Genomic DNA, 89,997 nt, shown 5'->3' with positions numbered 1-89,997 from the left:
GCACCACCCACCCCACGCACGAACGGCACGGTACGGGGGCGCCGTCGTACCATGCAAACGCGTTAAACCTCGAAGACCGAACCCGCGGCGGGCTCGCCCTGACCCGTATTCGCGGACGCGCGCACCCCGCCTGCAACTCGACGCGGGGCACCCGCCCCGGCGTGCGGCGTCGTCGTCCGGGGACATTCCCCCGGACGGGCGAACGGCATGGACTACCCTCGACTCATGCCCTCCGACACCTCCGGCTCCGCCGCCCGCAAAGCACGCTCCACGCGCCGGGTGACCTGGCCGCTCCGCAGTCGGCAACAGGGCACACCGCACCCCAAGACGCTGGACAACCTCACGGCCAATCTAGGGCAGGTCTCGACCGTGGCAGTGCAGCGGTTAAGCACGTCCCTGCCGTGGTTCTCCCAGCTGCGCGCGGACGAACGCTCGGAACTCGGGCTGCTCGCCCAGCGCGGTATCGCGTCCTTCGTGCGGTGGTACGAGAACCCGCAGGAACCCGTGTGGGTGCTGACGGAGATCTTCAAGCAGGCCCCTACGGAACTGACCCGCTCCATCACGCTGCAGAACGCACTGCAGGTGCTGCGCATCGTCGTGGACGTGGTCGAGGAGAAGGTCCCCGAGCTCGCCCAGCACAACGACGAGGTGGCGCTGCGCGAGGCCGTGCTGCGCTTCTCGCGCGAGGTCGCCTTCGCCGCCGCGGACGTCTATGCCAAGGCCGCCGAGAACCGAGGCTCGTGGGATGCGAGGCTGGAATCGCTCGTGGTGGACGGGATCCTGCGCGGCGACCACTCCGACTCCATGCGCTCCAGGGTCTCCGCGCTCGGCTGGACCGACCAGGGGGACGTCACGGTCATGGTGGGCCCCGCGCCCGCCACCACCGGACCCGCCGGTGTGGAACGCATCCGGCGCGCGGCCGGCCGCCATGCCACGGAATGCCTCGTGGCCATCCAGACCGACCGGCTCGTACTCGTGCTCGGCGGGCTCCGAGACCGCATGCGTTCCCTGACCAAGCTCGCGGCGGTGTTCGGTGAGGGGCCGGTGGTCCACGGGCCCGCGGTGTCCTCCGTGTTCGAGGTCAAGGAATCGGCGGATCGCGCCCAGGCCGGATTGCGCGCCGCCGCGGCCTGGCCCCAGGCACCACATCCCGTCTACTCCGAGGACCTGTGGCCCGAACGCGCCATCAGCGGGGACCCGCTCGCGCTGCGCTCCATGGTGGAGGCCGTGTGGGAACCGCTCTCGGCGTCCTCCACCGGACTCGTGGACACCCTCACCACCTACCTGTGCGTGGGGCACTCGCTCGAGGCCACCGCGCGCGAGCTGTTCGTCCACGCCAACACCGTGCGCTACCGGTTGCGCCGCGTCAGCGACATCACCGGGTGGGACCCCCTGCTGCCGCGGGACGCGTTCGTGCTGCACTGCGCCGTGCTCGCGGGCCGGCTGAACAGTCAGCCATGACATGGTCTTGTAGACCTCCCACAAAGCTCGTCCCCCAGGTTGGTGACACCGACCAGTCCGTGGCGCGGTCCACTCTTGGTGGAATGAACGGGTGATTGCAGTTGTCTGCCCCGGTCAGGGGTCCCAGAAGCCAGGTTTCCTTTCAGAGTGGTTGTCCGTTCCCGGAGTGTCCGACCACCTGAGCGAGCTGTCCGACGCCGCCGGGCTGGATCTCACGCACTACGGCACCCAGGCGGACGAGGAGACAATCAAGGACACCGCGGTGGCCCAGCCCCTCATCGTGGCCGCGGGTCTCGTGGCCGGGCGACTGCTCGCGCCGAGCTTGGAGGACCGCTCCGACGTCGTCTTCGCGGGGCACTCCGTCGGTGAGATCACCGCCGCCGCGCTGTCCGGCGTGCTGAGCGAGGCGGACGCCATGCGGTTCGTGCGCGTGCGCGCCACGGAAATGGCCCGCGCAGCCGCCGTCTCCCCCACGGGGATGGCCGCGGTGCTGGGCGGTAAGCCAGACGACGTCGCTCAGGCCATCGCCGCCGTCGGCGCCACCGCCGCGAACGCGAACGGCGGTGGCCAGGTGGTCGCCGCCGGGACGATCGAGCAGCTCGACGCCCTCGCGGAGAACCCTCCGGCGCGGGCAAAGGTCATCAAGCTCAAGGTCGCCGGCGCGTTCCACACCGAGCACATGGCGCCCGCGCTGGAGCCGCTGCGTGAGCTCGTGCCGCAGCTGTCCCCGAACGATCCGGAGCACCACCTGCTGAGCAACTTCGACGGTGCCCGGGTCGACGGCGGTGCAGCGGCCGTGGACTCGCTCGTGGAGCAGGTCTGCCGCCCGGTGCGGTGGGACGCGTGCATGGAGACCCTGGCCGAACTGCAGGTCGAGCACATCGTGGAACTGCCGCCGGCCGGGACCCTCGTGGGTCTGGCCAAGCGCGGGCTCAAGGGCGTGCCCGCAACCGCGGTCAACACACCGGAGGACCTGGAGACGGTGCGGAGTATTCTGAGCTGACAAGTGTGCGCACGCACCCGGACAACTCGTGAACTGCACCAGGTAAGGAGTCGGCCTCCCGTGGCGACCATCAAACAGAACACCCCCAACGCCCACACACGCATCCTGGGTATCGGCGCCTACCGCCCGTCCGAGATCGTGACCAATGACGACGTCTGTCAGTGGATCGAATCCTCCGACGAGTGGATCGTCAAGCGCACGGGCATCCACACCCGCCACCGTGCCCCGGCGGACGTCACCGTCCTGGAGATGGCCGAGCACTCGGCCCGCGAGGCACTCGAGAGCGCCGGTCTCACGGGTGAGCAGCTGGACACCATCATCGTGTCCACCGTGTCCTTCCCGTACCTCACCCCGTCCCTCGCCGCCCAGCTCGCGGACCGCCTGGGGGCCACACCTGCGGCGGCCTACGACATCTCCGCGGCGTGCGCGGGCTACTGCTACGGCATCGCCCAGGCGGACGCGCTCGTGCGCTCCGGGGATTCCACCAACGTGCTGGTCATCGGCGTGGAAAAGCTCTCCGACGTCATCGACAACACCGAGCGTTCCATCTCCTTCCTGCTCGGCGACGGCGCCGGCGCCGTGGTCATCGGCCCGTCCGACGTCCCGGGAATCGGCCCGTCCGTGTGGGGTTCGGACGGATCCAAATGGGACGCGATCCGTATGACCCACCCGCTCACCGACATCCGCACGGTCGAGAAGGGTGGCGAGCGGACCTTCGCCAAGGACCTCGCGGACCCAGAGACCGGTGAGATGCGCCCGGACGCCACCATGTGGCCCACCCTGCGCCAGGACGGACCCACGGTCTTCCGGTGGGCCTCGTGGGAGGGAGCCCGCGTGGCCAAGGAAGCCCTCGAGGCCTCCGGGCTCGAGCCCGAGGACCTCGCGGCATTCGTGCCCCATCAGGCGAACATGCGCATCATCGATCAGATGGCCAAGGTGCTCAAGCTGCCCGACTCCGTGATCATCGCCCGGGACATCGCAGAGGCTGGTAACACCTCCGCCGCGTCCATCCCGCTGGCCACCCACCGCTTGCTCGCGGAGCACCCGGAACTGTCCGGGAAGCCCTCCCTGCAGATCGGTTTCGGGGCGGGTCTCGTGTACGGCGCCCAAGTGGTGCTGCTGCCCTGATCCCACCCGTGGCGTACCGTAGGGTTAGACCGCACACCTCTTGTCCACGGGCCGTTCGAGCACTCGGGCGGTCCGCACGGTAGTTCTCCCGAACCCCGTGCTCACCCAGTAAGGTCGCGCACCGCGACTATAAGGAAAGGAAGCCGATATGGCGAGCAAAGACGAAATCCTGGCCGGCCTGGCAGAAATCGTGAACGAAGAGACCGGCCTCGAGACCGACGCCGTGCAGCTCGACAAGTCCTTCACCGAGGATCTGGACATCGACTCCATCTCCATGATGACCATCGTGGTCAACGCCGAGGAGAAGTTCGACGTCACCATCCCGGACGAAGAGGTCAAGAACCTGAAGACCGTCGAGGACGCCGTCAACTTCATCGACAACGCCCAGGACTGATCCCCGGGTGTCAGGTGGCGTGCCCTCCAGCGTGAGCGGGGCACGTCACCTCACGTCACACCAGGCGGCCGACCGAGCAAGCCCTGGAACATCTGCGACCCCGGACCCGAGGAAGTGCACAACATGTCCCGCAAAGTAGTCGTCACCGGCCTGGGTGCCATCACTCCCATCGGTGAGAACGTCCAGGAGACCTGGCAGAACGCCCTCAAGGGTGTCTCCGGTGTCCACGCTCTGGAACAGGAGTGGGTGGAGAAGTACGACCTCCCTGTGCGCATCGGCGCCACCTCCCCCAAGCCGTCTGAGGATGCCGTGTCCCGGGTGCAGGCCAAGCGTCTGGACCCCTCCGGTCAGCTGTCCGTGGCAGCGGCTCGTGAGGCGTGGACGGACGCCGGTTTCTCCGGCGCCGACGCCGACTCGAGCGACGAATTGGACCCCACCCGCGTGGGCGTGGCGTTCGGTACCGGTATCGGCGGCGTGTGGACCCTCCTGGATGCGTGGGACACCCTGCTCGCCAAAGGGCCCCGCCGCGTCAAGCCCATGACCGTGCCCATGCTCATGCCCAACGGCAATGCGTCCTCGGTGAGCATGGAGTTCAAGGCCCGCGCGTGCGCGATCACCCCGGTCTCCGCGTGTGCATCCGGCACCGAGGCGTTCTTCCAGGGTCTGAATCTGATCCGCTCGGGCAAGGCGGACGTGGTGATCGTGGGCGGCGCCGAGAGTGCGATCCACCCCATGACCATTGCCGCGTTCAACTCCATGCAGGCCCTGTCCCGGCGCAACGACGATCCGCAGCGCGCCTCCCGCCCGTTCGACGTGGACCGCGACGGGTTCGTCATGGGTGAGGGTGCCGGTGCCGTGGTGCTCGAGTCCGAGGAGCACGCGAAGGCCCGCGGCGCGCGGATCTACGCCGAACTGGCGGGTGCGGGTCTCAGTGCCGACGCCCACCACATCACCGCGCCCGCCACCGGGGATGAGGGCGGACCCGCCCGCGCGCTGCGTGAGGCCATGGAGTCCGGGGACATCGCCCCCTCGGACATCAAGCACGTCAACGCGCACGCGACCTCTACCCCCGTGGGCGACATCCCCGAGGCCGGCGCACTGCGCTGCGCATTCGGGTCCGCCGTGGACGACATGGCCGTGTCCGCGACCAAATCCATGATGGGTCACCTGCTCGGTGGTTCCGGAGCCGTGGAGGGTGTGCTCACCGTCCTGGCCCTATCCGAGCGCAAGGCCCCGTGCACCATCAACCTGGAGAACCAGGACCCCCGGATCGATCTGGACGTGGTGACCACCGCCCGGAATCTCCCCGGTGGGGACATGGTCGCGATCTCCAACTCGTTCGGTTTCGGCGGGCACAACTCGGTGGCGGCGTTCCGCTCCCTGTAGCGGGCGCCCACCCCAGCGACGAACCCCGGTGGCCCACCCTGTGGAGGTGGGACACGGGGGTTCGTTCGTGCTCCGCAACGGATTCGGAGCGAGAGTTCTGAGGTCGGAAACTTGTAGGTACGGGTGGCACCCAACGGGGCTCCCCGGGTAGATCACCCACCACGTCACGCCGCATCGGTAACGCCTTTCCGGAGCGAGCCGCGTCATCCGGCGGGTCTACCGGCGGGCGGCTATCTGGCGGGGGTCATCCGACGCGATGCAGCCACCGCACGGGTGCGCCCTCGGCGGCGTGACGGAACGGTTCCAGCTCCTCGTCCCAAGCCTCCCCCAGTGCCAGGGAGAGCTCCGCGACCACGGCGGAGGGGTCCCCACCGGAGGCCTCGAACGCGAACCGGATCCGGTCCTCGCTCACGCAGATGTTCCCGGCGACGTCTGTGGTCGCGTGGAAAATCCCCAGATCCGGCGTGAAGGACCACCGGGAGCCGTCGTTACCGCGGCTCGCGTTCTCGGTCACCTCGAACCTCACCCGCCCCAGGGTCCGGAGCGCGGAGGCGAGCAGCGCCCCCGTGCCTGCGCGGCCGGACCACTCGAGTTCGGTGCGCACGCAACCGGGCTCGGCGTTCTGCGGTGTCCACTGTAGATCCGTGCGCTGTCGCGAGACGGATTCCAGAGCCCACTGGATGTGAGGGCACAGCGCCTGCGGCGCGGAGTGCACGTACAGCACACCCCGCGTGGTAGGTGAAGACATAGCCTGTTCCTCCGTTGTGTAGGTACGTCTTCCCCAACGTCCTGCTCGGAGGCCCCGGCCTATGTGTTTCGGCGCCCGTATGAAGTTGTCTGGTCGGTGTTCGGCGACCTGATGTACACACCCTCGCGGATTCGAGGCCGCGGGGGTGGCTCATTCCGTTTCATTGTCCAGCAGGGCTACTCACCGGTCAACCCGAATCACTGCTCGCGCTGAAATGTCAAGCTCGCGGATGCGCTTGGGAGTAGGCACGTTTGAGCCGCTCCACGGACACATGGGTGTAGATCTGGGTGGTGGCCACGCTCGCGTGCCCCAGCACTTCCTGCACGGTGCGCAGGTCCGCTCCCCCATCCAGCAAGTGGGTCGCAGCGCTGTGCCGCAGGCTGTGCGGCCCACGGGCGGTGGTGTTCGGAATGGTCTCCAACGCACGGGCCACGACCCTGCGGGCCACCCGGGCGTCGATCCGGGCACCGCGGGCCCCGACGAAGACGGCGTCACCCGCGTCGGGTGCCGCGAGCTCCGCGCGCCGATGTCCCCACAGGGCCAGCGCCTCCCCCGCGCTCTCCCCGTACGGGACCCGGCGTTGTTTGTTGCCCTTGCCCGTGACCGTGAGGACGTGGTTCACGGCGTCCACGTGGAACCCGTCGAGGGACACGAGCTCGCTGATCCGAGCGCCCGTGGCGTAGAGCAGTTCGAGCAGTGCCCAGTCGCGCGCCGCGAGCGCTGCCGCGTGAGCGTCGTCGTGCTCACCGAGGGCGACGTCCCCGAGGTCGTCGAGCATGTCGTTGAGTGCCGTGGCGCCCACGATGTCCGGGAGGTGCTTGGCAGGGCGCGGCCCGCGCAACCCCGCGGCCGGGTCGTGACGCAGCCCCTGGGTGTCCACGGCCCAGCGGAAGAACGTGTGCACGGCCGCGATCCCCCGGGACAGGGAACTGCGGGCGAGTCCTCGGTGGTGGCGCTGGGCGAGCCAGCCGCGCAGGGTGTCCCGGTCCAGCAGGTCCATGGCGTCGATCCCGTGGTCCCGCATCCAGTGCGAGAGGTCCGAGACGTCGTTGACGTAGGAGCGCACGGTGTGGTCGCTGCGGGACCGCTCGAGGCTCAGGTACGCCCGGAACTGCGGGAGGTAGGCCTCGAGCGGCCCGGGCGGGGTATCCTTCGCCCCTGCTGCCGGTGTCCCCTGCGCGCCCGACGACGCCGCGTGCTCAGGCTCCCGTTCGACCGTCCAGTCTTTTACTGCGCCCATGCGGCGAGCCTACCCGCCGCCATCCGAGCAGCGAGTCCGCGGCCAGTCCTGCGTCACGGAGCCTTACGAGACCCGTGAGCACCTCCCCCGGGCTCAACCCGGACACCGCGCACAGGCGGGACGGGTCCGCGTCGGTGCGCAGGGGCAGCGCGTCGAACAAGCGCAACAACGTGGGATCCAGGCCGTCCTCGGGGCGCTCGTCACGGGTACTCGCCGCCCGGTGTGCATCCTGGGCCACCGCATTGCCCAGGGGCTCCACGAGTTCCAGGAGCTCGGCGGCATTGCTCACGAGCACCGCGTGATCGTCGCGGATGAGGCGATGGCAGCCCGCCGATCCTCCCACGAGCACGTCCCCCGGGACCGCGGCGACCTCCCGCGAGAGCCCCGCTGCGTGGCGTGCGGTGTTGAGCGATCCGGAACGCCACGCCGCCTCCGTGACCACCGTGGCTCGCGTGAGGGCCGCGATGATGCGGTTGCGCTGCAGGAACCGGTAGCGCGCGGGAGCACAGCCCAGGGGGACCTCACTCAGCACCACTGAACGCTGCGTGATGTGATGCAGCAGGTCCGCGTTGCCCGCCGGGTAGAACCGATCCACACCGCACGCCAGAACGGCGATCGTGGCCCCGTCCCCGGTGCCTGCCTCAAGGGCGGCCGTGTGCGCCACGGCGTCGATCCCGTACGCGCCGCCCGAGACCACACACCAATGGGCAGCGGCCAGTTCATGGGCCATCTGACGGGTCACTGCGGCCCCGTAACCGCTCGCGTTGCGCGCGCCCACCACGGCCACGCTGCGATCCAGCCGGGACAGCGCATCACGATGACCCCGGCCCCACAGGACCACCGGGCGCTGCAGGCCCAGGTCGTCGAGCTGCGCGGGCCACTCCGGATCCTCCGGGATGAGTGTCCACGCACCGATCTGTTCGGCGTGCCGGGCATCCACGCGGGGCTCCGGGACGGGCAGCCGCGAGCGCCAGGCCGCGAACCGTTTGAGGAGATTCGGGACCGACGAGTCCGGGGCCAGCTCCTCGGTGGCCTTGCGATAAACGGAACACAGAGCGGGACTGGGGGCCTGCAATTCCACGATGCTGCGCCACAACAGTTCAGGGCCTAGGGCTGCCAGCAGGATCAAGCCCGCGGTGTCGCCGGGTTCGATGATGCGCGATAAGCGCACGCGGCACGCCCGGACGACGTGGTATGGATCGCCAGGGGTGCCGACCGCGGCAGTGTCCCCCGCGGTTGCCCCTGGATCCGTCATGTTGCCGCGGCGGTCCGACCCGGCGGGGTGGTGCTCTGTCGAGCTGCCGTAGCTTTCAGACACGGCGGGGTGGTGTTCCGTCATGTCGTCACCGTCGTCTTGAAGTAGAGGGCCAGCTGCACGTGCTCGGGGCTGGGAACCGTGGCCCCGGCCAGATCCGCCAGGGTCCAGGCAACACGCAACACCTTCACGAATCCACGGGCCGTCAGGGTCTTGTTGTCCATGGCGGCCTTGAGCGGTAGCACGGATCGAGTGCCCGGTGACAGGGTGCGATGCAACAGTGAACCGGGAACCGCGCTGTTCAGTCGGCACCCCCAGCGGCGCAGCCGCTCCTCCTGGGCGGCCCGGGCGGTCGCAACCCGCTCTGCGACGGCTGCGCTGTCCTCGGGGGTCCGGCCGTGGCCCCCGCTGAGCTCGTGGTAGGTCACGGCGGGGACCCGCAATTGCAGATCCACACGGTCGAGCAGGGGCCCGGACAGTTTGCCGAAATACCTGCGGCGCTGCACCGCCGTGCATGTGCATGCCTGGTCCGTGCCGCCCGCGTTGCCACACGCACACGGATTCGCCGCCAGGACCAATTGGAAATGCGCGGGATAGTGGGCCACGGATTGTGCCCGGGCGATCGTGACCGTTCCCGATTCGAGCGGTTGCCGCAGGGCGTCCAGCACCCGGCGGTCGAACTCAGGGGCCTCGTCCAGGAACAATACGCCCCGATGCGCCAGGGAAATGGCCCCGGGCCGTGGCATCCCGCTGCCTCCGCCACACAGCGCGGGCATGGTGATGCTGTGGTGTGGGGCCTGGAACGGGGGCCGCCGTATGAGGGACGAACACACGTCGTCGCCTCGCAGCGAATGCACGGACGTGACCTCCAGGGAGTCATCGTCCGCGAGGTCCGGCAGGATCCCCGGCAACCGTTCCGCGAGCATCGTCTTGCCCGCCCCCGGTGGACCCACCATCAGGAGATGATGTCCACCGGCGGCGGCGATCTCCAGCGCTTGACGCCCTTCGACCTGCCCCACCACGTCCCGCAGGTCTGGCACGGCCGTTCCGTCCGGCTCCTGCGGGTTCCCGCCGTCCGGCGCGCTCTCGGCCCGTGACGACGTCGCACGGGCCAGCAACGTAGGATCCGCTCCGTGGGCGACGAGCAGCTGCGACAGGTGGGCGGCGGAACTCACGTCCGCGCCGGCCACCAGCTCGGCCTCCGCCCGATTGGCTTCGGCGACGACCACTCGGGGATACCCCGCCCGCACCGCTGCCAACACGGCGGGCAGGACACCGCGCACCGGACGCAGGGAACCGTCCAGACCGAGCTCGGCGTAGAACACCGTGTCCGGCGGCACCCGCACCACTCCCTGGGCGCTGAGCACCGCCATCACGACCGCGACGTCGAAGTGCGACCCCCGCTTGGGGAGCGTGGCCGGGGAGAGGTTCACCGTGATCTTGCGCGGTGCGAGGGCGGCCCCGGCATGGCGCGCGGCCGAACGAATCCGTTCCTTGGACTCGTTCACCGCTTGATCGGGCAGGCCGATGATCGTGAACGCCGGCAGTGACTGGCCGATGTCCGCCTCAACCCCCACCACGTGCCCCGCCAACCCGACCAGCGCCACACTGCGGCTGCGCGCGAACCCGTTCACGAGCCACGTCCGGACCATGGGCTGGCGCTGCACGTCACCGAATCTCGAATCATGGGTCCAGCGTTCCCGCCCGGGCCGCCGGGCCCTAGCACAGCCCAGCAGTGTGCAGCCCAGATGCCGCGGCCCGAATGCGGACATGAACTGACCAGACGGGCGAGGCACGACCCGAGAGACCCGGTGGAACACGATCACCCGCGGAGGCCCCTAACAGCGCCGGCACGGCGGACCCGTGACCCGGCCGGGCGCAGCAGACTACTTCGCGAGGCGCCCCTGAACAGAACCGTGTACCGGGGCGAATCCCAACGAACGGCCCACTAGAGAGCAGCGGGCGCGGGGTCCTCCAGGGGCACGGGGACGGCAATTGCCGGCTCCGTGTCCTCGACGGGCAGCACGTCGGTGGGAACCGACACCGGCACCACGGAGACGGCGCTGTCGGAAAGCTCCGTGACCGGGGCTCCGGCCAGGTTCATGGGACCGAGCTGTAGGTCCTGCGACTCCGCCGGGGCTGCGGGCTCCAGGGATCCCGGGCCCGGAACCCCCGGATCCGGGTCCACGGGGTCCGGGATCACCGGTGCTGGCACCGTGGGCACCGTGGGCACCGAGACGATGGGATCGGTCACCGCCGGGTGGGGCGAGACGGAGGTGTCGGGCGCGGGTACCGGCGGGATCGGGATCGTGGGCGCCGGGCTCGGAGGCACGGGACCGCCCGGATCGGGATTCACCGGCGGGATCCCTCCCGGATCCGGGAGAACGGGCGCTCCGGGGTCCGGAACCGCGGGCGCACCCGGATCCCCGGGCACCTCAGGGGTGTCCGCGGTGGGCGGTGCCGAGGGTTCGGGGACGTCCGGAGCGGGGACACCGGGAGCAGCCGATTCCGCGGGGGCATCGGGGCTCGCACTCTCCCTGGCGCCGTCCGATCCATTCCCGTTGCCCGATTGTCCGCCGCCCGCGGGCCCGTTGCCGCTCGGGGTGTCATCGGTGTCCTCGGGCTGGGCACGCACGGGGGTAACTTCCCGGTTACCGATGGAGGGGATCAGCTCGAGGCTCTCGAAGCTCTCCGGAACACGGGAGATGTCCCCCACGAGGATGTTCGTACCGCGCTCGCCCACGGCGATGTCCCCCGCGGCGGTCCGGTCCGCCTCCTCGATGCGATTCTTGAGGTGCCGGGCCTCGTGCTCGGTCAGTGGCGACCCGTCATGGGCGCGGTACTGGTCCCCGGACGTCCGGGGCCGCCACCGGTCCAGGGCCCGTGAGACGTTCTCCAGTTGGTAGGACCCGCCGTCGGAGGCCTTGAGGATCATGCGACTCACCGACACGGGGGAATCTCCCCGTTCGTTGTCGATCTCTACGATGGCGTACGTCGCGCGTTTGACGCGGGCATCCTTGCGCAGCTCGTCGAGTTCAGGATCGGGGATCTCCCGCGCGGGGAGCGTGATGCGCACGGACGCCCCGTTGGGGAGGTTCGCCCGGAAGATCCCGGCATGCAGACCCCGGTCACCCGCGGCTGAGGTGGCACACGCGGAGGCGTCGGATCCGGCGGGCGGCTCCTCGTTCGCACACGAGGCGAGCATCAGCGAGGCGGCCGCGGCCAATGCCGTGGCCGACAACACGTGAGGAAGCCACGCCGGACTCTTCATGCGTCCCCCGATCGCCCAGCCTTTGTACTCATCCCACAAAATACCGTGGCACGGGGAGGGAGAAATTCATAATGCTCTCGGTGACGACCCGGAGTGTGACTCCCCGGTGGAGGTCGGCGGCGAACGGACCCCGTGGCACGGATCGCGCGGATGCCTCACAACCAGCCGAGGGAGCCCATGTGTTCCACGCGCGGGGTACCGCCGCGGGGCCAGTGGACCGCCACGACGTCCACGCCGGGGATCGCGACAGCCCTGTGTTCCCTGGCCCAGGCGCGCGCGAGGACGTGCAGTCGCCGCAGCTTCTCCCACCCCACGGCCTCCGCGGGATGTCCGAAGTCCCCGCCCGAGCGCGTCTTGACCTCGAACACGGTCACGGTTCCCTGTCGCTCGGCGACGACGTCCAGCTCACCGCGGGGTGCCCCGGGCCCAACGGCGGGGCGCCAGTTCCGGTCCAGGATCCGCCAGCCCGAACGCTGCAACAGGTCCGCGATCAGTTCCTCCCCCGCCCTCCCCACGCTCACATGGGCCGCGACCTGGGCGTCGGGCGGGGCGGTGTCGGGCGGAGCGGCGCCCGGGCGACCGGAATTGCGTGGCACATGGGCAGATGTGGAAGTCGTCATGGACCCACTGTGATGCGCGACGACACTCCTGGCCATGGCCGGGGCGCGCCTGTGCAGGGCGGATCCGCCCAGGACGCGCTATGGGCCCTCGAGTACCAGGCCCCCACCTCACCTGCGAAGGAAGGCGGGTGAGCAGCGGACTACCGCGCGCCCAGGTTCCAGCTGAGCCGGTGCTGCGGCGTGGTGCCGTGTTCGAGCAGCGCCGCGCGATGCACAGCACTGCCGTAGCCCTTGTTGGACTCCCACGCGTACGCGGGGAACTCGCGGCCGAGCGAGACCATGAGTTCGTCGCGCTCCACTTTCGCCAGGATCGACGCGGCCGCCACGCTGACACAGTGCGCATCGGCCCGGACGAATGTGCGCACGACCGGCGGCAACGCGGCGTCGTCGGCGTCCTGCCCCAGCACCGGGGGTGCGTCCAGCCAGTTGTGGGAACCGTCCAGGATCAAGGCATCGACGCGCGTGCCGTGTGCGGCCACGGTGGCCAGTGCCCGGAGCCCGGCCAAGCGCAGCGCGGCGGTGACACCGAACTGGTCGATCTCGCGCGGTTGCGCGTGCCCCACCGCGGTGCCCGCGGCCCATGCCGCGATCGTGCCCGCGAGGGCCGCACGCCGCGCTGGACTCAGGGCCTTGGAGTCACGCACGCCGTGCCACGGCGGCGGGTCAGACGGCGCTCCCCCGGCCATCCGTTCGAGGTCCAGGACCGCGAGGCCCACGCTCGCGGGACCCGCGAGGGCTCCCCGGCCCACCTCGTCCATTCCGGCCACGAAGCGGTGCCCGGCGCGCGCGAGTTCCGTTTCCAGTTCGAGCGTGGGCACGGTGCGCGGCGTCGCGGAGCTCACTGCCCGCCGGCCGCGGGGACGTCCTGGAACACCTCGGCGGGGTTGTGCAGGAACTGGAAGCGATCGAGCGGCCACGCGATCACGAACGCGGTGCCCACGACGTCGTCCTCGCTCACGAACCCGGTGCCGGTGGCGATGTGGTAGCGGGAATCGGCGGAGGCGTTGCGGTGGTCACCCAGCACGAACAGCTTGCCGTCGGGCACGGTGACGTCGAACGGGATGTCGGACGGCGCTGCCCCGGGGTACAAATAGGGCTCATCGAGCGCCTCGCCGTTGACCGTGACCCGCCCGGACGCGTCGCAGCACGTCACGTGGTCCCCGCCCACGCCGATCACGCGCTTGACCAGGGCCTGCTGGCTGCTGTCGGGGAACAGGCCCACGAACTCGAGCGCGCCGCGCACGGGGTTGGCCGCGGTCCGGGGCGCCTCGGGCAGCCAACCCTGGGTGTCCTCGAAGACCACGATGTCGCCGCGGTCGATGTTGCCCGTGCGGCCGTCCAGCACGTTGACGAAGATCCGGTCGTTGAGTTCCAGGGTCTGTTCCATGGACCCGGAGGGGATGAAGAAGCCGCGGATCAGGAAGGTCTTGACCAGGAACGCGATGAGGAGCGCGAGGGCCACCACGATCAGGATCTCCTTGACCGCGCCCCACCCGGTCGTGGGCTCCTTGGCGTCCCGGCGGCCGCGGCGCCGTGCGCCGGATTCGCTCGCCCGCGCGTCCCGGGGTGCCGCCGCGCCGCCGGGGTCGCGCTGGGGTGCGGGCTCACCCGGTCCGCGAACGCCCTCGACACCTGATCCATGCTGCTCAGCCACTACGCATTCCTCTTCTCGGGTCCCACGGACACGGTTGCGTGTTCGCGCGCGGGAGTTTGCTCGGCGACGTCGCTCGCGCCCGGGATGCCGCCCGCGCGGGGGTGCGCGGGGCGGGGCGAAGCACCGAGACCGTCACTCCCGCAGTGTACGGGCACGCTCCGGGGGCCACACGACACGCTCGGCGGTGCCCACGATGCGTTCGGTGCGGATCAGGCCGCCGCCCGGCGAGCCCAGCAGCGATCGGGAGTCCACGGACACGCTGCGGTGGTCACCCATGAGCCACACCCGCCCTTCGGGCACGTGCACCGTGAACGGGATCCGGGACGGCTCGTCCCCGGGGAAGACGTAGTCCTCGTGTTGTGGCCGGCCGTTGACGGTGACCAGTCCGTTCGCGGTGCAGCAGGACACTGTGTCCCCTGCGACCCCGATGACCCGCTTGACGTACGCGGTGTCTGAACCGGTGACGCCCAGCCAGCGGCCCAGGGTGTGGGCGACCTGCTGGTGCCACGGGTCCGTCGAGTGCAGCGGGTCCAGGGAACCGCGGCCGTCGAAGACCACCAGCTCGCCCCGAGCGACGTCGTTCCCCGAGACGAGTTTGTCCACCAGCACCCGGTCCCCGCCCTGGAGCGTGGGCTCCATGGAATCGGAACCGACCCAGTAGACGTCCGCCACGAAACCGCGCACGACCGAGGCCAGGACGAAGGCCGTGAGCAGGGCGATGGCCACGACCCACAACCACCACCGGCGCGTGGAAACGGGCCGTCTCACGGCGGAGGACCCGGCAGATGCCGGGCCCTCCGCGTGTTCCGTGTGCTGTGGCACCCGGTGAGTCTTACTTGCTCGATGCGCTCGTGTCGCGCTTCTCGCGGATGCGAGCAGCCTTACCGTGACGATCGCGCATGTAGTACAACTTGGCACGGCGCACGTCGCCGCGGCTCACGAGCTCGATCTTCTCGATGATCGGGGAGTGCACCGGGAAGGTACGCTCCACGCCCACACCGAAGCTGACCTTGCGCACGGTGAAGGTCTCGCGCACGCCGGAGCCCTGACGGCCCACGACGAAGCCCTTGAACACCTGAACACGGGAGCGGTTGCCTTCCACGATGTTCACGTGCACGTTGAGGGTGTCACCGGCACGGAAGTCCGGGACGTCGTTGCGCAGCGACTTGGCATCAAGCTGGTCAAGAATGTTCATGACATAACTCCTCGTGATCGCCGCAGGTCTCCCACGTGTGGTCCGCGTGTCACCCCGCGCGGGGTGGCATCGCTCCAGGATCCGGGACGGAACTTGGGATGGCCGTGCCGGGTGGTGCGTCGTTGGTCGCTCTCCCCCCTGCGGCAGGGGCGTGCCCGACGCACGCACAGCGCTCTATTATGCCATATCCGGCGTGCCTTCCGGGGCCGCGTGCCCGCCGTCACGGCGCCACGATCCACCCGTGACGTGGAAGCCGGTCTCGGCGAGCACCGCGAGGTCCGCCCTGTCCAGCTGTGCGGGGTCCAGGGCCAGGATCATGTCCGGGCGGCGCTGCGCGGTGCGCGAGAGTTGCTGGTCCCGCCGCCACCGTTCGATCCGCCCGTGGTGACCGGACAGCAGGATCTCGGGCACGGCCCGCTCCCGCCATACTGCGGGTTTCGTGTACACGGGGTACTCGAGCAGCCCGCCCGTGTGGGACTCCTCGGCCAGTGATTCCGGATTGCCGATCACGCCGGGGATCAACCGCGTCACGGCCTCGACCATGGCGAGCACGGCGACCTCTCCCCCGTTGAGCACGTAGTCGCCCAGACTCAGGGGGCGCACCCGCACCTCGGTCCGAGCGTTGTCGATGAAGCGCTCGTCGATCCCCTCGTAGCGCCCGCACGCGAAGATCAGGTGTTCCTCCGCTGCCAGTTCGTACGCGATCCGCTGCGTGAACACCTCCCCCGCCGGGGACGGGACCACGAGAACGGGTGCCGCGGAGTGTTTCCCGACGGTCAAGGACGACGTTGCGGCACCCGGCTCTGTGGTTTGCGCAGGGTCCGTCACGACAGCCGGTACCGCGGTCTTCGGGGCCTCCGGTGCGGTCCGAGCGGACGACGACGCCGCGGCGTCGCCCCCTGCGCGCACCACCGACTCGAGGGCGAGCGTCCATGGCTCGGGCTTCATGACCATGCCCGCACCCCCGCCGTAGGGGGTGTCGTCCACGGTGCGGTGCCGGTCGGTGGTGAAGTCGCGGGGATCGGTGACCGCGAGGTGGAGGACCCCGTCCGTGACGGCCTTACCGATCAGGGACAGGTTGAGGGGCTGCAGGTACTCGGGGAAGATGCTCAGCACGTCGATGCGCACGGTTCACTCCGCTTCCGCGAGCTCGAGCAGGCCCGGGGGTGGGCTCACCAGCACGACGCCCGCGTCCAGGTCCACCTCGGGGACGATTTCTTCCACGAACGGGATGAGCACGGGCCGCCCGCCGCCGTCCGGGGTGATCTCCAACAGGTCCTGGGCGACACCCTGGATCAGCGCCTTGACCGTCCCGATCCGGGCGTCGTCCCGTGTGATGTCCACCGCCGTGAGACCCAGCAGGTCGTCCTGGTGCCACTCGTCGTCGTCGAGCTCGAGGTCCGCGGCCTCCGCGAACAGTTCGAGACCCCGAGCGGCCTCCGCCGCGGTGCGGTCCTCGATCTCCTCGAAACGCGCCACCAGCACGTTCTTGTTCCACCGGGAACCGCTCACGGTCACGTGCTCGAGCTGCGGGGAGCCGGCCCCGGCCGGTGCATTGCCCTCTCCCCTGCTCCGCTCACGGGCGGGCTGCACCTCGAGCACGGAGCCCGGGGCGAACCGCGCCCGCGGGTCATCCGTGAACAACTCCACCGTGACTTCTCCCCGCACCCCGTGCGGTTTACCGATCCGGGCTACCCGAACGCTCATGGCATCTCCTCGTGGCGACTCGTGCTGTGTGGGGCCCGCACGCTACCGCGCGGGCAACGACCACGGCCCCCGCTCCTCGGTGCGAGGAACGGGGGCCGTGATACGTGTGTCTCGTGTGTTCGCGTCAGCGACGCCGGTCGGTGTCGACCACGTCCACGCGAACGTTCTCGCCGGAAGCCAGTGCCGAGACCACGGTGCGCAGGGCCTTGGCCGTGCGTCCCGATCGCCCGATCACGCGACCCAGATCGTCCGGGTGCACTCGCACCTCGAGCGTCTGACCGCGCCGGCCGTCGCGGGAGCGCACCGACACGTCGTCGGGGCTGTCCACGATGCCACGGACCAGGTGCTCGAGCGCTTCGGCGAGCATGCTCACTCTGCCTTCTCGGCGTCGTCCTCCGTGGCCGCGGTCTCCTCGGCGGGAGCTTCCTCGGCCTTGTCGGCCTTGGCGGTGATGGCCTCGGGGATGATCACGGAACCGTTGTCCGGGGCCACGAACTCGGCCTTGGCCTCGGGCTGCTTGAGGGTGCCCTCGGCGCCCGGCTCACCCTTGAACTTCTGCCAGTCACCGGTGATCTTCATGAGGGACAGCACGGCCTCGGAGGGCTGCGCACCCACACCGAGCCAGTACTGCACGCGATCCGACACCAGGTTGATGTACGAGGGGTGCTCGGTGGGCTGGTACACACCGACCTCTTCGATCACGCGACCGTCGCGCTTCTTGCGGGAATCCACGACGACCACGCGGTAACGAGGGTCACGCATCTTGCCCATACGCTTGAGACGAATCTTGACTGCCACTTGTGTGGTTACTCCTGTTTCGAATGGAATCGGACATCGCACACACCTGCCCGTGGGGCGGGCCGTGAGTGGATTTCCTGTGGACGCGACAGCACGCGCGGTGAGAGGGTCCGCACGGGTCGAGTACCCGACCATTGTGCCATACGTGTCAAACCGAGGGCGGTCGGGGCGAACGCGTCAGCGGCTCTTGCGTGCGCGCACCGAGGCCCACAGGGCGGCTTGGAGGGCGGCATCCGTGAACAGCGCCGCCGACGCCGAACCGAGCACGGCGGCACGGCGTCCCCCGCGGGCTGCGAGACCCGCGAGCCCTGCGCCGAGGGCGATCTCCGCTCCCCCGATCGCGAGCAGCAGTCCCGGCCTGCGCACGTAGGCCCGCTGGATCCGGGACAGCACGTCCCCGCCGCTGGGCTCCACGCTCGCGGCGGCCAGCATGGACAGACCCAGGGGCCGGGGCTCGAAGTCCGAGACACCGTCGACCTCGCGCAGCTCGCGCTGGGACTCCACGAGCTTCGCGGCCACGGTGGGTAGGCCGAGCAGCTGCAGGACGGATTCCAGTAGCAGCCCCGAGCTGGGCGTGCGCGCGTAGTTCTCGAGCCGGGCCGTGGCGGCGGCGTCCAGCTCGGTCAGGGACGCGATGAACTCCACCGTGGTCAGCATGCGAGCCTCGGCGGTGCCCGCGGCGGGCGACGACGCGGCGTCGTCCGCGCCCGCGGCGCTGGCGGTATCGGGGGCACCGCTGAAATCCAGAGCGCCGTTCGTGTCCTGCGCGTCACGCGCGGGCTGGGCCGTGGGCACCGGGCTCGCCTGCCCCCCGAGCGCTTCGAGGGCGAGGTCGGTCGCGGACTCCGCGGGGTCCCAGCGCAGCGTGGAATCGTCCGCGATCCGCGCGAACTGGGCACTCCACGACTCACGAGCGTTCAACGAGTTCACGGGTGGGTAGATCCGCAGGCTGCGGCTCTCCCCGTCCGAGGAGATCAGGACGGCCATCGCGTCAGGGTCCGCGGCCGCAGCGAGGGCCCCGGGGTCCAACTCGTCCGGGACCAGCACGACTGACCAGCCGTTGCGCGCGAGCGCCGTGAACCTGGTCCCCAGAGCGGTGGCGATGAACGGCAACTGCGGGGCGTCCGCGTGCACGATCAGCGCGGTGCGCGGCGCGGCACTCATGCGCGCCGACCGCCGTCCATGACGCGTTCGACCACGGTCCCGGAGTGCAAGGCCTCCAGAGCCGCGCGGATGTGCTGCGCCAGGCCGGAGCTCAGCACGGTCTCGAGCTCCTCGGGGGCCACCCACCGGTACGAGAGCAGTTCCTCCTCCTGCACCGTGATGGGGGTGTCGGAGGGGATTTGCCCGCCGTCGTAGAGGAAGGACACGGAGTCCCCCCACATGCCCATGCCCACGCCGTGGCTCACCGCGAGCAGCCGCCCGCCCTCGAGGTGCAGGCCGACCTCCTCCACCACTTCGCGGAAGCACCCGGTGCGGGGATCCTCCCCCGCCTCCACGGTGCCGCCGGGCAGGGTCCAGTCGTCCTTGTAATTGGGTTCGACCGTGAGCACGCGACCGCTCTCGTCCCGGATGATCGCGGCGGACGCGAGCCGCCGGGTGGGCAGCGACGCGATGAAGCTGCGCAGTTCGTCGTCGGGGAGGTATGAACCCATGACCGCCTACTTTCCGAGGAATTTCTCGAAGCCCTTGGGCAGGTTCAGCGACTCGGCGTCCAGGTCCTTGCCCCGGGCACCGAACGCGCTGCCCGGCGCCGCCGGCTTCTGACCGGAGGCGAGGGCCGCGTTCTCCTGCGCGCGCTTGGCGGGGTTGCCGGAGCGCGAGCTCTTCTTCTTGGACTTGCCCTTCTTGGCAGCACCCCCGCCGGCGCCGCCCATCCCGGGGATGCCGCCGGGCATCCCGGGCACGCCCTTGCCCTGGGCCAGGCGCTTCATCATCTTCTGCGCCTGGGCGAAGCGCTCCATGAGCTGGTTGACCTCGGAGACCGAGACGCCGGACCCCTTCGCGATGCGCGCGCGGCGTGAGCCGTTGATGATCTTGGGGGCCACGCGTTCGTGCGGGGTCATGGAGCGCACGATGGCCTCCACGCGGTCGATCTCCCGCTCGTCGAAGTTCTCGAGCTGCTCGCGCATCCCGGCGGCGCCGGGCATCATGGCGAGCATCTTCTTCATGGACCCCATCTTGCGCAGCTGCTGCATCTGCGCGAGGAAGTCCTCGAAGGTGAAGTCCTCCTGATCGGTGAACTTCTTGGCCATCCGCTCGGCCTCGGTCTTGTCCCACTGTCGCTCGGCCTGCTCGATGAGCGTGAGGACGTCACCCATGTCCAGGATGCGCGAGGCCATCCGGTCCGGGTGGAACTGCTCGAAGTCCCGCACACCCTCGCCCGTGGACGCGAACATGATGGGCTTGCCGGTCACTGCGCGGACGGACAGGGCCGCGCCGCCGCGGGCGTCGCCGTCAAGCTTGGAGAGCACCACGCCGGTGAAATCCACGCCCTCGTCGAACGCCTTGGCGGTGTTCACGGCGTCCTGGCCGATCATTGCGTCGATGACGAACAGGACCTCGTCCGGGTCCACGGCGTCGCGGATGTCGCGCGCCTGGTTCATCAGCGCCTGGTCGATGCCCAGGCGTCCGGCGGTGTCGACGATCACGACGTCGTAGAGCTTGGAGCGGGCGAAGTCGACGCCGTCGCGGGCCACCTTCACGGGATCCCCCGTGGGGTCGTCGAACTCCGAGGTGGCGCCGGGCTCGGGGGCGAACACGGGTACCCCGGCGCGCTGACCCACGACCTGCAGCTGGGTGACGGCATTGGGCCGCTGCAGGTCGGAGGCCACGAGCACGGGCTTGTGGCCCTGGTCCGTGAGCCACTTGCCAAGCTTGCCGGCCAGGGTGGTTTTGCCCGCACCCTGCAGGCCCGCGAGCATGATCACCGTGGGCCCGGTCTTCGCGAGGTTGATCCGCCGGGTCTCGCCGCCGAGGACGTTCTGCAGCTCCTCGTTGACGATCTTCACGACCTGCTGGCCGGGGTTCAGCGCCTCCGAGACCTCCGCGCCGAGCGCGCGCTCCTTGACGATCGCCGTGAACTCCCGGACCACGGGCACGGCCACGTCCGCCTCCAGCAAGGCCCGGCGGATCTCCCGGACGGTGGCATCGACATCGGCCTCCGAGAGCCGGCCCTTGCCGCGCAGGTTCTTGAAGGTCGCTGTGAGCCGGTCGGACAGTGAATTGAACACGGGGTGGTCGCTGCTTTCGTCTGACAACGGATGAATTCAGTGTCCCAGGTTAGCAAGCGAAGCCCCACCCGGTCGCCCGGACGGGGCCTGTGCCGAAGACGTCGCGCGCGACCTCAGAGCGCGACGTCACCCAGTTCGCCGGTGCTCACGCGCACGGTGTTCTCCACGGCAGTGACCCACACCTTGCCGTCCCCGGGTTCGCCCGTGCGTGCGGAGGTGACGATGACGTCCACGAGGTCCTGGACCTCGCCGTCCTCCACGACCGTCTCGATGCGCACCTTCTCGAGGAGGTCCACCGTGTACTCGGCACCGCGGTAGACCTCGCGGCGCCCGCGCTGGCGGCCGTAGCCGTGGACGGTCAGCACGGTCATGCCCTGCACGCCGTAGCTCTCCAGGGCGTCTTTGACGTCACTGAACTTCTCGGGTCGCACCACTGCGGTGATCAGCTTCACTGGTTGTCTCCTTTGCTGGCGGCGGGCACGGGGGCTTCGGCGGTCCCGGGCAGGGGCCGCGCGGGGGCCTGCCCGGCGAAGTAGCCGGTGGCCTCGTCCTTCAGCGAGTACGCGGACTCCGCGTGCTGGGTGAGGTCCACTCCGATGACCTCGTCCCGGCGGGTGATCCGCAGCCCCATCGTGGCCTTCAGGACGAGCCCGATGACCAGCGTGAGGACGCCGGTGTAGAGCGTCACGAAGAGGGTCGCGGCGAGCTGGGTACCCAGCAGGCCCCAGCCACCACCGTAGAACACCCCGGCCCGGCCCTCGGAGGGGACCGCCAGGAAGCCCAGCGCCACGGTGCCGACAATGCCGGAGACCAGGTGCACGCCGCACACGTCCAGCGAGTCGTCCAGGTGGATCCGGTACTTCAGGCCCACGGCGATCGCGGAGCACGCACCGGCCACGGCGGAGAGAAGGATCGCGCCGAGCGGGGTCACGTTGGCGCACGCCGGGGTGATGGCCACGAGCCCGGCGACGACGCCCGACGCCGCACCCAGCGACGTCGCGTGCCCGTCCCGGATGCGCTCGGTGAGCAGCCAGGCCAGCATGGCCGCAGCCGGGGCCACGAGCGTGTTGGTCCAGATCAGGGCGGCCTGCTCCACGGTGGTTGCGGCGCCGGCGTTGAAGCCGAACCAGCCGAACCACAGGATGGCCGAGCCGAGCATCACGAGCGGCAGGTTGTGCGGGCGCTGGCCCGAGTCGCGGCCGAAGCCGCGGCGGGCGCCGATGAGCAGGATGAGCACCAGAGCCGCGATGCCCGCGTTGATGTGCACGGCGAGCCCGCCGGCGAAGTCGATCGGCTCGCCGAAGATCCGGCCCAGGGCGCCGTCCTCGGAGAACAGCCCGTCACCCCACACCATGTACGCGAGGGGGAAGTAGACCAGGGTGACCCACACGAGCGTGAAGACCACCCACGTGCCGAACCGGGTGCGGTCCGCGATCGCGCCGGAGATCAGGGCCACGGTGATGATCGCGAACGTCACGGAGAAGTCCGAGGACAGCAGGTCCTCGGTGCCCATCAGGCCGTGCAGACCGAAGTGCGCGAACGGATCCGCGGTGAGGCCGCCCAGCACCGGGTCCCCGGCGAGCATGGAACCGCCCCACAGCACCCACACGACGCCCACCACGCCGAGCGCGGCGAAGCTCATCATCATCATGTTCAGCACACCCTTGGCGCGGGTCATGCCTCCGTAGAACAGTGCAAGTCCGGGGGTCATGAAGAACACCAACCCCGCGGCCACCACGGTCCACACGTGTCCGGCGGTCAACTCCACCCGGATCACCTCGTCCCTGTCTCGTGTCGGCACAGCCTTTGCGCCTGTTGCACACAGTCAACGGGGCGGGTGTTACCGCGACAGCGCGGGTTCGTGACGCCGGTGTTTCACGTCACGTCCGCGTGTGACGATCGTGTTAACTCCTCAGGTACCGGTGTCGATGCCGGTTCCAGTGCAGTGGCGGGGCCAGTGCACGTGCCGGTGCTCCGACGACGGCGCCCGCTCCCACGAAGGGGGCGGGCGCCGTCGTCGTCGCGAGAGGGAGCAGGCTCAGTCGATGATCGCGTCCACGAACTGCTCGGCGTTGAAGGGTGCGAGGTCGTCCGGGCCCTCGCCGAGACCGATCAGCTTGACGGGCACGCCCAGGCCGCGCTGGATGGCGACCACGATCCCTCCCTTGGCGGTGCCGTCAAGCTTGGTGAGCACGATGCCCGTGATGTCCACGGCCTGCGCGAAGACCTTTGCCTGGGTCATGCCGTTCTGCCCGGTGGTCGCGTCGATCACGAGCAGCACCTCGTCCACCTCGGCGGCCTTCTCGATCACGCGCTTGACCTTGCCGAGCTGGTCCATCAGACCGGCCTTGTTCTGCAGCCGGCCAGCGGTGTCCACGAGGACCACATCCGCCTCTTGGTCGATGCCGGCCTTGACGGCATCGAACGCGACCGAGGCGGGGTCCGCGCCCTCCTGCTCGGAGCGCACCGTGGGCACGCCCACGCGGGCTCCCCAGGTCTCGAGCTGGTCAGCGGCGGCCGCGCGGAACGTGTCCGCCGCACCGAGCAGGACGTCCTTGTCCTCCGCCACGAGCACGCGCGCGAGCTTGCCGACCGTGGTGGTCTTGCCCACGCCGTTGACACCCACCACCAGGACCACCGCGGGCTTGCCCGGGGCGGACTCGGTGCGCAGGGAACGGTCCAGGGTGGGGTCCACGAGCGCGAGCATTTCTTCACGCAACAGGGACTTCAACTGCGCGGGGTCCTTGGTGCCTTCGACCCGCACGCGCTTCTTGAGGTTCTCCACGAGCTCGAGGGACGCGTCCGTGCCGAGGTCCGCCATGAGCAGCGTGTCCTCGATCTCGTCCCACGTGTCCTGATCGATGCGTTCGCGGGACAGCAAGACCAGCAGACCCTTGCCGAGCATGGTGTTGGACTTGGCCAGCCGTCCGCGCAACCGGGCCAGGCGCCCGCGGGCGGACTCCGGGCGTTCGAGGGTGCTGACCGGTCTGTCCTCGACGAGGGTGTCGCCCTCGGTCTCCGGGACGTCGTCCAGGTCCCGGGTGTCCGTGTAACCTCCCCGCGGTGCCTTGGGTCGGCGCAGCAGCAGGATGCCGAACACCACGAGCAGCACCACCACCGCGGCGGCGACAATGAGTATCCACATCAGGTCAGTCGTGATCACCCTCCTAATGTCCCATAAACTGCAGGGCGTGTCCCGCCCCGATCCCCGCGACCCCGCCGAGCATCCCGTCCCCGCCTCCCCCGACGACGCGCGCGCTGATGCGACCGCGTCGGACGCCGCCGCAGCAGCGTCCACTGCATCGGACGACGCCGCCGGAAAACCCGCGCCGCGCGGCAGGGTCCCCGAGCCCATCAAGGTCCTGATCGCTGCGGCCTTCGTGATCGCCCTGGGCTACGGGATCGTGGCGCCCGTGCTGCCGCAGTTCGCGGCCAGTTTCGGCGTGGGCGTGGCCGCGGCCTCCGCCGTGATCAGCGCGTTCGCCCTGTGCCGGCTCGTCTTCGCCCCCGCGAGCGGTGCGGTGGTCAACACGTTGGGTGAGCGGCCCACGTACCTGATCGGGTTGATCGTGGTGGCACTGTCCTCGGCCGCGACCGCGTTCGCGCAGACCTATGGGCAATTGCTGATCTTCCGCGGTCTCGGGGGCATCGGGTCCACGATGTTCACGGTGTCCGCGATGGGCCTGATCGTGAGGTTGGCCCCGCCCACCATGCGCGGGCGGGTCTCCGGGTACTACGCGACCGCGTTCCTGCTGGGCGGCATCCTGGGGCCCGTGCTCGGCGGACTGCTCGCGGGTCTCGGGATGCACGCCCCGTTCCTGATCTACGCCGGCGCTCTGCTGGTCGCCGTCCTCGTGGTGTACCTGCGGCTGAAGGACGAGACGATCGGCGCCAGGCGCACCGGCGGGGCCCAGCCGCCCATGCGCGTCCGCGAAGCGCTCGACGCCGGAGCGTACCGTGCCGCGCTCGCGTCCAGCTTCTCCACGGGCTGGACGGCCATGGGCGTACGCGTGGCCCTGGTCCCTCTCCTGGCCGTCCAGGTGGTCGGTGAGGGTCCGGCCGTCGCCGGGCTCGCGCTGGCACTGTTCGCCGTGGGCAACGCTACGGCCTTGACCGTCACGGGGCGGCTCACCGACCGCGTGGGGCGCAAACCGCTCGTGCTCACGGGCCTGCTCGTGTGCGGCCTCGCGACCATTGGGGTGGGGCTGAGCACGTCCGTGGTGGCGTTCGCCGTACTGTCCCTGCTCTCCGGGGTGGGCTCCGGAACCCTCAACCCGGGGCAGCAAGCCGCCGTGGCGGATGTCATCGGCCCGGATCGAGCGGGCGGCAGGGTACTGTCCCGGTATCAGATGTGCGCGGACGCGGGCCAGATCGCCGGCCCTGTGCTCGCGGGCGCGCTCGCGGACGCCGCCGGTTTCGGCTGGGCCTTTGGGATCTCGGGAGCGCTCATGCTCCTCGCCGCCGTCGCGTGGCTTCCGGTCAGGGACACCCTGCCCCCGGAGTCACGCACCCAGGGCCCCGCCCCCCGACGGAAGTGAGCTCCCGTGGCCGCAACCGAGCGACGTCGTCCCCGTTCCACGGCGGTACTCTTCACGGTCGTTTTCGTGTCGATGTTCGTCGCGAACGCGATCCTCACGGAGCTACGGGACCGCGGGATCATCACCACGCCGGTGCTCGTGCTCGCCATGGTGTTCCTCCTGGGCGGGTTCGCAGTGTACTGGCGGTTCTGCTGGGTCCCCAGAGCGTCGAGCTCGGAACCGGACCGTCCCAGGGTCACCGTGGCCGAGACGTGGCACAGCCCGTATCCGCCCCGGGAGGCTGCGGCTCGGATGCGCGAGGCGTTCACCGACCCCGCCGCACGGGTGACCGCGGATGACACCTCCGTGCACGTGCTGACCGGTTCCGACACGACCTACCGGATCCGTGGCTCCGGTTCCGCGAAGGGCTGGGACGCACTGCCTCTCGCGAAGGCTGGCGGGCCCTGCCCCTGACAGCCACCTTCCAGACAGACGCCCGGAACGGAGGCTCCCGGATCCGTGGCGAGGTCCGGGACGACTTCGGGTGGGACTCCGGCCCACCCCAGCAATTCATCGAGGACGAGGTGCGCACCCGCGGGGCCGCGCTGTTGCGCCGCGCCCGCGCGGCGACAAGCTGAGCCGTCCCACCCTCGGCGAGCGAGCGGCGTCGTCGGCGGAAGACCTCAGCGCAACTGCGAGAGCTGCTGGCCCACGACGAGGCTCACGCCGTCGCCGCGCATCGAGACCCCGTAGAGCGCGTCCGCGATCTCCATGGTGCGTTTCTGGTGCGTCACGATGATCAGCTGCGAGCTCTCCTTGAGCTGCTCGAAGATGGTGAGCAACCGACCCAGGTTCCGGTCGTCCAGCGCGGCCTCAACCTCGTCCATGACGTAGAACGGGGACGGCCGGGCCTTGAAGATGGCCACGAGCAACGCGAGTGCCGTCAGGGAGCGCTCGCCGCCGGAGAGCAGGGAGAGTCTCTTGATCTTCTTCCCGGCGGGCCGGGCCTCGACCTCGACCCCCGAGTTGAGCATGTCGTCCGGGTCGGTCAGGCGCAACCGCCCCTCCCCGCCCGGGAACAGGGTCGCGAACACCGAGACGAACTGTTCTGCGGTGTCCCGGTAGGCCTGCGCGAAGACCTCTTCGACGTGCTGGTCCACCTGCCGGATGATGTTGCGCAGATCCGTGCGGGAATTCTTGACGTCCTCGAGTTGGGTGACCAAGAACTTGTGGCGTTCCTCGAGCGCGGCGAACTCCTCGAGCGCGAGCGGGTTGACCTTGCCGAGCGCCTTGAGCTGCTTCTGCGCGCGCTGCAACCGGGTCTCCTGCTCCTCGCGTCGGAACGGGGTCCCGGCATCGGTTATCCGGGGCAGAGCCAGCTGCACGGGCGCGCCGTCCTCCTCGGCGCGCTGGGCCGCCTCGAGCGCTGCGTCCGCGTCCAGGACGGGCAGGTGGGGGCCGTAGTAGTCCACGAGGAAGTCGGGGGTCATCCCCAACTCCTCGAGGGCCGTGGTCTCGAGCCCCTCGAGCCGGGCCCGGCGCTGCGCGAGGTCCAGTTCCGCACGATGCAGCTGTTCGGTGAGTTCGCCGATCCGCCGGGCGAGCTCGTCACGTTCGGAGCGCAATCGCTGCGCGGCCTCGTCCAGCCCGGCCCTGCTGGTCTCGATGGCGTCGCGCTGGGCGGCCGCCCGCGCCGCGGCGTCGTCGGCGCGTTCCCGGAGATAGCGCGCGGCCTCCCCCACGGCCCGCGCCACGACCGCTTGCACGCGGCGACGCTCCGCACGCCGCGCGGCCTCGGCCTGCGCGACACGTTCGGTACGCGCCGCCCGCGCCTGGGCCTGCGCCCGGGACTCGGCGTGGCGATGTTGTTCCTCGAGCCCGCGCAGCGCGAGCCGCGCCTCGGTCTCGACCTCGCGGGCGGTCCGGGCCTGCTCGTCGGCACGGTCCTTGGCGGACGCGGCCGCGAGCTGCTCGCGGTCGAGGTCCTCCTCGTCCCCGGTCTCCGCGGCCTCGGCGCGTTCCACGGCCTCGCGCAGCTCCGCATCCCGCTGGGTCAAACGCTGCTGTGCGGTCGCCAGGACACCGCGGCGCCGTTCCAGTTCGGAATCCGCCGACGACGCCGTGGCCTCCGCCCTGCTCGACGCCGCCCCGGCCGCCGCGGCCTCCTGCTGGGCCCGCTGCGCGGCCCGGCCGGTCTCGCGGGCTTCCCGTTCCGCGCCCGCGCGCTGTTCCTCGGCCTCCCGGGCCCGTTCCGCCGCGGTCTCTGCGCCGTCCCGCAAGGTCGCGGTCTTTTCCACCTCGCGGTCGATCAACGCGAGGATCTCGAGGTTGCCGGCCGCTTCCGTGGCTCCGCCCTGGACCCGATGGACGCCGTACACGTCACCGTCACGGGTGACCACGCGCCACGCGGCGTCGGCCCGCCCGTCCTGCGCCGCGGCGTCGAGGACCGCGAGCGCGGCGGTCGCGTCCGGGGCGAGCACTGTGGTGGCGAATGCGGCCCGCACCGCGGCCACGACGGCCGCGTGGCCCGTGGTGTCGGATTCCTCCGGGGCCGAGGAGAGGACCTCCGTGGCGCGCACGCACCCCTCTGGCAGCGCTGGACCGGTGACTTCGGTGGCCGCGCCGTCCTCCCGCGCGATCACGAGGTGCACGCGACCCGACCCGGCATCGCGCAACCGCGAGAAGACCCGGGCGGCCGAGGTGTGGGACGCCACGGCGAGCGCGTCGGACCACGGGCCCAGCGCGGCGGCCACGGCACGTTCCCACCCCGGGCTCACGCGCACGGCCCGCGGCACCTCCCCCAGCACGGGGACGACGTCCGCCACCGAGGACGAGCCGTCCGGTTGCCGCACGGACTCGCGCAGGGTCTCGAGGCGCACGGTGTGGGCGTGCAGCGCGCTCGCCGTCTGCTGCCGGTGGTCGTCCGCCTCCCGCGAGCGGGCGCGAGCGGCGTCGGCCGTTTCCTGGGCTTCGCGGGCCCGTTCCCCGAGGCGCTGCGCCTCGACCGCGGTGGCCTCGGCTGTCTCGCGCAGGGACGCGGTGTCCAGGCGGGCACTCTCGGCGCGGGTCACGACGTCGGAGAGCTCCCCGCGAACACGCTCCACGTCCGCTTCTGCGGCCGTGAGCGCCGACCGCGCGGCCGTGACCGCCGCGGCGAGCCGGACCTGCCCCGCGCGTCGGTCCGCGGCACGGCGCACGAGCGCGGCCGATTCCTTTTCCGCGTCCCGCGCGGTCGATTCGGCGGCCTCGCGCGCCGCATGCGCACGGTCGAGGTCCTCGCGCGCCCCCGCGACCCGTTCGGCCAGCTGTTCGGCCTCGGCGAGTGTCCGGGCAGCCTGTTCCTCGAGGGTCTGCGCGTCCCGGTTCGTGGCGGCGGGTTCCTCGGTACTGCCCAGCAGCCGACGGCGTTCCTCGGCCAGGGCAGCCAGCGCGCGGCAGCGGTCGCGCACCGTGCTCAGCTCGTACCAGCTCGTGCGGGCGGCGTTCAGTTCCGGAGTGGTGCGCGCAGCGCGGGTCTCGGTCTCGTGCAGCCGCTGGGCGAGATCCGCGGCGGCGGTCTCGAGCTCGGCCTTGCGTTCACGCGCCGCCCGGCTCGCGTCCTGGTCCGTGTCCATCCCGGCGCGCGCCGCCACGAGATCGTCCGCGAGCAGACGGGCGCGCGCATCGCGGACGTCGTACTGGATCCGCTGCGCCTTACGAGCCGTGCGCGCCTGCCGGCCCAGGGGCGTGAGCTGACGCTGGATCTCACCGGTGAGGTCCTCGAGCCGGTCCAGGTTCGCCTGCACCGATTCGAGCTTGCGCAGGGTCTTCTCCTTGCGGCGGCGGTGCTTCAGGATCCCTGAGGCCTCCTCGATAAACCCACGGCGGTCCTCGGGGGTGGCCTGCAGGATCCGGTCCAGCTGCCCCTGCCCCACGATCACGTGCATCTCCCGACCCAGCCCGGAGTCGGAGAGCAGCTCCTGGATGTCCAGCAACCGGCACGAACGGCCGTTGATGGCGTATTCGGAGCCCCCGGAGCGGAACAGCGTGCGCGAGATGGTGACCTCGGAGTATTCGATCGGCAGGGCGCCGTCGGCGTTGTCGATGGTCAGGGACACGTGTGCGCGGCCCAGGGCGGAGCGACCGGAGGTGCCTGCGAAGATGACGTCCTCCATCTTCCCGCCGCGCAGGGACTTGGCGCCCTGCTCCCCCATGACCCACGCGAGGGCGTCCACCACGTTGGACTTACCCGACCCGTTCGGCCCCACGACAGCGGTGACCCCGGGCTCCATGTGGAACGTGGTGGCGGACGCAAAGGACTTGAAACCACGCACGGTGAGGGTCTTCAGATGCACGCGGGGGTCTCCAATGTCGTTGTCGCTTACGCCGCCCCCCGGCGGGTGACGGGCGCGCCGACCTGGGCGATCACGAGCGCGGGGGCAGCCCCCGAGTCTACCCGGGGCGGGCCCCGCGGCGGTGCGGGGCGCATGCAGGGGCTCACACCCGCGGCTCACCGGGGCCGGAACGGCCTGCGCCCGCAGAGAAACGCCACGTACATCCGAAGGGAGCTGTCAGTCGGGACCGTTAGACTGAGCCGGTCCAACCCGCTAGTTCACCCGAGCGCCGAGGCTCTCCTCTCACGATCGATTCCTTGACGGTACGGGTGGCGTCTGATCGAAAGCGCCACATTGACCGGTAACTCCACCATCAGAAACCGAAATGCCGCAGTCCTATCCGTGACCAAGACGGAGGCGGACGTGGTCATCCCGTCTACTCGGTTCGATGAGGAGTTGGCAGAGACCTTCCGGCGGCTGCGCATGCCCAAGGGGCTGCTCGAGCGACTGGCCGGGATCAAGGAACGCCGCGGTTGGGCACCGGGACGCCACTTCACGGACGGCGCCACGGAGGCCGGCCAGGAGGCCCTGCGGCAATCGGGGGTGGCCCCGGAGCAGATCGGGTTGTTCATCAACGCGTCCGTGACCCGCGACAACTTCGAACCCGCCGTGGCCGTGGGCATCCACGACCGGTTGGGCCTGCCGAGTTCCGCGCTGAACTTCGACATGACCAACGCGTGCCTGGGCTTCGTCAATGCCCTCACCGTGGCGGCGTCCATGATCGACGCCGGGGCGATCGAGTACGCCCTGGTGGTCGCCGGTGAGGACCCCTCCCCGTGGCACCACGCAGCGGTGGAACGGTTGCGCGGGGACGACATCACCCGCGAACAGGTGGTGCAGGAGTTCGCCACGCTCACGCTGGGGTGTGGTGCCGCCGCGGCCGTGGTGGGTCCCGCGGACCGCCACCCGAGCGGGCACCGCATCGTGGGATCCGTCACGCGCGCGGGCACGGAGTTCAACCACCTGTGCATCGGCGGGGACGACGGCATGTTCACGGACGCCACCGGGCTGCTCAACCACGGGGTGGGCCTCGTGGTCGAGGCGTGGCTCGAGGCCGAGAAGGACGGCTGGCAGTGGCGGGACATGGACTCCTACGTGACCCACCAGGTCTCCAACTCGCACACCAACAAGCTCATCCAGGACATGGGCCTGGACGCGGACCGTGTCCCCCTCACCTTCCCGTACTGGGGCAACGTGGCCGCCGCGGCCCTGCCCATGACACTCGCGCTCGAGGCCGAGCGGCTCGAACCCGGCCAGCGCGTGCTGTGCCTGGGCGTGGGCTCGGGCCTGAACACGACCCTCATGGAGATCGCCTGGTAGCCCACCCGTAGCCCCCGGTCACCGCCTCACAGAACGGAGGAGCAACGTGCTCTCCACACCCTCCCCGGAACGCACCACCACGGTGCGTCTGCCCTTCACCGACACCCCGCTGCCGGGTGTGGACCCTGCGTGGTCCACCACGGTGAGCGTCCCGACCACGGCGGTCGTGGAACCCGTGCCCGGCAGGAAGCGCCGCTGGCACGTGCTGGACAACGGGGACGCGATCACCGAAGCGGGCCGCAGCCCCCGCGGGATCATCCTGGCCGTGCACGGCAACCCCACGTGGTCCTACCTGTGGCGGGACGTGGTGCGCGCCGGCCAAACGGCCGAGCAGCCGTGGCGCGTGGTGGCCGTGGACCAGCTGGACATGGGCTTCTCCGAGCGCACGGGATTGTTCCGCCGGCTCGAGGACCGCGTCCGGGACCTCGGGGACCTCACGCACGCGCTGGGCATCGACGATGCCGGACTGCCGGTGGTCACCTTGGCCCACGACTGGGGCGGGCTCATCTCCCAGGGCTGGGCGCAGGAACACCCGCAGCTCCACGCGGCGACCATCATGACCAACACCGCCGTTCACCACGACAACGCCGAGCCCATCCCCTCGGCCCTGCGGCTCGCGCTCAACCGCGCCGTGCACGAACCCCTCACGTCCGGGACCACCGCGTTCCTGGACACCACCCTGGCCCTGTGCGATCCCGCCCCGACCAAGGACCTCAAGAAGGCCTACAAGGCTCCGTACACCTCCCGCGAGCGCCGCGAGGGCATCGCGCACTTCGTCGCCGACATCCCCGCCGAACCGGGCCACCCCTCCAACGCGGCGTACGAGCGCATCGCCGGGCGGATGAGCGCGCGCGAGGTCCCCACGCTGCTGCTGTGGGGCACCAACGATCCCGTGTTCCAGCAGCGTTACCTCGAGGACCTCATGCGGCGGGCACCCCACGCGGACGTCCACCGCTTCGAAGGCGCCAAGCACCTGCTGCCCGAGGCCCGGGACATCGCCCCAGCGATCCTCACGTGGCTCGGTGAGCGTTTCGGTCAGGACGAGCCCGTGGTGCAGGCCCACCGTGAGCGCCGCGCGCGCGGTCGCGGGGACTTCGTGCCGTTCTTCGCCGAACTCGACGCACGACGCCGCGACGCCTCCCCCGCCGTCGTGGACATGGGACCCGTCATGGGAACCGTGGACGGTTCCGCACCGGCGCTCAACGTGGAACGCACCGTGACCTGGGCCCAGCTGAGCACGTCCGTGGACCAGCTCGCGGTGGCCCTGCTGCGCACGGGCGTGCGCCCCGGGGACCGTGTGAACCTCATGGTCCCCCCGGGCTCCATGCTCACCACCCTGATCTACTCGTGCCTGCGCATGGGCGCGGTGATCGTGGTCGCGGACCAGGGGCTGGGCCGCAAGGGACTGACCCGGGCGCTGCGCGGTTCGTCCCCCGACTGGTTCATCGGCATCCGCAAGGCCCTCATGGGTGCGCGCGCCCTGGGCTGGCCCGGACGCCGGATCTCCGCGGACCGGCTGGACCCCGTGTCCAAGAAGCTGCTGGGCGTGGAACACACCGTGGCCGAGCTCATGGACTCGGTGACCACCGTGCGCCCGGAGGACATCCCCGCCGTGGACCCGGACGCCGCGGCCGCCGTGCTGTTCACGTCCGGCTCCACGGGGCCCGCCAAGGGCGTGGTCTACACCCACCGCCAGATGGCCGGGATGCGCGACACCATCCGGGACACCTACGGGCTGCGGGCCGGAACCGGACTCGTGGCCGGGTTCGCGCCGTTCGCGCTGCTCGGCCCCGCCCTTGGTGCCGCCTCCGTCACACCGGACATGGACGTCACGAGCCCCAAGACACTCACCGCGCAGGCGCTCACCGAAGCTACGATGGCGATCGGCGCCACCGCGGTATTCGCGTCCCCCGCGGCCATCGCCAACGTCCTGGCCACCGCGGACGAGCTGTCCCCCGCCGAGCGTGATGCGCTGGCCCGGGTGGACCTCATGCTCTCCGCCGGAGCGCCGATCCCCGAGGAGCTGCTCGCCCGGTTGCAGGAGCTGATGCCCGCGGCCGAGCTGCACACCCCCTACGGGATGACCGAGGCGCTGCCCCTGACCGACGTCAGCTTGGACGTGATCCGCGCGGCACGGGAGGACGCCCAGAGCGGCGTCGAGGGTGCGGGCCGAGGCGTGTGTGTGGGCACCCCGGTCGAGGGAGCGCAGCTCGGCGTATTGCCGCTGCGCGCGGACGGCTCCGTCTCCCCCGACATCGTGACCACCCCTGGTGTCACCGGCGAGATTGTGGCGCGCGCACCGCACGCCAAGGACCACTACGACCGGTTGTGGATCACGGAGCGCGCCTCCGACCTGACCCCCGGCTGGCACCGCACCGGGGACGTGGGGCACTTCGACGCCCGTGAGCGGCTGTGGTACGAGGGCCGCCTGGCCCACGTGATCACGATGTCCGACGGGCCGGTGTCTTCCGTCGCGGCGGAGCACGCCGCCCAGACGGTTCCCGGTGTGGGCCGCGTGGCCGTCGTGGGTGTGGGCCCCCGCGGTTCCCAGTCCCCCGTGGCCGTGATCGAAACGGTGCCCCCGGCCGCCAAGCCCCACGTGGCCCCCGCGGATCTGGCCGAGCGCGTGCGCGCTACGATCGATTTCGCGACCGGGCTGGCTGTGAGCGCCGTGCTCGTGATCCCCGAGCAGCCCACGGACATCCGCCACAACTCCAAGATCGACCGCGCCGAATTGAGTGACTGGGCCGAGCAGGCCCTGGCCACCGGAAAGATGAGTGCCCTGTGAGCCACGACCAGACCCCCGCTCCCGACCGCTCCGGCGCCGGCCGCCACCGCGCCGACGATCACGACGCCGCTGCGCCCGCTCCCGGGGCCACCGCGGCCGGGGCGGCGTCGTCGGCTCCCCGGAACGACGGGAACGCAAGCAATTCCGATGCAAACGCATCGGATGGAGACCGGCAGGACACCGCTCCCGGCGTCGCGCAGATCGCGGATCCCGAGCGTGGCGGCGCCACCGCGACCCAGGGTGAGCTGACCGGGGACGGCCGCACCGTGCTGGTGACCGGCGCGTCAGGGATGCTCGGCGGGGACGTCGCCCGCGTCCTGCTCTCGCGCGGCTGGCGCGTGCGCGTCTTCCAGCGGGGTCACGCATCCGTGGCCGAGCGCGAAGGCGTCGACGAGGTGCTCGGTTCGGTGACCGATCCCGACGACGTGGCGCGCGCGCTCGACGGCGTGGACGACGTGATCCACCTCGCGGCCAAGGTCTCCTTCACCGGGGACTGGGAGGACTTCGTGCGGGTCAACGTGACCGGGACGCGTGTGCTGCTGTGCCAGGCGCAGAACGCCGGGGTGCAGAACGTGGTCTTCGTGTCCTCGCCGTCCGTGGCCCACGCGGGCGTGTCGATCGAGGGCGCGGGCGCGGAACCCGCGAACCCCCAGACGGCGCGCGGGAACTACGCGCGATCCAAGGCCGCCGCTGAACTGCTCGGCCTGAGCATGGACGGCCAGCGCGACCTCAAGGTGGCCGCGGTACGTCCGCACATCGTGTGGGGCCCCGGGGACACCCAGCTCGTGGAGCGCGTCGCGGATCGCGCGGCGGCCGGGCGGATGCCGTACCTGGACAACGGTGCGGCCATGATCGACACCACCTACATCGACAATGCGTCCGAGGGCATCGTGCGGGCGCTCGAGCGCATTGACACCGTGCGCGGACGCGCGCTGGTGATCACCAACGGTGAGCCCCGCCCCGTGGGCGAACTCATCGCACGGATGTGCCGCGCCGCGGGCGCCCCCGCGCCCACGCGCTCGATCCCCGGTGGCGTGGCACGCTTCGCCGGCCGCGTCATCGAGAAGGTCTGGCCGTACCTGCCCGCGAAGTTCCGCGGCGGGGACGGCGAGCCGCCCATGACCGAGTTCCTGGCCGAGCAGCTGTCCACGGCCCACTGGTTCGACCAGCGCGAGACCCGCGAACTGCTGGACTGGACGCCGTCCGTGAGCCTGGACGAGGGCTTCGCGCGGCTCACCGCGTACTACTCCGACAAGCCGCGCCCGCAGCGCAACACGGGATCGGTCGCGGTGTCACGCGTGGTGGAGGTCGCCGACGACCAGCGCATCCGCGCCGAGGACGCCTCTATCGCCCCCGAAGAAGAGAGCGGAACGAGCAACGACCTGCAGATCGTGCGCGCACAGTAGGCCCTGTCGTGCCCGCGGCGTGGAGCCGCGGGCACGATGCGAACCAGGGTGCAGGCCCCGCTACCCGGCCTCCGCGTGCGGTTGCTCAGTAGTGGTAGCGCGCTTGCAGGATGATGAGATCGTCACCCACGACCATGTAGACCAGCCGGTGTTCGGCAGTGATTCTCCTCGACCACGCGCCTGGGGCACTGTATTTCAACTGCTCCGGTTTGCCGATCCCGGGAAAGGGCTCGCGGAAGCACGCATCAATCAGGCTGTTGATCCGCGTGACGATCTTCCGGTCCACGGTCTGCCAGTGGGTGTAGTCCTCTAGGTGTACTGCTCGGGGACGTTGATCAATCGTGAGAACGGCGGCTCTGGTTGTCGCAGGCCGTGTGCGGGCGGTGCTGGTTGTACTGGTGCAGCCAATCCGGCAGGGCGTCGCGTCGTTTTTGCTCGCTGGTGTAGCAGCGGGCGTAGGCCCACCCGTCGGCCATGGTCCGGTGGAAGCGCTCTACCTTGCCGTTGGTCTGCGGCCGGTACGGACGCGTCCGCTTCGGCGTGATCGAGAGGGCCTCGCAGGTGTCCCGCCACAGGTGCGAGCGATAGGCGCCACCGTTGTCGGACAGCACCCGCTCCACGGCGACGCCGCGATCGGCAAACCACGCCACAGCCCGATGCAGGATCCCGACCGCGGTGACGGCGGTCTCATCGTCGTGGACCTCGGTGTACGCGAGTCGTCGTTCGGTTGTGGTCGCCCTGGCGGCGGCTGATGTAGCGCCAGCCGCCGCCGTCGGGGATGTTCCCGAGCTTTTTCACGTCTACGTGGACCAGGGAGCCGGGGTGGGGGTGTTCGTACCGGCGGATCGGTTCGCCAGTCGCACGGTCCACGTGGGAGAGCCGGTTCAGTCGGGCACCGGTCAAGATGCGGTGGACGGTCGAGGGCGCGATGCCGAGTCGGGCGGCGAGCTGCACGGGGCCCTCACGCAGCCGTATCCGCAGGCTGACGCACCGCTTCGTCGTCGCCTTGTCCGTCTTGTTCGGTGAGGTCTTCGGCCGGGACGAGCGATCCTGCATCGACTCGCCGGCGCGATAGCGGTCGACCCACCTCTTCACGGTCGGCCAGGAGACCTGGAAGCGGGCGGCGACTTCGCTGATGGGCCAACCGTCGTCGACGACGAGCTGGGCCACCTTGAGCCGGTGGCGAGGTGTCAGGGTGGCGTTGGCGTGCATCACTCCTCTCCTGCTGCGACGGGCGTCGTTCGCGGCGTTCGGAGTTGCCCCAGGACTGCAAGGAGGATCGTCGTGGCGAGCGGCACGAGTCCGGCGGCGACGAACAAGCTGGCAGCGGCGATGTGTCGGCTGAGGAGTCCGGTGAGTGCGATGGACAGTGGCATGAAGGCGATGGAGATGAAGAAGTCGAGGCTGGCGACTCGGCCGAGCATCTCCAGCGGTACGTGTTCCTGCAGGACCGTGCCCCAGATGACCATCCCGACTCCGATCGACGCACCGTAGACCGCCAGTCCGGCGCCGATGATCCACGGATTGTTGGTGAGTGCGGGGATGGCCAGTGGAAGGCAGCCGAGTGCCCATGCGCCGACCATTACGGGCAGGAAGTGTGAGGGGGTGGGCCATGAGCCGGCGACGAGGGAACCCACCAGGCCGCCGACGCCCAGAGCTCCGAGGACGACTCCGTACACAGCCGGACCGTTGTCATGGGTCGAGCGCATGAGCGCGGGCAGGAGAACTTCCAGCGGGCCGGTCACGACCAGGCCCATGGCGGCCGCCAACAGCACGCTGGAGCGAACCCAGCGCGTGCGGGCGGCGTAGCCGAACCCGTCGAGCAGGTCCCGCAGCGCAGAGGTGGCCGGAGCTTCGGCGTCGGTCTCGGCTGAGCAAGGGGCAGGAAGCCGCAGGACGGCGATCAGGGCGAGTCCGAGCGCGCCGGCGATGAGGTACCCGCCCGCGGCGGGCACGCTCGCGCCGATGACGGCACCGACGACGCCGGGGGCGAGGGTCTGTCCGACCAGCGGCCGGGTGGCCCCTTCGAGCCCGTTGACGGCCATCAGGTCGTCGCTTCCCACGAGGACGGGCACGAGCGCGGTGTAGGCCGGGAAGAAGAAGGCGGTCGAGACGCCGATGACGAACGCGAACACTGCCAGCATCCAGAAAGTGGCCGCGTCGAAGATGGCGGCGGTGGAGGTCGTCGTCGAGGCGGCGAGGTTGACAGTGAGGACGCCGACGATGACGGACTTCTTGGCGACGCGGTCCGCAAGTACCCCGGCGGGCAAGGATCCTGCGAGCAGGCCGATGCCGCTCCACGCCACGACACCCGACAAGGTGGCCGCCGTGGCGCCCAGGTTGAGGGTCTGCATGGCTAGGTAGAGGGCCCAGGCGCCCTGGGCGAAGACGGTGAGCACCATCGCTGCATACAGCGGTCGGTAGCCGGGGACGGACAAGGGGCGAAGCGGGTTCATGGCAGGTCCTTTGGGGCAAGGCTGAGGTGGGGCCAGTCGGTGAGGTCGGCGAGCATCTGCCGGTCGTGCGTGGCGACGATTATGGCGCAGGAGGTCCGCAGGAGCTCGGTGGTGATGTCGTCGACGAGGCTCGATGACAGATGGTTGGTGGGCTCGTCCAGGAGCAACAGGTCCGGGTCCACCGCCAGGCACATGGCCAGATGGAGGCGGCGTTGTTGCCCTTGCGACAGGTGCCCCACGGGTGTGCGGGTTGCCGCGGGCTCAAGCAGCCCGAGTGAGCCGAGGGAGGGTGCCTGTGATCGGCGGCCCTGCGTGGCCAGGTACGTCTCGTAGACCACGTGTGCGGGGAGGGCGTCGTCCCAGTCAGGGACCTCTTGAGACAACAGGGCGACGCGCACCCTCGGGTTCACCCGCAGCTGGCCTGTACTCGGGGCCAGTCGCCGACCGAGAAGCCCCAACAGTGTGGACTTCCCAGCACCGTTCGGCCCGGTGACCACCAACCGGTCTCCACCGCTGATCTCCACCGAGACCGGGGTGGCCAACCGGTCAGTCACGGTGAGCATGGAGGCGTTGACGATGTTCTGACCGGTCCGCGCTGACGATGTGGGCCATGCCAACCGCAGCGGTGGCTCTGGCACGTCGATCTGATGACGCTCCAGGTCCACGATGCGGCGGTTGAAAGCCTGGACCACCCCGGCAGCGCGCGTGGCCCGTTGGTGCTTGCCCGTTCCCTTGCCGGGTCGCCAACCGCCTTGCGACAGGCGGGAGCGTGCGTCGGCGGCGGCGCGGGTCAGTTCCTGATGCCGGGCGACCTGGGCGGCATGGTCTTGCTCCCAGGCGGCCCGTTCTCGTTGCCGCCCTTCGATCCAGCCCTCGTAACCGCCCGCGTAGGTGCGTGGAAGGCCATCGCGGGTCGGGTCGAGGTCCAGGAAGCTGGTCGCCACGTCGCGCAGCAGGGCGCGGTCGTGGCTGACTAAGGCCAGGCCACCGGGGTGGTCCCGCAGGCGCTCGGTCAGGAAGGACAGCCCTGCAGCGTCCAGGTGGTTGGTGGGCTCGTCCAGCAGCAACAGGTCAGGGGTCGATCCGAGGGCGACCGCCAGCCGTACCCGGTACCGCTGACCGACCGACAAGGTCGACAGGACCCGATCGCGGTCGCTACAGGCGTTCAGGCCCGCCAGGGCGATGTCAACACGGCGGTCGGCATCCCAGGCGTCCAGCCGCGTGGCCGCCTCGAGTGCGGCGGAATAGGCGTCGGCCGCGTCATCGCCCGCGGCCAGCGCCGCGGTAGCCACGTCGAGGGCCTGCAGAGCGGCCCTGGATAGGGCTGTCGCCTCGGCAATAAGGTCACCGACCGTGCGATCGCCCTCGGTGGCCATGTCCTGCTTGACCAGGACGAGGGAACCCACCCGGGTCACCACTCCCGAGTCAGGTTTCAGGATCCCCGCCAGTACATGGAGCAAGGTGGTCTTGCCCCGGCCGTTGTCGCCGACGATCGCCAGTCGCGACCCGGTGGAGACGGTGACGTCAGTCCCACTCAGCAGCGGCCTGTCGCCGAGTGTCAGGTGGAGTGATTCAGCGCGGATGTGTGCAGCGGACCCTTGGGGTGTCCCGATCCACGCACATGACCGTAAAGGTTCTGTGGTTGGCATTGCGTACTCTCAGCTCGTCATGGAGCCGGGCACCACAAAGCGGCCGCCCGGCAGATGGCCAGGAAGGCAGACGAGAGGTCAGAAGGGGTCCCGCCGCCGTCAGCGGGCGGAACGCAGCTTCATCGAGGCGATGCCTGAGTACATGCGGCCGAGGATACAGAGCCCGGGCGATGCCTCGCAAGTCAACTAACGCCCCCGGTCAGTACATCTAGGCGGACGCGTCCCAGACCGACCTCACGCGGGCCCCGGGGTCTGTTCATCTTGACGGTCCAGTTCGTGGACCTCGGTGGTTCCCGCGGTGGCCCGCTCGTGGGCGTCGAGGAGCCTGCGAGCATTGGCCGGAGACCGGAAGAGGTATGTGGTTTCCTGCCACGCCGCGTACTCGTCCGCCGCCATGAGTACCGCATTGCTTTGGCGGGACACGATCTCCACGGCCCCGCGGTCCTCGTTGACGCGCTCGATCAGGGAGAACAGGGTCTTTCGAGCTTCACTGGCGCTCAACGACATGAGATGACCTCCCGTCGGTAATTGGTACAGGATGACGGTGCCACTCCCACCGAGCTTTGAGTCCTCTGCCTCCGGTGCATCCTGGCGTGAGTGGCCGGGTACGACGTCCGGACAGGGCCGGGACCGATGCCCGGATCAATCGATCTCTTCGCCGGCGAGGGCCTTGGCGGCCAGGCGCTCCTCCTCGCTGACCTCCCACACCTCGTAGGCGGCGTGCAACGCCAGCAGGATGATCAGACATCCGAGGACCAGGTCCGGCCCTCCCGAGCCCGTCCATGCGGTGATCAAGGCCATGACGATGATCGCCACGTTCACCAGCACGTCGTTACGGGCCGAGAGGAACGCGGCGCGGCCGAGGGAGCCGCCGTGGTTGCGGACGCGGGCGATGACCAGAGCACTCGTCCCGTTGATGACAATGGCGCCGAGCGAGGCGAGGACGACGGGCAGCACGTCCGGTGCCACAGGCTCGGCGAACCGCTGAGCTGCTTCCCATGCCGCGAACGCGGCCGGAGCGAGGATCACGACGGCCATGACCTTGCCCATGACGGCGCGCTTGGCCAGGGCCCAGCCAAGCGCCACGAAGATCAACAGGTTGATCGAGGTGTCCTCGAGGAAGTCGACACTGTCGGCCAGCAGCGACACCGACCCTGAACCGAGCGCGACGAAGAACTCGACGAAGAAGTACCCGCAGTTCAGGAGGGCGACCGTGAGCACAGCTCGACGGACCCGGGGTGCATCGAAGGCGCCGGGCGCCTTCCCCGGGTTCTCGTCCGGTTCACTGGGAGCATTCATGGACACAATTCTCGTCATTGGCTCTCGGGGTCGCCCCGGGGCCAGCGGGTGATCCGGATGGCCTGGGCTGCGTGGGGACATCGATGTCGGTCTCGACCCCCGACGGGCGTGCCGCCTGCGGGGTCTCTCGTCAGGGCCGGAAACGTCTCGGCCGCCGCTGGCACCGCGAGCAGCGATACGAGGAACGGTTGGCGAAGCGCTCACGCACGATGACGCCGTCGTCCCCGCCGGCCTCGCAGCGAGGGCACGGCTGGCCGGCGCGGCCGTAGGCGTTCAGTGACCGGGAGAAGTACCCGGACTCGCCGTTGACGTTGACGTACAGCGAGTCGAAGCTCGTGCCGCCTGCGTCCAGCGCGCGACGCATGACCTCCTGGCACGCCGCCACGAGTGTGTATGTGCGCGGCGCGGTCATGGTCTCGGTGGGCGCGGCCCAGTGCAGGCGCGCCGCCCACAGCGCTTCGTCCGCGTAGATGTTGCCGATCCCGGAAATCAGCCCCTGGTCCAGCAGCGCGCGCTTGAGCCCGGTCCGACGACGCCGCAACGCCGCGTGGAAGGCCGCGACGTCGAAGAGCGGGTCCAGCGGATCGCGCGCAATGTGCACGGCGTGTTCCGGGACCGTGCCGTGGCCGTCCGACGCGGGCACCAGACGATCCAGCAGCATCCCACCGAAGATCCGCTGGTCCACGAACCGCAGTTGCTCTGGCAACGGCTGCCCGGACTCGTCGAGCGCCGGGGACAGCTCCAGCCGGATGCGCTCGTGGCGCGGCCTGGGGTGTTCCGGGGAGGACACGAGCAGTTGCCCGCTCATCCCCAGGTGCACGAGCAGTGCGCGGGAAGGTTCTGACCCATCCGCAGCGCGCACGGGCAACCACAGGAACTTGCCGCGCCGGCACGCGTCGACAACTGTCAGCCCGGTCAGTTCGCGACGGAAATCCTCCGGGCCGTCGGTGTGACGCCGCAGGGACCGGGGGTCCACGACCTCCACGCTCTCCACGGTGCGCCCCACGACCCAGCGGGCGACGCCGCGGCGCACCACTTCCACTTCGGGCAACTCAGGCACGGCGCGCTCAGTTCTCGGTGGCGAAACGTTCGACGATTGCCTCGCACGCGACCGCGGCGGCCGCGCGTTCGGCGGCCTTCTTGGACGTCCCCTCGCCGTGTCCCAGGACATCACCGTGCACGACGACGTCCGCGGCGAAGCGGCGCGCGTGGTCCGGGCCGGTGCCCTCGACCTCGTAGCGCACGGTCCCCAGCTCGTACTGGGAGGCGAGTTCCACCACGCGGGTCTTCCAGTCGCGGCCCTCGTGCAGCACGCGGGTGTCCTCGAGCAGGGGAACGATCAGTCGCAGCACGAGATCGCGCGCGGGCAACGGCCCACACGCCTCGTAGACGGCGCCGATCAGGGCCTCGGTGGTGTCCGCGAGGATGGAGGCCTTCTCGGCCCCGTGCGTGCGGATCTCGCCCTTGCCCAGGCGGATGTGGGGGCCGAGGCCGAGGGTCTTGGCGACCCCGGCGAGCGCGCGGGCGGAGACCACGGATGCCCGCAGTTTCGCGAGGCTCCCCTCGTCCCACTCGGGATAGCGGTGGAAGATCTCGTCCGTGACCGCGAGCTGCAGGACCGCGTCCCCCAGGAACTCGAGGCGTTCGTTGTGGACTTCCCCGGGATGCTCGTACGCGTACGAACGATGTGTGAGCGCAATGCGAAGCGTCTCGGTGTCGAGGTCGACACCGAGACGCTCAAGCAGTTCGCCGGGATCCGGCAAAATGGTCACCTTACGCGTCAGCGACCTTGCGACCCTTGTACTCGTAGAACAAGGGGGTGCCGGCGGAATCGGAGACCAGCTTGGCCTGGTGCGGCAGGCTGTAGCTGACCTTGCCGTTCTCCACGGTCTTCACCAGTTTGGGGGCTTGCGCCTTCCACTGGGAGCGGCGCATCCGGGTATTCGCGCGGGACATTTTCCGCTTGGGAACAGCCACGGCTATCTCTCTTCTCTCGTGTCGGTTGTCGGCTCCGACGCCTGCGGATCCCCCGATTCGGTCATCAGCCCCTGCAGGGCGGACCAGCGGGGATCCAGGACGTCGTGGTGGTGGTCCGGGTCGTTCTCGAGCCGTGCGCCGCACTGGGCGCACAGGCCCGGGCAGTCAGCCCGGCACACCGGTTGGAACGGCAGTTGTGTGATCACTGCGTCCCGAAGCATCGGTTCGAGGTCGATCTCCTCGTCCCGCACTTCATACACTTGCTCGTCCTCGACGTTCTCGTCACCCTGGGGGGACGGATCGAAGACGAAAAGTTCTTGCACGTCGACCGGTAGTTCGTAGTCGATGGGGTCGAGGCATCTACTGCATTCCCCGTGAACGCTCACGATCACGGTTCCGGACACCAGAATACCGTCGTGGACGGATTCCAGGCGCAGCTGCAGATCCATGGGCGCGCCCTCCGGCGAGCCGATGAGCGCCGTACCGAAGTCCTTCGGTGCGGGTGCCTCGACATCCAGGGTTTCCATGGTCCCCGGTCGGTGTTCGAGATCCCTGACGTTGAACGTGAGGGCTGAACTGTTGCGGTGATTCACGAAACTCCTGGCTAACGACACTGGCCGACAGACCACCTTAGCATGCCGACCCTCGTCGGTTCATCCCACGGGCCCCGTCCGGATGTCCTCCGGACGCACGGCCCTGGCACCCGCGGGCTCTCGCCGGGCGACGGCCCGCCCGATCAGCGGCGCGGTGAGACCATGCAGCAACACGGAGCAGAACACGACCATGACCACACTCTCCAGGATGATCCCGATCTGCGTATCGATCCCGGCCTGCGGGGCGAGGAGCGCCAGCACCACGGAGGCGATCCCGCGCGGATCCAGCCACGCGATCGTGGCGCGTTCGGGCCAGGTCGCTCGGGACCAGGATGCAGGCCAGCACGAGGCACAGGGACAACCGGACGTCCGGCAGCAGGTACATGGCGGCGAAGAACACCGCGATGAGACTGAGTGGCAGGGCCAGGAACAGCACGCGCAGCACCGGGGTGCGGCTGCGACGCGGGGCGTCGCGGATGTCCAAAGCGTCCATGAACAGCAACACGGACAGGATCACTTCCACGGTGCGTTCCACCGAGGTGCTGGTCAGGGACTCGATCAACGGGGTCGAGCTCTACCACCCCGCGGCCATGCCCAGCACGATCAGGGCGATGGGGGCGGAGATGTTCCACCGGGTGAGGCGCCCGGACACGAGCGACCCCACGATGTTGGCAATGAGGATGCGTGAGGAACACGGGCGCGGGGCTCCGAATTCTGGGAGGGCATACGACAGAGGACGCATCGGGTCACCCAGCTGGCGCACCCATCACGCCGGGGAACATCTTGCCATCCCCGACCTGGCAATTCCGCCGGGCCCCTCAGCGCCGTTCGATGGCCCGCAGGACGGGGTCGGGAACGAACGACGCGACGTCTCCCCCGAGTGCCGCGACCTCCATCACGAGGGACGAGGACACGTGCAACAGGGACGGCTCCCCCGGCAGGAACACCGTCTCCACGCCCGTGAGGGAACGGTTCATGGTGGCCATGGGCAGTTCGTAGTCGTAGTCCGCGCTGTTGCGTAGCCCCTTGATCAGGGCCACCGCCTCCCGGCGCTCCGCGTAGTCCGCGATCAGCCCCGATGCGAGCGGTTCCACGACCACGGCCGGTTCGTCCGCGAACACCTCGCGCACCAGTTTGATCCGGGTGTCCTCGCTGAAGCGGTGGGTCTTGTTGGGGTTCGTGGACACGGCCACGATCACCTCGTCGAACAGGCGGGCAGCGCGGTGGATCACCGCGCAGTGTCCCAGGTGCAGCGGGTCGAAGGACCCCGGGCAGATGGCGCGTCGCATGGCACCACCCTAGCGGCAGGGGTTCCTAGACTGGGCCCATGATCGCAGACGCTCACGACCACTCGCCCGCGGCCGCACCCCGCGCCGATCCCGCCCGGGAGCTGTCCCGCGCCCAGCCGTGGCAGCGCATGGCCGCAGGCGGCGGGCTGCTGGATCCCTCCGGGGCCCTCCGTTCCACGGTCTTCGAAGAGATGACGGCGCTCGCCACGCGCACCGGCTCGGTGAACCTCGGTCAGGGGTTCCCGGATTTCGCGCCGCCGCAGCCCATGGTCGACGCCGCGGTGGCCGCCCTGCACACCGGGCACCACCAGTACGCGCCCATCATCGGCGTCCCCGCACTGCGCCAGGCGGTGGCTAAGCACCAGCGCGACCACTACGGTCTGCACCTCGACCCCGATTCGCAGATCGCCGTGAGCGCGGGCGCGACCGAGGGCATGACCGCGGCGCTGTTGTCCGTGCTGCAGCCCGGGGACGAAGTGGTCATGTTCGAGCCGCGCTATGACCTCTACGGCGCGGCCGTGGAATTCACCGGCGCCACGCCCGTTCCCGTCCCCCTGCTCCCCCCGACCTTCACGCCCGACCCGGACGACGTGCGCGCCGCGTTCTCCCCGCGCACCCGCGCCGTGATACTCAACGACCCGCACAACCCCACGGGCACGGTGGCGTCCCGCGAGTTCAAGGAACTGCTCGTGGAGCTCGCCACGGAGTTCGACACCGTGATCGTGACCGACGAGGTGTACGAGCACCTCCGGTTCGCCGGGCCCCATGAGCCCATCGCCTCCCTGCCCGGGGCTGCGGAGCGCACCCTGAGCGTGTCCTCCGCGGGGAAGACGTTCTCCGCCACGGGCTGGCGCGTGGGCTGGGTGAGCGGCCCGCCCGAGCTGATGCGCGGGGTCATCGCCGTGATAGAGCTATCTTTCGCACAGCGCGGCCGCCCCGCTGCAGCACGCCGTGGCCCATGCACTGAGTTTCCCGCCCGCGTTCTACGATGCGCTGCTGGGGGACTACCGCGAGCGCCGAGACGTGCTCGTGGCCGGGCTGCGGGAGGCCGGGCTGACCCCGCCGGTTCCCGAGGGCACGTTCTTCGCGGTCGCGGACGTGAGCGATCACTACGCGCTCGCCGGGGTGGACAACGCCACGGACCTCGGCCGGCACTGGGCCGAGAACGCGGGTCTGGTGGGCATCCCGGTCTCGGCGTTCGCGGGTCCCGCGAACCGGGGGCTGTACGCGGACTGGCTGCGGTTGGCGTTCTGCAAGCGCACGGACGTACTGCGCGGGGCCATGGCGGGACTCGCCGCCGCGGTCTGACAGGCCGTCACCGGGCGCCGACGACGGCGCGCTCGGCCTCGCGCAGCTCCGGCTCGCGAGGTACCTGAGCCGGTGCAGCTCACCAGGTCGACCGCGCAGGGGCCCGGGTCGACGACGCCAGGGCCGGGGTACCGCCGAGGTCAGTCCGCGTCCGAGGCACCGGGCGCGTCGTCGTCCGCTTCGAGGAACCACAAGCGGGTCTCGCCATGCTCGCCGTCCTCGAAACGGCGCAGGCCGCGGGGCCAAGCGGGCTCCTCGGTGTGTGTGGAACGCTCGACCGCGATCACCCCACCCGGCCCCAGCCGACCCGCGAGCCGCGAGAGCGTCCGGGCGAGCTCATCGTTGTCCAGAGGGTAGGGCGGGTCGGCGAGCACGAGGTCCCAGCGGTGGTGCGCGGCGCGGCCCAGGTACCCGGCCACGGCGGACTGCACGGTGATGATCTTGGTGTCCGGGCACGACGCCGCTACGAGCGTCGCGTTCTCCCGGCACACCGCCGCCGCCACGGCCGCTCGTTCCACGAGCGTGACGGTCGCGGCTCCGCGGCTCGCCGCCTCGAGGCCCAGGGCGCCCGAGCCCGCGAAGAGGTCGAGGACGCGTGCGCCCTCACACATGCCCCAGGCGTCGAGCCGGGCGAACAGTGATTCCTTGACCCGGTCGGTCGTGGGTCGTGTGGCCGAGCCGGGCACCGACTTCAAGCGTTGGCCGCCGGCTCGTCCGGCTATGATCCGTGTCATCCTCGCTCCAGGAATGCTTGTCGGTCCTCGTCCAGGACCCGTGTGATCGCCGCACGCAGGGCGGGGTGTTCGGTGAGCTGCGGGTCGTCGTGGACCACGATCTCCGCGGCGGCCCTGGCCCGTGCGACAAGGGCCTCGTCCCGCAGTGCACTGATCCACCGTAGGCCGGAGCGGCCCCCGGACTGGGACGCGCCCAGGATGTCCCCCTCCTTGCGCAGGCTCAGATCGACTTCCGCGAGATCGAAGCCGTCCGTGGTCGCGGCCACGGCGTCGAGACGCGCGCGCCCGGGATGATCGGGGGGCGTGCGGGTCACGAGCAAGCACGTGCCCGGGTGCTCACCGCGCCCGATCCGCCCGCGCAGCTGGTGTAGTTGGGAAATCCCGAACCGTTCCGGGTCCGCGATGATCATGAGCGTGGCGTTGGGGACGTCCACCCCGACCTCGATCACCGTGGTGGAAACCAGTACGTCGGTGTTCCCCGCCGCGAAGTCCGCCATGGTGCGAGCCTTGAGTGGCGTGTCCTGGCGCCCGTGCAGCACGGCCACGCGGGCGCCCCGAAGCTCGGGCTGTGCGGCCACGAGCTCGGTGAGCCACGTGACGGTCGCGGGCTCGAGATCCTCCTCTTGCGTCTCGATGGAATCGCGCAGGCTCTCGAAGGGGGGCACCGCGGCGTCATCGCCGATCTTGGGCGCGACGACGTAGACCTGCCGGCCGCGCGCGACGTGCTCCGCGGCGAGCGCCCACACGCGGCGCTCCCAGGCCGGGCCGTGCTCGGCGAGGCCCACGACGAACGTGTCGATGGGTTGGCGCCCGCCCGGCAACTCCCGCAGTGTGCTCACGTCCACGTCGCCGAAGACCGTCATGGCCACGGTGCGCGGGATGGGCGTGGCCGTCATCACGAGGGTGTGCGGGGCCTGGCCGGCCTTGTCCCGGAGGGCGTCGCGTTGCTCCACGCCGAAGCGGTGCTGCTCGTCCACGACGGCCAAGCCGAGGTCCGCGAACTGCACCGCGTCCTGGATCAGGGCATGGGTGCCCACCACGATGCCCGCGGCGCCGCTGGCGATGTCCAGGAGGGCCTTGCGGCGGGCGGGTGCGGACATGCTGCCGGTGAGCAGGGTGACCCGTGTGGCCTCCGGGTCCCCACCCAGCTGCCCGGCCATGGCGAGGGGGCCCAGTGCGGCCGTGATCTTCTCGTGGTGCTGCGCGGCGAGCACCTCGGTGGGGGCGAGCATGGCCGCCTGACCGCCGTGGTCCACGACCTGGAGCATGGCCCGCAGCGCGACCACGGTCTTACCGGAGCCCACATCGCCCTGCAGCAACCGGTTCATGGGTGCGGTGCCCGCGATCTCCCTGGAGATCTCCTCCCCGACCGCCCGCTGGCCAGGGGTCAGGGCGAAGGGCAGGGAGGCGTCGAAGCGGGCCAACAGGCCGTCCTCCCGCGGTGGTCGTGGGGCCACCGGATGCGCGGCGTGCTCAGCGCGACGGCGCACGAGCTCGGCCTGCAGGACGAACGCTTCCTGGAACCGGAACCGATTGCGCGCCCGTTCGTAGGCCGCCACGGTCTCGGGAACGTGCAGATCCCGGTAGGCCTGTCCCGGTTCCGGCAGTCCCTGCGCGGCGACGACGTCGGGCGGCAGCGGGTCCTGGATCGCGTCCAGGTCCGCGGTGAGCAGTACGTGCTGGACCACCTTTCCGATCCGCGGCGTGGTGAGCTTGCCGGACTCCGGGTACACGGGGATGGGCATGAGCTCACCGGAGTCCGAGGTGGCACGGGACACCGATTCGGGGGTGTCCACGAGGGCGTAGTCCGCGCCCGCCATCGACAGGTTCCCCCGGTAGAACTCCGGTTTCCCCGTGAACAGGGCGAGCGCCCCCACGGGGAGGTCCTTCTGGGCGGAGTACGCGTTGAAGAACGTGATCTTCAGGTAGGCACCGGAGTCGTCCGAGACCGTGACGTCCGTGAGACTGCGCCGAGGATCACTGCGCATGCGCCGGGTGCTTGTGCTCTCGACGCGTGCGACGAACGAGGTCCGCTCCCCCGCCACCAGGTCCGTGAGCGCCTGGATCTTCCCCCGGCGGATGTAACGCCGTGGCGCGTGGTCCAGCAGTTGGCCCACCGTGGTGATCCCCAGGTCCTTGGCCAGCAGGGACACCGTGGAGCGCGGGGACTTCCCGGGGACGTAACGGGTCAGGGGCTGGTCCAGCAGGTCCGCGAAGGCGGGCAACCCCTGCGGCGCGGCAGGCGCATCCCCGTCCGGCTGGTGGCTGGTCACCGTGGCTCCGCCGCGAGGGACGTCACTGTCACATTGCGCGCGGTGCCGCGCTGGCGCATGAGGTCCAGCGCGGTGTCCGGGTCCGCGACGTGCACGTGGACGCGCCACGTGTACCCGTTCTCGTTCTCACTGACCGCGCTGACGATCACACTGTCCCCGGCGTCGTCGAGCTCGTGGCGCAGTTCGGCGGCGTCCAAGGCGGAGAGGTCCATGGTGCCCATGACCTCGTACCCATCCGAGGGCTCCTGTTCGCCACTCGTGAGCGGCAGCGCGTGGTCCCGGACGATGTCCTGCACGGGGTCCGCGGCCGAGTCCTCCCCGCTGAGTTCGGTGCGCAGCGCCGCGAGGATGACGAGCATGCCGAGCGCGCCGGAATCCACCGTGCCGCGTTCAGTGAGCACCGGAATCTGGTCTACGGTGTCGATCACGGCCTGCGTGGCGGCCTGCACCATGAGGTCCAGCCACTCGACGAGCTGCTGATTGGACCCTTCCGCGGCGGTGTCCGGGACGGGTACCTCCCCGGCGGCCTGCAGGACGGAGATCATGGTCCCCGGAACGGGCTCGGTGAGTGCGGACCAGCACCGGACCTGGGCTGCCATGAGCGCCGCCTTGAGCTGCGCGGCGGTCAGCCGCACGCAGCCCTCCACCGCCTGGCCCATGGCGGTCAACGCCACCGCGGCCAGTACGCCGGAGTTCCCGCGGGCCTGTTCGAGGGCGGCCTGGCCCGCGTAGACGAGCAGTTCGCCCACGTCCCTGCCCTCGATCAGGTGCGCGGCCTCCGCCGCGAATCCCACCGTGGCGCTGAGGTTCGCACCGGTGTCCGCGTCCGCGACGGGGAAGACGTTGAGATCGTCTAGGACGTCCGCGTGCTCGCGCAGCCGGCGGTGCGCGGCGTCGAGCCAGTTGCGTATCTCGGTGGTAGACGAGCCGACTCTATGGCTCAAAGTGATCCCATCCTTCGACGACATCGCGACCAAACCACTGCCGGGGGCTCCGGCCCGCAATGGTCACGGTGCCGCGCTCGTGGCCCCGCTGCCGTGCTCCGTTCCCTGCTGACGAGCCACCGCCCCGGGGGCCGTCCTCGCGGGGCAAGGGTGCACACGAGCCTATCGCACGGACCCCGGACGGCAGCGGGGAATCCACAGGGAGCACGGCGAGCAGACCGTGGTCCTCACCCCCCGTGAGCACCCACTGCCACGGGTCCACCCCAACGGCCTCCCCCGCGTGGGCGAGCGTGTGCACCGCGGGTTCCAGGGCCTGCGGGTCCAGGTCGATGCTCACGCCGCTCGCTCGTGCGATCCGGCGAACATCGCGCAACAGACCGTCCGAGATGTCGAGCATGGCGATCGCCCCTGCCCGAGCGAGTTCCGCCCCCACGGAAACGGGCGGGGCCGGTCGCAGTTGGGCGCGGTGCAGCGCGGTCCGTTCGGGCTCGGGGACGCCGTCCCAGCGCCCTGGCACGGGGGTCTGCAGGGCGTCCAGTCCGGCCGCCGCGCGGCCGAGCACGCCCACGTGCACGAGAGTCCCGCCCCGTCCGGCCCCACTGCGCAGTACGGGCTCACCCTCGAGCCTGCCCAGGACCGTGGCCGTGACGGACAGTTCCCGCCCCCACCCGAGGTCCCCGCCCACGAGCGCACACTCCGCCGCGCCCAGTTCACCGAAGGCCCGCGAGAGTCCCGCCGCGAACTCGGAAACCCATGCGACCTGGGTGTCCCCCGGCATGGTGAGGGACACGACCATGGCCGTGGGCACGGCCCCCATGGCGGCGATGTCCGCGAGGTTCTGCGCGGCGCACTTGTGCCCCACGTCCGCGCCGGTGGTGCGGTAACCGCACGGCCACACGATCGCGAAGTCCTGGTCCACGGTCAGCGTGTCCGTGGTGACCATCACCCGCTCGCCGGGGGCCGCGATCACGGCGCAGTCGTCCCCGGGTCCCACCAGGACGTGCGGTCCGTCCGTGGTGGCGCCCGGGAGGAACGCGTCCAGCAGCTCGGTCTCGCTGAGCTGGGACACGGTGGTCCCGGGCGGGGCGGCGGGCTCGTGCGTCATGTCCCTTACACTAGCGAGCCATTCCGACGGGCACAGTCACCGAACTCCCGGGTGCAGCACCTATCCTGGGTGCCATGATTCCCCCGGCCCCGCAGCACCCGTCCACGCCCACGTCCGCCGCGCAGGCCCCCGGGACTCGGCCGCGGCTGCGCGGCGTCGTACGAGGCGCAGGGCACGCCGCCGCCACGGGGCGCGGGAGGGCGCGACCGACGTCGTCGTCCCGCCGCCGCGTGGTCGGCGCGGCTGTCGTAGGTGCGCTCGTGCTCACCGGGTGCGGTTCGACCGTAACCGTGGACGGCGCCCCGGACAACGCCAACCCCGACTGCGCGTCCGTGATGCTCGCGATGCCCGAGTCGGTGAGCGGGATGGATCAGCGGGAGACCTCGAGCCAGGGCACCACGGCCTACGGGGACCCGTCGGCCATGATCGTGCGCTGCGGCGCGGAGGAACCGGGACCCACCACGGACCCGTGCACGAACGTCAACGGCGTGGACTGGCTGATCTCCGAGGTGCCGGATCAGAAGGACCAGTGGCGCGCGGTGACCTACGGCCGTTCCCCCGCGGTGGAGGTGCTCTTCGACAGCAGCCGCGTGCCGTCCTCGACCGCACTCGTGGACACGGGATCCGCCATGCAGAACATCGAGCAGACCCGGCAGTGCCTGTCCGTCAAGGACACCCTGGAGCAGCAGGGCCGCCCCTAGAAGGCGGCCTCACTCGACCGTGACCTCCACCCGGGCCCACGAGTTGTTCACGTAACCCTTGGGGTTCCACAGCGCTCGCGGTGACTCCGGCTGGCACGCGCCGGTGCTGTCCCACGCGCGGGCCATCAGGACATGGGACCCGGCCCCGGTCACCGGGACAAGTGCCTCCCAGTGCTGCCACGCCCACGGGGAGGCCGCCACATCCAGCTCGGCCTGGTGCCACGTGCGCCCGTCGTCCCCGGAGACGTCCACGCGCGCCACCGTGCGATCGTCCCCCGCGTACGCGTACCCGGTGACGCGCACCGGACCGCCCGGAACGTGCTCATGCTCCTCCGGGCTCAGGATGTCGCAGTTCAACGCGACGGATCCCAGACTGATGCCGTCCCCCGGCCCGGCGTGATCCGGGTCCGCCTCGGGCGGCAGGACGCGATAGGCCGTGGCCTGGAAGTAGTTCTCGGACGGGTCCGCGCGCACCGTGATCCCGCGCAACCACTTGACGCTGCGCGCCCCCACGTACCCGGGGACGACGACGCGCACGGGCGCCCCGTGCACCACGGGCAGGGGTTCGCCGTTCATCGCCCACGCGAGCAGCACCTCGGACGACAACGCCTTGGCGAGCGGGATCGACCCGCCGTAGGCCTGCGGGGGATCCGCGAGGTCGGAGACGTCCGAGGCCGTGAACTCCACGTGCCGGGCGCCGTTCGCGACACCGACCGACCGCAGGACGTCGCACAATCGAGCCCCGGTCCACGGCGCGGTGGAGGTGGCCCCGGGTCCCCACGGGTCCTCCCCCGGGATGTCACGCACGGGCAGGAAACCGGCACGGCGATTGCCCGCGCACTGCATCGTGGCCGTGAGCGTGTGGTGCGTGAACTCCTCCCGCAACCGTTCCGGCGTGAAGCTCGCGGGCTCGTCGACGAGCCCGTCGACCGTGACCGCCCAGTCCCCGGGGTCGTTCTCGGGCACCGGGCCGTGATTGCGCACGTAGAAGGAATCGGGGGTCGTGATCGGATCGTGGAGTCCCGACCGGGGTGGTTCCGCGTTGTACGGGTCGGTCTCGTGGACGATCATGTCATCGCGTTTGTGCCACACGGGGTGCCCCTTCCGACCCCGGCGTTCACGCGACCCTCACGCGGCGTGCGTGGGCGGATTCAGCGCAGCCCCACGGGCCGTTCGAGCGCCAGGGTGATCAACTCGTCGATCAGTGCACTGTACTGCAGCCCGCTCGCGTCCCACATGCGCGGGTACATGGAGATGGGGGTGAACCCGGGCATGGTGTTGATCTCGTTGATGATCACGCGGTGATCGGGCGTCACGAAGAAGTCGCAGCGTGCGAGCCCCTCACCGTCCACGGCGTGGAACGCGCGCACCGCCTCGCGGCGCAGCGTGTCGATCACGTCCTCCGGGAGCTTCGCGGGGCACGAAAGTGCAGCGCCGTCGTCCTCAAGGTACTTGGCCTCGAAGTCGTAGAACGCGTGACCCTGCACCTCGATCTCCCCGGGCAGGGACGCGCGGGCATCGTCGGTGCCGTGGCCACCCAGGACGGCGCACTCGATCTCACGGCCGTCGATGCCCGCCTCGATCACGAGCTTGCGGTCGTGTTCGCGCGCGGTCTCGATGGCCGCGTCCAGTCCGGAGGGGTCGTCCACCCGGGTGATCCCGAAGGACGACCCGGCGCGCGCGGGCTTGACGAAGACCGGGAAGCCCAGCTCGGCGACGGCGCGGTGCACGCCCTGCGGGTCGGTGCGCCACGTGCGGTCGTGGACCACGGTGTACGGACCCACCTCGAGTCCGGCGGCCTGGAACGCGAGCTTCATGAAGTGCTTGTCCATCCCGATCGCCGAGGCCGCCACGCCGCACCCCACGTACGGCAGGTCCGCGAGCTCGAGCAGCCCCTGCAGGGTCCCGTCCTCACCGAACGGACCGTGCAGCAACGGGAAGACGATGTCCACGTGGCGGCCGCGGGTCAGGGCGGCACCGTGCTCGTCCGAATCGTGGATCAGCAGCCGGCTGTCCCCCGTCTGCAGGGGCAGGCTCACTCGTCGCCGCCCCACGGGCAGCTGCGCCATGGGCTGCTCGTCGAGCAGCGCCTCGAGTTCCTCCTGGGAGTACAGGAACCATGCGCCGTCCGTGGAGATCCCCACACTCACCACGTCCCATGTGTCACGGTCGATGGCCCGCAGTACCGAGCGCGCCGTGATGAGGGAGACGGAATGTTCCGACGAGCGCCCGCCGAACACGACCGCGACACACGGCTTACTGCCCGCGGCGGTGGACTCGGGGTTCTCGTGGGTGGTGCTCATGCGCTGTTCCCTTCGGATTTCAGATCGCGGCCCAACAGCCTGGGCGCCAGTTCGTGGACCGGAACGTCGTTGCGCAGTACGCTCACCACGGCCTCCGTGATGGGCATGTCCACGCCGTGGCGGCGCGCGAGGGCGAGGACCGCGGGGGCGGACTTGATCCCCTCCGCGGTCTGGGTCATGGCGTCCTGCACCTGCTCGAGGCTCAGTCCGGCCCCCAGGAGCCTACCGGCCGTGTGGTTGCGGGACAGGGAGGACGAGCACGTGGCCACGAGGTCGCCCATCCCGGACAACCCCGACAAGGTGGTCAGGTCGCCGCCCAGCGCCAGGGCCAGCCGTGTGGTCTCGGCCAGGCCGCGCGTCATGACCGAGGCCTTGGAGTTGTCCCCGTAGCCGCGGCCGTCGCAGATCCCCACGCACAGGGCGATCACGTTCTTCACGAGACCGCCGATCTCGGTGCCGATCACGTCCGTGTTCGTGTAGGGCCGGAAATAGGGTGCGGCACAGCAGCGCGCAACCCACGCGGCGGTGTCGTGATCGGTGGCCGCGACCACGGACGCCGTGGGTTCCTCCCGCGCGATCTCCATGGCCAGGTTGGGCCCCGAGAGCACGCACGTGCGCCGGGCCCACTCCTCCGCGGTGCGCTGCGTGTGTTCGGCGAGCACCTGAGCGACCACCTGGGTCATCCGCAGCCCGGTCCCGGATTCGAGTCCCTTGGCCAGGGACAGGATCACGGCCTCCGGTTCCACGTACGACGCCGCCGCGCCCAGTTGCGCGCGCAGCGATTGGGCGGGGATCGCGGCGACCACGAGGTCCGCTCCCGCGAGCGCCGAGCGCAGGTCGCTCGAGTACTCGAGGGTTTCCGGTAGCTCAATCTCCGGGACGTAGCGGTCGTTGCGGTGCTCGCGGGCGATCCGCTGCATCGACTCGGGATCGCGGCCCCACAGACACACGGTGCGCTGGGCGCCGGCATCCGCGGCGGCGTCCGCGAGGACCTTGGCGAACGTGGTGCCCCACGAACCCGCTCCCAGCACGGTGACCTTGCGGGGACCGTTCGGATCCGGCGTCACGGGGCCACCTTCCCGGCTCGCGGGTCGAAGAGCTCGCGCGGTGCTTCTTCTTGCCGCAACTCACCCAGTAGATCGGTGATCGCACCCATGATGGATTCGGTGGCCTTCGTGAGCTCGTCGGAGGACGGATGACCAGGGCGCTGGAGACCGCCGGGGACGAGGTCCTCCGGGTGCATCGGCTCTCCCACGAGCACGTCCACGCGCTTACGGGGCCACAGGCTCACCGTGCGGTGACCGCTGGGGTCCCGGTACAGGATCTCCTGGTCCCCCCAGTGCGCCATGGGCACCACCGGGACGCCGGCCTTGAGCGCGAGACGAGCGGCTCCCGTGCGCCCGCGCATGGGCCACATCTCGGTGTCCAGCGTGATGGTGCCCTCCGGATACACGATTACGGCGCCGCCGCTGTCGAGTTCGGCCAGGGCGGCCACCAGGGAGTCCTTGGCGCGCGAGGTTCCGCGGTACACGGGGACCTGCCCGATCTTCGCGATGATGGTGCCCACCACCGGGACCCGGAACAACGACTCCTTAGCCAGGAACCGCGGCATGATCCCGGACGCGTACACCGGGTAGGCCACGGTGATCGGATCGAGCTCCGTGAGGTGGTTGGCCACCACCACGAAACCGCCGGAGTCCGGGAAGTTCTCCCGGCCACGCCAGTGGGATCTGGCGAACAGTCGGTAGACGGGGATCACCATCCCCGCGAGGACGCGGAACGTTGAACGCTGCGAGGTCCTACTCATCCGGGCTGTCACTCCTTGCTGGACGGATTGCAGTTCCCTCGATCGGGTGAGCCGTGCGGTGCGGGCGGGGGCTCACCGCTCGTCGACGGTGAAGTTCGCGCCCAGCCCACCCAGTTTGTCGGTGAAGTGCTCGTAGCCGCGCTTGATCAGTTCCACACCGGTCACGTGCGAGACGCCCTCCGCGGACAGCGCCGCGATCAGGTGGGAGAATCCGCCGCGCAGGTCCGGGATGTGGATGTCGGTGGTGTGCAACGGCGTGGGGCCGGAGATCACGGCGGAGTGCAGGAAGTTGCGCTGCCCGAAGCGGCACGGCACCGAGCCCAGGCACTCGCGGTGCAACTGGATCACGGCGCCCATGCGGTTGAGCGCGCGCGTGAAGCCGAAACGGTTCTCGTACACGGTCTCGTGCACGATCGACACGCCCTTGGCCTGGGTCAACACGACCACGAGCGGTTGCTGCCAGTCGGTCATGAATCCGGGGTGCACGTCCGTCTCCACGATCAGAGGGTTGAGGTCCTCGCCCGGGTGGTAGAAGCGGATGCCGTCCTCGCGGATGTCCAGCCCACCGCCCACCTTGCGGAAGGTGTTGAGGAAGGTCATCATGTCCGCCTGCTTGGCGCCGGCCACGAAGATGTCACCACCGGTGGCCAGTGCCGCGGAACCCCACGACGCCGCTTCCATGCGGTCGGGCAGCGCGCTGTGCACGTACCCCGTGAGTTCAGGAACGCCCTCGATGCGGATCACACGGTCCGTCTGCACGGTGATGAGCGCGCCCATCTTCTGCAGGATCGCGATCAGGTCCATGATCTCGGGCTCGGTCGCGGCACCGCGCAGCTCGGTATGGCCCTCGGCACGCGTGGCGGAGAGCAGCACCTGTTCCGTGGCCCCCACGGACGGGTACGGCAAGTCGATCTTGGCGCCCTGCAACCCGTGCGGTGCACTCATCCGGATCCCCGAATCGAGCTTCTCCACCTTGGCGCCGAAATTGCGCAGCACCTCGAGGTGGTAGTTGATGGGTCGGTCACCGATCCGGCACCCGCCCAGGTCCGGGATGAACGCCTCTCCCAGGGCGTGCAACAGCGGGCCGCACAGCAGAATCGGGATCCGCGAGTCGCCGGCGTGGGCGTCGATGTCCGCATGGCGGGCACGAGTCACGTTGGTGGGGTCGAGCGTCAACTCACCCCGCGCGTCCTCGCGCGTGACCTCCACACCGTGCAGGCTCAGCAGGTCCGTGACGACCTTGACGTCCTTGATCTCCGGCACGTTGCCCAGCGTGGAAGGAGTGGAGCCGAGCAGCGCGGCCACCATGGCCTTGGGAACCAGGTTCTTGGCGCCGCGTACCGTCACCTGACCCGACAGCGGAACGCCGCCGGTGATGCGCAAAGAAGTCATGACCTACCGATCTGCGGGAAGGGATCTCCCGGGCGCGGAACACGCACGGGACCTCGACATTCTACCGGCTCGAACCGCTGATCGGTCCAGCCGCCACTCAGGTTCGGGCGGGCAGCGTGGTGGGCTTGAACGCGGGGCGGGTGCGCTCGTACGCATCGATGTCCGCCTCATGCTGCAGGGTCAACCCGATGTCGTCGAGACCCTCCATGAGCCGCCAGCGGGTGTAGTCGTCGATCTGGAAGGGCACCGTCACGGGCCCGCACGTGACGGTGCGCGACTCCAGGTCCACCTGGATCTCCACGCCGGGCTGCTCCTCCATGAGCTTCCACAGCAGCTCTACGTCCGACTGGTCCACCTGCGCCGCAAGCAATCCCTGTTTGCCCGAGTTGCCGCGGAAGATGTCCGCGAAACGGGAGGAGATCACGGCCTTGAACCCGTAGTCGCGCAGCGCCCACACGGCGTGCTCGCGCGACGACCCCGTACCGAAGTCCGCGCCGGCCACGAGCACGGAAGCGTTGCGGTACTCGGGCTGGTTGAGCACGAACTCGGGGTTCTTGCGCCACCCGGCGAACAGGGCGTCGTCGAAACCGGTCTTGGTGATGCGCTTGAGGTAGACGGCGGGGATGATCTGGTCGGTGTCCACGTTCGACTGCTTGAGCGGGGCACCCACGCCCCGGTGGGTGGTGAACTTCTCCATGGCTGTGTCCTTTTCTGGTGGTGTACGTCGCGGCGGGTTGCGGGGCTCAGGCCACCGGCTCGAGGTCCGACGGCGCGCTGAGGGTCCCCCGCACGGCCGTGGCCGCCGCGACCACCGGCGACACCAGGTGGGTGCGCCCGCCCTTGCCCTGGCGCCCCTCGAAGTTGCGGTTGGACGTGGAGGCGCAGCGCTCCCCCGGCGCCAACTGGTCCGGATTCATCCCGAGGCACATGGAGCATCCCGCGAAGCGCCAGTCCGCGCCGAAGTCCGTGAACACTTTGTCCAGCCCCTCAGCCTCGGCCTGCAAGCGCACCTTGGCGGAACCGGGGACAACCATGACCCGCACGTTCTCGGCCTTGCTGCGGCCCTTGACGATCGCCGCGGCGGCCCGCAGGTCCTCGATGCGGGAGTTGGTGCACGAGCCCAGGAACACGGTGTCCACGGGGATCTGCTTCATGGGTGTTCCGGCTTCCAGGCCCATGTACTCGAGGGCGCGCCGCGCGGCGTCCTTGGCGTTGTCGTCCCCGGCGTCCTCCGGATCCGGGACCGCCTGGGACAGCGGCACGCCCTGACCCGGGTTGGTGCCCCACGTGACGAACGGCTCCAGTTCATCCGCGTTGATGAACACTTCGCGGTCGAACGTGGCGCCCTCGTCCGTGCGCAGGGTCTTCCAGTACTCCACGGCGGCGTCCCAGTCCTCACCCTGTGGCGCGTGCGGGCGGCCCTCGACGTAGTCGAACGTGGTCCGGTCCGGCGCGATCATCCCCGCCCGCGCACCCGCCTCGATCGACATGTTGCAGATCGTCATGCGCGCTTCCATGGACAGGGAGCGGATCGCGGACCCGCGGTACTCGAGCACGTGACCCTGCCCGCCGCCCGTGCCGATCTTGGCGATCACGGCCAGGATGATGTCCTTGGAACTGACCCCCGGCTTGAGCGTGCCCTCCACATTGATGGCCATGGTCTTGAACGGTGCGAGCGAGAGGGTCTGGGTGGCCATGACGTGCTCCACCTCGGACGTGCCGATCCCGAACGCGAGCGCCCCGAAGGCTCCATGCGTGGATGTGTGGGAGTCACCGCACACCACGGTCATCCCCGGCTGGGTCAGCCCCAGCTGCGGACCCACCACGTGCACGATCCCCTGTTCGGCGTCCCCCAGGGAGTGCAGCCGCACACCGAATTCCTCGCAGTTGCGGCGCAGCGTCTCGATCTGCTTGCGGGAGGTCTCGTCCGCGATGGTCGAGAAGATGTTTTCGGTGGGCGTGTTGTGATCCTCGGTCGCGATTGTCAGATCGGTGCGCCGAAGTCCGCGTCCGGCCAGCCGCAGGCCTTCGAAGGCCTGGGGGCTCGTGACCTCGTGGAGCAGGTGGAGGTCGATGTAGATCAGGTCGGGGCGTCCGGCCTCACCCTGGCGCACCAGGTGGTCGTTCCACACCTTCTCCGCCAGCGTCCGCGGCGCGGTGGTCTGTGTGCTCGTCATCTCGTCACTCCTGCTCGTGTCCTGGCGTGCGGTGGGCGACGCCGCGTGGGCGGCGTTCGCGCGTCCCGCACGTGACCGTTGCCATCATGGTCATTGCTCGCGGCGAGTAGTTCCACTCCTCGGACTTGCTTCTCGCATTGTGAGACGGCAATATCAAGGCATGGACACGACGCACGCGATGGATCCTTCCGGAGCCCCCCTGGGCTCTCCCCTGGGCGGCCGAGGGACGGGCTCGGGCATGCCCGAGGAGTCCTCGTTCTCCCCCTCCGGCGTGGGGGTCATCGACAAGGCCTCCCTCATCCTGGACGCCCTTGAGGCCGGCGCGGCCTCCCTCGCGGATCTCGTGGAGACCACGGGGCTCGCGCGACCCACCGCCCACCGGCTCGCAGTGGCGCTCGCCCATCACCGGTTCGTGGGCCGGGACGTGCACGGGCGCTTCGTCCTCGGGTCCCGCCTCGTGGAGCTCGCCTCGGCCGCGGGTGAGGACCGGCTGATCTCTGCCGCGGCCCCCGTGCTCCTGCAGTTGCGGGACAGTACCGGTGAGTCCTCCCAGGTGTTCCGCCGCCAGGGCGAGTGGCGCGTGTGCGTGGCCTCGGCCGAACGGCCCATCGGCTTGCGCGACACGATCCCCGTGGGCACCCAGTTGTCCATGAAGGCGGGCTCCGCCGCGCAGGTGCTCGTGGCGTGGGAGGACCACGCGCGCCTGATCGAGGGGCTGCATCACGCGCGGTTCTCCGCCACGACCCTCGCCGGGGTACGACGCCGCGGCTGGGCCCAGTCGATCGGCGAACGCGAACCGGGGATCGCCTCGGTCTCCGCGCCCGTGCGTGGACCCTCGGGCAGGGTGATCGCCGCGGTGTCCATCTCGGGACCCATCGAACGCCTGTCCAAGCAGCCCGGTCGGAAGCACGCGGACATCGTGGTCCAGGCGGCCCGGCACCTCTCGGAGGCCGTGCGCGTCAGCGCCGCGTGAGCCCGTGGGCGCAACCCGGGCCGGGCGCATCCGCAAGGGTGAGCCCCGAGCACGCCGTGCAGGTCAGCGCCGCGTGAGCGCCGCCCGTGCCACGGCCCCGGTGAACTCGCGGTGCGCCTCGAGTTCGTGTTCCACCGGGGCCTGGACCGTCTCCTCGGCGGTCGTGCGGACGGAACGCTGCAAGCGACGTCGTACCCGCGAGGCCCGGACACGGGACGCGAGCGACGCGATCACCGCGCCCGTGAGCGCGAGGAAGAGCGCGAGCACGACCCCCGCGAGCACCATGAGCGTGGGCACGGGTAGTGGGAAGCCCTCGACCGTGGGTGGCGGGGGCAGGGGGATCTGGAAGTACTCGGCCAGGAACAGACCCAGCAACCACAACAGACCGAGCACCGTGACGAGCATGGCGAGCCACTGCAGGACGTCGAAGACGATCCACCACCAGGACGCCCCGCGCGCGGAGAACTTGGTGCGTGCGACGGCTTGGTCCAGCGCGTCCGGCAACCGCTGTTCGTTGCTGCGGGCGGCGCCACGGATGCTGCGCCGCCACGGCTCCCCAGCGCCCTGGGAGACGTCGTCCGCGAAACCGCGCACGGCGGAGTCCGCGGCGGCCTTCTGGGACGCGTTCATGGGCGGCAGGGACGTGCGGTGCACCCCGGGGTCCGAGTGCTTGTCATGGCTCTCGATGTGCAGGCGCTTGAGCGGGTCCTTGCGCAGGCGGGCGAGCCAGCGCGTGGCGATCCACCCGGTGTGCCGCCCCGCGCGCAACCGGTACGAACGGGCCGCGGCGTCCGCGACCAGGTCGATGCCGGCGGCACGCGCGAGCCCGGCGGTGAGCCGTTCACTCGCGTCCTTGGTGATCCCGCGCGGATCGCCCTCCCCCGCGGCGCGCGCGAGTTCCCCGGCGCTGTGAATGACGTCCGCCTCGAGCCGCTGCCCGGCGGCGGCGCGTTGGGCGGCCACGGCGTGGATCCGGTCCCGCAGCTGCGGGACACCCTGACCCGTGAGAGCGGAGACGGCCACGGGCGCGCTCGGCCCGGTCGCGGGGAGGCCGTCCTGCGCCACGAGTTCCGTGAGCGATGCGAGCACCGAGGGGACGTCCCGCTCATCGAGCCGGTCCGCCTGGTTGAGCACGACCATGGTCACGGCGCCGTGGCGCGCGAGAGGCTGCACGAAGTCCTGGTGCAACACCGCGTCCGCGTACTTCTGGGGGTCCACGACCCACACGACCACGTCCACGAGACCGACCATGCGCTGGACGATCTGCCGGTGTTCCCGCGTCACGGAGTCGAAGTCCGGCAGGTCCAGCAGCACGAGCCCACCGCTCGTGGTGCTCGCCTTGCGCCCGCGCCCGGTGGACGTGCTCAGCGCGGGACCCACGACCCTGCGGTCAGCGACGTCGAGCCAGTCGAGCAGCGGCTGGCTGCCCTCATCCCCCCAGATCGCGGCGAGCGGTGCGGAGGTCGTGGGTCGGCGCGCCGCACTACGGGCGAGGTCCCGACCGACCACGGCGTTGAACAGGGAGGACTTGCCGGAGCCCGTGGCGCCGAAGAAGCCCACCACGGTGTGGTCCGCAGACAGCGCCCGGCGCTGCGCGGCGCGCTCGAGGGTCTCCCGCGCACCCCGGATCACCTCGGCGTCCAGGCGACCCTCCGCGATCTCCACGGCCTGCGCGAGTCCGGAGATCCGATCGGACAGGGACACGTCCTGGTCCCGGGAACGCGGGTTCACAGGGCCTCACTCTCTGCGCGCACGCGGGCGGCCGCTGCGTGCAGTTGCTCGGCCGAGGGGTGCTCCCCGAGTTCGTCGATCGTGTCCAGGAACTGCTTGGCCCGACCGGCCAGCATCGTCCGGATCCGGGTCTCCAGGTTCTTGCGCGCCTGGTCGCTCATCCGGCGCACGGCGTCCTCACCGAAGACCGCCTCGAGCAGTTTGGTCCCCACGACACCCGAACCGCCCGCGATCCCGACCTCCAGGCCGGTCAGCCCGCCCGTGGTCGAGAACACGGCGATCATGAGGATCACGGCGAGCGCGTTCACGCCCAGCGACATTGCGCGGGCCCGCGTGCGCTTGCCCGCGCCTTCCTGCTGGATCATGAGCATGACGTCCGACTGCCACGACCGGATGCTCTCCGCGACCTGGTCGGGGAAGTCCGGCGGCAGGGCGGCCGCATCCCGGCCCGCGAGCAACACCTGTCCGGCGGGCTCGTCACGCCAGCGCCGCTCGGCGGATTCCGCGGCACGGGCCGTGTTCTCCACGATCACGGCCTGCAGACCCGATTCGATGGCTTCCTCCACGCGCACCTCGGGTGCGGGTTGGCCCTTGAAGAACGCGGTCACCCGGTCCCGGAGCCGCCCGATTCCCGCCTCGAGGCTGCGGAAGAACTCGCCGGTTCCCACGAAGTCCTGCCAGCGTGCGAGCACCTCACCGCGCAACAGGGTCCCGTCCCGAGTGGAGTCGATGATCGCGCGCAGCGCCTCGTCGAAGGACGTGGTCACCTCGCGGCGCAGGTGCTCCTCCGTGTGCTGCTGGCCCGCCACGGCCTCCGCGGTGCGGTCGGTCGTGTCCGCGAGTTCCCGCACCGCTCCCCCGAGGGTGCGCGCGGCGATCTCCGAGCGGGCCTGCGCGTCCGCGCCGAGCGTCTCGAGCCACTCACGCAGCGGTTCCACGGCGGCCGGGGGCAGCATGCGCAGCTCGTTGAGCGGGGACTCCTCGACCACGAAGATCGGGGCGCCACCCAGTCCCTCCTCGTTGAGCATCCGCCGCAGGTCCTCCTCGATCTCCGCGGCCGACGACGCCTGCACCCGGTCCAGCACCACGGCCACCGTGATGTCGCGCCCCGCAGCGTTGCGCAGCAGCTGCCACGGCACGGCGTCCGCGTAGCGATTGGCGGTCGTGACGAACAGCCACAGGTCCGCGGCGGAGAGCAACTGGGCGGCCAGGGCCCGGTTATTGTCCGAGACGGAATCTACGTCCGGGGCGTCCAGGATCGCGAGGCCCTTGGGGATGTTCTGGTCCGCGAGCAACACGAGGGACCCAATGTCCTCCACGGCCGTCCCACCGTCGTCGGGCGCCGGCGCGGGGCGAGAGGGATCCACGAGGGTCCCCTGGACCCGGGCCAGGTGCGGCAGCACACGCTGAGTGGTGAACGCCCCCGCGTCGCTCGGGTGATGGATCAGCAGGGGTCTGCGCGTGGTGGGGCGAATGGCCCCGGAGCGTGTGACCGGGTGGCCCACGAGGGCGTTGACCAGGGTCGATTTTCCCGCGCCCGTGGAACCGCCCACCACGGCCAGCAGCGGGGCGTCCAACGAACGGACACGCGGCAGGACGTAGTCGTCCAACTGGGCCACGGCACGCGCCGCGTTCTCGCGCTGTTGCGCCGCGCTCGCCGTGGCGAGCGGCAGGGTCGTGGAGCGCAAGAGCTCACGCGTGGTCTCGAGGGACTCGATGAGCGGCACGGCCGGTGCGTTCTCGGTGTTCACACGATCATTGTGCCAGCCGTCACGCGGGCGTCGCGGCAGCGCGCCGGGAACGGACGGGAGCAGTGGGTGGCAGACATGCGAAGAGCCCCGGTTTCCGCGGAAACCGGGGCTCTTCCGTAGTGACCCCAGCGGGATTCGAACCCGCGTTACCGCCGTGAGAGGGCGGCGTACTAGGCCGCTATACGATGGGGCCGTGTACTTTCCGTGGACCGCTGTCGGAAACTCGTTCCTGTGCGGTCCCGCGTTGACGCACCAAACAGTAACATCTTCGCGGTAATGCTCCAATTCGGGAAAACCCACCGTGGAACAGCGGTGCTCGGTCCGTTCGAACCGTGGTCCGTCCGATGCCAGAAAGCGCTGGGATACCAGGACTCGAACCTAGAATGACGGTACCAGAAACCGTTGTGTTGCCAATTACACCATATCCCAAAGGTCTCGCTGCCCGCCCGGTCCGCACCGGATCGGCCGCGCAACGAGCAATAACTATACCCGGGGAACCCGCCGCTGCCAAACCGGTCCGCAGGGTGGGGGTCGCCTCCCGGGTGACACCCACCCGTCGCGGACGGATCGGGTCAGGACGCGGCGAGCTGCTCGCGCAGCGCGCGAATGCGCTTGAGTGACGATTCTTTCCCCAGGATTTCGAGGGATTCGAACAGGGGCGGGGAGATCCGCTGGCCGGACACTGCCGTGCGGACCGGGCCGAACGCCAGGCGCGGCTTGATCCCCAGCCCATCCACGATTGCCTCGCGCAGGGCGATCTCAATCTTCTCGGCCGAGAACTCCTCCAGCGACTCGAGAGCCGTGAGAGCGGCGTCGAGCACCTGGGGTGCGCTGTCCTTGAGCTGCTTGGCGGCGTCTGGGGCGATCTCGATCTGCTCGTCCGGCAGGAAGAGGAAGCCCAGCAGGCCGGGGGTCTCACCGAGCAGGTTCATGCGCTCCTGCACGAGCGGGGCGGCCCGATCCAGGACGTCGTTCTCCTTCTCGGTCAGGGTCTCCCCCACGAGGCCGGCGGAGCGCAGGTACGGGATCAGCCGGTCCCGGAAGTCCCGGGGGTCCAGCATGCGCACGTGCGTGCCGTTGATCGCCGTGGCTTTCTTGAGGTCGAAGCGCGCAGGGTTGGCCAGGACGTCGTGGATGTCGAAGTTCGCCACGAGTTGGTCCACGGTGAAGATGTCCTCGTCCGCGGACAGCGACCATCCGAGCAGGGCCAGGTAGTTCAGCAAACCCTCGGGGATGAACCCGTTGTCGCGGTGGTGGAAGAGGTTAGACTCCGGGTCCCGCTTGGAGAGTTTCTTGTTGCCCTCCCCCATGACGTAGGGCAGGTGCCCGAACTCGGGGATGAACTCGGCGACCCCGATGCCCATGAGGGCGCGGTACAGCGCGATCTGCCGGGGCGTGGAGGACAGCAGGTCCTCGCCGCGCAGTACGTGGGTGATCCCCATGAGGGCGTCGTCCACGGGGTTCACGAGTGTGTAGAGCGGCTGGCCGTTCGCGCGGGCCACCACGAAGTCCGGGACCGAGCCCGCCTTGAAAGTGATCTCACCGCGCACGAGGTCGGTGAACGTGATGTCCTCGTCCGGCATGCGCAGGCGTAGCACGGGCTTGCGGCCCTCGGCCCGGAACGCATCCTTCTGCTCCTCTGTGAGGTCGCGATCGAAGTTGTCGTACCCGCGCTTGGGGTCCTCACCCTTGGCACGGTGACGCTGCTCGACCTCCTCGGGCGTGGAGAAGTCCTCGTAGACGTAGCCGCCGGCCACGAGCCGGGTCAGGACGTCCTGGTAGATCTCGCCGCGCTGGGACTGCCGGTAGGGCTCGTGGGGTCCGCCCACGTTAACGCCCTCGTCCCACGTGATGCCCAGCCAGCCCAGGGCGTCCAGGATCTGCTGGAAGCTCTCCTCGGAATCGCGGGCGGCGTCCGTGTCCTCGATCCGGAACACCAGCGTGCCGCCCGTGTGGCGGGCCCACGCCCAGTTGAACAGGGCCGTGCGGATCAGACCCACGTGCGGGGTGCCCGTGGGGGACGGGCAGAAGCGCACGCGCACGGGTGCGTCGGCGGGAACGGTGGGGTGCAAAGTCGCTGCGTCGTCAGTCATGATGCGTTTATTCTACGGGGAGGAGTCATCCCCGCGGCGGGTACGGGGACTGCCCGCGCGGGCGTCGGCGAGCGCTGCCGCACCAACCCGGCCGGCTCCGACGACGGCGCACCCTGGGGGGGGGTTGGGCTGGCGGTGAGCCGGGTCAGCGCCGCAGCACCGTGGTGAGCTCGCCGATCCCCTCGACCTGCACGGAGAGCTGATCGCCCTCGTCCACGATCCCGACCCCCGCGGGGGTCCCCGTGAGGATGACGTCACCGGGCAACAGCGTGAAGGCCTCGGACGCGTAGGAGACGAGCGTGGCCACGTCGAAGATCATGTCCCGCGTGTTGCCGTCCTGCTTGAGCTGCCCGTTCACGGTGGAGCGCACGGACAGGGCGGAGGTGTCCAGCTCGGTCTCGATCCACGGGCCGATCGGGCACGCGCCGTCGAACCCCTTGGCCCGGGCCCACTGGCCGTCGGTGCGCTGGGCGTCGCGGGCCGTGAGGTCGTTCGCGGCGGTGTAGCCGAACACGACCTCGGGAACGCGTTCCACGGGGACGTCCTTGCACATGCGCCCGATCACCACAGCGAGCTCGGCCTCGTACGAGACCTCCTCGGTCCAGCTGGGCAGGGTCACGGGATCGCCGGGGCCGGACACCGCGGTGTTCGGTTTGAAGAACAGCATGGGAGCGGGCGGCAGCTCGTTGCCGAGCTCCTTCGCGTGCGCTGCGTAATTGCGCCCCACGCACACGATCTTGGAGCGCGGGATCACCGGGGCGAGCAAGCGGGCCTCGGACACGGCCACGGTGCGTTCGAGCTCCTGGATCCCCACGTACAGAGGGTCGCCGGTGAGGTACCGCAGCGTCTCGGCGCCGGGTTCCCCGTGCACCGTGCCGAAGTGGATTTCGTTGTCGTGTGTGAACCGTGCGATGCGCATGCTCACAGGCTACACAGCCGCCCCCGGTGCAACCGAGGTCGGACCGGGGGCGGCTGGTCGAACGGGTGGCACGGACCCCGCCACGCGAAGCGTGCCGAGGGATTCACGCCACGTGGATCACGCCAAGCGGGTCAACCAACCGTGCGTGTCCTCCGCCTTACCGGTCTGGATGTCCAGCAACTGCTTGCGGATGGACATGGTCACCTCGCCGGGAGCCGTGTCCTCCGGGCCGATGGTCTCGTCGTGGCTCACGAGCCGCCGCACGGGTGCGATCACCGCGGCCGTGCCGCACGCGAAGACCTCCGTGAGGTGACCCGAGTTCACGCCCTCGCGCCACTCGTCCAGGGTGAAGGCGCGTTCCTCGACCTGCAGCCCGCGCTCCTTGGCCAGCTGGATCACGGAGTCGCGCGTGATCCCCTCGAGGATGGTCCCGGTCAGTTCGGGGGTCACGAGCCGGCCGTCGTCGAAGACGAAGAACACGTTCATGCCACCGAGTTCCTCGACCGCGTCCCCGCGCTCGTGGTCCAGGAAGAGCACCTGGCTGCACCCGTGCGCGTCCCCCTCCATCTGGGCGATCAACGACGCCGCGTAGTTGCCACCACACTTCGCGGAGCCCGTGCCGCCCTTGCCCGCGCGGGCGTACGTGCGCGAGAGCCAGATGTCCACGGGTTCGACCGTGCCGAAGTAATTGCCCGCCGGGGACGCGATCACGGAGAACAGCGCCTCCCTGGACGGACGCACCCCCAGGAACGGCTCCGTACCGATCATGAACGGACGGATGTAGAGGGACTCGCCCTCCCCGGAAGGAACCCACTTCTCGTCCTGGGCCACGAGCTCGCGGATGGCATCTACAAACGTCTCCTCGGGCAGCGTGGGCAGGGCCAGCCGCTGCGCCGAGCGATTCAGCCGCGCGGCGTTGACCTCGGGGCGGAAACTCCACACGGATCCGTCCGCGTGCCGGTAGGCCTTGAGTCCCTCGAAGATCTCCTGGCCGTAGTGCAGCACGGCGGTGGACGGGTCCAGGCTCAGCGGGCCGTACGGCTGCAGCCGTGCGTTGTCCCAGCGGCCGGTGTTCGCTTCCACGTCCCCCTGCCAGTCGATGCACACCATGTGGTCCGTGAAGTGTTTGCCGAAACCGGGGTTCCGCAACACGGCTTCGCGCACCTCATCGGTTGCGGGGTGAGGGTTGAGCTGCTTAACGAATTCAGTGCTCACTGGTGTTCTCCTTCGACGGCGTGCTGCCGGGCATCCCTGCTGAGGCGGTGCGCTGGCACGTGATGATGTGCTCCCAGTATCCCGCCCGCGGTGGCCGGGACGCGGACCTTAGGCGCTGCGCGCACCCAACTGCGCCACGACGTCGTCGCCCACCTGCGACGTGCTGCGCTGCGCGGAACCGTTCGCCTCCAGGTCTGCGCGCACGGCGGCGTTGACCTGTTCCGCGAGATCGGGGTGGCCCAGGTGCTCGAGCATCATGGCGCCCGCGAGGATCGCGGCCGTGGGCTGGGCGGTGCCGGTACCGGCGATGTCCGGGGCGGAGCCGTGGACGGGCTCGAACATGGACGGCGCGGTGCGGTCCGCGTTGATATTGCCGCTGGGCGCCAGACCGATACCCCCGGTGACCGCGCCGGCCTGGTCGGTGAGGATGTCCCCGAACAGGTTGTCGGTCACGATCACGTCGAAGCGCGCGGGGTCGGTGGTCATGAAGATCGTGGCGGCGTCGATGTGCATGTAGTTCACGGTGACGTCCGGGTACTGCTCCCCGATCTCGTCCACGGTTCGCTGGTAGAGCCGCCCGGCGTTGACCAGGACGTTGTGCTTGTGGACCAGGGTCAGCCGCTTGCGCGTGCGGCTGTTCGCGAGGTCGAACGCGTAGCGCACCAGGCGGCGGACACCGTGGGCCGTGTTCACGGACACCTCGGTCGCGATCTCGTGCTCGGTGCCCGTGCGCAGCGTGCCACCGTTACCCGCATAGAGCCCCTCGGTGCCCTCGCGCACGACCACGAAGTCGATCTCCCCCGGGTCCGACAGAGGGCTCGTGGCACCGGGGTACAGCACCGCGGGGCGCAGGTTGATGTAGTGGTCGAACCCGAAGCGCAGCTTGAGCAGCAGATCGCGTTCGAGGATCCCGGAGGGGATGCGCTTGTCGTTGGGGGCGGCACCCACGGCACCGAACAGGATCGCGTCGTGGGAACGCAACCGTTCCATGGTGTCCTCGTTGAGCACCTCACCGGTCTCGAGCCAGTGCTCGGCGCCGAGCGGGTAGCTCGTCTTCTCGAGGGTCACCCCCGCGGGGCGGGTCACGGCGTCGAGGACCTTGACGGCCTCGGCCACGACCTCCGGGCCGATACCGTCACCGGGCAGGACGGCGATCGAGTGGCTGCGGGCGGGTGCGGAAGGTGACGTCGGACTCATGGAGGCCAGCTTAGGTGCGCCCGCCGCGGCCTTCCACATGGTGAACCCGGGTTTCATATAGCGAGACGAACAGTGGGCGCGAGATCCGCTGACAGCCGACCGGCCCGCAACGGTCGCTGCGGCGTCGTGCGGACAGGCAACGGCCGGGCCGACCGACGACGACCCGGCCACCGCACCTCGATACCGCAGTACCTCAGTCCTGGAGCGCCTCCGGGGCCTCGTAGCGCGGGAACACGCCGGAGGGCTTGGGCAGTTCGGTCCCCGCGGCGAGCCGCGTCCCCAGGGCCGAGAACTGCCGCGCCTCCCCCTCGGGCTGACCGAGCTGGTCCAGCAGCCTGGCCATGGAATCCGGCATGACCGGCTGTACGAGGATCGCGACGATGCGCAACACCTCCGCCGTCACGTACAGCACGGTGGCCATCCGTTCCGGATCGGTCTTGCGCAGCACCCACGGCTGCTGCGCCGTGAAGTAGCGGTTGGCCGATGCTATGACCCGCCACACGGTCTCCAGACCGCGGTGGAACGCGAGCTCGTCGAACGCCGCGCGGTAGTCCCCCACCGCCGACTCCGCCTGTTCGAGCATTTCGAGGTCCTCGGCAGTGAAGTCCCGCGGTTCCGGCACCGCGCCCCCGAGGTTCTTGGCGATCATCGAGAGGCTGCGCTGGGCCAGGTTGCCGAGGTCGTTGGCAAGATCCGAGTTGATGCGTCCGGCGATCGCGTCGTGCGAGTAGTTGCCGTCCTGGCCGAACGGGACCTCTCGCAATAGGAAGAAGCGCAACTGGTCCAGCCCGTACTCGCCGATCAGGGCGTGGGGATCGATCACGTTGCCCACGGACTTGGACATCTTCTCGCCCTGGTTGAACAGGAACCCGTGCGCGAAGACCTTCCGGGGCAGCTCGAGCCCCGCGGACATCAGGAACGCCGGCCAGTACACGGCATGGAAGCGCGCGATGTCCTTGCCGATCAGGTGCACGTCCGCGGGCCAGAACGCCCGGAACAGCTCGGCGTCCGTGTCCGGGTAGCCCAGACCCGTGAGGTAGTTGGTCAGGGCGTCCACCCACACGTACATCACGTGCTCGGGGTTGCCCGGCACGGGCACGCCCCAGTCGAACGTGGCGCGGGAGATGGACAGGTCCTGCAGTCCGCCGCTCACGAAGGACGCGATCTCGTGCGAGCGCGTCTCGGGCTGAACGAACCCGGTGCGGTAGAGCTCGAGCAAGCGGTCCTGGTACGCGGAGAGCCGGAAGAAGTAGCTCTCCTCCTCGGTCCACGTGAGCTCCGTGCCCGTACCGATCGAGTAGCGCTGACCGTCCGAGCGCACCTCGGTCTCGTCCTCGGCGTAGTAGGCCTCGTCCCGCACGGAGTACCACCCGGCGTACTTGCCCAGGTAGATGTCCCCGTTGGCCTCCATGCGCCGCCACAGCTCCTGCGACGCCGCGTAGTGGTCCTCGTCCGTCGTGCGGATGAAGCGGTCGTAACCGATCTGCAGTTTGTCGTCCATGGCCAGGAAGCGCGCGGAATTGGCGTCCGCGAGGTCACGAGGGCTCACGCCCAGCTTCTCGGCGGTCTGCTGCATCTTCTGGCCGTGCTCGTCCGTCCCCGTCTGGAAGCGGACGTCGAAGCCGTCCAGCCGCTTGAACCGGGCCAGGGTGTCCGCGGCGATCGCCTCGTAGGCATGGCCGATGTGCGGCGCGCCGTTGGGGTAGGAAATGGCCGTGGTCACGTAGAAGGGAGTCTGCTCAGTCACCCCACCACTCTATCGACCCGCGCACCGTGCCCGTCGTCCTTGAAGTGGGTACGACGCCGCGGTGCCCCTCCCGTGGGAGGGGCACCGCGACGTCGTCGTCAGTTATGTCACGCCCTGTCGGCGAGGAGGCAACGGAAGGAGGGATCAGCGAGCGGCGGTGCCCTCGGTGTAGTCCTCGTCCGTCTGCTCCCACGCGAACAGCGAGCGCAGCTGGCGGCCCGTTGTCTCGATGGGGTGCTTCTCCTCCTTGGCGCGCAACTCCTTGAACTCGCTGCCGCCGGCGGCCTGGTCCTTCATGAAGCGGTCCGCGAAGGCGCCCTCCTGGATGTCCTTGAGAACGTCCTGCATGCGCTCCTTGACGGAGGGGTCGATCACGCGCGGGCCGGAGACGTAGTCGCCGTACTCGGCGGTGTCGGAGATGGACCAGCGCTGCTTGGCGATGCCGCCTTCGACCATGAGGTCCACGATGAGCTTGAGCTCGTGCAGCACCTCGAAGTACGCGATCTCCGGCTGGTAGCCGGCCTCGGTCAGCGTCTCGAAGCCGTACTGGACCAGGTGGGACATGCCGCCGCACAGCACGGCCTGCTCACCGAACAGGTCCGACTCGGTCTCCTCGGTGAAGGTGGTCTCGATGACGCCGGCGCGCGTGCCCCCGATGCCCTTGGCGTAGGACAGCGCGAGCTGCAGCGCCTGACCGGACGCGTCCACCTCGACGGCCACGAGGTCCGGGACACCGCGCCCGGCCTCGAACTCGCGGCGCACGGTGTGGCCCGGGCCCTTGGGGGCGACCATGGCCACGTCCACGCCCTCGGGGGCCGTGATGTAACCGAAACGGATGTTGAAGCCGTGCGCGAAGAAGATCGCGTCACCCTCGTCCAAGTTGTCCTTGATGGACTCCTCGAACACCTGCGCCTGGACCTGGTCCGGGGTCAGGATCATGATGACGTCCGCTTCCTTGGCGGCCTCGGCCACGGTCAGCACGCGCAGGCCCTGTGCCTCCGCCTTGGCGCGGGACGTGGAGTTCTCGGACAGGCCGATGCGGACGTCCACGCCCGAGTCACGCAGGTTCAGCGCGTGGGCGTGGCCCTGCGAACCGTAGCCGATGATGGCCACGGAGCGGTTCTGGATGATCGACAGGTCGGCGTCGTCGTTGTAGTAGATCTTTGCCATGGGCTTGCTCTATCTCCTTCGAATAGCGGATGGGCATTGCACGTCGGGGCGCAACGGCACGGGCGTTGCGCGGGATGCGGTGTCCTGCGGCCGAGCGGTCAGTGCCGCAGGGCGCGATCGGACATGGATTTGGGGCCGCGGCCCAGGGCCACGGTGCCGGCTCGCACGATCTCCCGGATCCCGAAGGGCTCCAGGACATCCATGAGGGCGTGGATCTTGTCGCGCGATCCGGTGGACTCGATGACCACGGATTCCGTGGAGACGTCCACGATCGTGGCGCGGAACAGGTCCGCGGCCTGCGTGACCTGCAACCGGGTGGCCGCGTCCGCGCGGACCTTGACCAGGATGTGGTCCCGCTGCACGGAGGACTCCGGCGACAGCTCCACGATCTTGATCACGTTGATCAGCTTGTTCAGCTGCTTGGTGACCTGCTCGAGCAGCTCACCCTCAGCATCGACCACCACGGTGATCCGGGAGATCCCGTTCAGCTCCGTGGGGCCCACCGCGAGCGAGTGGATGTTGAACGCGCGCCGCGCGAACAACCCCGCCACGCGGGTCAGCACGCCCGGCTTGTCCTCCACCAGGACGGAAAGAGTGTGTCGGCTCATCGATCAGTCCTCCGTGTTCCACTCGGGCGTCATGTTGCGGGCGATCTGGATCTGGTCGTTGGAGACCCCGGCGGGGACCATGGGCCACACCATCGCGTTCGCGGAGACCACGAAGTCGATCACCACGGGGCGGTCGTTGATCTCGAGGGCCTTCTTGATGGTCTCGTCCACGTCCTCGTCCTTCTCACAGCGCAGGGCGGCACAGCCGTAGGCGTCCGCAAGCTTGACGAAGTCGGGGATGCGACGGGAGTTGTGACCCGTGTTCAGCTCCGTGTGGGAGTAGCGACCGTCGTAGAACAGGGTCTGCCACTGACGCACCATGCCCAGGGACGAGTTGTTGATCACCGCGACCTTGATGGGGATATTGTTGATCACGCACGTGGCAAGTTCCTGATTGGTCATCTGGAAGCACCCGTCACCGTCGATCGCCCACACCACGCGGTCCGGCTGGGACACCTGTGCACCCATGGCCGCGGGGACCGCGAAGCCCATGGTGCCCAGGCCCGCGGAGTTCAGCCACTGCCGGGGCCGCTCGTAGTCCACGAACTGCGCGGACCACATCTGGTGCTGTCCCACACCGGAGACGTAGACCGCATCCGGCCCGGTCAGCTCGGAGATCCGCTCGATCACGTACTGGGGGCTGCCCAGACCGTCATCGGTCTTGGTGTAGCCCAGCGGATAGGTCTCGCTCAGGGAGTTCAGGGTATCCCACCACAGACCCAGATCCGGCGTGCCGGTTTCCTCGAACTCCTGGCGCACGGCCTGGGTGAGGTCCGGGATCACGTACTTGAGATCCCCCACGATGGGCACGTCCGCCACGCGGTTCTTGGAGATCTCCGCGGGGTCGATGTCCGCGTGGATCACCTTGGCGTTCGGGGCGAACGAGCTCAGCTGACCGGTCACGCGGTCGTCGAAGCGCGCTCCCAGGGTGATCAGCAGGTCCGACTGCTGCAGCGCGTACACCGCCGGCACGGTCCCGTGCATCCCGGGCATGCCCAGATTCTGGTCGTGCGAGTCGGGGAAAATCCCGCGCGCCGTGAGCGTGGTGACCACCGGCGCGCCGGTGAGTTCGGCGAGCTCGAGCAGTTCCGCGGGCACGTCCGCCCGCATGGCGCCGCCACCCGTGTAGAGCACCGGACGCTGTGCCGCCGCGATCATGCGGGCGGCCTCCTTGATCTGCTTGGAGTGCCCGCGCGTCACGGGACGGTAGCCCGGCAGTTCCATCTGCGGGGGCCAGCTGAAGGTCATCATCGCCTGCTGGGCGTCCTTGGCCACGTCCACCAGGACGGGTCCCGGACGCCCGGTCGAGGAGAGGTGGAAAGCCTCCGCGATGATTCGGGGGATCTCCTGGGCGTCCGTGACCAGGTAGGAGTGCTTGGTCACCGGCATGGTCATGCCCACGATGTCCGCCTCCTGGAAGGCGTCCGAACCGATCGCGGAGCTGGCCACCTGACCGGTGATCGCGAGCATGGGGATCGAGTCCATGTTGGCGTCCGCGAGCGCCGTCACGAGGTTCGTGGCACCGGGACCGGACGTGGCGATGCACACGCCCACGCGACCCGAGGCCAGGGCGTAGCCCTCCGCGGCGTGCCCCGCACCCTGCTCGTGGCGTACGAGGATATGGTTGATCTTCTCGGCGTCCAGCAACGGGTCGTAGGTGGGCAGGATGGCACCACCCGGCAGACCGAAGACGTCCGTGACACCGAGCTGCTCGAGGGAGCGGATGATCGCCTGGGAACCGGTCATCTCCTCCGGGGCCACGACCTCCGCCGCGGTACCCGTCAGCCGTGCCTGGTCCGTCTCCGCGGGCCGGGGCGCCGAAGCCGCGGGCGGCCGCCACTGGGCCATCACCGCCGGTGAGATCGGCTGATCCTTACTCATAGTGCTGTGTCCTTACCTGCTGTGTTGTGCGAGATGCCGAGCGGGGTGGCGCGGGGCGAGCCGGTGACAGGTCGTCATACATGGAAAAAGGCCCTTGCCACGGGTTCCGTGGGCTGAGGGCCTGGCGGGTACGCGCGTCGAGCACTCCTCAGGCCCGGTGTCCAATGAGGACGACCGGTACGAGGTCTACCACGATGCGCAGTGCCGTTGTCATACCGACCATGGTGTGACCCACAGAACGCGGGTGTCAAACTACGGACACCCCTTCTCACAATGTGAAACATTGTGTCCCCCACCGTGGCACCCCCGTCCGCGTGCGCGAGCCCGTCCGTGGTCGACCGTGCGGGACCGTGGTTGTCCGTGCTCACTCGTCCTGCAGGGCCAATCGGCCCGGCTGCACGAGGAACTGCGGTGAGCGACCCTGCCGGATCAGTTCCAGCTGCTCAAGGATCAGCTTGCGCACCCGGGGCCGGAAGGAGACGTTGGAGCCGCCCACGTGGGGCAGCACGATCGAGCCCGCCGCGCTCATCAGGGAGTGGTCACCGGGAAGCGGTTCAGGGTCCACCACGTCCAGCGCGCAGCGCAGACGGCCCGAGACGACCTCCGCGGTCAGGGCGTCCGTGTTCACCACGGGACCCCGGCCCACGTTGACCACGAGGGCGTCGTCCGGCAGCAGTGCCAGGGTCCGCTCGCCCACCAGGTCGCGGGTCGCATCGCCGAGGGGTAGCGCGAGCACCAGGATGTCGGTGCGCGGCAGGATCTCGTCGAGTTCGTCGATGCCGTGGATACGGCCGGCCTCGTCCTCGCGGGCGTGGGAAGCCACTCGGGTGAGCTCCACCTCGAACGGTGCGAGTCGGGAGATGACCGCCCCTCCGATCTCCCCGACGCCCACCACGGTGACGCGGGAGTCAGCCACCGCGCGCGAGAAGTACCGCTTGTAGACACCCTCGTGCTGTTGCAACACGGCCCGGTCCAGGTTGCGCTGCGCGGCGATGATCAGTCCCAGGGCGATCTCCGCGGTCCCGGCCGCGTGCACCCAGCCGCCGGCGGCCAGGGCCACGTCCTCACCAATCTTCTCGGGCACGCCGTCGAAGCCCGTGGACTGCAACTGCACCAGACTCACGTCCCGCACGACGGAGGGGTCCTTGAGCCAGCGCCCGCTGTAGTAGGGGGCCACGGCGATGTCCACGTCCTCCCGGGCGCAGCCCTCCGGCTCGTTCTCCAGATCCCACAGCACGCACGTGAAATCGGTGGTTTCGGCGCTGATTTCGTCGAAGAGCTGCTGCTCGGGCAAGGAGATCACACGCAGGTCGGACAGCGGAACATCCTGGGAGTGGCTCATGCCCCCGATTCTACGGTCCGGTATACGCCGTAGGACCCGTACTACGGACGTGGCCATCGGCACCCCGCAGCCCGATTTGACTCCCCCCGCCGTGGTGCTAAAGTAATCTCTCGTTGCGAGGGAGAAAGCAACGGCGAACTCCGCCCGTTGACCCGTCCAACGCCCGCGCCTCTAGCTCAATTGGCAGAGCAATTGACTCTTAATCAATGGGTTCAGGGTTCAAGTCCCTGGGGGCGCACGGGACGACCGAAAGGACCGGATCACATGTGATCCGGTCCTTTCGCTGTCTGAACTCAACGAGCGTGCGCGGTCGCCCCGCCGCTCGTCGCGTTCCGGGTCACGACGACGCCGCTGCGCCGCCGGGGTCAGCGCGACGTGGCGCTGTGTTCCGACTCCGTCGGTGAGTCGGCACCCTCCGTGGGACCGGCCGGGGTCTCGGCGCCGTCCTCGACCTCCATGCGCCAGCGTGCACCACCCAGGGTGGAGATCAGGTCGATGAGCTTGCGGCGGAACTGCTCGTCCGTGTCACGGTCGCTACCCAGCAACCCCTTCTCCAACCGCGCGGCGTCCACGAGGACCCGCTCCCCCGCCGGGGAGATGCTCACCACGTGGGAACGGCGGTCGAGCGCGTTGCGGGAACGCGTGATGTGACCATGCACCTCCAACCGGTGCAGGGTCTTGCCCATGGTCTGGGCCTGGACGCGCACTTGGTGGGCCAGTTGCGCCTGCGTCATGCTGCCCTCCGAGCGGAGGACGTCCAGGGCCATCACGCCCGCGTGGGTGATACCGAGAGACGCGAGGTTCTCGTTCCACGCGTGTTCCACGAGGCGAGCCGCCGTGGACAGCAGACGGTTCGTGGGCCACTGGTTCTTGTACGACATAGGACTATCGTATCCGCTCGACGAAATCGCTGAACAATACTACGGGGCACCCCGCCAGTCAAATCCCCGCGCCGAACATCGTCTTGCGAACCCCTCTCGTGCGACTGCGGGAACCGCCCGGGATCGTGCGCGCTGGGCGCGGGGCGGACGCAGCGACGTCGTACGGCGGGACCGAGACCGGAGCCGGTGCGCGAACCCGAAGCATGGCATGCTCGGGTGCATCCCTGAACTGTACGTGAGAACGCGTCCTTAGGGAACACCTGTCACTCACCAGGAAGGATCACGCCGTGACCGTTCGTCTGTCCCCCGGGGACGCCGCTCCCGATTTCACCCTTCCCGACGCCCACGGGGAGCCCGTCGTCCTGGCGGGCCTGCGCGGTAGCAAGGTCATCCTGTACTTCTACCCCCGCGCCGCGACCCCCGGCTGCACCACGCAGGCGTGCGACTTCCGGGACAACATGGCCTCGTTCGGTGCCGAGGGTTACCGTGTGCTCGGGATCTCGCCGGACGCTCCCGCTGCCCTCGAGCGCTTCGCACAGAACGAGGGTCTGGGCTTCCCGCTGCTCTCGGACGAGGACCACGCCGTGGCGGAGGCGTACGGCGCGTGGGGCGAGAAGAAGAACTACGGGAAGGTCTATGAGGGTCTCATCCGCTCGACCGTGGTGCTCGACGAACAGGGGACGGTGAGCCTCGTCCAGTACAACGTGCGCGCCAAGGGGCACGTGGCCAAGCTGCGCCGGGACCTCGGCCTCGACACCTGAGCGGGCGGCCGCCGCCCAGCCTGGGACCCGGAACCGGGGCCGCACCGCGCGTTTCTCGGCGAGCGCGGAGGAAGCACTGGTTAGTCACTGGTTAGTATGGTGGACGATTCCGGGCACCCCCTCCGCGTTCAGGCCGGGTCCGGGTCCCGATGTCAGCGCGAGTGGTGGAACTGGTAGACACGCAGGATTTAGGTTCCTGTGCCTCACGGCGTGCGGGTTCGATTCCCGTCTTGCGCACCATGATGCCGCGTACTGCCGTGCGACGACGCGGCGGCCAGAGAAAGGATGCGCCGTGGTTGCTGAGAACCGCCTCGGACGGCGTTCCTTCCTCTCCCTCGCGGGCGCAGGGCTCATGCTCACCGGTTGCGGGTCCACGACCGCCCGCTCCTCGGCGAGCGCCACCGCACCCCGCAACACGTTTGTTCTGGCGCACGCCGCGGCACCGGCGGGGCTGGACCCCTCCCGGAGGAACTCGCAGGAGACGGCCCGGATCGCCACGCAGATCCTGGAGGGGCTCGTTACGGCGGACCGCTCGACCGGTGAGCCCGCGCCGGGCCTCGCGGAGTCGTGGGAGCTCGCGGATGATCGTCGGTCCGTGACGTTCACCCTGCGCCGGGGGGTCCGCTTCCATGACGGTGCCGCGCTGGACGCCGCCGCGGTCAAGGCGAACTTCGACAAGTGGCAGGCCCAGGCCGAGTCCTCCGAACCGTGGGCCTCGCGCTGTGCGTTCGCCACGGCCTTCCGCCACGGCACGTTGAGCCCGCTCGTGGCCTCGGCCTACGCCGGCACGGAGGTCACGGACGAGCGCACCGTGGTGGTGAAGCTCACCCGCCCCTACACGCCGCTGCTGGCCGCCCTGACCCAGCCGGCGTTCGGGATCGCCTCCCCCGCGAGCATCGAGGCGGGGACGGAGAACGAGCACCCCGTGGGCACGGGCCCCTTCCGCTTCGACTCGGCGACCGCCGACACCGTGAAGCTCTCCGCCCACGAGGGCTACTGGGGCGAGCTCGGGGATGTGGGCACCCTCGAGATGCGGGTCATCCGTGACGCACATGTGCGCTGTGCGGCCCTGCTCACGGGTGAGGTGGACGCGTACGACCTCGTGGGGCTCGACGCCTTCGCGCCCCTCGCGCGCCGCGGCGTGCAGGTGCTCTACCGCGACCCCTACTCCGTGTCCTACCTCGGGTTCAACCGTTCCGTCCCCGTGCTGCGGGACGTCGCGGTACGCCGCGCCGTCGCCTCCGCGATCGACCGCGGTGCCCTGGCGTCCCAGCTGTACCCCAGCGGGACCAACGTGGCGGACCAGTTCGTCCCCGCCCGGTTCAACGTGGACGGCGAGAACCTGCAGATCCCCGGCTACGACCCCCAGCGCGCCCGGGACCAGTTGCGGGCCAGTTCCTACCGGGGGCAGGCCCTGCGCTTCTACTACCCGCGCAATACGTCCCGGATGTACCTGCAGGAACCGGAGCGCGTGTACGCGCAGATCTCGGCGCAGCTCACCCGTGCGGGCTTCCGTCTGGACCCCGTCCCCATGGACTGGGACGACGGGTACGTGGACGCCGTGACCGACCCCACCGCGGGCCACGCGTTCAGCCTCCTGGGCTGGAGCGGGAGCTTCCGCGACCCCGACGGCTTCATGGGCCCGTTGCTGGGCACCCCCGACGCACAGTTGGGGGACGACGACGCCGGGTTGCTCACCGCGGTCAACCGCGCCGCCACCATGCCCCAGGGCGACGCCCGCAATGCCGCGTACCGCACGCTCAATGACCGCGTCTCGGCGGTGATCCCGGCCGTGCCGCTCGCGCACCCCGTCTCGGCGGTGGCTGTGAACTCGCGCGTGGCGTCCTTCCCGTTGACCTCCACGGGGTTCGAACGCTTCAACGAGCTGCGCCTGGCCTGAACCGCACCATGTGTGCCCGGCGGCTCCGTTGGGAGTTGACTGGAGCTGGGGATACCCTGGACAACGGAAAGCCTCGGCGCAGTGCCGCGTCGATCATGCACGCACGGGAGACAATGTGACTTCATCTCAACCCACCGAATCCGTCGACGTCGTCCTGGTGGGCGCTGGCATCATGAGCGCCACGCTCGCGACCCTGCTCAGCGACCTGCAGCCGGACTGGTCCATGACCGTCCTGGAGCGCCTCAACGCCGCGGGTCTCGAGAGCTCCAATGCCTGGAACAACGCGGGCACCGGACACTCTGCGCTGTGCGAACTGAACTACGCACCCCAGGCCGCGGACGGCACTGTGAGCGCCACGAAGGCACTGAACATCAACGAGCAGTTCCAGGTGACGCGCCAGCTGTGGAGCTCGCTCGTGGAGAACGGCACGCTCGAGTCCCCCGACACGTTCATCAACCCCGTGCCCCACATCTCCATGGTGTTCGGTGAGGACCACGCGGACTACCTGCGCGCCCGCTACGACGCGTTCAAGCCTCACAAGCTGTTCGAGCGCATGGAGTTCACCGAGAACCGCGACCAGATCGCCGAGTGGGCGCCCCTCACGATGCACGGCCGCGGCGCCGGTCGCGTGGCGGCGACCTTCGCCCCCGAGGGCACGGACGTGGACTTCGGTGCCCTCACCAACCAGCTGCTCACCCACCTGACCGGGCGCAACCTGACCGTGCGCTACGGTCAGGAGGTCACCACCCTGAAACGCCAGAGCGACGGTTCCTGGAACGTCTCGGTCGAGGACAGGCTCAACAGCGACAACAACCGCGTCATCCACGCGCGTTTCGTTTTTCTGGGTGCCGGCGGCGGCGCGCTGTCCCTGCTGCAGAAGTCGGGGATCCGGGAGGCCAAGGGCTTCGGCGGGTTCCCCGTCTCCGGTCTCTTCCTGCGCAACACCGATCCCACCGTCACGTCCCAGCACAACGCCAAGGTCTACGGCCAGGCCTCCGTGGGCGCCCCGCCCATGTCCGTGCCCCACCTGGACACGCGCTACGTCCACGGCGAGCGCACCCTGATGTTCGGGCCCTACGGCGGGTTCAAGCCCAACTTCCTCAAGCACGGTTCCCTGCTGGACCTGCCCAAGAGCGTGCGCGCACACAACCTCTACCCCATGACCCGTGCGGGTCTGGCCAACCTGGACTTAGTCAAGTACCTCGTGGGCGAACTGACCAAGACCCGGTCCCAACGCATGGACGCCCTACGGGAGTACTACCCCGCCGCCGAGGAGTCCCAGTGGGAGCTCATCGAGGCCGGTCAGCGCGTGCAGGTCATGAAGTCGGATCGGCAGAAGGGTGGCGTGCTGCAGTTCGGCACCGAACTCGTGACCAGCGCGGACGGCTCGATCGGTGCTCTGCTGGGCGCCTCCCCCGGTGCGTCAACGGCCGTGCCGATCATGCTCAACCTGCTCTCCCGCTGCTTCCCGGCAAAGATGTCCGAGTGGGAGCCCAGGATCAAGGAGCTGATCCCCTCCTACGGCAAGAAGCTCGATGAGAACCCGCAGCTCGCGGACGAGATCATGGGTCACACCGCCCAGGTGCTCGGCATCAAGTAGTCCCGTTCCGGCGGGCGTTACGGAGGGTCTTTATGCACTGCGCACAAAGACCCTCCGTCGTCTCCACCTCTGATCAGCTGTGCCCCAATGCGTGGACAGGCTCTGTCCTCCCGGCCACAAGTGTGGACACCGCTCGCTGGGGGCGCGCTCATCCCCTCTCGTAACATGTAGATAACGTCCATAGGGGGTGGACGTTGTCAAAGGGGGAAGAATGACATCAAGGGGGAGTGTCGAAGCGTGGGATGCACTAAGCCGCTGCCATGTGTCGGTGACACGTCAGCTCCAACGCGGAGTGGATTTACGCGGCTTGTCTCGTCGTGAGTTCGAGGTCCTGGCCGCGCTGTGCACCACCGGCCGGGGTGGCCTGCGGTTACGCGATCTCAACAGCCACGTGCTGTTGACGCAATCGAGCCTCTCACGCATGCTCGAGCGTCTCGAGAACAAGGGGCTCGTGACCCGGCGCCAGGATTCCCAGGACCTGCGCGGTGTGCGGGTCGCCCTGACCGATGCCGGGACCCAGCTCTACGAGCAGATCTCGCAGGACAACGACCAGATGGTCGCGGACGTCATGAGCACCGCTCTGGACGCCCAGGAGATCAGGGTGCTCACGCGACTGAGTGAACGCATCCATCAGTACGCGTTGTCGTTGTCACGGTGACCGATCCGCACCGCTGCACGCACTGACCCGCCCGTACGGCGGCCCACACCGCGCCCACGATTCGTCGTGGGCGCGGTGTCGTGTCCGGCGACGTCGCGTACAGCAGAGTCGCGCCCCGGCGGTGCCGCATGCCCCGATACCATATGATGCAGTGCCGCGCCCGACGGCGCTGCGCCGTGCGGCGGTGTCGTCGGCAGTACCGGGGCCGGCGCCGTAGAGGCGCACGGTGCGTGGGCAGGGGTCGGGAGGTCGCTAAACTTCTGAGAGTACCTGCTTTGCGCAGCCACCACATCCGCTCCTGGAGAGGACCCCCATGACCAGTCAGCACCCGGAGTCCACGGTACGTCGTGAGAACGCCGCCCCTGACCCGGACCACGACGCCAAACCCGACTCCCCCACCGAACTCAAGGGGCAGTCGTGGGGCTACGTCTTCAAGCGGGCCGTGTCCGAGTTCAGCAAGGACGGGTGCACCGACCTGGCCGCCACGTTGACGTACTTCGCGGTGCTCTCGATCTTCCCGGCGCTGCTGGCGCTGGTGTCCCTGCTCGGTGTGTTCGGTCAGGGTGAGGCCACCACGAACGCCATCCTGGACTTCCTGAACCGCTACGCTCCCGCGGCCCTCGTGGACCTGCTGTCCGGGCCCATCTCCCAGTTGACCACGCAGTCCGGGGCCGGGTTCGCCCTGGTCGTCGGTGTCCTGGGTGCCCTGTGGACCGCGTCGGGTTACACCGGTGCGTTCGCCCGCGCCATGAACCGCATTTACGAGATCTCCGAGGGCCGCCCCTTCTGGAAGCTCAAGCCCATCATGCTGCTGATCACCCTGATCATCGTGCTGATCGTGGCCGCCGTGATGTTCATGGTGTTGCTCTCCGGTGACTTCGCGCAGACAGTGGGTGACCTGGTGGGTCTGGGTTCCACCACCGTGACCGTGTGGAACTGGGCCAAGCTGCCCGTCATCCTGTTCCTGCTCGTGCTGCTCATTGCGATCCTGTACTATGCGACGCCCAACGTGAAGCAGCCCAAGTTCAAGTGGTTGAGCCCGGGTGCGGCCATCGCGCTCGTGTTCATGATCATCGCCGGGCTCGGGTTCGCTTTCTACGTGGCGAACTTCTCGAGCTACAACGCGACCTACGGCGTCATCGGCTCCGTGATCATCCTGCTCCTGGGCCTGTGGATCATGAACAACGTGCTCCTCTTCGGCGCCGAGGTGGACGCCGAACTCGAGCGTGGCCGCCAGTTGCAGGGCGGGATCCGTGCCGAGCACGCCGTCCAGCTGCCTCCCCGGGACACCGCCCAGGTGAAGAAGCAGAAGGAGAAGGAGGAGAAGCTCGAGGCCGAGGGGCGCAAGATCCGGCTGCGCACCGAGCACGTGGACTACTCCCAGGACTCCTGAGTCCCCACGACGATCCTTGGCAACGCGGGCCCGCACCATGATGCGGGCCCGCGTTCTCATGTTCAGGGCCTGGCACCCGGTGTCGCCGACCGGGTTCGTCATCCGGTTTCTCGTCAACCCGGATCATCTCCCGGCTCGTCATCCGCACCCGGTTTTCGTCGCGGGGCGAACGACGCGGCGTCGTCGTACGATGCGTGGCGGCCACCATGCATACTGGGAAGGACGCTAGGAAGCTACGAGACGACGGAGGCAACCGTATGCACAAGGTCAAAGGCGTGGTGGTGCGGGCCAAGAACGAGCCCGCCACCGTTGAAACCATCCTGGTCCCCGATCCGGGGCCGGGCGAGGCACTCGTGGACGTGCTCACGTGCGGGGTGTGTCAGACGGACCTGCACTACAAGGTGGGCGGCGTGGGGGACGCTTTCCCCTATCTCCTGGGGCACGAGGCCGCAGGCGTGGTCAGCGCCGTGGGCGAGGGTGTCACGGAGGTCGCCGTGGGCGATCACGTGATCCTCAACTGGCGCGCGGTGTGCGGCGAATGCCGGGCGTGCCGCCGCGGTGAACCGTGGTACTGCTTCAATACCCACAATGCCGAGCAGAAGATGACCCTCGAGGACGGCACGGAACTCGAGCCCGCCCTGGGGATCGGTGCATTCGCGGAGAAGACGTTGGTCGCGGCCGGGCAGTGCACCCTCATCGAATCCCCGCTCGAGGGCGAACAGTACGCCGCGGTGGGTCTGCTGGGCTGCGGCCTCACCGCCGGGATCGGCGCGGCGATCAACACCGGTGCGGTCAAGCGCGGAGAGTCCGTAGCGATCATCGGCTGCGGCGGCGTGGGCACCGCCGCGGTCGCGGGTGCGGCGCTCGCGGGTGCGACGACGATCATCGCGGTGGACGTGGACGACGACAAGCTGAGCACCGCGCAGCGGCTCGGCGCGACCCACACGGTCAATTCTCGTTCCGTGGATCCCGTGGAGACCATCCGCGAGCTCACGGGCGGTCACGGCGCGGATCTCGTGATCGACGCCGTGGGCGTGGCCGACACCTTCATGCAGGCCTTCCAGGCGCGTGACCTCGCGGGTCGCATGGTCCTGGTGGGCGTTCCCGATCCCGGGACCGTGGCGGAGATCCCGCTGGACCAGGTGTTCTCCCACGGCGGGTCCATCAAGTCCGCGTGGTACGGGGACACCCTGCCCTCGCGCGACTTCCCGATGCTCGTGGACCAGTACCTCCTGGGCCGGTTGGACCTGGATGCCTTCGTCTCCGAGCGCATCGCCCTCGAGGACGTGGACGCCGCGTTCGGGACCATGAAGTCCGGCAAGGTCCTGCGTTCCGTCGTGGAACTGGCCCGATGACGCGCGCACCGCAGACCGTCCTGACCGACCCGCGCGGCGGCGTCACCGTCACGAACTGCGTCACGGAGGGCACGTTCAGCCTGGACGGCGAGACCTTCGACGTGGAGAACAACGTGTGGGTCGTGGGTAACCAGGCCGAGTGCGTGGTGATCGATCCCGCGCACGACCCCGACGCCGTGCTCGCCGCCGTCGCGGACCGCACCATCACGCACGTGCTGCTGACCCACGGTCACGATGACCACATCGCGGCGGTGCGCGAGTTCACCGACCGCGCGGGCACGGACGCCCCGATCATGATGAACCACGAGGACCTCATGCTGTGGCGCGCCGTCTACCCGGAGGGGCCCGAGCCCGAGCCGTTGCGAGACGGGCAGGAGATCCTCGCTGGCACCGTGATGTTCACCGTGTTGGCCACGCCCGGCCACTCTCCCGGGTCCGTGGTGTTCCACGCCCCGCACCTGGGTGAGAACGGGGTGGTCTTCACCGGGGACACGTTATTCCAGGGCGGCCCGGGTGCCACGGGGCGGTCCTATTCGGACTTCCCCACGATCATCGACTCCATCGAGAAACGGCTGCTCACGCTGCCCGAGGACACCCTCGTGCTCACGGGCCACGGCGACTCCACGACCATCGGCCAGGAGAAGCCACACCTGAGCGAATGGATCGCCCGCGGCCACTGAGTGATCGCGCTCGCGGTACGACGCCGCTCGGCCCGGTCCCCTGCGAACCGGCCCGGGCGGCGTCGTCGTGTGAGCAGCGTCAGATGCGGGGCCTGGGCCCGGGGCTGCGGCGTTGCGTGTAGTTGAAGATGAGGGCGGTGGCCAACAGCACCATAGCGGCCGCCATGGGGACCATGGCCGCGGTCATGTCGTCGAAGTGTACGCCCAGGTACGCGCTGAGCGTGAGTCCCAGCGCCGTGGCGATGCTCGACGTCACAGTCATGCGTGCCACGAGTCCCAGGAAGTCGCTGCCCGCAGTGACGTAACCGGCACTGCTGTGGAGGCACAGCAGGCACGGGCCTGAGAACAACCCGAGCGCGAGGAGCACGAGGGAATACCCCACGAAACCGGACGGCCCGGACATGAGCATGGATGCCAGCAGTGCACCCGTGGCGGCGAGAATCCACATGTTCTCAGCGCTCAACCGGCGGCGGAAACGCACGGCCAGGCTCGACCCCACGGCGGCCCCGAACCCCAGCAACGCATAGATGACCCCCATGGTCTCCACGCTGTCCAGGGACACTGAGTACACCACGAGGCACCCGAGTACCGCGCCCATGAGGGCGTTCAGCGCCGCCACACCGTAGATCAATCCATGGCTCAACCGGAACACGGCACGGCTGCGCCCGGGCGCGCCGCGGGGGCGTCGCCAGGACCAGAGGGGCATGTCCGCGCGGGGACAGCGGGCGGAGGAATGCAGGACGAATGCCGCCGTGATCAGCACGGTCCACACGGCGGCGAAACGCAGCACCACCGCCGGGCCCATGGTCACAGCGAGCAGTCCCGTGAGCGCGGCACCCAGCACCGTGGCCAGTCCCTCGTTCACGGATTCGCGGCGCATGGCCGCCGGGAACGCTTGTGACCGGTCCTGTGCTCGCAACACGGAGGCCCAGCGGAGCCGCGCGGCCAGTCCCATGGGTGTCATGACCACGCCGGCCACGAAGAACGGCGCGAGCGCGGACACGGCATCCCACGAGACCGGGATCTCGATGACCTGGGCTCGTGAAAGCACCCAGAGGATGATCCCCTGGATCAGGGAGAACGCGACCAGGGCCCACAATCGCCAGCGGGCGTTGGCCAGCGCGGCCACACCCACGCCGCTCACGGCTATGCCGAGACACAGGGACGCCGAGCTCAACGCGGCCGTCCACGCCGAGGAGGACGAGACCGCCACGAGCGTGAGCAGGCCCAACGGGGCCATGACCTGGGGCAGGCGGAGCAACAGGGTGATCGCGCCCAGCCCGCGATCACTGCGCACGGTGCGTTCACGAGGGGTGAGCACCTTGCCGGGCTTCTCGGGCGCGGGGCGGCGGATCGCGGTACTCACGACCTCAGCCTACGCGGCATCCCACGGCCCCGCGACGACCGACAGATGCGAGCCGCCGGGGGTCTTGGTGACCACGAGCTGGGTGTCGATGCGTTGTTTCATCTCGCTCACGTGGGACACCACACCGATGACCCGCCCCGTGCGGCGCAACCCGTCCAGGGTTTCGAGGACCTGCTCGAGGGTTTGTTCGTCAAGGGAGCCGAAACCCTCGTCCACGAAGAGCGTGTCGATCTCCTGTCCCCCGGCCTCGGACCGGACGACATCCGCAAGAGCCAGGGCGAGCGCGAGCGAGGTGAAGAAGGATTCCCCGCCCGACAGTGTCTCCGTGCCGCGGCGGACACCGGTCCACGAGTCGTCGATCTCGAGTCCGAGCCCGGACTTGCCACCCCCTCGGGTGCGATCCGTATGCACCAGTGTGAAGCGACCGGAGGACATCCGTGCCAGGTGTTCGGACGCTACCGCGGCCACGTGCTCGAGCTTCGCGGCGAGCACGAACGAGGTCAGGGTCATCCGCAGGGCGTTCTCGGGGGAGTTCGCCGTGGCCACGTCCGCGAGTCCGCCCAGGCGCTGGGCGTTCTCTCGAGCACGCTCGAGTTCGGCGTGTCGGGCGGGCATGTGCTCGGCGTGGGATGCGGCGTCGGCCGCGAGGGTCTGCAGTCCGCCCAGCTTCTGGTTCAATGCATCCCGCAACTGTTCGTACCCGTCCCGTTCGGCGGCGGTGCGAGCCAGTGCTTCCTCGGACAAGCCCGCGCGTTGCTCGGCGCTGAGCCCCTCGGCGCGTTGCATGTCCTGGGTCGCGAGTTCCGCCGAGACTGAGTCCCGCTCCTCCTGCAGGGCGGTGAGCCGCTCGGAGAGTTCGGCCGCGTCCGCCGGGTCCATGAGAGCCTCGTCCGCGGCGCTCTCGGTCTCGAACGGGGACGCGTCAAGGGCACGTTCCACGGCACCCTGCGCGGTGCGGACCTCGTGTTGCGCGGCCTCCAGCGCCCGCTGTTGCGATTCCCACTCGCTCACCGTGCGCACGAGGTGCTCGGACCGTTCGAGGAACTCGGTGGCCGAATCGAAACCCCTGATGCGCAGGGCCAACTCCTCACGCACCCGGTCGCACCGTGTCAGGAGTCCCTCGAGGCGCGCACGGGTCCCCGCGATGTCACCGTTGATCCGCGTCCCCTCCCCCTCGAGATCTTGGACCTTCCGCCGAGCAGCCGCGATCTCGGCCTCACCCCGGCGCACCCGGGTCAGGCTCTGCTCGAGTCGGGCCAGTTCCTCATCGGCGTGGCGACACCGGTCCACGGCGGCGTCGACGTCCGTGTCCGCGCCGCGCGCGAGCGCCTCGGCCGCACCGGTCTGCGCCCGCTGCCACGCTGCGTGGGATGCATCCACGGTGTCCTGTGCGGTGTCCCGGGCGGCGCGTGCGCGATCGAGTGCGTCATCGGTGACCTCGTCCTCGGTTCCGGCGCCGGCGAGGTGCGGGTGCTCCGTGGCTCCGCACACGGGGCACGGATCCCCCGGCTCCAGCCCGGTGGCGAGGGTCGCGGCCGCACTCGCGTAGCGCTGCGCTTCGAGCGCTTCCACGTGCTGGGCGGCAGCCCGCCGTGCGGTTTCATCCTCCCGGTACCGGCGCGCCCGTTCCTGCTCCTCCGCCCGGGCCCGTGCGTATTCCCGACTCGCGGCCACGGCCTCCCGCGCGGTGCGGGCCCGTTCGCGCACGAGGGCCTCGTCCTTGACCTCCCCCAGGAGTTCGCGATGCGATTCCTCGCTGCGGATCAAGGCGTCCCGCGCGGAGGCGAGGTCCCGGGTGAGGTGCGTCGCCCGCTCCTCGAGCGCCGAAAGGGCCTTGCGTTCACGAGCCGCCTCCTCCTCGTCCCTCGTGAGCGACTCCTCCTGGGCCACGGCGCCCCTGGCGAATTCGCGCGCGGTCACGACTGCATCGCGCAGACCCGCGGGCACCTGCCCGGACTCGTCCACGGCGTCCATGAGGCTCGCGTCCGGACCCAGAATGTGCTGAGCCACGCGGGCCGACGGCGCGTCCCCCGTGACAGTGGCACACAGGTCGGTGACGGCGGCGTCAAGGGTCGCGACACGCCGTCGGGCGTCGCGCAGTTCCACGAGCGGCGCTTGCAATTCCTGTGCCGCCTCGTGCTCGCGCAGTTGTCGGGCCGCGTCCTCCGACTGCTCCGCGTGCTTCGCGAGTTCATCCCGGCGCCGCGTGAGTTCGCCGCGCCTCCTGACCAGCGAATGCAGGGTCTCCAATTGTGCGTAGCGCTGCTGGGCCCCTGTGTACGACGACGCCGCGCCATCCCGTGCCCGGCCCACCGTGTCTACGAGGGTGTCGCAGTCGTCGACCAGCTCACGCCATCGATCCGGGCCCCCTTCGTTGTCTGCGTCTCCCGATTTCCCGTCCGCGGGCCCCTCCTCCGAAGCGGCCGACGCAGCACTGGTCGAGGCTCGGCCCTGGTCAGACGAATTCGCGTCGGTTTCTCCACCGTTGGCGTCCGCCGCGGTGCCCACGGCGACGTTGCCGATCGACCCCTCGTCCGACGGGAGATCCAACCGGGTCCGGAGCGCCCCGGGGAGGTCCGATAAGACGTCCTCCGGTAACCGGGCGACCGTGTGGGCCACGCGTTCCCTGAGCCGGGCGAGGACCTCGTCCGCTCGTTCCGCCTCGCGTTCCGCCTCGTACAGGACGCTCTTGGCTCGATCCGAGCGCGTTTTCAGCTCATCCTGGATGTCCGCGTAGACGTCCGTGCCGAATAGCGTTTCCAGGAGGTCTTCCCGCTCCTTGGAACCGGCTTGCAGGAACCTGGCGAACTGGCCCTGGGGAAGCATCATCACCTGGGTGAACTGCTCACGGTCCAGGCCCACGACGTGGTGGATGGTCTGCCCCACGTCGTCCGGGCGGTAACCGCGGTCCACCCATTGCCCCGCCACGTGTTCCCGCAATGACACCGTGGCGTGACGGTCGCTCCACCCGGACGCGGCCCGGGAGGACGGTTCGCGCCACGCGGGCGTCCTGCTCACGTGCCACCGCCGGCCACCCGCCGTGAACTCCAACTCGACGCGCGGCCCGGTGCGGGGATCCGCGTGATCACTGTGCTGGGCCTTGCGCCCGCCCTTGGCGGCAGTCGTGGGCCCGGATCCGTAGAGCGCGAAGCAAATGGCATCCAACACGCTGGTCTTACCCGACCCGGTTTCGCCGTTGAGCAGGAAGACCCCTGCCTCGTTCAGGACGTCGAAATCCACCGTCTCCCGCTTGGCGAACGGCCCGAAGGCGG

78 protein-coding genes, 4 tRNA genes and 2 pseudogenes (1 of these 84 running past the window's edge) are annotated in these 89,997 nt (G+C 69.6%); 23 read left to right on the top strand and 61 right to left on the bottom strand.

Annotated features, from left to right (window positions below):
- The first annotated feature begins 225 nt into the window (after positions 1–225).
- The 5 genes from Q9R22_RS05660 to Q9R22_RS05640 all read left to right on the top strand — a co-directional run bounded on the left by Q9R22_RS05660 (position 226) and on the right by Q9R22_RS05640 (position 5,372).
- A complete protein-coding gene (locus tag Q9R22_RS05660) occupies positions 226–1,461 on the top strand; it encodes a CdaR family transcriptional regulator (protein ID WP_064846116.1) in 1,236 nt (411 codons plus the stop codon).
- Between the two features lie 91 nt (positions 1,462–1,552).
- Positions 1,553–2,464, top strand: a complete 912-nt coding sequence (locus Q9R22_RS05655) for an ACP S-malonyltransferase (protein WP_131332734.1) — start codon at positions 1,553–1,555, stop codon at positions 2,462–2,464.
- Between the two features lie 60 nt (positions 2,465–2,524).
- Entirely contained in the window at positions 2,525–3,592 is a 1,068-nt protein-coding gene (locus Q9R22_RS05650) for a beta-ketoacyl-ACP synthase III (protein ID WP_064846118.1), read from the top strand.
- A gap of 148 nt (positions 3,593–3,740) precedes the next feature.
- A complete protein-coding gene (locus tag Q9R22_RS05645; protein WP_035964527.1) occupies positions 3,741–3,986 on the top strand; it encodes an acyl carrier protein in 246 nt (81 codons plus the stop codon).
- A 123-nt stretch (positions 3,987–4,109) separates the two neighbouring features.
- Positions 4,110–5,372 (top strand): beta-ketoacyl synthase, encoded by a 1,263-nt coding sequence (locus tag Q9R22_RS05640; protein WP_064846119.1) that lies wholly within the window; start codon positions 4,110–4,112, stop codon positions 5,370–5,372.
- A 244-nt stretch (positions 5,373–5,616) separates the two neighbouring features.
- Here Q9R22_RS05640 and Q9R22_RS05635 read toward each other — a convergent pair whose 3' ends face one another.
- The 20 genes from Q9R22_RS05635 to ftsY form a co-directional block, all read right to left on the bottom strand.
- Positions 5,617–6,120 carry a DUF3145 domain-containing protein gene (locus tag Q9R22_RS05635; protein ID WP_085106278.1) on the bottom strand — a complete coding sequence of 168 codons (504 nt, stop codon included), beginning with the start codon at positions 6,118–6,120 and terminating at the stop codon, positions 5,617–5,619.
- Between the two features lie 217 nt (positions 6,121–6,337).
- A complete protein-coding gene (locus Q9R22_RS05630; RefSeq protein ID WP_131332732.1) occupies positions 6,338–7,360 on the bottom strand; it encodes a tyrosine-type recombinase/integrase in 1,023 nt (340 codons plus the stop codon).
- Entirely contained in the window at positions 7,320–8,678 is a 1,359-nt protein-coding gene (gene dprA, locus Q9R22_RS05625) for a DNA-processing protein DprA (protein WP_242670658.1), read from the bottom strand. Before dprA ends, Q9R22_RS05630 begins: the two co-directional genes overlap by 41 nt.
- A gap of 17 nt (positions 8,679–8,695) precedes the next feature.
- Entirely contained in the window at positions 8,696–10,267 is a 1,572-nt protein-coding gene (locus Q9R22_RS05620) for a YifB family Mg chelatase-like AAA ATPase (RefSeq protein WP_131333908.1), read from the bottom strand.
- A gap of 296 nt (positions 10,268–10,563) precedes the next feature.
- The gene (locus Q9R22_RS05615; protein ID WP_131332730.1) at positions 10,564–11,886 is read right to left on the bottom strand and encodes a hypothetical protein; all 1,323 of its coding nucleotides are present in this window, start codon (positions 11,884–11,886) and stop codon (positions 10,564–10,566) included.
- A gap of 155 nt (positions 11,887–12,041) precedes the next feature.
- A complete protein-coding gene (locus Q9R22_RS05610; RefSeq protein ID WP_131332729.1) occupies positions 12,042–12,506 on the bottom strand; it encodes a YraN family protein in 465 nt (154 codons plus the stop codon).
- A 140-nt stretch (positions 12,507–12,646) separates the two neighbouring features.
- The gene (locus Q9R22_RS05605) at positions 12,647–13,348 is read right to left on the bottom strand and encodes a ribonuclease HII (protein WP_242670657.1); all 702 of its coding nucleotides are present in this window, start codon (positions 13,346–13,348) and stop codon (positions 12,647–12,649) included.
- The gene (gene lepB / locus Q9R22_RS05600; protein ID WP_098056040.1) at positions 13,345–14,160 is read right to left on the bottom strand and encodes a signal peptidase I; all 816 of its coding nucleotides are present in this window, start codon (positions 14,158–14,160) and stop codon (positions 13,345–13,347) included. The genes Q9R22_RS05605 and lepB (Q9R22_RS05600) overlap by 4 nt, the downstream gene beginning before the upstream one ends.
- Before the next feature lie 132 nt (positions 14,161–14,292).
- On the bottom strand, positions 14,293–14,982 hold the full coding sequence (gene lepB / locus Q9R22_RS05595; RefSeq protein WP_131332727.1) for a signal peptidase I: 690 nt from the start codon (positions 14,980–14,982) through the stop codon (positions 14,293–14,295).
- 10 nt (positions 14,983–14,992) lie between these two features.
- Complete coding sequence (gene rplS, locus Q9R22_RS05590) at positions 14,993–15,355, bottom strand: 50S ribosomal protein L19 (RefSeq protein WP_098056045.1); 363 nt, start codon at positions 15,353–15,355, stop codon at positions 14,993–14,995.
- A gap of 177 nt (positions 15,356–15,532) precedes the next feature.
- A complete protein-coding gene (gene trmD / locus Q9R22_RS05585) occupies positions 15,533–16,483 on the bottom strand; it encodes a tRNA (guanosine(37)-N1)-methyltransferase TrmD (protein ID WP_131332726.1) in 951 nt (316 codons plus the stop codon).
- 3 nt (positions 16,484–16,486) lie between these two features.
- The gene (rimM, locus tag Q9R22_RS05580; protein ID WP_131332725.1) at positions 16,487–17,062 is read right to left on the bottom strand and encodes a ribosome maturation factor RimM; all 576 of its coding nucleotides are present in this window, start codon (positions 17,060–17,062) and stop codon (positions 16,487–16,489) included.
- Positions 17,063–17,186: 124 nt separating this feature from the next.
- Positions 17,187–17,429 (bottom strand): RNA-binding protein, encoded by a 243-nt coding sequence (locus Q9R22_RS05575; protein WP_035964545.1) that lies wholly within the window; start codon positions 17,427–17,429, stop codon positions 17,187–17,189.
- Between the two features lie 2 nt (positions 17,430–17,431).
- Positions 17,432–17,860, bottom strand: coding sequence for a 30S ribosomal protein S16 (gene rpsP, locus Q9R22_RS05570; protein ID WP_064846130.1), 429 nt, complete (start codon positions 17,858–17,860; stop codon positions 17,432–17,434).
- 177 nt (positions 17,861–18,037) lie between these two features.
- The gene (locus tag Q9R22_RS05565) at positions 18,038–19,024 is read right to left on the bottom strand and encodes a hypothetical protein (RefSeq protein ID WP_131332724.1); all 987 of its coding nucleotides are present in this window, start codon (positions 19,022–19,024) and stop codon (positions 18,038–18,040) included.
- Positions 19,021–19,515, bottom strand: a complete 495-nt coding sequence (locus Q9R22_RS05560; RefSeq protein WP_131332723.1) for an NUDIX hydrolase — start codon at positions 19,513–19,515, stop codon at positions 19,021–19,023. Before Q9R22_RS05560 ends, Q9R22_RS05565 begins: the two co-directional genes overlap by 4 nt.
- Before the next feature lie 6 nt (positions 19,516–19,521).
- Positions 19,522–21,093, bottom strand: a complete 1,572-nt coding sequence (gene ffh, locus Q9R22_RS05555) for a signal recognition particle protein (protein ID WP_131332722.1) — start codon at positions 21,091–21,093, stop codon at positions 19,522–19,524.
- A gap of 113 nt (positions 21,094–21,206) precedes the next feature.
- Positions 21,207–21,545, bottom strand: a complete 339-nt coding sequence (locus Q9R22_RS05550) for a P-II family nitrogen regulator (RefSeq protein WP_131332721.1) — start codon at positions 21,543–21,545, stop codon at positions 21,207–21,209.
- Complete coding sequence (locus Q9R22_RS05545; protein WP_242670656.1) at positions 21,542–22,861, bottom strand: ammonium transporter; 1,320 nt, start codon at positions 22,859–22,861, stop codon at positions 21,542–21,544. The genes Q9R22_RS05550 and Q9R22_RS05545 overlap by 4 nt, the downstream gene beginning before the upstream one ends.
- A 270-nt stretch (positions 22,862–23,131) precedes the next feature.
- Positions 23,132–24,238 (bottom strand): signal recognition particle-docking protein FtsY, encoded by a 1,107-nt coding sequence (gene ftsY / locus Q9R22_RS05540; protein ID WP_207387888.1) that lies wholly within the window; start codon positions 24,236–24,238, stop codon positions 23,132–23,134.
- A gap of 25 nt (positions 24,239–24,263) precedes the next feature.
- Here ftsY and Q9R22_RS05535 point away from each other — a divergent pair, with 25 nt between their 5' ends.
- Together Q9R22_RS05535 and Q9R22_RS05530 are read left to right on the top strand one after the other, a co-directional pair.
- Positions 24,264–25,631, top strand: coding sequence for an MFS transporter (locus tag Q9R22_RS05535; protein WP_242670655.1), 1,368 nt, complete (start codon positions 24,264–24,266; stop codon positions 25,629–25,631).
- Positions 25,632–25,637: 6 nt separating this feature from the next.
- Positions 25,638–26,084, top strand: a complete 447-nt coding sequence (locus Q9R22_RS05530; RefSeq protein ID WP_131332719.1) for a hypothetical protein — start codon at positions 25,638–25,640, stop codon at positions 26,082–26,084.
- A gap of 209 nt (positions 26,085–26,293) precedes the next feature.
- Here the strand turns inward: Q9R22_RS05530 and smc are convergent, their stop codons facing one another.
- Positions 26,294–29,944 (bottom strand): chromosome segregation protein SMC, encoded by a 3,651-nt coding sequence (gene smc, locus Q9R22_RS05525; RefSeq protein WP_131332718.1) that lies wholly within the window; start codon positions 29,942–29,944, stop codon positions 26,294–26,296.
- Between the two features lie 333 nt (positions 29,945–30,277).
- On the opposite strand from smc, the gene Q9R22_RS05520 reads away from it, so the two are divergent.
- From Q9R22_RS05520 to Q9R22_RS05510, 3 genes are all read left to right on the top strand, one after another.
- Positions 30,278–31,303, top strand: coding sequence for a 3-oxoacyl-ACP synthase III (locus Q9R22_RS05520; protein WP_131332717.1), 1,026 nt, complete (start codon positions 30,278–30,280; stop codon positions 31,301–31,303).
- 46 nt (positions 31,304–31,349) lie between these two features.
- On the top strand, positions 31,350–34,091 hold the full coding sequence (locus Q9R22_RS05515; protein WP_131332716.1) for an alpha/beta fold hydrolase: 2,742 nt from the start codon (positions 31,350–31,352) through the stop codon (positions 34,089–34,091).
- Between the two features lie 290 nt (positions 34,092–34,381).
- Complete coding sequence (locus Q9R22_RS05510; protein ID WP_242670688.1) at positions 34,382–35,497, top strand: NAD-dependent epimerase/dehydratase family protein; 1,116 nt, start codon at positions 34,382–34,384, stop codon at positions 35,495–35,497.
- An 85-nt stretch (positions 35,498–35,582) separates the two neighbouring features.
- On the opposite strand, the gene Q9R22_RS05505 is transcribed toward Q9R22_RS05510, so the two are convergent.
- The 13 genes and pseudogenes from Q9R22_RS05505 to coaD all read right to left on the bottom strand — a co-directional run bounded on the left by Q9R22_RS05505 (position 35,583) and on the right by coaD (position 44,760).
- Positions 35,583–35,837, bottom strand: coding sequence for a Txe/YoeB family addiction module toxin (locus Q9R22_RS05505; protein ID WP_131332715.1), 255 nt, complete (start codon positions 35,835–35,837; stop codon positions 35,583–35,585).
- Positions 35,807–36,712 (bottom strand): annotated as a pseudogene (locus Q9R22_RS05500) (IS481 family transposase). Before Q9R22_RS05500 ends, Q9R22_RS05505 begins: the two are co-directional and overlap by 31 nt.
- Positions 36,709–37,953 (bottom strand): MFS transporter, encoded by a 1,245-nt coding sequence (locus tag Q9R22_RS05495; protein WP_131332714.1) that lies wholly within the window; start codon positions 37,951–37,953, stop codon positions 36,709–36,711. Before Q9R22_RS05495 ends, Q9R22_RS05500 begins: the two are co-directional and overlap by 4 nt.
- Positions 37,950–39,602, bottom strand: coding sequence for an ABC-F family ATP-binding cassette domain-containing protein (locus Q9R22_RS05490; RefSeq protein WP_131332713.1), 1,653 nt, complete (start codon positions 39,600–39,602; stop codon positions 37,950–37,952). Before Q9R22_RS05490 ends, Q9R22_RS05495 begins: the two co-directional genes overlap by 4 nt.
- A gap of 234 nt (positions 39,603–39,836) precedes the next feature.
- Positions 39,837–40,109 (bottom strand): type II toxin-antitoxin system Phd/YefM family antitoxin, encoded by a 273-nt coding sequence (locus Q9R22_RS05485; RefSeq protein WP_131332712.1) that lies wholly within the window; start codon positions 40,107–40,109, stop codon positions 39,837–39,839.
- A gap of 135 nt (positions 40,110–40,244) precedes the next feature.
- Positions 40,245–40,901, bottom strand: coding sequence for a cation transporter (locus tag Q9R22_RS05480; protein WP_131332711.1), 657 nt, complete (start codon positions 40,899–40,901; stop codon positions 40,245–40,247).
- A gap of 130 nt (positions 40,902–41,031) precedes the next feature.
- The gene (gene mutM, locus Q9R22_RS05475; RefSeq protein WP_131332710.1) at positions 41,032–41,961 is read right to left on the bottom strand and encodes a bifunctional DNA-formamidopyrimidine glycosylase/DNA-(apurinic or apyrimidinic site) lyase; all 930 of its coding nucleotides are present in this window, start codon (positions 41,959–41,961) and stop codon (positions 41,032–41,034) included.
- 7 nt (positions 41,962–41,968) lie between these two features.
- The gene (rnc, locus tag Q9R22_RS05470; protein ID WP_064845668.1) at positions 41,969–42,673 is read right to left on the bottom strand and encodes a ribonuclease III; all 705 of its coding nucleotides are present in this window, start codon (positions 42,671–42,673) and stop codon (positions 41,969–41,971) included.
- A 1-nt stretch (position 42,674) separates the two neighbouring features.
- Positions 42,675–42,878 carry a 50S ribosomal protein L32 gene (gene rpmF / locus Q9R22_RS05465; RefSeq protein ID WP_012398114.1) on the bottom strand — a complete coding sequence of 68 codons (204 nt, stop codon included), beginning with the start codon at positions 42,876–42,878 and terminating at the stop codon, positions 42,675–42,677.
- A gap of 2 nt (positions 42,879–42,880) precedes the next feature.
- Complete coding sequence (locus Q9R22_RS05460) at positions 42,881–43,471, bottom strand: DUF177 domain-containing protein (protein WP_064845669.1); 591 nt, start codon at positions 43,469–43,471, stop codon at positions 42,881–42,883.
- 60 nt (positions 43,472–43,531) lie between these two features.
- A complete protein-coding gene (locus Q9R22_RS05455) occupies positions 43,532–43,735 on the bottom strand; it encodes a hypothetical protein (RefSeq protein WP_131332709.1) in 204 nt (67 codons plus the stop codon).
- A 310-nt stretch (positions 43,736–44,045) separates the two neighbouring features.
- On the bottom strand, positions 44,046–44,213 hold the full coding sequence (locus tag Q9R22_RS05450) for a hypothetical protein (protein WP_165489780.1): 168 nt from the start codon (positions 44,211–44,213) through the stop codon (positions 44,046–44,048).
- A gap of 76 nt (positions 44,214–44,289) precedes the next feature.
- Complete coding sequence (gene coaD / locus Q9R22_RS05445) at positions 44,290–44,760, bottom strand: pantetheine-phosphate adenylyltransferase (RefSeq protein ID WP_098056114.1); 471 nt, start codon at positions 44,758–44,760, stop codon at positions 44,290–44,292.
- Positions 44,761–44,798: 38 nt separating this feature from the next.
- On the opposite strand from coaD, the pseudogene Q9R22_RS05440 reads away from it, so the two are divergent.
- Positions 44,799–45,608 (top strand): annotated as a pseudogene (locus tag Q9R22_RS05440) (aminotransferase class I/II-fold pyridoxal phosphate-dependent enzyme); the annotation flags it as partial.
- Between the two features lie 103 nt (positions 45,609–45,711).
- Entirely contained in the window at positions 45,712–46,068 is a 357-nt protein-coding gene (locus Q9R22_RS05435) for a hypothetical protein (protein WP_311254117.1), read from the top strand.
- Positions 46,069–46,208: 140 nt separating this feature from the next.
- Here the strand turns inward: Q9R22_RS05435 and rsmD are convergent, their stop codons facing one another.
- Genes rsmD through thiL form a run of 4 tightly spaced genes read right to left on the bottom strand, consistent with a single transcriptional unit; the run spans position 46,209 to position 51,124 of the window.
- Entirely contained in the window at positions 46,209–46,802 is a 594-nt protein-coding gene (gene rsmD / locus Q9R22_RS05430; RefSeq protein ID WP_131332707.1) for a 16S rRNA (guanine(966)-N(2))-methyltransferase RsmD, read from the bottom strand.
- On the bottom strand, positions 46,799–49,075 hold the full coding sequence (locus tag Q9R22_RS05425) for an ATP-dependent DNA helicase RecG (RefSeq protein ID WP_396415664.1): 2,277 nt from the start codon (positions 49,073–49,075) through the stop codon (positions 46,799–46,801). The genes rsmD and Q9R22_RS05425 overlap by 4 nt, the downstream gene beginning before the upstream one ends.
- Entirely contained in the window at positions 49,072–50,019 is a 948-nt protein-coding gene (locus Q9R22_RS05420) for a DAK2 domain-containing protein (protein ID WP_239318329.1), read from the bottom strand. Before Q9R22_RS05420 ends, Q9R22_RS05425 begins: the two co-directional genes overlap by 4 nt.
- On the bottom strand, positions 50,009–51,124 hold the full coding sequence (thiL, locus tag Q9R22_RS05415) for a thiamine-phosphate kinase (protein WP_131332706.1): 1,116 nt from the start codon (positions 51,122–51,124) through the stop codon (positions 50,009–50,011). The genes Q9R22_RS05420 and thiL overlap by 11 nt, the downstream gene beginning before the upstream one ends.
- A gap of 74 nt (positions 51,125–51,198) precedes the next feature.
- Here thiL and Q9R22_RS05410 point away from each other — a divergent pair, with 74 nt between their 5' ends.
- Entirely contained in the window at positions 51,199–51,825 is a 627-nt protein-coding gene (locus Q9R22_RS05410; RefSeq protein ID WP_131332705.1) for a DUF3515 family protein, read from the top strand.
- A gap of 9 nt (positions 51,826–51,834) precedes the next feature.
- Here the strand turns inward: Q9R22_RS05410 and Q9R22_RS05405 are convergent, their stop codons facing one another.
- From Q9R22_RS05405 to leuC, 7 genes are all read right to left on the bottom strand, one after another.
- Entirely contained in the window at positions 51,835–52,917 is a 1,083-nt protein-coding gene (locus Q9R22_RS05405) for a sulfite oxidase (RefSeq protein WP_131332704.1), read from the bottom strand.
- Positions 52,918–52,976: 59 nt separating this feature from the next.
- The gene (locus Q9R22_RS05400; protein ID WP_035964592.1) at positions 52,977–54,128 is read right to left on the bottom strand and encodes a D-alanine--D-alanine ligase family protein; all 1,152 of its coding nucleotides are present in this window, start codon (positions 54,126–54,128) and stop codon (positions 52,977–52,979) included.
- The gene (locus tag Q9R22_RS05395) at positions 54,125–55,195 is read right to left on the bottom strand and encodes an NAD(P)H-dependent glycerol-3-phosphate dehydrogenase (RefSeq protein WP_131332703.1); all 1,071 of its coding nucleotides are present in this window, start codon (positions 55,193–55,195) and stop codon (positions 54,125–54,127) included. Before Q9R22_RS05395 ends, Q9R22_RS05400 begins: the two co-directional genes overlap by 4 nt.
- Positions 55,192–55,935 carry a 1-acyl-sn-glycerol-3-phosphate acyltransferase gene (locus tag Q9R22_RS05390; protein WP_098054707.1) on the bottom strand — a complete coding sequence of 248 codons (744 nt, stop codon included), beginning with the start codon at positions 55,933–55,935 and terminating at the stop codon, positions 55,192–55,194. Before Q9R22_RS05390 ends, Q9R22_RS05395 begins: the two co-directional genes overlap by 4 nt.
- A 72-nt stretch (positions 55,936–56,007) precedes the next feature.
- On the bottom strand, positions 56,008–57,327 hold the full coding sequence (gene murA, locus Q9R22_RS05385) for a UDP-N-acetylglucosamine 1-carboxyvinyltransferase (protein WP_311254116.1): 1,320 nt from the start codon (positions 57,325–57,327) through the stop codon (positions 56,008–56,010).
- 97 nt (positions 57,328–57,424) lie between these two features.
- Positions 57,425–58,024 (bottom strand): 3-isopropylmalate dehydratase small subunit, encoded by a 600-nt coding sequence (gene leuD / locus Q9R22_RS05380; RefSeq protein WP_035964598.1) that lies wholly within the window; start codon positions 58,022–58,024, stop codon positions 57,425–57,427.
- Positions 58,025–58,070: 46 nt separating this feature from the next.
- Positions 58,071–59,504, bottom strand: a complete 1,434-nt coding sequence (gene leuC / locus Q9R22_RS05375) for a 3-isopropylmalate dehydratase large subunit (RefSeq protein WP_098054710.1) — start codon at positions 59,502–59,504, stop codon at positions 58,071–58,073.
- 160 nt (positions 59,505–59,664) lie between these two features.
- Between leuC and Q9R22_RS05370 the strand changes: the two genes are divergently transcribed.
- Positions 59,665–60,477, top strand: coding sequence for an IclR family transcriptional regulator (locus tag Q9R22_RS05370; RefSeq protein ID WP_098054712.1), 813 nt, complete (start codon positions 59,665–59,667; stop codon positions 60,475–60,477).
- Between the two features lie 63 nt (positions 60,478–60,540).
- On the opposite strand, the gene Q9R22_RS05365 is transcribed toward Q9R22_RS05370, so the two are convergent.
- The 13 genes from Q9R22_RS05365 to Q9R22_RS05305 all read right to left on the bottom strand — a co-directional run bounded on the left by Q9R22_RS05365 (position 60,541) and on the right by Q9R22_RS05305 (position 76,131).
- Positions 60,541–62,208: a GTPase gene (locus tag Q9R22_RS05365; protein WP_131332701.1), complete on the bottom strand. Its 1,668-nt coding sequence runs from the start codon at positions 62,206–62,208 to the stop codon at positions 60,541–60,543.
- Positions 62,205–63,959, bottom strand: coding sequence for a dynamin family protein (locus tag Q9R22_RS05360; protein WP_131332700.1), 1,755 nt, complete (start codon positions 63,957–63,959; stop codon positions 62,205–62,207). Before Q9R22_RS05360 ends, Q9R22_RS05365 begins: the two co-directional genes overlap by 4 nt.
- Positions 63,960–64,079: 120 nt before the next feature.
- Positions 64,080–64,152: transfer RNA gene (locus Q9R22_RS05355), tRNA-Glu, on the bottom strand.
- Positions 64,153–64,316: 164 nt separating this feature from the next.
- Positions 64,317–64,388, bottom strand: a tRNA-Gln gene (locus tag Q9R22_RS05350).
- A gap of 143 nt (positions 64,389–64,531) precedes the next feature.
- Positions 64,532–66,052, bottom strand: coding sequence for a glutamate--tRNA ligase (gltX, locus tag Q9R22_RS05345; RefSeq protein ID WP_131332699.1), 1,521 nt, complete (start codon positions 66,050–66,052; stop codon positions 64,532–64,534).
- A gap of 145 nt (positions 66,053–66,197) precedes the next feature.
- Positions 66,198–66,971, bottom strand: coding sequence for a fumarylacetoacetate hydrolase family protein (locus Q9R22_RS05340; protein WP_131332698.1), 774 nt, complete (start codon positions 66,969–66,971; stop codon positions 66,198–66,200).
- Between the two features lie 117 nt (positions 66,972–67,088).
- A complete protein-coding gene (locus tag Q9R22_RS05335) occupies positions 67,089–68,186 on the bottom strand; it encodes a branched-chain amino acid aminotransferase (protein ID WP_098054720.1) in 1,098 nt (365 codons plus the stop codon).
- Positions 68,187–68,294: 108 nt separating this feature from the next.
- On the bottom strand, positions 68,295–69,383 hold the full coding sequence (locus Q9R22_RS05330) for a 3-isopropylmalate dehydrogenase (protein ID WP_131332697.1): 1,089 nt from the start codon (positions 69,381–69,383) through the stop codon (positions 68,295–68,297).
- A 193-nt stretch (positions 69,384–69,576) separates the two neighbouring features.
- Positions 69,577–71,130 carry a methionine--tRNA ligase gene (metG, locus tag Q9R22_RS05325; protein ID WP_131332696.1) on the bottom strand — a complete coding sequence of 518 codons (1,554 nt, stop codon included), beginning with the start codon at positions 71,128–71,130 and terminating at the stop codon, positions 69,577–69,579.
- Between the two features lie 144 nt (positions 71,131–71,274).
- Complete coding sequence (gene ilvC, locus Q9R22_RS05320) at positions 71,275–72,300, bottom strand: ketol-acid reductoisomerase (RefSeq protein WP_131332695.1); 1,026 nt, start codon at positions 72,298–72,300, stop codon at positions 71,275–71,277.
- 98 nt (positions 72,301–72,398) lie between these two features.
- A complete protein-coding gene (gene ilvN / locus Q9R22_RS05315) occupies positions 72,399–72,908 on the bottom strand; it encodes an acetolactate synthase small subunit (RefSeq protein WP_064845687.1) in 510 nt (169 codons plus the stop codon).
- A gap of 3 nt (positions 72,909–72,911) precedes the next feature.
- Entirely contained in the window at positions 72,912–74,789 is a 1,878-nt protein-coding gene (locus Q9R22_RS05310; RefSeq protein ID WP_131332694.1) for an acetolactate synthase large subunit, read from the bottom strand.
- A 364-nt stretch (positions 74,790–75,153) separates the two neighbouring features.
- On the bottom strand, positions 75,154–76,131 hold the full coding sequence (locus Q9R22_RS05305; RefSeq protein ID WP_131332693.1) for an NAD(P)-dependent oxidoreductase: 978 nt from the start codon (positions 76,129–76,131) through the stop codon (positions 75,154–75,156).
- Positions 76,132–76,296: 165 nt separating this feature from the next.
- Between Q9R22_RS05305 and Q9R22_RS05300 the strand changes: the two genes are divergently transcribed.
- A tRNA-Lys gene (locus Q9R22_RS05300) sits at positions 76,297–76,369 on the top strand.
- A 127-nt stretch (positions 76,370–76,496) separates the two neighbouring features.
- On the opposite strand, the gene Q9R22_RS05295 is transcribed toward Q9R22_RS05300, so the two are convergent.
- Positions 76,497–77,012: a MarR family transcriptional regulator gene (locus tag Q9R22_RS05295; RefSeq protein ID WP_311254115.1), complete on the bottom strand. Its 516-nt coding sequence runs from the start codon at positions 77,010–77,012 to the stop codon at positions 76,497–76,499.
- 287 nt (positions 77,013–77,299) lie between these two features.
- Here Q9R22_RS05295 and bcp point away from each other — a divergent pair, with 287 nt between their 5' ends.
- From bcp to Q9R22_RS05255, 8 genes are all read left to right on the top strand, one after another.
- Complete coding sequence (gene bcp, locus Q9R22_RS05290) at positions 77,300–77,773, top strand: thioredoxin-dependent thiol peroxidase (RefSeq protein WP_098054727.1); 474 nt, start codon at positions 77,300–77,302, stop codon at positions 77,771–77,773.
- A 155-nt stretch (positions 77,774–77,928) separates the two neighbouring features.
- Positions 77,929–78,013: transfer RNA gene (locus Q9R22_RS05285), tRNA-Leu, on the top strand.
- 52 nt (positions 78,014–78,065) lie between these two features.
- Positions 78,066–79,673, top strand: a complete 1,608-nt coding sequence (locus tag Q9R22_RS05280) for an ABC transporter substrate-binding protein (protein ID WP_311254114.1) — start codon at positions 78,066–78,068, stop codon at positions 79,671–79,673.
- Between the two features lie 115 nt (positions 79,674–79,788).
- A complete protein-coding gene (locus tag Q9R22_RS05275; RefSeq protein WP_082943204.1) occupies positions 79,789–81,273 on the top strand; it encodes a malate:quinone oxidoreductase in 1,485 nt (494 codons plus the stop codon).
- Between the two features lie 307 nt (positions 81,274–81,580).
- Positions 81,581–81,931 carry a MarR family winged helix-turn-helix transcriptional regulator gene (locus tag Q9R22_RS05270; RefSeq protein WP_231885488.1) on the top strand — a complete coding sequence of 117 codons (351 nt, stop codon included), beginning with the start codon at positions 81,581–81,583 and terminating at the stop codon, positions 81,929–81,931.
- Positions 81,932–82,244: 313 nt separating this feature from the next.
- Positions 82,245–83,324: a YihY/virulence factor BrkB family protein gene (locus Q9R22_RS05265; RefSeq protein WP_131332691.1), complete on the top strand. Its 1,080-nt coding sequence runs from the start codon at positions 82,245–82,247 to the stop codon at positions 83,322–83,324.
- A gap of 257 nt (positions 83,325–83,581) precedes the next feature.
- Positions 83,582–84,679, top strand: a complete 1,098-nt coding sequence (locus tag Q9R22_RS05260) for an S-(hydroxymethyl)mycothiol dehydrogenase (protein ID WP_131332690.1) — start codon at positions 83,582–83,584, stop codon at positions 84,677–84,679.
- The gene (locus tag Q9R22_RS05255; RefSeq protein WP_131332689.1) at positions 84,676–85,359 is read left to right on the top strand and encodes an MBL fold metallo-hydrolase; all 684 of its coding nucleotides are present in this window, start codon (positions 84,676–84,678) and stop codon (positions 85,357–85,359) included. The genes Q9R22_RS05260 and Q9R22_RS05255 overlap by 4 nt, the downstream gene beginning before the upstream one ends.
- A 79-nt stretch (positions 85,360–85,438) precedes the next feature.
- Here the strand turns inward: Q9R22_RS05255 and Q9R22_RS05250 are convergent, their stop codons facing one another.
- Complete coding sequence (locus Q9R22_RS05250; RefSeq protein ID WP_311254113.1) at positions 85,439–86,725, bottom strand: hypothetical protein; 1,287 nt, start codon at positions 86,723–86,725, stop codon at positions 85,439–85,441.
- Between the two features lie 9 nt (positions 86,726–86,734).
- Positions 86,735–89,997 carry the 3' portion of an SMC family ATPase gene (locus Q9R22_RS05245; protein ID WP_311254112.1) on the bottom strand. It continues 25 nt past the right edge of the window, so only the last 3,263 of its 3,288 coding nucleotides appear in the window; the start codon falls outside the window, past its right edge; its stop codon occupies positions 86,735–86,737.

The organism is Kocuria sp. PD6, assembly GCF_031844145.1.
Classification (GTDB): Bacteria; Actinomycetota; Actinomycetes; order Actinomycetales; family Micrococcaceae; genus Kocuria; species Kocuria marina.
Note: the sequence above shows the minus strand (reverse complement) of the source record. Positions and strands in the feature narration are given on the sequence as shown.

What these genes read in the sequence shown, in the direction of transcription:
- Q9R22_RS05305 (WP_131332693.1), bottom strand. Translation starts at nt 76,131, where the DNA reads ATGAGCCACTCCCAGGATGTTCCGCTGTCCGACCTGCGTGTGATCTCC.
- Q9R22_RS05495 (WP_131332714.1), bottom strand. Translation starts at nt 37,953, where the DNA reads ATGAACCCGCTTCGCCCCTTGTCCGTCCCCGGCTACCGACCGCTGTAT.
- Q9R22_RS05620 (WP_131333908.1), bottom strand. Translation starts at nt 10,267, where the DNA reads ATGGTCCGGACGTGGCTCGTGAACGGGTTCGCGCGCAGCCGCAGTGTG.
- rplS (WP_098056045.1), bottom strand. Translation starts at nt 15,355, where the DNA reads ATGAACATTCTTGACCAGCTTGATGCCAAGTCGCTGCGCAACGACGTC.
- Q9R22_RS05535 (WP_242670655.1), top strand. Translation starts at nt 24,264, where the DNA reads ATGTCCCATAAACTGCAGGGCGTGTCCCGCCCCGATCCCCGCGACCCC.
- leuC (WP_098054710.1), bottom strand. Translation starts at nt 59,504, where the DNA reads ATGACGAGCACACAGACCACCGCGCCGCGGACGCTGGCGGAGAAGGTG.
- Q9R22_RS05640 (WP_064846119.1), top strand. Translation starts at nt 4,110, where the DNA reads ATGTCCCGCAAAGTAGTCGTCACCGGCCTGGGTGCCATCACTCCCATC.
- Q9R22_RS05560 (WP_131332723.1), bottom strand. Translation starts at nt 19,515, where the DNA reads ATGGGTTCATACCTCCCCGACGACGAACTGCGCAGCTTCATCGCGTCG.
- rsmD (WP_131332707.1), bottom strand. Translation starts at nt 46,802, where the DNA reads ATGACACGGATCATAGCCGGACGAGCCGGCGGCCAACGCTTGAAGTCG.
- Q9R22_RS05410 (WP_131332705.1), top strand. Translation starts at nt 51,199, where the DNA reads ATGATTCCCCCGGCCCCGCAGCACCCGTCCACGCCCACGTCCGCCGCG.
- Q9R22_RS05610 (WP_131332729.1), bottom strand. Translation starts at nt 12,506, where the DNA reads ATGACGACTTCCACATCTGCCCATGTGCCACGCAATTCCGGTCGCCCG.
- ilvC (WP_131332695.1), bottom strand. Translation starts at nt 72,300, where the DNA reads ATGGCAAAGATCTACTACAACGACGACGCCGACCTGTCGATCATCCAG.
- Q9R22_RS05565 (WP_131332724.1), bottom strand. Translation starts at nt 19,024, where the DNA reads ATGAGTGCCGCGCCGCGCACCGCGCTGATCGTGCACGCGGACGCCCCG.
- Q9R22_RS05490 (WP_131332713.1), bottom strand. Translation starts at nt 39,602, where the DNA reads ATGCCAACCACAGAACCTTTACGGTCATGTGCGTGGATCGGGACACCC.
- Q9R22_RS05660 (WP_064846116.1), top strand. Translation starts at nt 226, where the DNA reads ATGCCCTCCGACACCTCCGGCTCCGCCGCCCGCAAAGCACGCTCCACG.
- coaD (WP_098056114.1), bottom strand. Translation starts at nt 44,760, where the DNA reads ATGCGACGCGCCATCTGCCCGGGGTCCTTCGACCCGCTGCACCTGGGA.
- Q9R22_RS05330 (WP_131332697.1), bottom strand. Translation starts at nt 69,383, where the DNA reads ATGAGTCCGACGTCACCTTCCGCACCCGCCCGCAGCCACTCGATCGCC.
- Q9R22_RS05265 (WP_131332691.1), top strand. Translation starts at nt 82,245, where the DNA reads ATGACCAGTCAGCACCCGGAGTCCACGGTACGTCGTGAGAACGCCGCC.
- leuD (WP_035964598.1), bottom strand. Translation starts at nt 58,024, where the DNA reads ATGGAGAAGTTCACCACCCACCGGGGCGTGGGTGCCCCGCTCAAGCAG.
- Q9R22_RS05630 (WP_131332732.1), bottom strand. Translation starts at nt 7,360, where the DNA reads ATGGGCGCAGTAAAAGACTGGACGGTCGAACGGGAGCCTGAGCACGCG.
- murA (WP_311254116.1), bottom strand. Translation starts at nt 57,327, where the DNA reads ATGACTTCTTTGCGCATCACCGGCGGCGTTCCGCTGTCGGGTCAGGTG.
- gltX (WP_131332699.1), bottom strand. Translation starts at nt 66,052, where the DNA reads ATGACTGACGACGCAGCGACTTTGCACCCCACCGTTCCCGCCGACGCA.
- ilvN (WP_064845687.1), bottom strand. Translation starts at nt 72,908, where the DNA reads ATGAGCCGACACACTCTTTCCGTCCTGGTGGAGGACAAGCCGGGCGTG.
- Q9R22_RS05340 (WP_131332698.1), bottom strand. Translation starts at nt 66,971, where the DNA reads ATGCGCATCGCACGGTTCACACACGACAACGAAATCCACTTCGGCACG.
- Q9R22_RS05390 (WP_098054707.1), bottom strand. Translation starts at nt 55,935, where the DNA reads ATGAGTAGGACCTCGCAGCGTTCAACGTTCCGCGTCCTCGCGGGGATG.
- rimM (WP_131332725.1), bottom strand. Translation starts at nt 17,062, where the DNA reads ATGAGCGTTCGGGTAGCCCGGATCGGTAAACCGCACGGGGTGCGGGGA.
- Q9R22_RS05485 (WP_131332712.1), bottom strand. Translation starts at nt 40,109, where the DNA reads ATGTCGTTGAGCGCCAGTGAAGCTCGAAAGACCCTGTTCTCCCTGATC.
- Q9R22_RS05480 (WP_131332711.1), bottom strand. Translation starts at nt 40,901, where the DNA reads ATGAATGCTCCCAGTGAACCGGACGAGAACCCGGGGAAGGCGCCCGGC.
- thiL (WP_131332706.1), bottom strand. Translation starts at nt 51,124, where the DNA reads ATGACGCACGAGCCCGCCGCCCCGCCCGGGACCACCGTGTCCCAGCTC.
- Q9R22_RS05450 (WP_165489780.1), bottom strand. Translation starts at nt 44,213, where the DNA reads ATGCGTCCTCTGTCGTATGCCCTCCCAGAATTCGGAGCCCCGCGCCCG.
- Q9R22_RS05295 (WP_311254115.1), bottom strand. Translation starts at nt 77,012, where the DNA reads ATGTCGTACAAGAACCAGTGGCCCACGAACCGTCTGCTGTCCACGGCG.
- Q9R22_RS05575 (WP_035964545.1), bottom strand. Translation starts at nt 17,429, where the DNA reads ATGCTCGCCGAAGCGCTCGAGCACCTGGTCCGTGGCATCGTGGACAGC.
- Q9R22_RS05400 (WP_035964592.1), bottom strand. Translation starts at nt 54,128, where the DNA reads ATGAGCACCACCCACGAGAACCCCGAGTCCACCGCCGCGGGCAGTAAG.
- Q9R22_RS05510 (WP_242670688.1), top strand. Translation starts at nt 34,382, where the DNA reads ATGCTCGGCGGGGACGTCGCCCGCGTCCTGCTCTCGCGCGGCTGGCGC.
- Q9R22_RS05255 (WP_131332689.1), top strand. Translation starts at nt 84,676, where the DNA reads ATGACGCGCGCACCGCAGACCGTCCTGACCGACCCGCGCGGCGGCGTC.
- ftsY (WP_207387888.1), bottom strand. Translation starts at nt 24,238, where the DNA reads ATGTGGATACTCATTGTCGCCGCCGCGGTGGTGGTGCTGCTCGTGGTG.
- Q9R22_RS05310 (WP_131332694.1), bottom strand. Translation starts at nt 74,789, where the DNA reads ATGAGTAAGGATCAGCCGATCTCACCGGCGGTGATGGCCCAGTGGCGG.
- Q9R22_RS05645 (WP_035964527.1), top strand. Translation starts at nt 3,741, where the DNA reads ATGGCGAGCAAAGACGAAATCCTGGCCGGCCTGGCAGAAATCGTGAAC.
- Q9R22_RS05260 (WP_131332690.1), top strand. Translation starts at nt 83,582, where the DNA reads ATGCACAAGGTCAAAGGCGTGGTGGTGCGGGCCAAGAACGAGCCCGCC.
- Q9R22_RS05635 (WP_085106278.1), bottom strand. Translation starts at nt 6,120, where the DNA reads ATGTCTTCACCTACCACGCGGGGTGTGCTGTACGTGCACTCCGCGCCG.
- Q9R22_RS05370 (WP_098054712.1), top strand. Translation starts at nt 59,665, where the DNA reads ATGGACACGACGCACGCGATGGATCCTTCCGGAGCCCCCCTGGGCTCT.
- Q9R22_RS05615 (WP_131332730.1), bottom strand. Translation starts at nt 11,886, where the DNA reads ATGAAGAGTCCGGCGTGGCTTCCTCACGTGTTGTCGGCCACGGCATTG.